106 protein-coding genes and 2 tRNA genes (1 of these 108 only partly in view) are annotated in these 113,706 nt (G+C 62.5%); 61 read left to right on the plus strand and 47 right to left on the minus strand.

Features of this window, described 5'->3' with window-relative positions; translation table 11 throughout:
• Positions 1–54: 54 nt before the first annotated feature.
• Together GSQ90_RS12710 and GSQ90_RS12715 are read right to left on the minus strand one after the other, a co-directional pair.
• The gene (locus tag GSQ90_RS12710) at positions 55–606 is read right to left on the minus strand and encodes a metallophosphoesterase (protein WP_158815216.1); all 552 of its coding nucleotides are present in this window, start codon (positions 604–606) and stop codon (positions 55–57) included.
• A 92-nt stretch (positions 607–698) separates the two neighbouring features.
• Complete coding sequence (locus GSQ90_RS12715) at positions 699–923, minus strand: hypothetical protein (RefSeq protein WP_158815217.1); 225 nt, start codon at positions 921–923, stop codon at positions 699–701.
• A gap of 86 nt (positions 924–1,009) precedes the next feature.
• Here GSQ90_RS12715 and GSQ90_RS12720 point away from each other — a divergent pair, with 86 nt between their 5' ends.
• The 5 genes from GSQ90_RS12720 to lpdA all read left to right on the plus strand — a co-directional run bounded on the left by GSQ90_RS12720 (position 1,010) and on the right by lpdA (position 6,431).
• Positions 1,010–1,267, plus strand: a complete 258-nt coding sequence (locus GSQ90_RS12720) for a hypothetical protein (protein ID WP_158815218.1) — start codon at positions 1,010–1,012, stop codon at positions 1,265–1,267.
• Between the two features lie 206 nt (positions 1,268–1,473).
• Positions 1,474–2,706, plus strand: a complete 1,233-nt coding sequence (locus tag GSQ90_RS12725; protein ID WP_158815219.1) for a 3-methyl-2-oxobutanoate dehydrogenase (2-methylpropanoyl-transferring) subunit alpha — start codon at positions 1,474–1,476, stop codon at positions 2,704–2,706.
• A gap of 1 nt (position 2,707) precedes the next feature.
• A complete protein-coding gene (locus GSQ90_RS12730; protein ID WP_158815220.1) occupies positions 2,708–3,727 on the plus strand; it encodes an alpha-ketoacid dehydrogenase subunit beta in 1,020 nt (339 codons plus the stop codon).
• On the plus strand, positions 3,724–5,025 hold the full coding sequence (locus GSQ90_RS12735) for a dihydrolipoamide acetyltransferase family protein (protein WP_158815221.1): 1,302 nt from the start codon (positions 3,724–3,726) through the stop codon (positions 5,023–5,025). The genes GSQ90_RS12730 and GSQ90_RS12735 overlap by 4 nt, the downstream gene beginning before the upstream one ends.
• Positions 5,022–6,431 (plus strand): dihydrolipoyl dehydrogenase, encoded by a 1,410-nt coding sequence (gene lpdA / locus GSQ90_RS12740; protein ID WP_158815222.1) that lies wholly within the window; start codon positions 5,022–5,024, stop codon positions 6,429–6,431. The genes GSQ90_RS12735 and lpdA overlap by 4 nt, the downstream gene beginning before the upstream one ends.
• Before the next feature lie 27 nt (positions 6,432–6,458).
• Here lpdA and hemF read toward each other — a convergent pair whose 3' ends face one another.
• From hemF to GSQ90_RS12775, 7 genes are all read right to left on the minus strand, one after another.
• Entirely contained in the window at positions 6,459–7,373 is a 915-nt protein-coding gene (hemF, locus tag GSQ90_RS12745) for an oxygen-dependent coproporphyrinogen oxidase (RefSeq protein ID WP_158815512.1), read from the minus strand.
• A 2-nt stretch (positions 7,374–7,375) separates the two neighbouring features.
• Positions 7,376–8,422, minus strand: a complete 1,047-nt coding sequence (gene hemE, locus GSQ90_RS12750) for a uroporphyrinogen decarboxylase (RefSeq protein WP_158815223.1) — start codon at positions 8,420–8,422, stop codon at positions 7,376–7,378.
• 97 nt (positions 8,423–8,519) lie between these two features.
• Complete coding sequence (locus GSQ90_RS12755; RefSeq protein WP_158815224.1) at positions 8,520–8,906, minus strand: cytochrome c family protein; 387 nt, start codon at positions 8,904–8,906, stop codon at positions 8,520–8,522.
• A gap of 77 nt (positions 8,907–8,983) precedes the next feature.
• On the minus strand, positions 8,984–10,285 hold the full coding sequence (gene hemA / locus GSQ90_RS12760) for a 5-aminolevulinate synthase (protein WP_158815513.1): 1,302 nt from the start codon (positions 10,283–10,285) through the stop codon (positions 8,984–8,986).
• A gap of 206 nt (positions 10,286–10,491) precedes the next feature.
• Positions 10,492–11,412, minus strand: a complete 921-nt coding sequence (gene hemC / locus GSQ90_RS12765) for a hydroxymethylbilane synthase (RefSeq protein WP_158815225.1) — start codon at positions 11,410–11,412, stop codon at positions 10,492–10,494.
• Positions 11,413–11,607: 195 nt separating this feature from the next.
• Complete coding sequence (locus tag GSQ90_RS12770) at positions 11,608–11,964, minus strand: response regulator (protein ID WP_158815226.1); 357 nt, start codon at positions 11,962–11,964, stop codon at positions 11,608–11,610.
• A gap of 6 nt (positions 11,965–11,970) precedes the next feature.
• Positions 11,971–13,449, minus strand: coding sequence for a sensor histidine kinase (locus GSQ90_RS12775; protein ID WP_371418373.1), 1,479 nt, complete (start codon positions 13,447–13,449; stop codon positions 11,971–11,973).
• On the opposite strand from GSQ90_RS12775, the gene GSQ90_RS32385 reads away from it, so the two are divergent.
• Positions 13,385–13,714, plus strand: coding sequence for a hypothetical protein (locus GSQ90_RS32385; RefSeq protein ID WP_246731610.1), 330 nt, complete (start codon positions 13,385–13,387; stop codon positions 13,712–13,714). The genes GSQ90_RS12775 and GSQ90_RS32385 overlap by 65 nt on opposite strands.
• A gap of 215 nt (positions 13,715–13,929) precedes the next feature.
• Here the strand turns inward: GSQ90_RS32385 and GSQ90_RS12780 are convergent, their stop codons facing one another.
• From GSQ90_RS12780 to GSQ90_RS12820, 9 genes are all read right to left on the minus strand, one after another.
• Positions 13,930–14,907 (minus strand): type II secretion system F family protein, encoded by a 978-nt coding sequence (locus tag GSQ90_RS12780; protein WP_158815228.1) that lies wholly within the window; start codon positions 14,905–14,907, stop codon positions 13,930–13,932.
• 15 nt (positions 14,908–14,922) lie between these two features.
• On the minus strand, positions 14,923–15,882 hold the full coding sequence (locus tag GSQ90_RS12785) for a type II secretion system F family protein (protein ID WP_246731578.1): 960 nt from the start codon (positions 15,880–15,882) through the stop codon (positions 14,923–14,925).
• A gap of 25 nt (positions 15,883–15,907) precedes the next feature.
• On the minus strand, positions 15,908–17,338 hold the full coding sequence (locus tag GSQ90_RS12790) for a CpaF family protein (protein ID WP_158815229.1): 1,431 nt from the start codon (positions 17,336–17,338) through the stop codon (positions 15,908–15,910).
• Positions 17,339–17,497: 159 nt separating this feature from the next.
• Positions 17,498–18,724 carry a CpaE family protein gene (locus GSQ90_RS12795; protein WP_174247482.1) on the minus strand — a complete coding sequence of 409 codons (1,227 nt, stop codon included), beginning with the start codon at positions 18,722–18,724 and terminating at the stop codon, positions 17,498–17,500.
• A gap of 48 nt (positions 18,725–18,772) precedes the next feature.
• On the minus strand, positions 18,773–19,504 hold the full coding sequence (locus GSQ90_RS12800) for a CpaD family pilus assembly protein (protein WP_158815231.1): 732 nt from the start codon (positions 19,502–19,504) through the stop codon (positions 18,773–18,775).
• A gap of 51 nt (positions 19,505–19,555) precedes the next feature.
• Positions 19,556–21,076: a type II and III secretion system protein family protein gene (locus GSQ90_RS12805; RefSeq protein ID WP_246731580.1), complete on the minus strand. Its 1,521-nt coding sequence runs from the start codon at positions 21,074–21,076 to the stop codon at positions 19,556–19,558.
• Between the two features lie 48 nt (positions 21,077–21,124).
• Entirely contained in the window at positions 21,125–21,937 is an 813-nt protein-coding gene (cpaB, locus tag GSQ90_RS12810) for a Flp pilus assembly protein CpaB (protein WP_158815232.1), read from the minus strand.
• Between the two features lie 354 nt (positions 21,938–22,291).
• Positions 22,292–22,810, minus strand: coding sequence for a prepilin peptidase (locus GSQ90_RS12815; protein WP_158815233.1), 519 nt, complete (start codon positions 22,808–22,810; stop codon positions 22,292–22,294).
• Between the two features lie 212 nt (positions 22,811–23,022).
• Positions 23,023–23,187: a Flp family type IVb pilin gene (locus GSQ90_RS12820; RefSeq protein WP_174247476.1), complete on the minus strand. Its 165-nt coding sequence runs from the start codon at positions 23,185–23,187 to the stop codon at positions 23,023–23,025.
• Positions 23,188–23,479: 292 nt separating this feature from the next.
• On the opposite strand from GSQ90_RS12820, the gene GSQ90_RS12825 reads away from it, so the two are divergent.
• Positions 23,480–24,397 carry a 2-dehydro-3-deoxygalactonokinase gene (locus GSQ90_RS12825; protein WP_158815234.1) on the plus strand — a complete coding sequence of 306 codons (918 nt, stop codon included), beginning with the start codon at positions 23,480–23,482 and terminating at the stop codon, positions 24,395–24,397.
• Here the strand turns inward: GSQ90_RS12825 and putA are convergent, their stop codons facing one another.
• Positions 24,398–28,093 carry a trifunctional transcriptional regulator/proline dehydrogenase/L-glutamate gamma-semialdehyde dehydrogenase gene (gene putA, locus GSQ90_RS12830; protein ID WP_158815235.1) on the minus strand — a complete coding sequence of 1,232 codons (3,696 nt, stop codon included), beginning with the start codon at positions 28,091–28,093 and terminating at the stop codon, positions 24,398–24,400.
• 400 nt (positions 28,094–28,493) lie between these two features.
• Here putA and GSQ90_RS12835 point away from each other — a divergent pair, with 400 nt between their 5' ends.
• The 4 genes from GSQ90_RS12835 to GSQ90_RS12850 all read left to right on the plus strand — a co-directional run bounded on the left by GSQ90_RS12835 (position 28,494) and on the right by GSQ90_RS12850 (position 31,846).
• A complete protein-coding gene (locus GSQ90_RS12835) occupies positions 28,494–28,745 on the plus strand; it encodes a hypothetical protein (RefSeq protein ID WP_158815236.1) in 252 nt (83 codons plus the stop codon).
• Between the two features lie 148 nt (positions 28,746–28,893).
• Entirely contained in the window at positions 28,894–30,678 is a 1,785-nt protein-coding gene (locus tag GSQ90_RS12840; protein WP_158815237.1) for an ABC transporter ATP-binding protein, read from the plus strand.
• Positions 30,679–30,758: 80 nt separating this feature from the next.
• Complete coding sequence (locus GSQ90_RS12845; protein WP_158815238.1) at positions 30,759–31,340, plus strand: YqaA family protein; 582 nt, start codon at positions 30,759–30,761, stop codon at positions 31,338–31,340.
• The gene (locus GSQ90_RS12850) at positions 31,340–31,846 is read left to right on the plus strand and encodes a disulfide bond formation protein B (RefSeq protein ID WP_158815239.1); all 507 of its coding nucleotides are present in this window, start codon (positions 31,340–31,342) and stop codon (positions 31,844–31,846) included. Before GSQ90_RS12845 ends, GSQ90_RS12850 begins: the two co-directional genes overlap by 1 nt.
• Before the next feature lie 25 nt (positions 31,847–31,871).
• Here GSQ90_RS12850 and GSQ90_RS12855 read toward each other — a convergent pair whose 3' ends face one another.
• From GSQ90_RS12855 to bmt, 4 genes are all read right to left on the minus strand, one after another.
• A complete protein-coding gene (locus GSQ90_RS12855) occupies positions 31,872–33,359 on the minus strand; it encodes a hypothetical protein (protein ID WP_158815240.1) in 1,488 nt (495 codons plus the stop codon).
• A 264-nt stretch (positions 33,360–33,623) separates the two neighbouring features.
• Positions 33,624–34,526 (minus strand): RNA polymerase sigma factor RpoH, encoded by a 903-nt coding sequence (rpoH, locus tag GSQ90_RS12860; RefSeq protein WP_158815241.1) that lies wholly within the window; start codon positions 34,524–34,526, stop codon positions 33,624–33,626.
• 182 nt (positions 34,527–34,708) lie between these two features.
• Positions 34,709–35,704 carry an RluA family pseudouridine synthase gene (locus tag GSQ90_RS12865; protein ID WP_158815517.1) on the minus strand — a complete coding sequence of 332 codons (996 nt, stop codon included), beginning with the start codon at positions 35,702–35,704 and terminating at the stop codon, positions 34,709–34,711.
• A gap of 95 nt (positions 35,705–35,799) precedes the next feature.
• Positions 35,800–36,798 (minus strand): betaine--homocysteine S-methyltransferase, encoded by a 999-nt coding sequence (bmt, locus tag GSQ90_RS12870; RefSeq protein WP_158815242.1) that lies wholly within the window; start codon positions 36,796–36,798, stop codon positions 35,800–35,802.
• Positions 36,799–37,135: 337 nt separating this feature from the next.
• Here bmt and GSQ90_RS12875 point away from each other — a divergent pair, with 337 nt between their 5' ends.
• The 3 genes from GSQ90_RS12875 to GSQ90_RS12885 all read left to right on the plus strand — a co-directional run bounded on the left by GSQ90_RS12875 (position 37,136) and on the right by GSQ90_RS12885 (position 40,080).
• Positions 37,136–37,345, plus strand: coding sequence for a cold-shock protein (locus tag GSQ90_RS12875; protein ID WP_158815243.1), 210 nt, complete (start codon positions 37,136–37,138; stop codon positions 37,343–37,345).
• A 101-nt stretch (positions 37,346–37,446) separates the two neighbouring features.
• A complete protein-coding gene (xylB, locus tag GSQ90_RS12880) occupies positions 37,447–38,952 on the plus strand; it encodes a xylulokinase (protein WP_158815244.1) in 1,506 nt (501 codons plus the stop codon).
• An 81-nt stretch (positions 38,953–39,033) separates the two neighbouring features.
• Positions 39,034–40,080: a sterol desaturase family protein gene (locus GSQ90_RS12885; protein ID WP_246731603.1), complete on the plus strand. Its 1,047-nt coding sequence runs from the start codon at positions 39,034–39,036 to the stop codon at positions 40,078–40,080.
• Positions 40,081–40,101: 21 nt separating this feature from the next.
• Here the strand turns inward: GSQ90_RS12885 and GSQ90_RS12890 are convergent, their stop codons facing one another.
• A complete protein-coding gene (locus tag GSQ90_RS12890; RefSeq protein WP_158815246.1) occupies positions 40,102–40,605 on the minus strand; it encodes a thioesterase family protein in 504 nt (167 codons plus the stop codon).
• A gap of 195 nt (positions 40,606–40,800) precedes the next feature.
• On the opposite strand from GSQ90_RS12890, the gene GSQ90_RS12895 reads away from it, so the two are divergent.
• From GSQ90_RS12895 to GSQ90_RS12955, 13 genes are all read left to right on the plus strand, one after another.
• Complete coding sequence (locus GSQ90_RS12895; protein ID WP_158815247.1) at positions 40,801–41,700, plus strand: DMT family transporter; 900 nt, start codon at positions 40,801–40,803, stop codon at positions 41,698–41,700.
• A gap of 80 nt (positions 41,701–41,780) precedes the next feature.
• Entirely contained in the window at positions 41,781–42,536 is a 756-nt protein-coding gene (locus tag GSQ90_RS12900) for an SDR family oxidoreductase (RefSeq protein ID WP_158815248.1), read from the plus strand.
• A gap of 5 nt (positions 42,537–42,541) precedes the next feature.
• Positions 42,542–43,549, plus strand: coding sequence for an asparaginase (locus GSQ90_RS12905; protein ID WP_158815249.1), 1,008 nt, complete (start codon positions 42,542–42,544; stop codon positions 43,547–43,549).
• Positions 43,550–43,621: 72 nt separating this feature from the next.
• Positions 43,622–44,518, plus strand: a complete 897-nt coding sequence (argB, locus tag GSQ90_RS12910) for an acetylglutamate kinase (RefSeq protein ID WP_174247477.1) — start codon at positions 43,622–43,624, stop codon at positions 44,516–44,518.
• Positions 44,519–44,558: 40 nt separating this feature from the next.
• Positions 44,559–45,248: a tRNA (adenosine(37)-N6)-threonylcarbamoyltransferase complex dimerization subunit type 1 TsaB gene (tsaB, locus tag GSQ90_RS12915; RefSeq protein WP_158815250.1), complete on the plus strand. Its 690-nt coding sequence runs from the start codon at positions 44,559–44,561 to the stop codon at positions 45,246–45,248.
• 15 nt (positions 45,249–45,263) lie between these two features.
• Positions 45,264–45,746, plus strand: coding sequence for a ribosomal protein S18-alanine N-acetyltransferase (rimI, locus tag GSQ90_RS12920; protein WP_158815251.1), 483 nt, complete (start codon positions 45,264–45,266; stop codon positions 45,744–45,746).
• Positions 45,747–45,756: 10 nt separating this feature from the next.
• Complete coding sequence (locus GSQ90_RS12925; protein WP_158815252.1) at positions 45,757–46,575, plus strand: 1-acyl-sn-glycerol-3-phosphate acyltransferase; 819 nt, start codon at positions 45,757–45,759, stop codon at positions 46,573–46,575.
• A 66-nt stretch (positions 46,576–46,641) separates the two neighbouring features.
• Positions 46,642–48,120 (plus strand): tRNA (N6-isopentenyl adenosine(37)-C2)-methylthiotransferase MiaB, encoded by a 1,479-nt coding sequence (miaB, locus tag GSQ90_RS12930; RefSeq protein ID WP_371418374.1) that lies wholly within the window; start codon positions 46,642–46,644, stop codon positions 48,118–48,120.
• Positions 48,121–48,195: 75 nt separating this feature from the next.
• A complete protein-coding gene (locus GSQ90_RS12935; protein WP_158815254.1) occupies positions 48,196–49,218 on the plus strand; it encodes a PhoH family protein in 1,023 nt (340 codons plus the stop codon).
• Positions 49,215–49,712, plus strand: a complete 498-nt coding sequence (ybeY, locus tag GSQ90_RS12940; RefSeq protein WP_158815255.1) for an rRNA maturation RNase YbeY — start codon at positions 49,215–49,217, stop codon at positions 49,710–49,712. Before GSQ90_RS12935 ends, ybeY begins: the two co-directional genes overlap by 4 nt.
• Positions 49,709–50,770: a hemolysin family protein gene (locus tag GSQ90_RS12945; RefSeq protein WP_158815256.1), complete on the plus strand. Its 1,062-nt coding sequence runs from the start codon at positions 49,709–49,711 to the stop codon at positions 50,768–50,770. The genes ybeY and GSQ90_RS12945 overlap by 4 nt, the downstream gene beginning before the upstream one ends.
• A gap of 178 nt (positions 50,771–50,948) precedes the next feature.
• Complete coding sequence (gene lnt, locus GSQ90_RS12950; protein WP_246731581.1) at positions 50,949–52,610, plus strand: apolipoprotein N-acyltransferase; 1,662 nt, start codon at positions 50,949–50,951, stop codon at positions 52,608–52,610.
• A complete protein-coding gene (locus GSQ90_RS12955) occupies positions 52,607–52,933 on the plus strand; it encodes a hypothetical protein (protein WP_158815257.1) in 327 nt (108 codons plus the stop codon). Before lnt ends, GSQ90_RS12955 begins: the two co-directional genes overlap by 4 nt.
• A gap of 92 nt (positions 52,934–53,025) precedes the next feature.
• Here GSQ90_RS12955 and GSQ90_RS12960 read toward each other — a convergent pair whose 3' ends face one another.
• Positions 53,026–54,264 carry an aspartate kinase gene (locus GSQ90_RS12960; protein WP_158815258.1) on the minus strand — a complete coding sequence of 413 codons (1,239 nt, stop codon included), beginning with the start codon at positions 54,262–54,264 and terminating at the stop codon, positions 53,026–53,028.
• 113 nt (positions 54,265–54,377) lie between these two features.
• Between GSQ90_RS12960 and ubiG the strand changes: the two genes are divergently transcribed.
• Positions 54,378–55,127 carry a bifunctional 2-polyprenyl-6-hydroxyphenol methylase/3-demethylubiquinol 3-O-methyltransferase UbiG gene (ubiG, locus tag GSQ90_RS12965; RefSeq protein ID WP_158815259.1) on the plus strand — a complete coding sequence of 250 codons (750 nt, stop codon included), beginning with the start codon at positions 54,378–54,380 and terminating at the stop codon, positions 55,125–55,127.
• On the opposite strand, the gene GSQ90_RS12970 is transcribed toward ubiG, so the two are convergent.
• On the minus strand, positions 55,124–55,807 hold the full coding sequence (locus GSQ90_RS12970; protein ID WP_158815260.1) for a hypothetical protein: 684 nt from the start codon (positions 55,805–55,807) through the stop codon (positions 55,124–55,126). The genes ubiG and GSQ90_RS12970 overlap by 4 nt on opposite strands.
• 153 nt (positions 55,808–55,960) lie before the next feature.
• On the opposite strand from GSQ90_RS12970, the gene GSQ90_RS12975 reads away from it, so the two are divergent.
• Both GSQ90_RS12975 and GSQ90_RS12980 read left to right on the plus strand, forming a co-directional pair.
• Positions 55,961–56,947 carry an NADPH:quinone oxidoreductase family protein gene (locus tag GSQ90_RS12975; RefSeq protein ID WP_158815261.1) on the plus strand — a complete coding sequence of 329 codons (987 nt, stop codon included), beginning with the start codon at positions 55,961–55,963 and terminating at the stop codon, positions 56,945–56,947.
• Between the two features lie 135 nt (positions 56,948–57,082).
• Complete coding sequence (locus GSQ90_RS12980; RefSeq protein ID WP_158815262.1) at positions 57,083–57,691, plus strand: GNAT family N-acetyltransferase; 609 nt, start codon at positions 57,083–57,085, stop codon at positions 57,689–57,691.
• Between the two features lie 174 nt (positions 57,692–57,865).
• On the opposite strand, the gene GSQ90_RS12985 is transcribed toward GSQ90_RS12980, so the two are convergent.
• Positions 57,866–58,645, minus strand: a complete 780-nt coding sequence (locus GSQ90_RS12985) for a succinate dehydrogenase iron-sulfur subunit (protein ID WP_158815263.1) — start codon at positions 58,643–58,645, stop codon at positions 57,866–57,868.
• Positions 58,646–59,013: 368 nt separating this feature from the next.
• Entirely contained in the window at positions 59,014–59,586 is a 573-nt protein-coding gene (locus tag GSQ90_RS12990; protein ID WP_210254889.1) for a TetR/AcrR family transcriptional regulator, read from the minus strand.
• A 77-nt stretch (positions 59,587–59,663) separates the two neighbouring features.
• On the opposite strand from GSQ90_RS12990, the gene GSQ90_RS12995 reads away from it, so the two are divergent.
• Positions 59,664–60,092 carry a tautomerase family protein gene (locus tag GSQ90_RS12995; RefSeq protein ID WP_158815264.1) on the plus strand — a complete coding sequence of 143 codons (429 nt, stop codon included), beginning with the start codon at positions 59,664–59,666 and terminating at the stop codon, positions 60,090–60,092.
• Positions 60,093–60,283: 191 nt separating this feature from the next.
• On the opposite strand, the gene GSQ90_RS13000 is transcribed toward GSQ90_RS12995, so the two are convergent.
• Positions 60,284–60,359 (minus strand) — tRNA-Val (locus tag GSQ90_RS13000).
• A gap of 259 nt (positions 60,360–60,618) precedes the next feature.
• On the opposite strand from GSQ90_RS13000, the gene GSQ90_RS13005 reads away from it, so the two are divergent.
• Together GSQ90_RS13005 and GSQ90_RS13010 are read left to right on the plus strand one after the other, a co-directional pair.
• On the plus strand, positions 60,619–61,491 hold the full coding sequence (locus GSQ90_RS13005; protein ID WP_158815265.1) for a hypothetical protein: 873 nt from the start codon (positions 60,619–60,621) through the stop codon (positions 61,489–61,491).
• The gene (locus GSQ90_RS13010; protein ID WP_158815266.1) at positions 61,488–61,712 is read left to right on the plus strand and encodes a hypothetical protein; all 225 of its coding nucleotides are present in this window, start codon (positions 61,488–61,490) and stop codon (positions 61,710–61,712) included. Before GSQ90_RS13005 ends, GSQ90_RS13010 begins: the two co-directional genes overlap by 4 nt.
• Before the next feature lie 332 nt (positions 61,713–62,044).
• On the opposite strand, the gene sdhA is transcribed toward GSQ90_RS13010, so the two are convergent.
• Genes sdhA through sdhC form a run of 3 tightly spaced genes read right to left on the minus strand, consistent with a single transcriptional unit; the run spans position 62,045 to position 64,714 of the window.
• Complete coding sequence (gene sdhA, locus GSQ90_RS13015; protein WP_158815267.1) at positions 62,045–63,859, minus strand: succinate dehydrogenase flavoprotein subunit; 1,815 nt, start codon at positions 63,857–63,859, stop codon at positions 62,045–62,047.
• 44 nt (positions 63,860–63,903) lie between these two features.
• Positions 63,904–64,293 carry a succinate dehydrogenase, hydrophobic membrane anchor protein gene (gene sdhD / locus GSQ90_RS13020; RefSeq protein WP_158815268.1) on the minus strand — a complete coding sequence of 130 codons (390 nt, stop codon included), beginning with the start codon at positions 64,291–64,293 and terminating at the stop codon, positions 63,904–63,906.
• A gap of 13 nt (positions 64,294–64,306) precedes the next feature.
• Entirely contained in the window at positions 64,307–64,714 is a 408-nt protein-coding gene (gene sdhC / locus GSQ90_RS13025) for a succinate dehydrogenase, cytochrome b556 subunit (protein WP_158815269.1), read from the minus strand.
• A gap of 212 nt (positions 64,715–64,926) precedes the next feature.
• Between sdhC and GSQ90_RS13030 the strand changes: the two genes are divergently transcribed.
• The 4 genes from GSQ90_RS13030 (at position 64,927) to GSQ90_RS13045 (ending at position 68,761) form a co-directional block, all read left to right on the plus strand.
• Positions 64,927–65,340, plus strand: coding sequence for a MarR family winged helix-turn-helix transcriptional regulator (locus tag GSQ90_RS13030; protein WP_158815270.1), 414 nt, complete (start codon positions 64,927–64,929; stop codon positions 65,338–65,340).
• A gap of 56 nt (positions 65,341–65,396) precedes the next feature.
• Entirely contained in the window at positions 65,397–66,215 is an 819-nt protein-coding gene (locus GSQ90_RS13035) for a hypothetical protein (protein ID WP_210254890.1), read from the plus strand.
• A gap of 192 nt (positions 66,216–66,407) precedes the next feature.
• On the plus strand, positions 66,408–67,694 hold the full coding sequence (locus GSQ90_RS13040) for an adenylate/guanylate cyclase domain-containing protein (protein ID WP_158815271.1): 1,287 nt from the start codon (positions 66,408–66,410) through the stop codon (positions 67,692–67,694).
• A gap of 53 nt (positions 67,695–67,747) precedes the next feature.
• Positions 67,748–68,761 carry a DUF1624 domain-containing protein gene (locus GSQ90_RS13045; protein ID WP_158815272.1) on the plus strand — a complete coding sequence of 338 codons (1,014 nt, stop codon included), beginning with the start codon at positions 67,748–67,750 and terminating at the stop codon, positions 68,759–68,761.
• Between the two features lie 66 nt (positions 68,762–68,827).
• Here GSQ90_RS13045 and iolB read toward each other — a convergent pair whose 3' ends face one another.
• The 6 genes from iolB to GSQ90_RS13075 all read right to left on the minus strand — a co-directional run bounded on the left by iolB (position 68,828) and on the right by GSQ90_RS13075 (position 76,400).
• Positions 68,828–69,628: a 5-deoxy-glucuronate isomerase gene (iolB, locus tag GSQ90_RS13050; RefSeq protein ID WP_158815273.1), complete on the minus strand. Its 801-nt coding sequence runs from the start codon at positions 69,626–69,628 to the stop codon at positions 68,828–68,830.
• 52 nt (positions 69,629–69,680) lie between these two features.
• On the minus strand, positions 69,681–70,583 hold the full coding sequence (gene iolE, locus GSQ90_RS13055; RefSeq protein ID WP_158815274.1) for a myo-inosose-2 dehydratase: 903 nt from the start codon (positions 70,581–70,583) through the stop codon (positions 69,681–69,683).
• 2 nt (positions 70,584–70,585) lie between these two features.
• The gene (gene iolD, locus GSQ90_RS13060) at positions 70,586–72,433 is read right to left on the minus strand and encodes a 3D-(3,5/4)-trihydroxycyclohexane-1,2-dione acylhydrolase (decyclizing) (RefSeq protein WP_158815275.1); all 1,848 of its coding nucleotides are present in this window, start codon (positions 72,431–72,433) and stop codon (positions 70,586–70,588) included.
• A gap of 39 nt (positions 72,434–72,472) precedes the next feature.
• The gene (locus GSQ90_RS13065; RefSeq protein ID WP_158815276.1) at positions 72,473–73,546 is read right to left on the minus strand and encodes a hypothetical protein; all 1,074 of its coding nucleotides are present in this window, start codon (positions 73,544–73,546) and stop codon (positions 72,473–72,475) included.
• Positions 73,539–75,461 (minus strand): 5-dehydro-2-deoxygluconokinase, encoded by a 1,923-nt coding sequence (gene iolC / locus GSQ90_RS13070; RefSeq protein WP_158815277.1) that lies wholly within the window; start codon positions 75,459–75,461, stop codon positions 73,539–73,541. Before iolC ends, GSQ90_RS13065 begins: the two co-directional genes overlap by 8 nt.
• Before the next feature lie 102 nt (positions 75,462–75,563).
• A complete protein-coding gene (locus tag GSQ90_RS13075) occupies positions 75,564–76,400 on the minus strand; it encodes an SDR family oxidoreductase (RefSeq protein WP_158815278.1) in 837 nt (278 codons plus the stop codon).
• Between the two features lie 208 nt (positions 76,401–76,608).
• On the opposite strand from GSQ90_RS13075, the gene iolG reads away from it, so the two are divergent.
• From iolG to phoB, 9 genes are all read left to right on the plus strand, one after another.
• Positions 76,609–77,595, plus strand: a complete 987-nt coding sequence (gene iolG, locus GSQ90_RS13080; RefSeq protein WP_158815279.1) for an inositol 2-dehydrogenase — start codon at positions 76,609–76,611, stop codon at positions 77,593–77,595.
• A 96-nt stretch (positions 77,596–77,691) separates the two neighbouring features.
• Positions 77,692–78,765 (plus strand): lysylphosphatidylglycerol synthase domain-containing protein, encoded by a 1,074-nt coding sequence (locus GSQ90_RS13085; RefSeq protein ID WP_158815280.1) that lies wholly within the window; start codon positions 77,692–77,694, stop codon positions 78,763–78,765.
• 80 nt (positions 78,766–78,845) lie between these two features.
• Positions 78,846–79,931, plus strand: a complete 1,086-nt coding sequence (locus GSQ90_RS13090) for an ATP-binding protein (protein WP_158815281.1) — start codon at positions 78,846–78,848, stop codon at positions 79,929–79,931.
• Between the two features lie 155 nt (positions 79,932–80,086).
• The gene (gene pstS, locus GSQ90_RS13095; protein ID WP_158815282.1) at positions 80,087–81,100 is read left to right on the plus strand and encodes a phosphate ABC transporter substrate-binding protein PstS; all 1,014 of its coding nucleotides are present in this window, start codon (positions 80,087–80,089) and stop codon (positions 81,098–81,100) included.
• Between the two features lie 61 nt (positions 81,101–81,161).
• On the plus strand, positions 81,162–82,076 hold the full coding sequence (gene pstC / locus GSQ90_RS13100; RefSeq protein ID WP_158815283.1) for a phosphate ABC transporter permease subunit PstC: 915 nt from the start codon (positions 81,162–81,164) through the stop codon (positions 82,074–82,076).
• A gap of 2 nt (positions 82,077–82,078) precedes the next feature.
• Positions 82,079–82,936, plus strand: a complete 858-nt coding sequence (pstA, locus tag GSQ90_RS13105; protein WP_158815284.1) for a phosphate ABC transporter permease PstA — start codon at positions 82,079–82,081, stop codon at positions 82,934–82,936.
• Positions 82,937–82,938: 2 nt separating this feature from the next.
• Positions 82,939–83,742, plus strand: coding sequence for a phosphate ABC transporter ATP-binding protein PstB (gene pstB / locus GSQ90_RS13110; protein WP_158815521.1), 804 nt, complete (start codon positions 82,939–82,941; stop codon positions 83,740–83,742).
• Between the two features lie 13 nt (positions 83,743–83,755).
• Complete coding sequence (gene phoU, locus GSQ90_RS13115; RefSeq protein WP_158815285.1) at positions 83,756–84,475, plus strand: phosphate signaling complex protein PhoU; 720 nt, start codon at positions 83,756–83,758, stop codon at positions 84,473–84,475.
• Positions 84,472–85,212 (plus strand): phosphate regulon transcriptional regulator PhoB, encoded by a 741-nt coding sequence (gene phoB / locus GSQ90_RS13120; protein ID WP_158815286.1) that lies wholly within the window; start codon positions 84,472–84,474, stop codon positions 85,210–85,212. The genes phoU and phoB overlap by 4 nt, the downstream gene beginning before the upstream one ends.
• Before the next feature lie 63 nt (positions 85,213–85,275).
• Here phoB and GSQ90_RS13125 read toward each other — a convergent pair whose 3' ends face one another.
• Both GSQ90_RS13125 and GSQ90_RS13130 read right to left on the minus strand, forming a co-directional pair.
• On the minus strand, positions 85,276–85,575 hold the full coding sequence (locus GSQ90_RS13125; RefSeq protein WP_158815287.1) for a putative quinol monooxygenase: 300 nt from the start codon (positions 85,573–85,575) through the stop codon (positions 85,276–85,278).
• A 100-nt stretch (positions 85,576–85,675) separates the two neighbouring features.
• Positions 85,676–86,227: a GcrA family cell cycle regulator gene (locus GSQ90_RS13130; RefSeq protein ID WP_158815288.1), complete on the minus strand. Its 552-nt coding sequence runs from the start codon at positions 86,225–86,227 to the stop codon at positions 85,676–85,678.
• A gap of 502 nt (positions 86,228–86,729) precedes the next feature.
• On the opposite strand from GSQ90_RS13130, the gene GSQ90_RS13135 reads away from it, so the two are divergent.
• The 4 genes from GSQ90_RS13135 to GSQ90_RS13150 are packed head-to-tail and all read left to right on the plus strand — an operon-like array spanning position 86,730 to position 90,793.
• On the plus strand, positions 86,730–87,935 hold the full coding sequence (locus GSQ90_RS13135) for an aspartate aminotransferase family protein (RefSeq protein ID WP_158815289.1): 1,206 nt from the start codon (positions 86,730–86,732) through the stop codon (positions 87,933–87,935).
• On the plus strand, positions 87,932–88,879 hold the full coding sequence (gene argF / locus GSQ90_RS13140) for an ornithine carbamoyltransferase (RefSeq protein ID WP_158815290.1): 948 nt from the start codon (positions 87,932–87,934) through the stop codon (positions 88,877–88,879). Before GSQ90_RS13135 ends, argF begins: the two co-directional genes overlap by 4 nt.
• Positions 88,876–89,853, plus strand: coding sequence for an Hsp33 family molecular chaperone (locus GSQ90_RS13145; RefSeq protein ID WP_158815291.1), 978 nt, complete (start codon positions 88,876–88,878; stop codon positions 89,851–89,853). The genes argF and GSQ90_RS13145 overlap by 4 nt, the downstream gene beginning before the upstream one ends.
• Before the next feature lie 7 nt (positions 89,854–89,860).
• Positions 89,861–90,793 (plus strand): polyprenyl synthetase family protein, encoded by a 933-nt coding sequence (locus GSQ90_RS13150; protein WP_158815292.1) that lies wholly within the window; start codon positions 89,861–89,863, stop codon positions 90,791–90,793.
• Positions 90,794–90,871: 78 nt separating this feature from the next.
• Here GSQ90_RS13150 and GSQ90_RS13155 read toward each other — a convergent pair whose 3' ends face one another.
• The 3 genes from GSQ90_RS13155 to GSQ90_RS13165 are packed head-to-tail and all read right to left on the minus strand — an operon-like array spanning position 90,872 to position 95,567.
• Positions 90,872–91,600: a nucleotidyltransferase family protein gene (locus GSQ90_RS13155; RefSeq protein WP_246731582.1), complete on the minus strand. Its 729-nt coding sequence runs from the start codon at positions 91,598–91,600 to the stop codon at positions 90,872–90,874.
• A gap of 24 nt (positions 91,601–91,624) precedes the next feature.
• Positions 91,625–93,190 (minus strand): tRNA (adenosine(37)-N6)-threonylcarbamoyltransferase complex ATPase subunit type 1 TsaE, encoded by a 1,566-nt coding sequence (tsaE, locus tag GSQ90_RS13160; RefSeq protein ID WP_158815293.1) that lies wholly within the window; start codon positions 93,188–93,190, stop codon positions 91,625–91,627.
• 1 nt (position 93,191) lies between these two features.
• Positions 93,192–95,567: a PAS domain-containing sensor histidine kinase gene (locus GSQ90_RS13165; protein ID WP_246731583.1), complete on the minus strand. Its 2,376-nt coding sequence runs from the start codon at positions 95,565–95,567 to the stop codon at positions 93,192–93,194.
• Between the two features lie 382 nt (positions 95,568–95,949).
• On the opposite strand from GSQ90_RS13165, the gene GSQ90_RS13170 reads away from it, so the two are divergent.
• The 6 genes from GSQ90_RS13170 (at position 95,950) to GSQ90_RS13195 (ending at position 102,745) form a co-directional block, all read left to right on the plus strand.
• Positions 95,950–96,186 (plus strand): TetR/AcrR family transcriptional regulator, encoded by a 237-nt coding sequence (locus GSQ90_RS13170; protein ID WP_158815294.1) that lies wholly within the window; start codon positions 95,950–95,952, stop codon positions 96,184–96,186.
• Between the two features lie 398 nt (positions 96,187–96,584).
• Positions 96,585–97,691, plus strand: coding sequence for a bifunctional DNA-binding transcriptional regulator/O6-methylguanine-DNA methyltransferase Ada (gene ada / locus GSQ90_RS13175; RefSeq protein WP_158815295.1), 1,107 nt, complete (start codon positions 96,585–96,587; stop codon positions 97,689–97,691).
• Between the two features lie 177 nt (positions 97,692–97,868).
• Positions 97,869–98,402: a methylated-DNA--[protein]-cysteine S-methyltransferase gene (locus GSQ90_RS13180; protein WP_158815296.1), complete on the plus strand. Its 534-nt coding sequence runs from the start codon at positions 97,869–97,871 to the stop codon at positions 98,400–98,402.
• Between the two features lie 5 nt (positions 98,403–98,407).
• Complete coding sequence (locus GSQ90_RS13185) at positions 98,408–99,127, plus strand: 2OG-Fe(II) oxygenase (protein WP_371418375.1); 720 nt, start codon at positions 98,408–98,410, stop codon at positions 99,125–99,127.
• Between the two features lie 107 nt (positions 99,128–99,234).
• Positions 99,235–100,665, plus strand: a complete 1,431-nt coding sequence (locus GSQ90_RS13190; RefSeq protein ID WP_158815298.1) for an MFS transporter — start codon at positions 99,235–99,237, stop codon at positions 100,663–100,665.
• Between the two features lie 184 nt (positions 100,666–100,849).
• The gene (locus tag GSQ90_RS13195) at positions 100,850–102,745 is read left to right on the plus strand and encodes an adenine deaminase (RefSeq protein ID WP_158815299.1); all 1,896 of its coding nucleotides are present in this window, start codon (positions 100,850–100,852) and stop codon (positions 102,743–102,745) included.
• 79 nt (positions 102,746–102,824) lie between these two features.
• Here the strand turns inward: GSQ90_RS13195 and GSQ90_RS13200 are convergent, their stop codons facing one another.
• Positions 102,825–104,351: a tetratricopeptide repeat protein gene (locus tag GSQ90_RS13200; protein WP_158815300.1), complete on the minus strand. Its 1,527-nt coding sequence runs from the start codon at positions 104,349–104,351 to the stop codon at positions 102,825–102,827.
• A 184-nt stretch (positions 104,352–104,535) separates the two neighbouring features.
• Here GSQ90_RS13200 and GSQ90_RS13205 point away from each other — a divergent pair, with 184 nt between their 5' ends.
• The gene (locus GSQ90_RS13205) at positions 104,536–105,918 is read left to right on the plus strand and encodes an NCS2 family permease (protein ID WP_158815301.1); all 1,383 of its coding nucleotides are present in this window, start codon (positions 104,536–104,538) and stop codon (positions 105,916–105,918) included.
• A 175-nt stretch (positions 105,919–106,093) separates the two neighbouring features.
• Here the strand turns inward: GSQ90_RS13205 and GSQ90_RS13210 are convergent.
• Positions 106,094–106,169: transfer RNA gene (locus tag GSQ90_RS13210), tRNA-Ala, on the minus strand.
• A 163-nt stretch (positions 106,170–106,332) separates the two neighbouring features.
• A complete protein-coding gene (locus GSQ90_RS13215; RefSeq protein WP_158815302.1) occupies positions 106,333–106,704 on the minus strand; it encodes a TIGR02300 family protein in 372 nt (123 codons plus the stop codon).
• Positions 106,705–106,880: 176 nt separating this feature from the next.
• Between GSQ90_RS13215 and aroA the strand changes: the two genes are divergently transcribed.
• The gene (gene aroA, locus GSQ90_RS13220; RefSeq protein ID WP_246731584.1) at positions 106,881–108,227 is read left to right on the plus strand and encodes a 3-phosphoshikimate 1-carboxyvinyltransferase; all 1,347 of its coding nucleotides are present in this window, start codon (positions 106,881–106,883) and stop codon (positions 108,225–108,227) included.
• Positions 108,228–108,291: 64 nt separating this feature from the next.
• Here the strand turns inward: aroA and GSQ90_RS13225 are convergent, their stop codons facing one another.
• Positions 108,292–109,137 carry a phosphatase PAP2 family protein gene (locus GSQ90_RS13225; protein WP_158815303.1) on the minus strand — a complete coding sequence of 282 codons (846 nt, stop codon included), beginning with the start codon at positions 109,135–109,137 and terminating at the stop codon, positions 108,292–108,294.
• Between the two features lie 235 nt (positions 109,138–109,372).
• On the opposite strand from GSQ90_RS13225, the gene cmk reads away from it, so the two are divergent.
• The 3 genes from cmk to GSQ90_RS13240 form a co-directional block, all read left to right on the plus strand.
• On the plus strand, positions 109,373–110,008 hold the full coding sequence (gene cmk, locus GSQ90_RS13230) for a (d)CMP kinase (RefSeq protein WP_158815304.1): 636 nt from the start codon (positions 109,373–109,375) through the stop codon (positions 110,006–110,008).
• Complete coding sequence (locus GSQ90_RS13235; RefSeq protein ID WP_158815305.1) at positions 110,001–110,444, plus strand: DUF1801 domain-containing protein; 444 nt, start codon at positions 110,001–110,003, stop codon at positions 110,442–110,444. Before cmk ends, GSQ90_RS13235 begins: the two co-directional genes overlap by 8 nt.
• A 292-nt stretch (positions 110,445–110,736) precedes the next feature.
• Positions 110,737–113,706, plus strand: partial view of an SEL1-like repeat protein gene (locus tag GSQ90_RS13240; RefSeq protein WP_158815306.1) — the 5' portion only. 918 nt of this gene lie beyond the right edge of the window; the window shows 2,970 of its 3,888 coding nt (coding positions 1–2,970); its start codon is at positions 110,737–110,739; its stop codon lies off the right edge, out of view.

The following is a 113,706-nucleotide window of genomic DNA, read 5'->3' on the forward strand; positions in this document are numbered from 1 at the left end:
GCCATCCCAATAGCCAAATCGACGATCTCTTGCCCTGGGCCTACGCCCCCGCCATCAAAGCCGTGGCCTGAGAACATCGCTTACAACAATATGCAAAGCGCCGTATCCTTCAGCGGAGCCCTCGCCATATCGCTTCCAAATGAGCGTGTGCTTGCTTTGCTGATCTAATGGAACGCCCTCCTCCATACCGGCATGCACATAGACGCGGTGCTGATCTCTATGAAAGAGCGGTAGGGCCTGCATCCACGCCACATGAGCCGGTTCAACCATGGAGAAGTCGAGCATTGAACCCGTTTTGGAGCCATAGGATCTCAGCGTCGCCTCTCCGCCGTTGCGAAGCCACTGGCGTATCTTGAGCCAATTCTGCGAAGCCTGAATCAGCATGTCCTCGTGGTTTCCAAGGAGGCATATCCATTTCCACCCCGTCGAGGGCCCGGCGATGAGACGTTCGATGACTTCTCGACTTTGTGGACCTCGATCTATGTAGTCGCCCGTGAAAACTACCGAGCCGGCTTCGTTCTTCTCAATGCTGGAAAGGGCGAGTTTGAGAAGATCGAAACGCCCATGAAGATCGGGAACGACATAGGTCCTGCCAGATGCGCCCACGGAATAAGTCCATCGCCGGTTCAAAGGTCCCATCTCAGCGCGCCATCCGCTGCCGAATAGCGCCAATCAGACGCCGAATAATCGATGCGAAACTACTCGGCTTTCTTGGGTGGGACAGTTTCCCTTCCAGAAAGAGACTGCTCCTGTTGCATATGCTTTACGATTGCAGCCGCCAGTTCCATCGCGACAGCTCCAGACATCACCAAAGACTCCTGGTCCTCCGATGTCAGAACTTCGATCGCGATGCTGCCAGGATGAGTGTCTGAAGCTGGCGCTGTAACGATGGGCCCGATGCCGGTGATGCGCATTTCATCCATGGGGCTCTATCTCCTTCTTCGCCATCAATCGGCCTTGGAAAACACTCTTGCTGCCGTCTCGTATTTCTCTGGAGACGGGAGAAACCATGAAAGACAAAACAACTATAATCGGCCAAATTATTGGCGTTATGCGAGACCATTGGGATTTGCCAGCCGATTGCAACGAAGGCGAATTGTTCGCCTACGCGGAAATTCTCTTTGATCGGATGAGCGCCGGGGAAGACCTGGAGGAGCTTTGTTCTTACCTTGCCGATGTGCAAGTCGAGAAGCTCGAAATGCCACCGTCCGAGTCCTACCGTGAGATCGTCAGTGGGTCGATCGCTCTCGTCCGAAATTCGGGATGATTGTTTGACCACATCCATCAGTTGACTAACGAACTCGCCAATCGGAGATCATACCCGTTTCATTGAGTGCGGCTAATCGATCGCCGTTTTGATCGCCGCCGAGCCGCGGCGGCATCGCGGATATTTTGAGGCGGCCGCGCTTAGTGTAGATACACAAGCTGAGCAATGTTTCCAGGAAACGCAGCCCAAACGGCGCCGGAGGCCATTTGACCCCGCATTCCCCTCTCAGCCTGCACATTCCGGAACCACGCTTTCGTCCCGGCGAAAAACCCGATTTCAGCGATCTGCGGACGTCCGCGCCGGGCGAAGTGCGTCGGCCTGAGGTGGACGCGCCGGCTGCGGAATTTCGCGATCTGGCCGAAAGCCTCGTCCGGGTTCTCGATGAGAAAGGCGGAGCGGTGGGGCCATGGGACCCGAAGCTTGAGCCCGAGCGGCTGCGGCTCGGCCTGCGCCATATGCTGCTGACGCGGGCCTATGACGAACGCATGATGCGCTCGCAGCGACAGGGCAAGACGACCTTCTATATGAAGAGCACGGGCGAAGAGGCTGTGGCCGTCGCCCAGGCGATGGCGCTCGACAAGGGCGACATGCTGTTCCCGACTTATCGCCAACAAGGCCTCCTCATCGCTCGCGATTGGCCGATCTTTGAAATGGCTTGCCAAGTCTATGGCAACGCTGTCGACCGGTTGAAGGGACGTCAATTGCCGGTGATGTATTCGGCGCGTGAGGCCGGTTTTTTCACCATTTCGGGCAATCTGGCCACCCAGTTCATCCAGGCGGTCGGCTGGGCGATGGCGTCGGCCTATAAAGGCGATACGCGCATCGCGGCTGGCTGGATCGGCGACGGGTCGACGGCGGAGGGCGATTTTCACTATGCGCTGACATTCGGGGCGGTCTATCGCGCGCCGGTCATTCTCAACGTCGTCAACAACCAATGGGCGATCTCCAGCTTCAACGGCCTGGCGGGCGGAGAGACCGCCACTTTCGCCTCGCGCGCGATTGGTTATGGACTGCCGGGCCTGCGGGTCGACGGCAATGATTTTCTCGCGGTGACCGCCGTGACGCAATGGGCGGCCGAGCGCGCGCGGCGCAATCTCGGACCCACCCTCATCGAGCTTGTCACTTATCGCGCGGCCGCGCATTCGACGAGCGACGATCCGAGCAAATATCGCCCTGCGGATGAAGGAAGCTACTGGCCGCTCGGCGATCCGATCGAACGGCTCAAGGACCATCTGATCGCCGTCGGACAATGGTCGCCCGAGCGCCACACGCAACTTGCCGCCGAAGCCGAGGAAACGGTTCTCGCCGCCGTTAAGGAGGCGGAAGCGGTCGGGATTATGGGCAGCGGCCGGCGTCATAGTCCGGCGACGATGTTCGACGACGTCTACAAAGTCATGCCATGGCATCTGCGCGGTCAGCGCCAGGAATTGGGGTTCTGACATGTCTCAGATGAATATGGCGCAGGCGCTCAATTCGGCGATGGATGTGATGCTCGGCCGCGATCCCGACGTGCTCGTCATGGGCGAGGATGTCGGCTATTTCGGCGGCGTGTTTCGCTGCACCGACGGCCTGCAGCGCAAATATGGCGCGCGGCGCGTGTTGGATACGCCGCTCACCGAAGGCGGCATTGTCGGCGCGGCCCTTGGCATGGGCGTTTACGGCTTGCGGCCGGTCGTCGAGATTCAATTCGCCGACTACGCCTATCCTGCTTTTGACCAACTCGCTTCCGAGGCCGCCCGCTTGCGTTATCGTTCGGCGGGCGAGTTCTGGGCGCCGCTCACCGTGCGCACGCCTTACGGTGGGGGCATCTTCGGCGGGCAGACGCACAGCCAGAGCCCCGAGGCCCTGTTCACCCATGTCTGCGGCCTCAAGACGGTCATTCCGTCCAACCCCTACGACGCCAAAGGGCTTTTGATCGCCTCCATCGAAGACGACGATCCGATCATTTTTCTCGAGCCCAAACGCCTCTATGCCGGACCGTTCGACGGCCATCATGACCGGGCCGCCGCGTCCTGGGCCGGCCATCCCTTGAGCGAAGTGCCGCAAGACCACTACAGCGTCCCGCTGGGCAAGGCGGCGGTTGTCCGCGAGGGCGGCGGCGTCACGGTTCTCGCCTATGGCACGATGGTTCACGTGGCGCTCGCCGCCGCTGAGGAGACCGGCGTCGACGCCGAAGTGATCGATCTGCGCACGCTTGTGCCTGTCGATCTGGAGACGATCGCCGCCTCGGTCGCCAAGACGGGCCGTTGCGTGGTGGTCCACGAAGCGACCCGCACGGGAGGCTACGGCGCCGAGCTCGCGGCTCTTGTCCAGGAGCATTGTTTCTACGCACTGGAAGCGCCGATCGCGCGCGTGACGGGATGGGACACGCCGTACCCCTATGCGTTCGAATGGGATTATTTCCCCGGACCCAAACGCATTGGCGAGGCTCTCGTCAGGACAATGGACGCCCGCGCATGAAATATGTGCTCAAGACGCCGGATCTAGGTGAAGGGACCACGCAGGCGGAAATCGTCGAATGGCGCGTCAAGGTCGGCGATTTCGTTCGCGAGGACCAGCCGCTCGCCGATCTGATGACGGACAAGGCGACGGTGGAGGTTTCGTCGCCTGTACATGGAACGATCGTCGCATTGCGCGGGGCGCCCGGCGAGACGATGGCGGTCGGCTCCGAACTGGTTGTCTTCGATGTCGCCGGCAATGGGGCGAGCGAGGAAAGCGCGGCGGTGGAACCCAAGACGACGCATGCGCCGGAAAGCGAAGCGACGGCGGCGCCTGTCTTCGCGCCAACGCCGCCCGTTGCGCCGCCGCCCAATGTCAGGAGCGCCGGGCCTCAGGCCGCCTCCGGCGCGCCAGCGTTTGCGACGCGAACGCCAGGTGAAAAACCGGTCGCATCGCCGGCCGTTCGTCGTAGGGCGGCCGAGCTTGGCGTGGCGCTCGCCTTCGTGCCGGGCACCGGTCCCGGCGGCCGCATCGTGCAGGAAGATCTCGACGCCTTCCTTGCCTCCGGAGGCGCGAACGCCAGTTCCCGTGCAGGTCATGCGCCGCTCGACGACGGCGTCGAGGAGATCAAGATCATCGGCCTGCGCCGCAAGATCGCCGAGCGGATGCAGGACGCCAAGCGTCGCATCCCGCATATCGCCTATGTCGAAGAGCTCGACGTTACAGCGCTGGAAGACTTGCGCCAGCATTTGAATGCGCAGTACGGGGCGACGCGCGCCAAGCTCAGCCTGTTGCCGTTCCTGATGCGCGCGATGGTCCAATCCATCGCAAAATTTCCGCAGGTCAATGCGCATTTCGACGATGCGGCGGGCGTGGTGCGGCGCCATCGCGCCGTTCACATCGGCGTCGCCACGCAAACGCCGGCGGGCCTTGTCGTGCCGGTGGTGCGTCATGTCGAGGCGCTCGACATCTGGCGATGCGCCGAGGAGATCGCTCGTCTCGCCAATGCGGCCAGAGACGCCAAAGCCTCGCGCGAGGAACTGACGGGCTCGACTATCACCGTCTCGAGTCTGGGCGCCCTTGGCGGCATCGTTTCAACCCCGGTGATCAATTCGCCGGAAGTTGCGATTGTCGGCGTCAACAAAATCGTCGAGCGGCCGGTCGTTCTGCGCGGCCAGATTGTAGTGCGCAAAATGATGAACCTGTCGTCTTCCTTCGATCATCGCATCGTCGATGGCTGGGACGCCGCGTCCTTCATTCAAGAGATCAAGGCGCGTCTTGAACAGCCTGCGCTCCTGTTCATGGACGATCCACGATGAAAAGCATCGCGACAAAAGTTCTGGTCGTCGGCGGCGGTCCCGGCGGCTATGTCGCCGCGATCCGCGCCGGGCAGCTTGGTCTCGATGTGACGCTGGTCGAGAGCGTTCGCCTTGGCGGAACCTGCCTCGTGCGCGGCTGTATTCCGTCTAAGGCGCTGATCCATGCTGCGGGACAATTCGAGGCGATGACGCATGCGGTCGGCGGCAACCGCTTCGGCATCAGCCTGTCGGCGCCACCGAGCCTTGATTTTGGCGAGACCATCCGCTGGAAGGACGCGATCGTCGCCAGGCTCAGCAATGGCGTCGGCGCTCTGCTAAAACGCGCCAAGGTCAAAGTGGTGAACGGCTGGGCGACATTCTCGGATGCGAAAACCTGCGAGGTCGCGACGGCTGAGGGAAAGGTCGCGATAACAGCCGAACATGTCGTTCTCGCCAATGGTTCGGAACCGGTGGAATTGCCGTTTCTTCCCTTCGGCGGCCCGGTCCTTTCCTCGACCGAAGCGCTGTCGCTATCGGCGCCGCCCAAGCGCCTTGTCGTCGTCGGGGCCGGCTATATCGGCGTCGAGCTGGGGACGGCGTTTCGCAAATTGGGGTCGGAGGTCACGCTTGTCGAAGCTTTGGACGATATCTTGCCCGCGTTCGATCGCGAGCTTGCCGCGCCGGTGAGCAAATGGCTGTCGCGCGCCGGCGTCACAGTGTTGACGGGCGCCAAGGCGAAAGCTCTCGTTCAGAAAAGCGGGGGCCATGCGTTGGCGATCGAAACGCAAGATGGCGAAAAGACGGAGCTGCCGGCCGACGCGATTCTGGTGACGGTCGGTCGCAGGCCCTTGACCAAGGGCTGGGGTCTGGAGGCGATGGCGGTCGACCTCGACGGCCCGTTCGTCAAGATCGACGATCAATGTCGCACGTCGGTCAAAAACGTTTGGGCGATCGGCGACCTTGTCGGCGAGCCCATGCTTGCCCACAAAGCCTCAGCCCAGGGCGAAATAGTCGCCGAAATCATCGCGGGCAAACGCCGGACTTTTGATCCCGCTGCGATACCAGCGGTCTGCTTCACCGAGCCGGAAATCGTCAGCGTCGGCCTGAATTCCGCTGAGGCGGCTGCGAAGGGCATCGCCATCATCGCCGGACAATTCCCATTTTCGGCGAGCGGACGCGCTTTGTCGATGGATGCGGGAGGCGACGAAGGGTTCGTTCGCGTGATCGCGAGGGCCGACAATCGGCGCGTTCTCGGCGTTCAGGCGGTGGGCGCGCATGTCTCGGAAATGTCGGGCGAGTTCACGCATGCGATCGAAATGGGGGCCGTCATCGACGATGTCGCGGGCACGATCCACGCGCATCCGACTTTGAGCGAAGCCTTCGGCGAGGCTGCGATGCGCGCGATCGGCATGGCGATTCATATCTGATGAAAGCGATTGTCGCGCGATGTGCGCCTATGGCCAGCGGGCGAGCGGGGGCATCGACGACAGGATGGAATCGACGTTGCCGCCGGTCTTCAATCCGAAGATCGTGCCGCGATCGTAGAGAAGGTTGAACTCGACATAGCGGCCGCGCCGCACGAGTTGCTCCTCGCGGTCAGCGGGCGTCCAGGCCGTCGCAAAATTCCGCCGCACGATGTCAGAATAGACCGCGACGAAACTCCGGCCGACGTCGCGCGTGAAGGCGAAATCCGCGTCCCACGCTGAATTTTCCTCGTCGCTCGCGCTGTTGAGATAGTCAAAGAAAATACCGCCGACGCCGCGGGGTTCGTTGCGATGCTTGAGAAAGAAATATTCCTCGCACCACGCCCGGTATTTCTCATAGGACGCGACATCGGCATGACGTTCGCAAGCGCCGCGCATCGCGTCATGAAAGGTCAGAGCGTCGGAATCCTGCTGGTTCCTGCGCCGGTCGAGCACAGGCGTCAAATCGGCGCCGCCGCCCAGCCACGCTTTCGACGTCACGACGAATCTTGTGTTCATGTGGACGGTGGGAACGTTCGGATTCCAGGGATGCGCGATGACCGAAACGCCCGAAGCCCAGAAGTGGGGGTCCACGTCGGCGCCGGGAATCTGCCTGGCGAATTCCGGCGAGAATGTTCCAAAAACAGTCGAACTATGCACGCCCATCTTCTCGAAGACGCGCCCGCTTAGCATCGCCATGCGGCCGCCGCCGCCGGGTTCGCCGCTATGGTCCGTTCGCGTCCACGGTTTTGTTTCGAAACGACCGGGCTGCGTCGCGCCATCGGCATAGGGGCCGGGGCAATCGCGCTCGATGGATTCGATGACGCCGATCAGTTCCTGCTGAAGCGCCTCGAACCAGCGGCGCGCCTCGATCTTTCTCTGTTCGTGCGCGGGCGCGTGGGTCATTGTCATCGCGCGCCTCGAACCTGGCTGATGAGCTGCTCCACATGGCTGATCGGCGTCTCGGGGAGAATGCCGTGGCCAAGATTGAATATATGCGGTCGGCCAGAAAAGCCCGTCAATATGCGGTCAACGCCCTCTTCGAGGCCCTTGCCGCCCGCCATCAGCGCGAGCGGATCGAGATTGCCCTGCAGCGTCAGATGGGACGGCAACGCCGCGGCGGCCCAATCGGGCGCGACCGTGGTGTCGAGGCCGATCGCCGCAACGCCATCGAGCGCGGCAAAATTCGTCAGCGAGGCGCCCACGCCGCGAGGAAACGCGATAATGGGCGCGTTTGGCGTTTGCGTCCGAACTTTGGCGATGATGGCGCGGAGCGGCGCAAGACACCAGCGTTCGAGTTCCGCCACGGGCAAGACGCCCGACCAGCTATCGAAGATTTGCACCGCCTGCGCCCCCGCGCGCAATTGGCGAATGAGGTAATCGGCGGAAGCCTCGATCAGCAATGCTATGAGTTCTTGAAACAAGGCCGGATTTCGGTAGGCGAAGAGCCGCGCCGGCGCCTGGTCAGGCGTGCCGCGTCCGGCGATCATATAGCTCGCGACGGTCCAGGGCGCGCCGCAAAAGCCGATCAGAGCGACTTCATCGGGCAGGCTCGCCCGCACGCGGCCTAACGTCTCGAAGACAGGCTCCAGCCGGCCTAGATCGAGGCTGTCGCGCAACGCGCTGAAATCGGCGCGCGATTCGATCGGCTTGAGGCGCGGTCCCTCGCCGGACTCGAAACCGACCTCTTGCCCCAGCGCGTCGGGCACGACGAGAATGTCGCTGAATACAATCGCCGCATCGAAGCCGAAGCGCCGGATCGGCTGCAGAGTGGCTTCCGTCGCGAGTTTGGGCGAATAGCAAAAATCCAGAAACGTCGGCGCTGTTGCGCGAATCTGCCGATATTCGGGGAGATAGCGGCCTGCCTGACGCATCAGCCAGATCGGCGGAATCTCCTGAACGGCGCCGGCGAGCGTCTGTAGAAACTTGTTCGGCGGCGCCGTTGCGACTTTCATCAAGAAATTCCCAGACGCGTGGAGGGACCGACCGCCGATAGCGCGATCCGCACGCCCGCGTTAGCCTGAAACCCGGAATCGGCGCAAGCCGCCAATCCTATTTCGCCGGCGCCGGGAATGTCTTGAGATAGGCGATGACATTGTCGATATCGGCATCGGAAGAAAGGCCGGGAAAGGTCATTTTCGTGCCCGGCACCTTGGCCTTGGGATCCTTCAAATAGACCTTGAGCGTGGCTTCGTCCCAGGTGAGCCCGGAATTCTTGTTCGCATCCGAATAATTATAATCGGGATAGACGCCTGCCGGCCTGCCGACGACGCCTGTGAGCGCCGGCCCCACCATATTCTTGGCGTTGTCGCCGATCTGATGGCAGGCCCTGCATTTCAAAAATACTTTCGCCCCGGCGGCGGCGTCTTGCGCAAATGCGGCGCTGACGGACATGGCGAAGGCGGCGCCGGCGATCAGAACCCATCCAACCGATTTCATGCTTGGCCTCCGGAGGCTATGGCGCCCGCTGTCGGACCGGCGGCGCGATCAATAGCCTGACGCGACAAGACTCGTCTCTACTCCGCCGCCCGCTTCAACTCGGGATAGGTGCAATGAGCCTCGGGCGCCGGCTTTGCCCAACGCAGCGGCAAGACTTGCGTTGGCGCGAAGGGCAGGCCCAGCGTGCGCCAGACGTCGACAAGCGCCTCGACCAATTCTGCGACATGTGCTTCTGTGTGGCGGGGGGTCGGCGTGATACGCAGGCGTTCGGTCCCGACGGCGACGGTGGGATAATTGATCGGTTGGATATAGATGGCGTGGCGGTCCAGCAGAAGATCGCTCGCCGCCTTGCAGCGTCCCGCATCGCCCACCATCAGCGGCACGATATGCGAAAAATTGTCGATGATGGGCAGGCCAGCGGCGCGCAACGCATGTTTGGTCAGAGCGGCCATATGCTGATGGCGCGCGCGCTCCGCGCCCGACGTCTTGAGATGGCGCACCGCGGCGCAAGCGCTGGCCGCGATCATCGGCGGCAATGTCGTGGTGAAAATGAACGACGGCGCGCAGCTCCGCACCGCGTCGACGATGACGGAATTGGCCGCGATATAGCCGCCGAGCGCGCCAAAGCCCTTGGCGAGCGTTCCCTCGATGACATCGATCCGGTCCATCACCCCGTCGCGCTCGCATATGCCGGCGCCGCGCGGGCCATACATGCCGACCGCATGGACCTCGTCGATGTAAGTCAACGCATTATATTTCTTCGCAAGGTCGGCAATCCTGGCCACCGGCGCAATATCGCCGTCCATCGAATAGAGGCTTTCAAAGACGATAAGTTTGGCTCGCTCAGGACCGGCGGCGATCAGCAGTTCTTCGAGATGAGCAATGTCATTGTGGCGCCAGACCTGCTTGTCGCATCCCGAACGGCGCACGCCTTCGATGATCGAATTATGGTTCAGTGCGTCCGACAGGATAAGGCAGTCGGGCAATAGTCCGGCAAGGGTGGAAATACCCGCGAGATTCGAAATCCAACCGGAGGTGAAGGCGAGAGCCGCCTGTTTGCCGTGAAGATCGGCGAGCTCCGCCTCAAGTTCGACGATAGGATGGTGGGTGCCCGAAATATTGCGCGTGCCGCCAGCCCCAACGCCGTGCCGCTCGACGGCGCGGATCGCCGCTTGGACAACTTTGGCGTGGCCACCCATGCCCAGGTAATCGTTCGAGCACCAGATCGTGACTTCGCGCGGCGCTTCGGCCGCGCCTTCGGGCCGCCACAGCGCGACCGGGAAACGCGCCGCGTCCCGTTCGAGATCGGCAAAGCTACGATAGCGGCTCTCTGACTTCAGGCGCGCGATCGCGCGCTCGAAATGCTGCTGATAGTCCATCGCCAGACGCCTCACGTCGCCACTCAATTTAGTATCGCTCTAATATGGCTGAAGATGCGATGCCTTGATACAGGTCAAACAGCCGCATGTTTGACCAGGAACGCCGTACACGATCCGTTCTTCCAGACCAAGTTGGGGCCGAATATCGCCGATTGGGCCGGCATATTGCGAACCAAGGGACGGATTAAGGAAAAACCGCTATCTGATCAACCCAGCACGCCGGCGGGAAGGCGGCTAAGTAGATCATGTCCGGCCTCTGCGCCAAGCTTTCGCGCGTCGCTGGTCGCGCCGTTCATTTCCACTTCAAAAATCTGTGAGCCGTCGGCGCGCAGGACCATGCCGCGAAAACTGATCCGCCCCAAGGCGACGCGCGCATGTCCGGCGATCGGCGTGCGGCAGGAGCCGTCTAGGACCGCGAGAAACGCGCGTTCGGCGGCGAGCGCGTAGCCGGTATCGGCATCGACAATCCGGCCGAGAGCAAGATGCGTCGCCGCGTCGTTTGTGCGCGCGGTCAGTCCGATCGCGCCCTGGCCGACCGCCGGCAAGAAAGTGTCGATGTCGAGCACGGCGGTCGCCCGATGCGCCAGGCCAAGCCTTTTGAGCCCGGCATAGGCAAGTATGGTCGCATCCACTTCGCCGGCTTCCGCCTTGCGCAGCCGCGTCTCCACATTGCCGCGCAGCAGCACGGTCTGGATATCGGGACGCAGCCGACGGACCTGCGCCTGGCGGCGCAGGGACGCGGTTCCCAGCGTCGCGCCAGGGGGCAAAGCGGCGATGCTGTCGGCATGAACGGAAACGAGCGCGTCGCGGACGTCTTCGCGCGGGAGATAGCCGGCGATGGCGACGCCTTCAGGCATGGCGGTGGGCAGATCCTTCGAAGAATGGACGGCGACGTCGATTTCGCCATTCAGCATGGCGGCGTCAATTTCCTTGGTGAAAAGTCCCTTTCCGCCCGCTTCGGAAAGCGGGCGGTCCTGGATCATGTCGCCCGTGGTGCGGATGACGACGATCGCAAACCGGGATTCGTCGCATCCGTTCGCGGCGGCGAGCAGGCGCCGGACTTCATGAGTCTGCGCGAGGGCGAGCGGCGATCCGCGCGTGCCAATCTTCAACAATATTTCAGTCATCTTTCATGGTCCGCGATTGCGCTAAGCAATGACGGCGACAAGCGCGCTATCTGGTCGAGCCATAGCGTTACTGATCATCGTCCCCACATCCCCGCGACAACCCGTCGCGTCGCAGCCATAATTGCCAGCTTCTCACATCATTGCGCATGCGCGAATGCAGCGTTGCTTTGTGAACGGCTTTTCCCACGCTTGGGGCTATTTGATCAACCGTTCCAGCGCCTGCGTGAACTCCTTCATAGAGAAGGGCTTTTTAAGCACCGGCGCATCGCGAAATCCCTCGATAAGCGCGTTCGATCCATAGCCGGTGGCGAACATGAAGGGAACGCCGCGCGATTTCAGAACCTCGGCGATTGGCGTCGTCCGGGCGCCGTGGCCCAGGTTCACATCGAGAATCGCACCATCCAATGGTTCGTCCCTCGCCAACGCCAGACCGCTCTCCAGCGTCATGGCGGGTCCGACCACATCGTAGCCAAGCTCAAGGATCATGTCCTCGACCAGCATGGCCACCATCATTTCATCCTCGACGACGAGCACTCGTCTGCGATCGCTCATTGCGGCCTACCGAGCTGACGAGGAAAGGCCGACATCGATCGAACAGACGACGCCGGAAGCGGAGAATGTAATCTTGGCTTCGCCGCCAAGTTCGCGGGTGAGCCCCCGCTCGATCAGGCGGAAGCCCAGCCCGCGGCGCTCGGACGCGATCACCATGGGTCCGCCCGTTTCGCACCACAGCAACTTCAGGCGTCTCGCCTCGCTCGTGTCGTCAACGCTCCAACTGAGCGAGACCTTGCCGCTTTGCCCCGACAGGGCGCCATAGCTGACGGCGTTGGCGCATAGTTCCTGCAGGGCCAATGAAAGAGCCAGCGCCGTCTTGGGCGTAAGACGGACCGTCGGCCCGTCGATCTCGTGGCGAAGACCATCGGCGTCATGGCCAGCGAGCGCCGCCTCGGCGATGCCGAGCAGGTCCGCCCCTTCCCAGTTCTCAGCCGTCAAAATGTCGTGCGCGCGCGCCAGATTCAGAAGTCGATTTTCCACATCGTCGCGCGCTTGCCGCAGGTCGCTCGTCCCGTGCAGCGTCTGCGACACGACGGACTGAACAGTTGCGAGCGTGTTCTTGACGCGATGATTGAGTTCGTTAATCAGCAACCGCTGTCGCGCAGCCGCATCCTTGTGGAAGCTGATGTCGATCAGCATGTTCACCCCACCTACGAGCGCGCCCGAGGCATCGTGGAGCGGTGTCGGATAGGGCATGAAAGGAACCCGCGTTCCATCGGGACGCTCGGCGATCGCTTCGACATTTCTAATGCTGCGATCCTCTTTCAGAGCCAGCGCCATCGGGCACTGGTCATGCGGCAGCGGCGTTCCGTCGGGATTGAACAGGCGCCAGGAACCGCACCACTCGCTGATTCCCACCTCTGGACGATGTCCCCAAAATTCGACCGCGGCCTCATTGAAGAAAGTGATCCGTCCGCTTGCATCCGTCGTGTAGATCGCAGTCGGCAACGCGTCGAGAAAGTCCTTGAAACGCCGCTCGCTCTCCCGCAGCGCGCCTTCGTCATCTTTGCGCGGCGCGATGTCCCGCATGATGGCGAGTTGAGACGTCGCCTCGAACGCATGCATGAGCGGGACGACTCGAGATTCGTCATTCGCTCCGGGTTTCTGTTCGCGGCCCTTGCGGGCGGTGATGTCCCGAAAGCAGTTGATGGCGCCCTCAACGGAGCCGCGCGCGTCGAGCAGCGGCTCGATGTCGCAGAGCGCGACCACCCGACTGCCATCCGGGCGTTCGATGACGACATCAATATCCCCGACGGGCAGTCCGGTCCGCAACACGTGAGCCATCGGCGTCTCCGCATGGGGAAGATGACGCCCATCCAGATGGTAAAGCCGAGATGAGCCGCAGAATCGATCTTCAGGCGCGTCGAGGCGAGGTCTCCGGTCCCAGAGTTGGATGGCGCGCCGGTTGTATCGAAGAATGACGCCGTCGGACCCGCACAAGCAGACCGCGCAAGGCATCGCATCGAGCGCGGATTGCGCCATCGCAGCGATGGCCTGGAAGGGGGAGCCGCCCTTTTCGCCCTCCGGCTGGAAACTGGCTATTGCCATCAATAACCTCAAATTCCCGACCCGTCGGCGAAAGAATGCTCGAATTCGAAACTCTGGAGCGGATGGATCGTTCCGCGACGTTCCGAAGAAAGATTCGGAACAACTCAGCTTGGAGCTTCATTTTTCCAAAAAAAAGCCATGGGCAGAACGTGCAGAGCGCCGTTTGGTCGCGCGCTCAAATGAGAAATGCGGCAATTGAACCAAACTATTCCATTGTTGGTTAACGGCAGGCGAACGACCTGCGCCGGCTCCGTCAGGATCGCCGGACGCGTTCGTTTGCAGCGAACGCCGCGGATGCGCGCTCTATTTCGGACCGGCTCGCCTGGCGTCGGAAACGTGCGCACGCGGTCGCGCATCAGCCGCCGAACGGCCGGCAGACGCGCGGTTAAGCGTTCCTCGCGTGCTGGCGCCCGCCTAAGTCCAATGATTGATCTGAATGATCGCCGGCGTCAGGATCGCCGCGAACAGGCCCGGCAGAAAAAACAGGATCATCGGCACGGTCAAGGCAGGCGGTAGCGCGGCGGCCTTCTTTTCGGCGGCGGTCATGCGCGCGTCGCGGCTTTCTTGCGCCAGGACGCGCAGCGCGGCGCCGAGCGGCGTTCCGTAACGTTCGGCTTGCACCAACACCGTCACAAGCGCGCGAATGGATTCGAGACCTGTGCGAACGCCCAAATTCTCAAACGCCGTGCGTCGATCTGGCAAAAACGACATTTCGGCGGCCAGGAGCGTCATTTCTTCCGCCATAGGGATCGATTCGGCGCCGACCTCCATACTGACCTTGCGGAACGCATGTTCGATCGACATGCCGGATTCAACGCAAATCAGCAACAGATCGAGCGTATTGGGGTAAGCGCGCTCCATCGACCTCTTGCGCTTGGAAATCGTATTGGACAGAAAGACCTCAGGCGCCTTGATGCCCAGATACATCGCCCCGATGGCGACGCCGATTTTCATCAGGACAGGCTTATCCCACTGAAGAATCACGAACATATATAGCAGAGCGGCGAGAAAGAGCGTGATGGGGGTGACGAGACGGAAGAACAAAAACGTATATTCGGCACCGGCGCCCCGATAGCCAGCCATCGCGAGCTGCTGCTTGGCCCGTTCGGTTCCAAGCCAACTCGCCAAATTCAATCGATCTACGACATCCTTAAAGAGCCGCTTGGGTGCAATACGCAACGCCGCCTTGTTTTGGTTGACCGCGATGCGTTCGCGTTCCCGTTGCCGTATTTTCTCTCTTTCGGTGCTTACCGCTTTCATCCGGCGACCGAGATTATCGGTCTGAAGAAGCGGCATCGCCAACGTCAATACGCTCGCCGCGCAGCCAAGGGCGACCAAAATACCCGCCACGAAATGCCCGTCGCTCAACTTCGCGATAACGAGATCAAGCATTGCTTCGCGTCCCTTTTAGAAGTCGAAAGAGATCATCTTTTTCATCATCGCTATGCCAATTCCCATCCAGACCAGAGCGACGCATGAGACAATGATGCCGTGGTTTGTCGTCCAGAGAAGACTGACGTAGGCTGGGGCCGACATATACAAGAGTCCCACAACGACGAATGGCACCGCGCCGATAATCGCCGCCGACGCTTTCGCCTCCATCGACATTGCGCCGATCTTGCCCTTCATCTTCTTGCGTTCACGCAACACGCGAGAGAGATTGCCCAGCGCCTCCGACAAATTTCCTCCGGCCTTTGACTGGATATTGATGACGATGGCGAAAAAATTGGTTTCCGTGACGGGAACCCGTTGGGCAATCCGGTCGACGGCCTCGCCAAGCGAGAGACCCATCGCTTGCGTTTCGGTAATCATCTTGAACTCGCCCCGCACCGGCTCGGAAGCTTCATTGGCGATAACGCGCATGCAATCGCCAAGCGGCAACCCGGCCTTGACGCCGCGCACGATGATGTCGATCGCGTTAGGAAATTCAGCGACGAATTTGTTGATGCGCCGCTTGCGCAATCGCGCCAAGATGAGGTTTGGCAGGCCAAAGAGGCCGATCAGCGCGGCCGGACCTGAGATGTAGAGACTGCGAGTCGCCAGAAACACCAAAAGCGCGACCGCCAATCCGGAGATCGCCGAAAAAATCATGAACTGCCGGCCGCTGATAAAAAGCCCCGCTTGCTGAATCTTCATGTCGAGACTGAGGCGCGTCTGTCCCCTTCTCTTTTCAAGATCCTTTAGACTGTCCGATATCTGTTTTTTGCGCGCGGTCTTTTCGATCGTATTGTCTTTGGTCTTGACGCCGCCCTTTTGCAAGGCGGCCTGCCGTTTCTGGGCTTTCGAATCACCCGAACTCAGGACGAACGCCAGACCGCCCAGCGTGACGGCGACCAGCCCGGCCATAATCATGGGGTTACTCAACACGGGTCGAAATCCTTCGCTTGACGCATCAGCCGCCTTCCGGAACTTCGGATACGTCGAGAGCCGCCGCCAGTCGCTGCTCCTCGCCGTAATAGCGCGCGCGCTCCCAAAAGCGCGGGCGTCCAATTCCCGTCGAACGGTGACGCCCTTTCAGCTTTCCTTGCGCATCCTCTCCTAACAGATCGTAAACGAATAGGTCCTGGGTGACGATAACCTCGCCTTCCATGCCCATCACCTCGGTAATGTGCGTGATGCGCCGGGAGCCATCGCGCAGGCGCGCGGCCTGTACAATCACATCGATCGACGAGGTGACCATCTCGCGGATCGTGCGAGAAGGCAGCGAATAGCCGCCCATCGTAATCATCGATTCAATGCGGCTGAGCGCTTCGCGCGGAGAATTGGCGTGCAGCGTGCCCATCGAGCCGTCATGACCGGTGTTCATCGCCTGCAAGAGGTCAAAAGCTTCGGGGCCGCGCACTTCGCCCACAATAATCCTTTCCGGACGCATGCGCAGGCAATTCTTGACGAGATCGCGCATCGTGACTTGGCCGGTGCCCTCCAGATTTGGCGGACGCGTCTCCAGCCGGACGACGTGGGGTTGCTGAAGTTGCAATTCGGCCGCGTCTTCACACGTGATGACGCGTTCGTCGGCATCGATATAATTGGTCAGGCAATTCAGAAGCGTCGTTTTACCGGAGCCCGTGCCGCCGGAGATGACGACGTTGCAACGCACTCGGCCGATGACCTTCAATATCTCCGCGCCGGCTGGCGAGATGGCGCCAAAGCGCGTGAGCTGATCAAGCGTGAGCTTGTCTTTCTTGAACTTTCGAATCGTCAACGCCGCGCCGTCGATGGCCAGAGGCGGGGCGATGACATTGACGCGCGAGCCGTCCATGAGTCGGGCGTCGCAAATTGGCGAGGCTTCGTCGACCCGTCTGCCGACCTGGCTGACAATGCGTTGGCAGATGTTCATCAACTGCGCGGCGTCACGGAAGCGGATATTGGTCAATTGGATCTTGCCCGCTACTTCGATGAAGCATTTGGTCGGGCCATTGACCATAATGTCGGCGATGTCGTCGCGAGCAAGCAAGGGCTCAAGCGGGCCAAAACCGAGTACATCGTTGCAAATGTCGTCGAGAAGATCCTCCTGCTCGGCAATCGACAGGACGAGGTTTTTTATCGTGACGATTTCATGGACGATGTCGCGGATTTCCTCCCGCGCGCTTTCCGGATCGAGCTTCGAGAGCGCGGACAGATCGATCGCCTCGATCAGCGCGCCAAAGATCATGCTCTTTGTTTGATAATAGCTGTCGGGGCGCACTTCCGTTTGCGTGTTCTGGGATGGAGCGGAAGTTGAGCGAGCAGGCATCGGGTCGAGCTTCATCGCAGCCGATTCGAGCGCTCGAGCCGGTCCGATAGGTTGCGCGCTAACGCCTGGGTTCGAACGCTTACCGAACATCTCGATCCATCCTTGCGCCTTCGGCTAGTGAATCCAAGCGTATTTGGGTCGATTCTCCAGACCGTACCGGCGCCGCGGCGGCTGTTGCCGCGGAACTGGAAGCCGTGATCGCATTTGCATGGGTCCGCGCCAGGCGGCGAGCGCGCTGAAGCAGGGCGCTCATGCTCTCTTGCGTCCCAGTTTGGCCAGCAAGGGTTCAAACAAGCCGCGCTTCGCCTTGCGGATATCGTTCTTACCGGTGATTGCGCGGGCAAGATCGTTGAATATTTCGGCGATCTTACAATTCGCGTCGATCTCCGCGATCATCTGGCCGTTATTGGCTGCCGCTCCAAATAATTTGGCGTCATGGGGAATCACCGCCAGCGGCTCCAGTTCAACTGTTTTGGTGAAGTCGGCGACTGCAATTTCGGGGCGCTTCAACAGACCCACGCCATTCAGGATCAGTTTTGGCTGATGATCGTTAGGCCGTGCGCTGCGAATGCTATCCAGCATGTTTTTCGCATTGCGCAGATTTGCGAGATCTGGCGCGGCGACAATGATGACTTCATCGGCTCCGACCAACATCCGGCGCGTCCAAGCCGTCCAGGCGTGCGGCAAATCGAGGATGATGCACGGCGTGGAGGCGCGAACGACGTCGATAATGGAATCGAAGGCTGTTTCCGGAAAGTCATACAGGCGGTCGAGCGTGGCTGGGGCGGCAAGCAAGCTCAAGTTGTCGCTGCATTTGGAAAGCAGTCGATCCACCAGATTGGCGTCCACACGGTCGGGCGCGAAAACCGCTTCCGCTATGCCCTGCGGCGGATCTTGGTTGTAGTCGAGTCCCGCCGTGCCGAAGCCGAGGTCGAGGTCTGCGATGATCGTTGACGTATCGAGGCCGCTGGCGATCGACCATGCGACATTGTGGGCGATGGTCGATGATCCGACACCGCCTTTGGCGCCGATGACGGCCACGACGCGCCCAACGGGGCTGGCCCCCGGCGCGGTGTAAAGGTTCGAAACCGCCTGAACGAATTCCATCACGCCGAATGGCGCCACGAGATATTCGCTCACGCCTCGCAACATCAATTGGCGATAAAGGACAATATCATTGACCTTGCCGCATATAATAACTTTGGTGCCCGCGTCGCAGAATTGCGAAAGATCGTCGAGATAGCCGACCAGAGCATTGCGATCATGTGTTGCTTCCAGCACAATCAGATTTGGCGTGGGCGCGCTACGATACGCTTCGACCGCCGCCGGCGCGCCGCCCATGTGCAGTTTGACGTGAGCCTTGTTCATACGTCGATCGGAGATCGCCGCCTGAACGATCGTCGCGACCTCCTGCGTCTCGCAAAAGGCCTGGATCGATATCCTCGGCACTGGGCTGATCTGTTGCACGTTCGGCATTTCTTTCGCTGCGACGCCCACTTCGTCTTCCGCCTGCGCGCGCATCGGTCAGTTCCCCCCAACTTGTCCGATCGCCGTCAATTGAACCTTCCAGTTTGTGCCGGGATCTTGGCCCTGGCGCACGGCCCCGATCGCGCGCAAACGCATCTCTTCGTCGGAAGGGCCGAGGGCGCGCGCACGGGCGAAGTCTCTGGGATCGTCGACTTGAGCCGCCAGCATCGCTTGGGTCGCGCAACCGAAATTCCAATAGCTCTCGTTTTTCCAGCCTTCGAGCGTGGAGCCCGATGCAATGTCGTGCGGCCATTGCCCGCAGCGCGAGACGACCTCGGCCTTCAGGCCCCGGAAGCTCAGCCGGATGGGCGACGCGAGAGAAGGGTCGGCGACGGGATAAGAGCCCAGCCCGATGGATCCCCGCAGACCCGTTGAAGCTAAAACGCGGCGGATGTCGTCAACGGCCGCGCGCGTCCCATATCCGCCAACCGACGGCGACAGGATGACGATCCTCCCACTCCCCATGCTTCGATAGCGAGCCGCGAACGCCCTGATATCGTCGATCGATCCCTTGTCGAGCACGCCCTGGCCCCCAGGAAATATATCGAGCGTCGTGGGCGCTTGCGCGAGCACGATGGGATGGCGATCGTGATAATCGTCCGTCTCATTTGACGTCGCTTCAAGGGAGTCGGTGACGCAACCCGCCAGTGAAATGGCGGCGGCGCCGGCCAGGCAAACCGCCCTCAGCTTTGAGGCTTTCAGCAACGATACGGTCGGATTGAAGGACATGACTGCTTCTCTCTTGATTGTTGCGCCGCGAGGGCGGCCGGCGTCGTCTCGTCAATCGTTGATGAAGCCGACCTTGCCGGAATAGTTTGAGATCGGCTGCGAATTACCCGAACTCGAATAGAGGCGATTCACACGACCCAGAAGCCAGCTCTGCGGATCGGTCGCGTCGACGTAATTGGCGTCGGGCTTGACGATCTCATGAGGATCAATCGCATGAACGATATAAGGCGTCACCATGATCAGCAGTTCAGTTTCATCGCGCTGATAGTCGCGCGAGCGAAAGAGCGCGCCCAGAATGGGCAGGTTCATCAATCCGGGGACGCCGTTGATAGCCTGCTGCGTTTCAGTTGAGATGAGTCCGGCCGACACAATGGAGCCGCCCGAAGGAAGTTCGACAGTCGTCTCGTTCCTGCGGGTTCGGAAAGCGGGCACCGCTGTGCCCAGGACCGTGATTTGTTTCGAATTATCAATGTCCGTCACTTCGGTCGCGACCCGCAATTGGATGCGGCCTTGCGACAGCACAACCGGCGTAAAGTTCAGCGTCACGCCGTAGGGTTGATAGGCGAAAGTCAGGACGCAATTGCCGCCGCCGGTAGGGCACGTTTCACCCGAAGGGACGGGAACCGAACCGCCGGCCAGAAACTTGGCGCTTTCCCCGGAGACGGCGGTTACGGTCGGCTCGGCAAGCGTCCTTGCAACCCCCTGACGTTCGAAGGCCTGCAAGGTCGCGGAGAAGCCTGTGCCGTTGGACTTGGTCCAACCGAGCACGGCTTCTGTGGCCGTAATCGCGCCATTGATGGCGAAAGGATTGTCGACGGTGAAGCTATTGGGCGAATTGCCTGTGCCTGCCATGCTCACGCCGAGCTGTTTCAATATTTCACGCCGAATTTCGGTCACGGTGACGCGCACCGACACCTGGTCCAACCCCCGAATGATTAGCGAGTTGATCACTTTGCCGCTCACCGGCGTTCCCGCGGAAGAAATGCTCACTGACGGTGCCGCTCCGCCTGACGGCGCTCCGGCGGCGCTGGAGCCGCTAGGGGCGCCGCCGAGAACGGAAACGCCAACAAATCCACTCGCGATGTCGAGCGCCTTCTGGGCCTCGCCGGCGGATCCGACCGAGCCTATCAGAATGATCGAATCAGCGACGGTCTTAACCTGAATGTCGTTGCCTGGAAGCGCAGTGCGCAACAATTCTTGCAACTCGCCGATGTCGCGGCCGACCGACACTTCGAAGACAACGATCTGGCGTCCGTCCTTGTCGAGCGCGAAAATACTTGTCTGCCCGTTAGCGATCGCATCGATGTAAAGGCGGCGCGCCGAACGCACGATGGCGTTGGCGACAGCGGGATTGCCGACGAAGATTTCGCTGGCTTCCGCCGGAAGATCGACGATCACCGACTTTCCGACGCCCATCTGCAAATGACGGGCGACGCTTGACGCCCTCACCGTCTGTCCATCAGCCGCGTCGGCGCCCGCGGCGGGCGAGGACAGTTGAGGCGCGATCGCAAGGCTGGCGGCGAGAAGGCCTGCGCGCAGCATCGCGAAACGCTTATCCCGACGACCATTCATCGACCGGCTCTCATTTCGATTTTGTGCTGCGTGAGACACGAGGACCCCTTACCGGCTTGCTTGTTGTGGGGCGCCGGCGCGCACGATCGTCAGGCCGCCCCCTTTGGAGACGCCGAGGTCGCTGACGGAGTCTGTCTTACCTGCGGCGTCCAACATGCTGCGCAGCGTGAGATGGAGATTTCCCGCGCCTCCCATGCGCTGGGCGAGGATAATGAGCTCGGCTTGCTCAGGGGTGAGTTCAAGGGTCGCGTTCGCGCCCAGCGCAGTCCCTTTATCGGCGCCCTTTTCCTGAATGCTTTGCGCAATGGCCAAGACGCGGACATTAGTCAGGATCGTCTGGGCGCCGTTAACCTCGACGCCGCGCGCCTTGGTCTGTTCTTCGTCACGATAGACGCGGATCACGTCGACCCGGTCGTTGGGAAGAATAAAGCCGCCAGCCGTTGCGCCGCCGCCTGGGTCGATATTGATTGCGACCGCCCTCATGCCAGACGGAAGAATGGCCGACAGAAAGCCGGAATTCGGCCCTTTGATGAGCTTGTCGCGCCGCATCGGCTCGCCCTGGAGGAACGATCCCCGAGTCACCGCGCCTTTGACATTTTCGAGGGCTTGCGGGCCTTCGGATTTCTTGATCATGAGTTCCGACAGCGCCTGCGTCGGCCATTTCTGCCAGACGTAGTCCGGCTCAGCCACTTGCGTGCCCATTGGCAAGTCGCGAGCGGCGACCAGAACCTCGTCCGTGTCTATCTTTGGCGCGGCTTGGATGATCTGCGGTGGCGGAGCCTGCCCGGAATTGAACAGAACATAGGCGCCGCCAAAGGCCAGAACTGTAACGCCCAAGACCGCAATTTGAACCCTGTTCATGACGCCAAGCCCTTATCGCGCCGTTTCGCGCAACGTGGACTTGATATGAACAGTCAATCGTCAAATTAGGGTTAATCAGACGTATCCAATCTTCAAAGGCATATGGAAGCGAGGCATTTAAACCCACGGGAGTCTGGCGACCTGCCCAAATCGAGCCGCCGGCGTCGTCGCGCTTTCGCGAAACTGGCAGGTTGCCGCCGCGGACGAAAATCGGGCGGGAGAAGTCCTCATTTGATTCATTTGTCGGGGTATGCCGGGCGATCGCGATAACACGCTGATTATCATAGATAAATTGTCAAAGAGGGCGACCGCTCGCTCTGCCGGCTGGGCGACGGCGATCTCAAATTCTAATCGTCAAATGCCCGCCGCGGCGCGCCAAATCTGCGTCTGCGGGTAGAGAGCAAGGCCCGCCGCCGCCAGGGCGATGCCATAAGGAACGCCGCTTTCTGGATGATGGAGGCGGGCGACCCAATCGAGACGCGCCGCCCAGGCCGGCAATGGCGCCTTACGGCTCAATATCAGCGCGAGAGTCAGGACGCCGCCCAATACAGAAGCAAGCAAACCATAGTCGAGGATCAGCGCCCAGCCCAGCCAGAGCGCGGTAGCGGCGGCGAGCTTGGCGTCGCCCCCGCCGATCCAGCCTTGTGAAAATAGGGCGAATGTCAGAACAAGCACGACCAGCCCACAAGAAAGGTCGATCGCAACCGCCGTGAGGGGCAGGCCGACGGCGACGGCCAACGCGAAATATCCAAGCACCAGAGCGATGCAAACGCGATTAGGAATCGTCATCGTGAAAAGGTCGGACGATGCGGAAAAGGTCATCAGCGCGGGAAACAAAACGAGGGTTGGGAGGAGCAGGAAACTTGCAGCCATGACCCACCACGATTGTTGGAGCGCCCAAAACGCCCGTGCTTAAGGACAAATCGTTGAAGTCCCGTTACCGTCGGTTCGCGTTCCGCGGCCGCTCAGAATGGGACGATTGTGGCCGACGACTTGACGGTCGCCCTCGTCTTGAAAAAATCAGCGCGCCAACGAGGGATGATCCCGTCGGCGCGCCATACATCGTCAAATCGCCTTGGCGGGAATTACTTCAGGTTGCCCGCGACTTCGTTGAAGGTGCCGTTCAGTTTGGTGCCCAAGGCGCCGAGCGAAACGATGATCGCTACGGCGATCAACGAGGCGATAAGGGCGTATTCGATGGCGGTGGCGCCAGATTCATTGGCGACGAACTTCTTGATGGACTTGATCATTATATTTGCTCCTGCTGCGGAATGCTTACTCCGGTTGAGCAAATCGCTTGCCCGTCGGAATACCGAAAACTTACGGTCGCGCCGTTTCGAATGGGTTAATCCGACTGTGTGCAATCGGCGCTGTGCGCGATTGCGTTCCGCTTGGTTAAACGGCATTTAATCGGAATGGAGATTTCCGATACTTTGGCGGTCTGGCCTTTCGATTTTGTTAAGATGATATTGAATGCGCGCACGGGGATGTCGCCGTTGCGTGCGGCGCTGTGAGATAGCGCGTCATGGGAAGAGGTGAGTTGTGACGTCAAGCGGGCCCGCGGCCATCTGCATCGATTGGGGCACAAGTTCGTTCCGCGCCTATCTTGTGGGCGTCGGCGGGACGATCATTGAACGTGTCGAGTCCGCTCGCGGCATTCTCACCATCGCCAAGGGCGAACACGAGGACGTGCTGGCGCACTTTATCGGGGGGTGGCTGACCAGCGCCCGCGCTTTGCCGATCCTGATGTCAGGAATGATCGGCGCCCGCCAGGGGTGGGTCGAGGCGCCCTACGCCCCGTGTCCGGCAGGCTTGCGGGAGATCGCCGCGTCGATCGTGACGGTCGGCGCCCGGACATTCGGCGCGATCGGCCTTGTTCCCGGGGTCAGCGCGCTCGATCGCAACGGCGCGCCCGATGTGATGCGTGGCGAAGAGACTCAAATTCTCGGCGCGCTCGCCGCATTGGATCGCGTGGACGGAACTTTTGTTCTGCCAGGAACCCACTCGAAATGGGCGCGCGTCGAAGCAGGACGCATCGTGTCCTTCGCGACTTATATGACCGGCGAAGTTTTCTCAGCCCTTAAGGATCACACCATTCTTGGACGGCTGATGGAAGCCGGACCGGGGGACGAGGAAGGCTTTGCCGAAGGGGTTCGCGCCGCCTCACGGCTTGAGCGGCCGGGAGACGTCCTGCACGCTATTTTCATGACGCGCACTCTCGGGCTATTCGATCGGTTGGGATCGGGTCAATTGTCGGATTATCTTTCCGGCCTATTGATCGGCGCGGAGCTTCTGTCGGGCGCGCGGGGCGCGCAGGGCGCCATCGTGATCGGCTCGCCTGCCTTGACCGCTCGCTACTGCGCCGCCGGCGCGATTCTGGGGTTGGCGCTTCAGCCCTCGCCAGAAGATTGCGCGCCGCTGGGGCAACTTGCGTTGCTCGCCCATTGGCGCCCGGCATGATCAGCCGATCGACATCAGGCTGGCGTTGCCCCCCGCCGCCGTAGTGTTCACTGTCACCGTCTGTTCGTTCATAAGCCAGTCCAGCGGCCAGTTTTCCCCCTGCTGAAGCCGGGTCGCAGAAAGGCTGAAAACGCTGGCGATCGGGCCGCTCTTCTGAGACATTTCGCGCAGAAGATCGAGCAATGCCTCGCCCTCGCAATCGGTCAGCACGACGTCGACTGATGTTGAGGCGTCGGCAAGACCAATATCGGCGCGCAAAGCGCGCGGCAGCCCGTCAAAGACCGATTGGGCCGCGCGCCCGGCGAGCAGAGCGCGATTGCCGGCGCTCAGGGCGCAAGCGATCTGTACGATCGCGGCCTCTTCTGAAGCCGCATGACATAGAACGGCGCCACGCGCGTGCAGCCCATAGAGGTTCTGTTCGCCAACCGGCCCTGGCAATTCGATGCTGGCGCCGAAGCGGGAGTGCGCGGCGACCGCATTACAGCGGCTTGACAACGCCACTCGCCCCTCGCTCGCCAACCATCCGCAAAATCTTGTCGCGGCGGGACTCATCGCTGCCCTGCCGGAGAGCGGCCAGAGCGGCGGCGCGACGCTCAGCAAACGCTTGAGGTAGAGAGGGCCGCCAGCCTTGGGACCCGTCCCCGACAGACCATGGCCGCCAAAGGGCTGCACGCCGACGACGGCGCCGATGATGTTGCGATTGACGTATATATTGCCGGCGGAGAGGCGCGCGGTCACCAGATCGATGACCCCGTCGATGCGCGAATGCACGCCGCCGGTCAAGGCATAGCCGGAAGCGTTGAGTTCGTCGATCAAAGCGGTCAACCCGTTGCGCCGGAAGCGCAACACATGGAGAACGGGGCCGAAAACTTCGCGTTTCAGATCGCTGACGGCGTTGATCTCGATGAGAGTCGGCGCAATGAAATTTCCCGCTTTGCAATCCTCGCCGAGGTCGGGTGCGTGAACCGCAAATCCGCGTTTGCGCATTGCCGAGACATGCGCGGTCAAGGTCCCCAGCGCATCTTGCGAAATGACCGGGCCGAGATCGGTGGAAAGCCGGTCGGGCTTGCCGATTGTCAATTCGATCATCGCCGCCTTCAGCATGGCGATGGTTCGTTCCGCGATATCTTCTTGCAGGCACAGCACGCGCAAAGCCGAACAACGCTGTCCCGCTGAATCGAATGCCGAGCCGAGGACATCGGCGACCACCTGTTCGGCAAGGGCGGAACTGTCGACGATCAACGCGTTCTGCCCGCCCGTCTCCGCAATGAGCGGGATCGGCTCGCCATTCGCCCCGAGCCTTTGCGCAAGCGCCCGCTGGATGATGCGCGCGACTTCGGTCGAACCGGTGAACAAGATTCCAGCTATTTGGGGATGAGCGGTCAGCGCCGCGCCCACTTCACCCGCGCCGGGCAGCAATTGAACGGCATGTTCGGGAATGCCCGCCTCGTGGAGAATGCGTATCGCCTCGGCCGCAATGAGGGGCGTTTCTTCGGCTGGTTTGGCGATGACGACATTGCCGGCGGCCAAAGCGGCGCTCACCTGCCCGGTAAAAATAGCGAGCGGAAAATTCCAGGGGCTGATGCACGCGATAACGCCCAGCGGGCGATGCGTCGCATTGGAGAAATCGTTGCTGACCTGCGCCGCGTAATAGCGCAGAAAATCGACGGCCTCACGCACGTCGCCGAGGGCGTTGGGCAGCGTCTTGCCCGCTTCGCGGCACATCAATCCGGCTAGTTCGCTCGCACTGTTTTCAAAAAGCGTCGCCGCGCGCGCAAGACACGCCCCCCTTTCTGTTGGCGCTCTGTCGCGCCAGGCCGGCCATGCGGCGGCGGCGGCGGCGATCACCCTGGCGATGTCCTTCGCATCGGCAAAGGCGACGTGGCCGATAATATCGCTATCGTCCGCAGGGTTGACGATGGGCTGCATAGCGGCGGCGTCTTCGCCCGCCCGCCAAATCTTCGCCGCGCTGGAAACCAGCTTCGCGCCCAGCTCCGACAATCTCGCCTCATTGCTCAAATCAATGCCTGCGGAATTGGCCCGCGCGTCGGCGAAAAGGTCGCGCGGCAGGGCGATTTTTGGATGAGGAGCGCCGATAGGATCAAGCGCGCGCGCCGCGTCCATCGGGTCTTCCAAAATGGCTTCGATCGGGATGGATGCGTCGGCGATGCGATTGACGAAAGATGTGTTGGCGCCGTTCTCCAGCAGGCGCCGGACGAGATAGGCGAGGAGCGTTTCGTGCGACCCTACGGGCGCGTAGATGCGGCATGGGCGATTGAGATGGGCGGCGCCGACGACTTGTTGATAGAGCGGTTCGCCCATGCCGTGTAGACACTGAAACTCATATTGGCCGGCGTAAAAATTCGCCCCCGCCATTGCATAGATGGTGGCGAGAGTGAGCGCATTATGGGTGGCGAATTGCGGATAGATTTCGCCCGGGGCGTCAAGCAACAGCCGCGCGCAGGCGATGTAGGAAACATCCGTATGGATCTTGCGCGTGAAGACGGGAAAGCCTTCGAGGCCCTCGACCTGCGACCGCTTGATCTCGCTGTCCCAATAAGCGCCCTTCACCAGCCGGACCATGATGCGGCGCTTTGTCCGCCGCGCAAGATCGATGATGAAGGCGAGGACTGCAAGGCTGCGCTTCTGATAGGCTTGAACGACAAAGCCGACACCGTTCCAACCGGCCAGATCCGGGTCGCGGCACAGCGCTTCGAGAAGGTCGAGCGACAGATCGAGCCGCTCGGATTCCTCGGCGTCGATATTGATGCCGACGTCATATTGGCGCGCCAGCATGACGAGATTTTTGAGGCGGGGCAGCAATTCTTCCAACACGCGATGACGCTGCGCGCGTTGGTAGCGCGGATGCAGAGCGGAAAGCTTGATCGACAGGCCGGCCCCTTCATAGATGCCGCGTCCACCGGATGCCGCGCCAATGGCGTGAAGCGCGTTGGCGTAGGAGGCGAGATAGCGCGCGGCGTCATCAGCCGTGGCCGCCGCTTCGCCGAGCATGTCGTAGGAATAGCGAAATCCTTGCGCCTCATGTTTGCGGGCGGCGCCAAGGGCGGCGTCGATGGTTTGGCCGCACACAAACTGCTCGCCCATCACGCGCATCGCCGTATCGACACTGGCGCGAATGATTGGCGCGCCGCTTCTGGCGATCAGCTTCGTCAGCGCCGAGCCCAGGCCCGTCTCATCGAAAGTGCCCACCAGCCGCCCGGTGACGAGAAGGCCCCAGGTCGCCGCATTGACGAAGGGCGAGGGCGATTGGCCGATATGGGCGCGCCATTCGCCCCCGCCTATCTTGTCGGCGATCAATGCGTCGCGCGTCGCGCTGTCGGGAATGCGCAGAAGGGCTTCGGCAAGGCACATGAGCGCGACGCCTTCCTGGCTGGACAGCGCATATTCATGCATCAAGCCCTGAACAAGACCGGCCGCCGGTCGGGCGCGCAATTGTTCAACCAGTTGGCGCGCCAGAGCATGCGCCTTAGCCTTCGTCGGCGCCGGCAATGTCGCGGCGTCCAGGAGCGCAGGCAGACACTCCGTCTCGGGAGCGCGGTAACGGGCGTCGATCGCGGCGCGTAAGCCGTCATGCCTCTGAATATCTGCGAGGAACGCCGCAAAGGGCGCCGCATCGAACGAATCAGGGCCGCTCAATCGCTCGGCGGAGATGGACGGTTTTGTGACCCCGGGCATGTGATTTGCCTATCTTCGCTTCCAAACAGAGGCCGCCCGAGCCAGGGCAGGGCGGATGACTGGAGATGACGGCGGAAAGTTCGTCCCCAGCAATATGGCGAATGTCGCGCATTTGGGTTCGACGAGCCAGAGCGATTATGAACGAGGGCGCGGATCCCTCGCTCCGCCGCCGTCTGCTCGACACCGGATGAAATCGGCCGTTCAACGGCGCCATTTCGTCGCATGCTGCAGAGCAACAATTTGTTTGCTGCGGCGCACCACGCGTGCTAACGTCTAAACACATCATACCCCGCTGGACAGGATTGATCGATAAGGATCAACTGATAAAACTGAGTCGCGGGACATTGAGGATACGATGGGCGCGGTTTGGAATACGAAATGGGGCACGCGAAAGGTCCGCGTGAGTCCTCCGACCCTTGAGGAAGCTTTCATCGCCGCCGAGAGTCTGACCGAGGATTTCGGGCAGAGGATCGAGATCGCGGCCTCGCTGATGGGCGTGCCCGTCGATGAAGTGAAGGCGCAGGCGGCAAAATTCGCTCCTCATGCGAACGGCCGCCCCACCCTCGTGACGGGCCGCGGGCGCGCCGTTGTCGTTCAATACAAGCGGCCCAGAGTCGGGCGGCCGGCGGCCATGCCGGGTTCCCGAGGTTAAGCGTCGAGGCGACCACGCCTTCACCCTTGCTGCGATCTGACCGCTTCTTTGCATAGGTTCCGTTTCGGCCCGGCGATCTGGCTAAGGCCTAAGATGAGGCCGCAAATCGAGCTTCCCCTTTTTCTATCTTGGCATTAGCAAGGGGGCGATGCTCGATATTCCCGACTATCGGCCCACCACCGGCGCCATCGTCATGCTGTCGCGTCTCCTGCGCGACTACGGGCGAGAGCACAAATGGGCCTATGCGGCTGGCGCGATCATGCTGGGGGTCGGCGCTGGGACGACCGCGCTCGCCGCAGCGCTGTTGCGTCCCGTCCTCAACGGCATGGCCACCGCCGCGCGATTTTCCGAAATGCGAATGCTCGCTTTCGCGGTCCTCGGGCTGTTCGTCTTGCGTGGATTGGCGACTTATGGCGCGCTGGTGGTGCTCTCGCGCACAGGCAACCGCATTGTCGCCACGGTGCAAGCCCGCGTTTTCGATCATCTCCTGCGTCAAAACATCCTCTACTTCCAGGATCGCCATTCGAGCGAGTTTATCGCGCGCCTTGCGCTTGCCGCCAATGGCGTGCGCGATTCCTTACAGGTTCTCGTGCAGAGTATCGCCCGCGACGGCCTGAGCGTGGTGGGTCTGGTCGCTGTGATGATATGGCGCGATCCGTTGATCGCGCTGATGGCGCTATGCGTTCTTCCGGTCGCCGCGTTGATTCTTGGACGGGTCATCCGCAGGGTGCGCGCTTTCGCGCGGCGCTCGTTCGATGGCTCGACGCAAATCATGCAGACCATGGGTGAGACGGTGCTCGGGATGCGCATTGTCAAGGCCTTCAATCTCGAAGACGAGATGCATCGACGGATGCAGGCGGCGATCTCCGTCGTCGAGCGTTCCGCCAATCGGATGGCGACCGGCGGGGCCGTCGCGACCCTCATGGCGGATTCGTTGGCGGGCCTGGCGATCGGCTTTGCGATTTTCTACGGCTCCTGGCGCGTCAGCATCGGCCATGGCGACGTCGGCTCGTTCGTCTCATTTCTGGGCGCGCTTCTGCTCGCTTACGAACCGGCCAAACGGTTGGGACGGCTCAATGTCGACATCCAGAACGGTTTGGTCAGCGCGCGTCTGATCTATGAGGTGCTCGACGCGCCCCAGGGCGAAGCGCCGCAACCGTCCTGCCCCAAGCTGGCGGTCGGGCAGGGACGGGTTGTCATCGAGGACGCGCGCTTCGCCTTTCGTCCCGGCGAATATGTCATTGATGGCCTGAATCTGGTCGCTGAGCCCAATTCGACGACAGCGCTTGTGGGCCCTTCGGGTGGCGGCAAGACGACGATATTGGGCCTCATTCAACGTTTCTACGCATTGAGCCATGGCCAGGTGACGATCGACGGGCAGGATATCAGCGCGGTCGATCTGCCGTCGTTGCGCGACCGAATCGCTTTTGTCTCCCAGGACGTGTTTCTGTTTCGCGGCTCGATTCGCGAAAACATCGCGGTGGGACGCCCCGGCGCCACCGAGGCGGAGATCGTCGCTGCGGCGCGCAAGGCGCATGCGCATGATTTCATCCTCCAGTTCGCCGCCGGTTACGAAACGAATGTCGGCGAACAAGGCGCCCAGCTTTCGGGCGGCCAGCGCCAGCGCATCGCCATCGCGCGCGCGATTCTCAAGGATGCGCCGATCCTGCTCCTTGACGAGCCGACCGCGGCGCTCGATTCGGAATCCGAACGCGAGGTGCAAAAGGCGCTCGACGATTTGCGCATGGGGCGCACGACGCTCGTCGTCGCTCATCGTCTCCAGACGATCGTGAATTCCAACCGAATCTGGGTCATCGAGGGTGGGCGGGCCGTCGAAACCGGCGAGCATGAGGAGCTGATTGCGCGCCGAGGCGCCTATTACGCCTTTTTCGCCGCGCAGTTTGGCGCTAGGGCGGCGCTGCCGATCGCTTAAAGCGGGATTGGACCGGTCTAGCGAATGGACACGTTCGCGCCTCTCCTCTATCAGAGCCGCATGCATGCGATCCCGGATTAATGTTCAAGCGCCTCTATCAACGGATATTGTTGCTTGCCGAGAGCAAACATGCCCCATTCGCGCTGGCGGCGATCGCCTTCGCTGAGAGCTCTTTTTTCCCCATTCCCCCTGACGTGATTCTTATCCCGATGTCGCTTGCGACCCCTCGGCGCGCTTGGCGTTATGCGGCGATCGCCACCGTCGCCTCGGTCGCCGGCGGCGTGGTGGGGTATGGCATCGGCGCTCTGCTCTATGACACGCTGGGGCAATGGCTGATCCATCTCTACGGCTATGCCGACAGGATGGCGATGCTGAAGGAGACCTACGCCCGTTGGGGGGCGCTCGTCATCCTGGTGAAGGGCTTGACGCCGATCCCCTATAAGCTCGTGACGATCGTGAGCGGCCTGCTTGGCTATAACTTCGCAATTTTTGTGCTGCTCTCCATCGTGACGCGCGGCGCGAGGTTTTTTATTCTGGCCGGAGCGCTCAACTGGTTTGGCGATCCCCTGCGGATCGCGCTGGAGCGTCATTTCGCCCTATTCCTCGGGCTCATCGCGATCGTCATCGTTATCGGTTTCTGGATCGCCGCGCGGATGCTCTGATGCTTCAGGTCAAAACCTTCAATCTCGATACGCGTCGCGGCTGGGCCGTCCTGATCGCCGCCGCCGCCGCCGCGACATTGGCGGGGGCCTGGATATTTCAAGGATTCGGCATCGTCCCCTGCGAACTCTGTCTGAAGGAGCGCATCGCCTACTACGGCGCCGTTCCGCTCGCCGCGCTTGTCGCTTATGCCGCGACGGGCCGCGCGCGGTCGATTGCTGTGGCCGGATTGATCGGCCTCGTCCTGATCTTCGCGGTCAACGCCGGGCTCGGAATTTATCACTCTGGCGTCGAATGGGCGCTTTGGAAGGGGCCGGACGACTGCACAGGCGCGATCGCCGGCGCCCCCAAGGTTGCGGATTTTCTCAACGAATTGCAGCACATCAAGGTTGTGCGCTGCGACGAAGTCCAGATTCGCATTTTCGGCCTGTCGCTTGCGAACTGGAATGTCCTTATTTCAGCAGCGCTCGCCGCTTTCGCAACGCGCGCCGCGATTTTGCAGGACTGATCGACGCCCGCCGCATAAGCGGCCGTTACGGCGCTTTGCCGAGCGGCATTCCATTCACTTTGATTGCGCCGTCGACGCCATATTCGGCGACCCAGGTCAGCGCGCCGTCGCTCTCAGATTTGCCGAGCGTCTTGGCTAACGCGAGGCCACCCAGCATTTGCGGCGACGCCAACGGGCCGAGAGCCTTGATCGCTGCGACGGTCTTGTCGAAATTACGAACGCGAACTTTCATCGTACCGCTTGGCCGTGCGCCCTCGATATGGACTTGACCTTCGACAGTCAGATCGATCTGCGGGGCGACCACGTGAGATGGCAGAAGTTCAATGGCGATCGGGGCGCCGCCTTTCATTTTGGCGAAGATCGACGCGCCATCGGCCTCGGCGATGACGGGTCCGTCTCCGGAAAAATGCAGGTCGTTGATCGCTTCGTCGGCGCCCGCGCCAAGATCAAAGCCGCTGGCCTTTATATCGATGTTGAACGCAGTGGGCACGAGGTCGCTCATCGCGGACGGCAGCAGGCCGGCCGGTAATGACAGGCCATCCATCGCCAAATCATATTCCGCCGAACTCTTCGCCCCAGGCGCCGAGGCCGCCACGACGCCGAACCTTGCGCCCGTCAGCCCAAAGCGCCCCTGCGGCGCCTCCACCGAAATCTGTTTCGTCTCGACCTTCTCGGTCAATTTGAAATTGACCGGGACTAGAGCGCGCAATAGCTCCTTGAAGGCAGGTTCGTTGGCCGCGATTTCGGCGCGGTTTGGATGGGCGACGACAAAGGCCCAAACATCCAGAGCTTTATGGATCGACACGCCGTCCAGGCCGATATCGGCGAGAGCGGCGGCGAGTTGCACGGAAATCGGGACTGGTTTGGCGTCAGGCGCCGCGTTCGCGGGCGTCACCGAGATCGCCATTGTCGTAGCGCCAAAGTCTTCATGGGCGGCAAGCGAGATGGCGCCGTCTGCTGCTGGAGTGGCGGATTGGACAAGTTTCAGCGCGTTGATGTCAATTGTTTCGTCGATTTGCGGCCCATGAGCCTTGACCTTCTGGTTGTCGAGGCTGAGTTGCGAACTCTTGAACACGGCGAGCGCGGGATCGAAGATTCCTTCGAATTTATAGCCGTTGATCTCAATGGATTCGGCGACGTTCTTGACGCGCAGAGAAATGGACGGGAAGGCGTCTCCCGCCACGCGCCAGGTTCCGTCGTCCTGTTCGGTCAGTTGATATTTGATTGTGGCGGGGTCTAGCGAAAAGCCTGTGTCCTTGAGCGGCGCCGCCATAGCCGCCAGGTCGACGGCGACATCATAATGTCCATCCTCGGGTACGACCGTAATCGACGAGGGCGCGCCCGCGGGCGGCGTGCCGAGATAGGTCGCGAAAATCGCGCTGAGCTTCTGCGCGCCTTCGGGGGTTGGCGGCAAATCCTTCGCGAAAGCCGACAATGGAACCGCGCCCATCGCAGCGGCGGTCAGGAGCATCTTGCGCAGGGTCAGACCGCGGCGCTGACGGATGATTTTCATGGAAACCTCTCTCGGAAAGGTTGAGGCGCGGCGTCGAAGAGCTTCAAGTCCGACGTCGCAACCGTAACGGATAAAGCGCTGTAGAGGAAATGTGCGACAATTGAATCCGTCCCCATCCATGGTTCGTTGATGGGGACGGCTCATGCGCCTTACGGTCCGCAACGGGCAGGCGACTTTATCGCGTCGCGCGGCCCAGGAGGTTTGAGCCAGGCCGCGCGCGTCCACCGGGGTGACGGGCACGCGCCGGAGAGCTGTACCTGGTGGTCACATGGCCGGCAAAGCGTGCGGCGCCTGCGCGGGAACCTGGGCGAGCGCGACGCCCGCCTTGACCGCCGCCTGCACCTTTTCGAAGGCCCTGACCTCGATCTGACGAACGCGCTCACGCGAGACGCCGAACTCCGTGGAGAGATCTTCGAGCGTCACGGGTTCGTCGGCGAGACGCCGGGCCTCGAAAATGCGCCGCTCGCGCTCGTTCAGAACGCTCAGGGCGCTCTTCAGCGCATCCAATCTCACATCGCTTTCTTCGCGGTCGGCCAGGACGGCTTCCTGGCTCGAACTCTCGTCAACCAGCCAGTCCTGCCACTCGCCTTCGCCCTCTTCGCGCAAAGGCGCGTTCAAGGAGGCGTCGCCGCCGAGGCGCCGATTCATGTCGATGACGTCCTGCTCGGGCACGCCAAGCCGCGTGGCGATCAGCGCCACCTGGTCCGGTTTCAGATCGCCTTCTTCAAACGCCGAAATCTTGCTCTTCGCCTTACGTAGATTGAAGAACAGCTTCTTCTGGCTCGCCGTGGTGCCCATTTTCACAAGCGACCAGGAGCGCAGGATATATTCTTGAATCGACGCCCTGATCCACCACATCGCGTAGGTCGCGAGCTTGAAGCCTTTTTCCGGTTCGAAGCGTTTGACCGCCTGCATGAGGCCGACATTGCCTTCGGAAATAACCTCGCCGATCGGCAAGCCGTAGCCGCGATAGCCCATCGCTATCTTGGCCACCAGCCGCAAATGCGAGGTGACAAGCTTGTGCGCCGCATCGCGGTCGCCATGTTCGCGCCAGCTCTTGGCCAGCATATATTCTTCCTGCGGCTCCAGCATCGGGAACCGCTTGATCTCAGCGAGATAACGGGAAAGGCCGGATTCTCCGGCAATCATTGGTAGGGCGGCGGCCATAAGGTCCTCCTTTCGGATCCCCCAGATCGGGCGGTCTCCGGCGGCCGCAAAAGCGCACCGCACTGCACTATATAAGGTCGCCTGACCGTGGCCGAAAGAGGGCCAAGATTAGGCGTTGGAAAGCATGAACATGACATTTTGTTCATGAAGAAATCTTCGGCCGGCTTCCGCGCCCTCCGCTTCTACCGCCGCAATATCTTGATAAGATTTGATAAATCATCAGGCGGCGCGCTTTGGAACAGCAATTCTTCCCCAGTGATGGGATGAACAAATCCCAGTTTCGCGGCGTGCAATGCTTGGCGCCCAAGTCGCGCCAACGCCTGCTGCGCCTCTGCGGATAATTGGGCCGCCTTGCTCTTGAATCCTGCGCCATAGACGGCGTCGCCAAGAATCGGGTGGCCGATATGCGCGAAATGGACACGTATCTGGTGGGTGCGCCCTGTTTCCAGCCGGCATGAGATAAGACTGGCTGGGCCGAGCTGCTGTTCAAGCCGCCAATGCGTAACGGCGTGACGGCCTCGTTCCTCCGAGACCACAGCCATCTTCTCACGCTGGCGCGGATGACGCCCGAGCGGCGCATCGACTGTCCCTGCCGGCATCTGCGGCGCTCCCCAAACCAGCGCCTGATATTCCCGCACCAGCGAACCGGTGCGTCCATGGTCGGCGAACAAGGCGGACAGACCCTGATGCGCGGCGTCTGTTTTGGCGATGACCAGTAGGCCGGAAGTGTCCTTGTCGAGGCGATGGACGATGCCCGGTCGCCTGACGCCGCCAATTCCAGACAGGCTGTCGCCGCAATGGGCGATCAGCGCATTGACGAGCGTGCCGTCCTCATGTCCGGCGGCGGGATGGACGACCAGACCGGCCGGCTTGTCCAGCACCAGCAGATGCCGGTCCTCAAAGACGACGTTCAGAGGCAGCTCTTGCGCGAGGAGCGGCGATTCGTCGGGCGGCGGCGCTTCAACCTCGATCTGGGCGCCTTCGGTGAGTCTTGTTGCGGCGTCGCGAATGACATGGCCGTCGATGGTGACATAACCGGCTTCGATCAACGTCTTGAGCCGCGTGCGCGACAGCGCGAGGCGACGCTCGCTCGCGGCCAGGCCAAGAAAACGATCGAGCCGCGCGCCAGCGTCGCCCGCGGCTGCCGCAAAGGCAAGACGGCCGGATGGGGCCGTCAGGGGAGAAGGCGAAGCCGTCGATCGCGCCTCCGCCTCGCTCGGGCCTTCCGGCTCCGCGTGCGCCTGAGTCCAGGCGCGCTGTTTGGCTTTGGAGTTCACGGCGCCGCCGAATCTCTTCGCCGCTTGCGCGTCTGGCCCTCAGCCGTGGACGGCGGGGCGACAAGCGGACCGAGCGCGGCGACGACGTCAGTCAATTGAGGCCGCCCGCCCGCCGCGTGACTATCGATCGCGCGGCGCATAGCGGCAAGATGCGCCGCGGTTGAGCCGCAACATCCGCCGACGATGCGCGCTCCCGCGTCGATCGCCAATCCCGCATATTCAGCCATCAGTTCCGGCGTGCCCGAATAGTGGATATGAGCGCCATGCCATTGCGGAATTCCCGCATTGGCCTTGGCGATGACCACCGCCTCCGGTCGCGCCTGCGTCATCGCGAGGATCGACATGACAAGATCCGAAGCGCCGACCCCGCAATTGGCGCCGAAGGCCAGCGGCTTTGGATCAAAGCATGAGACCAGTTCCGCCAGCGCGGCCGGCGCGACGCCCATCATTGTCTTGCCCGCCGTGTCGAAGCTCGCCGTCACCGTATAGGGCATGCAGAGCGAGCCGGCGGCGCGCGCCGCCGCGCGAATTTCGTCGGGCGCCGACATCGTCTCGATCCAGACGACATCCGCGCCGCCCTCCTTCAGCCCTTCGATCTGCTCGACGAAAATGTCGAACGCCTCGTCTTCGGTGATCGGCCCAAGGGGCGCCAGCAGATCGCCTGTCGGTCCAACCGAACCGGCGACGACGACGCGCCGCCCGGCGCTTGCCGCGGCTGAACGCGCAATGCTCGCCGCAAGCCGGTTCAATTCGCGCGTGCGGCTCTCCAATTGATGCAGCATTAGCCGCCGCCGGTTGCCCCCGAAGCTATTGGTCAGAATGATGTCCGCCCCCGCATCGATAAAACTCTGATGGAGCGCGTGAATTTGATCGGGATGGGCGTCGTTCCAAAGTTCGGGGCTGTCGCCCGAATTCAGGCCCATTTCGAAAAGATTGGTGCCGGTCGCGCCGTCGGCGAGCAAAGGGCGGCCCTCGCCAAGCAGGATTTCAAGCATCAGGACCTCGGGGATTATTTTGCGGCAGGCGCGATAGCGCCGCTTGTCGGTCTCGCATCGTTGCGGATGTCGGAGACGTTAGGCGGCTGTAGATAGGAGCGCAAGGCGACGGCGCAAGCCAAGGCGAGGCGGTCGCCGGACCGCCATGAGGACGCGCCTGGCAAATCATTGAATCCAGCCGTCTTGATTCCAGAATCGCGATCCCTTATTTAGCCGCCATCGATTCTGGCCGACGACTTGGCCTCGCATCGCCGATGCGTGCTGACGACCCTCCCGCCATCGATATTCCGCCGGCGCTTTGGCGCTACGTCTCTTGCGAATTCTGGGGAAGGCTCCCATGGCTACGGGAACTGTAAAGTGGTTCAACGCGACAAAGGGTTATGGCTTCATCCAGCCGGATGATGGCGGCAAGGACGTGTTCGTCCATATCAGCGCCGTCGAGCAGGCGGGCCTGCGCGAACTCAATGAAGGTCAGAAGGTCAATTACGAGATCGTCGCCGACAAGCGCACGGGTAAATCCTCCGCGGGCAACCTGCGCGCCGCCTGAGCCGCGCAGCGGTTTGAGAATGAGAGCCCCGGCGACAACGCCGGGGCTTTTGTGTATTGAGCCTCCAGGAAGCGGCAACGCGTGCAATGGGGGGCGAGACGATGTCGGACAATGCGTCGGCTGGGGGCGTGTTTCTTGGACTAGACATCGGCACCTCCTCAATCAAAGCCGTTTTGATCGACGAGGGACAAACGCTTCTGGCCGAGGTTTCCATCCCGCTCTCGCTTTCAAGGCCGCGGCCCCTGTGGAGCGAGCAGGATCCGGCCGATTGGGCGAATGGCGTTCAGGAAGCGGTCGCAGGGATAAGACGGAACCGGCCTGAAGCTTTCGCGCGCTTGTCCGGCATCGGCCTTTCCGGGCAGATGCATGGCGCGGTTCTCCTCGATGGCGCCGACAAGGTTCTGCGGCCCGCGATCCTTTGGAACGACGGCCGGTCCTTCGCCGAATGCGCCGAACTCGAGCGGCGTCTGCCGAACTTCCGCCAGCGCGCCGGCAATATCGCCATGCCCGGCTTCACCGCGCCCAAACTGTTATGGGTCGCCCAACATGAACCTGATGTGTTCAAGGCGACGAGGCGCGTGCTGCTGCCCAAGGATTATGTGCGCCTGACGCTGAGCGGCGAGCACGTTTCCGAAATGTCGGACGCCTCGGGCACGCTGTGGCTCGATATCGCGCGACGCCGATGGGACGACGATCTCTTGGGCGCGACCGGGCTCAGCATCGCCAACATGCCGCGCCTGGTCGAAGGATCGGCGCTATCGGCCAACCTTTCGCCCGCTATCGCCAGCCAATGGGGTCTGGCGGGACGCACAGTCCCCATCGCTGGGGGCGCCGGCGACAATGCCGCCGCGGCGGTTGGCGTTGGCGCCGTCGCGGCGGGCCAAGGTCTTGTTTCGCTGGGCACCTCGGGGGTCATTTTCGCCGTGACGGATCGCTTCGCCGCGCTGCCCGAGCGCACGTTGCACGCGTTCTGCCATGCGCTGCCGGGCCGTTGGCATGGGATGGCGGTGATGCTGTCGGCCGCCGCTTCGCTCGCATGGATCGCCGGTATTCTGGGGCGGAAGGGTGACATCGACCGCCTCGTCGCTGAAGCTGAAGCCTTCGCCAGATCGGCCGACAATGTCGCATCGGCGCCTGTGTTCCTGCCCTATCTGAGCGGAGAGCGAACGCCCTACAACGATCCGGCTGCGACGGGTCTGTTTGCGGGACTGCGGGCGGAACATGGCGCCGACGCCTTGGCCTTTGCGGTCATGGAGGGCGTCGCTTTCTCTTTTGCCGATGGCCTCGACGTGATCGACGCGGCCGGCGCGAAGCCGACATCGACGATGATCGTGGGCGGGGGCGCGCGCAGCGTTTTCTGGGGGCATATGATCGCCGACGCGACCGGCCTGACGATCGATCTCGCCGAGAGCGCCGACGCCGGCGCGGCAATGGGCGCCGCCCGCCTTGCGATGCTGGCGGCCGGCGCCGGAGATGAAGCGACGATATGCACGCGGCCTGCCGTCAGCCGGAGCTTTACGCCTCACGCCGACCGCGCCGCCCTCTCGGGGCCGCGTTTGCGGCGTTATCGCGCATTGTATCAGGCCGAAAAGGCGGCGAGGGGTTAAGAGGATCACGGGTTTTGGCGTCGCCCGTTTAACCCATTGGAAGGCGTTCGCGGTCTAGGGTAGCGCTTACGCTTGGCGCCGGTGAACGCGATGGACTTCCTGCCCTGGGCTTGGATGCTGATCCAGGACCGCCTGCAATCCGTATTCAACCTTTATGCGCCTTACGGGCCGGCCGCTCTTGGCGGCGCCCTCTTGTTCACCGTGCTCTTCTATGTCGACGCGCGGCGCAAGCGCGGGCGCAGAATGAGCATCGCCGGCTTCTTCAAATCGATCTTCCCCGCGCGCATCGTCTGGCATCCGTCGTCGCGCCTCGATGTGCGGCTGTGGGTCGCTAACACGCTTGTGTTCACGTCAGCTTATGGGGTCTTTGCGATCGGAAGCCTGTTGTGGCGCAACGCCACACTGACCCTGATGACGTCTGTTTTTGGTCCCCACGAGCCCAGCCTCTGGCCTCTATGGACGATTCTGACGATCGCGACGCTGCTCGAATTGCTCGCCTATGAATTCGGCTACTGGATCAGCCACTATCTCTTTCACGCGATCCCCGCCCTTTGGGAATTCCATAAGGTGCACCATTCGGCGGAGGTGCTGACGACGTTGACAGAAATGCGCACCCATCCCGTCGAAATCATATTCTTCGCGAACGCCATCTTCCTATGCACAGGAACTGTGTTCGGCGTTTTGACTTATCTGTTCGGACCCGGCGTCCACCCCTTCACCCTCCTCAACGCCAATATCGTCCTGATGCTGTTCATCGTCACGATCGGGCATTTGCGTCATTCGCATATGTGGATCGCCTTCACCGGTCTCGCCGGGCGGCTCTTTCAAAGTCCCGCTCACCACCAGATCCACCACTCCGACCAGCCGCGTCATTTCAATAAGAATCTCGGCTTCGCGCTGTCAGTCTGGGATTGGCTGTTCGGGACGCTCTATGTCCCTGAGAAGTTTGAGAGAATCACTTTCGGAGTCGGTACCGAACATGTCCGTTTCGACACCGTGCTGAGGAGTTTTGCGCTGCCATTCTCCTATTCGGCCAATCATCTCGTGAAATGGGCGGGCGGTTTGAAAGCCCGCCTACGGAAAAGCGGGTCCGCGATTGCGCCGCCTGCGCGCGCTTCCGAAGGCTAGCGGCGCTTCATTCGCCCTGGCTCAGGGTGTTACTGAACTTGTGGATCGGCGCCGGAGCGCGAGGCCTTGTCCGGCCTCCAGCGGGATGGCCAAATCGGTGTGACTCGCCGCGACCGCCTGCAGCGCGGCGCCGACGTTTGGGGGAAAATCGGCGGCGCGCGGGCGCTCCCCAGTCTGATCGACGCAGATCAAAACCTGTTCGCTTGTGGAAACCAGCTCATTGTCGCCGACGCGCCGCGCCTCAAGCCAGTAACGCACGCGTTTGCGGTCGGTCTCCAACACTTGAATGCTGATCGCGATGCGCTCGCCGAGCTTGGCCTCCGCGAGATAGCGGATGACCAAAGCGAGCGTATAGATCGTGCGACCTGTCGTCTGTCGCCCCTCCGGGCCTAGCCCGATGCGCTCCATGAAGACGTCGCCCGCCTGGCTGAAGGCGACAGCATGATAGGCGTCATTGAGATGATTGTTATAATCGACCCATTCGGCGGGAATTTCGAATTCGATGAGATGCGTCAGCGCTGGCACGGCGGTTTCCTCCAAAGCGTTGCGCGGAACTCCCCGCCGCCGCAATCCTATCGATCCGGCCCAATCTCAATCAATGGATAAATCCGTCGCCAGGGCCGATTTTTCAGGTGGACGAAATCCCACTCACGCCTTGACGTGCGCCTCTCACGAACAGACTCTCCGGCCCCAAATACGAATCGGACGATCGGAGAACACATGTTCGGCGGGATTTCGGCGCGCCGGCGTGGGCTTATCCTCGTCTTCATCGCAACGATTCTGTGGAGTTCGGCGGGGTTCTTCGCCAGACTCGTCGACCATCTCGACGCTTGGACCATGCTGTGCGGACGCGCCTTTTTTGGCGGCATGTTCATGCTCGCCGCGGCGGTCTTCGAATGGCGACGCGGCGCTCTCGGACCTCATTTCGGGCTCGGACCGTTGGCGCCGCTGCTCATCGCGACCTCGGCGATCGCGGTCAGCGCCTATGTCGCCGCCCTGAAAACGACGACTGTCGCCGAAGTCATGGTCATTTACGCCACCCTGCCGTTTGTCGCGGCGGGCCTCGCCTTCCTGGTGGGCGGCGAACGCACGACGCGTCGAACGCTCATCGCCGCGGGCATCGGGTTCGCAGGCGTCCTGACGATGGTGGCGAGCGCGGTGGGGACGGGCAGACTGATCGGCGAAATCTTTTCCTTCGGCATGACGGTTGGCTTTGCCTTGATGATCGTTCTCCAGCGCCGTCACCCCGGCATGTCGATGACCTCGATCAACGCGTTCGGCGCTCTTGCGGCGGCGGGCGTGAGTTTCAATTTCTCGCCTCATCCGGCCCTGACGCCATTCGACCTCATCGTCCTGGCTATATTTGGCCTGATGACCGTCTGCGTCGCTTTTTGCCTCTTCATGGAGGGCGCCAAGCACATACCGGCCGCGGAGGCGGGACTGATCAGCATGCTCGATGTCGTGCTCGGGCCTCTGTGGGTTCTGCTTGCCTTCGGTGAAAAGCCCGGTCCCATGGCGATCGTCGGCGGGGCGCTTGTCATTGGCGCATTGATCTGGCGGCTCGCGCCCGATATCGGGAGCGCACGAAATGGGTTCGCCGTTCGTGGAAACCAGCCATGAAGAACGCCAAAAGCTGCGCAATCGCTCATTTCGCTCTATAATAATTCTCTGGCGGCGATCGCTCGGGGGGAAAGGCATTCATGTCCGAAGATAAATTTGCTCTGATCACTGGCGCCGGCGGCGGCATCGGCCGCGCGGCGGCGTTGGCGCTCGCTAAGGCTGGCTGGCATGTTGCGGTGACCGGCCGCCGTCCCGAGCCGCTCGACGAAACGGCCAAGGAAATTGCCGCTCTCGATCGACGCGCCCTCGTCTTTCCATGCGATGTCGGGGATCCGCAATCCGTGAAGGCTTTGTTCGCCAAAACCGGCGAGGCGTTTGGTCGGCTCGATCTGCTTTTCAACAACGCCGGCGCCGGCGCGCCCCCCGTTCCAATGGAAGAGCTTTCCTACGAGCAATGGAAAGCCGTGGTCGACGTCAACCTGACCGGCGCGTTCCTTTGCGCCCAGGGCGCCATTTTGATGATGAAAAGCCAGACGCCGAAGGGCGGCCGCATCATCAACAATGGCTCGATTTCCGCTTATGCGCCGCGGCCAAATTCGGCGCCCTATACCGCGACGAAACACGCCATCACGGGTCTCACCAAATCGATCGCCCTCGATTGTCGTCAATACGACATCGCCTGCGGCCAGATCGACATTGGCAATGCGCTGACCGATATGGCGCGAAAAATGACGAAAGGCGTGCCGCAGGCTGACGGCAGGATCGCCATCGAGCCGACCATCGACCCCGCGCAAGTGGGCGACGCCATTGTTCACATGGCGAGTCTTCCCTTGTCCGCCAATATTCTGACGATGACGATCATGGCGACCAAAATGCCCTTCGTGGGGCGCGGTTGAGCCAAATGGACGATCCGGTTCTCGTCGAAGCTTTTCGCGGCGATCGGGTCGAAAGCCGGCATCGCGGCGCGGTCGCCGCCTACGATGGGGACGGGCGCCCGGTATTCACGCTTGGCGACGTCCAGGCGCCGGTTTTCCCGCGCTCCGCAATCAAGGCGTTTCAGGCCCTGCCGCTCCTCGAAAGCGGCGCGGCGGATTGCTTTTCGCTGACGCAGGCCGAGATCGCGCTTGCCTGCGCTTCGCATTCAGGCGAGCCGGTTCACGCGGAAACCGCGCTCGCCATGTTGGAAAAATGCGGTCGCGGCGTCGAAGCCCTGGAATGCGGCGTCCATTGGCCGTCGGGCGCTGAAGCTGCGCGGAGCCTGGCGGCGCGCGGCGCCAGGCCGTCGGCCTTGCATAACAATTGTTCGGGCAAGCATGCCGGTTTCATTTGTTTGAGCTGCGCGGCGGGAGTCGAGCCTTCGGGCTATGTCAAAGCTGAACATTTCGTGCAGCGCGAAGTCAAAGCCGCTATCGAGGACATGACGAAAACGCGGCTCAACGCCGGCGCGATCGATGGCTGCGGGATTCCGACTTATGCGGTTCCCCTGAATGCCCTCGCGCATGGTTTCGCTCGATTTGGCGGCGGCTGTCTTCCGCCCGCCAGGGCCTCGGCGGCCAAGCGAATCAGAGAGGCTGTCGCCGCCCATCCCGCGCTTGTCGCCGGCACGGGACGTTTCGATTCCCTGGCGATGGAGGCGCTGGGGCAGCGCGCCTTCGTGAAGACGGGAGCGGAGGGCGTTTATTGCGCGGCTTTTCCCGAATTGGGGCTTGGCGTCGCGATTAAATGTCAGGACGGCGCCACCCGCGCGGCCGAAACGGCGATGGCGGCGGTCATCGCCCGATTTCTCCCCTTGAGCGAGAAAGAACGCATTGCGCTCGCGCCGCTCCTCGAACCGCCGATACGCAATTGGAACGGCGAAACGGTCGGGCTGATTCGGGCAAGTTCGGCGCTGACGGCGTCAATCCATTGAATGCAGGCGCAAGCGTTTGAGCTTGGCGGCGCAAGCGGCTAGAAGTGCGCCGCAAGAAATTCAGGAGTCCCCATGAGCGAGATGCGCAAGGCCAGCCCACAGGAGCAATCCGAAATCCTGGTGCAGGCGCTGCCTCATATGCTGCGCTACGATGAGGCGATCATCGTGGTGAAATATGGCGGCCACGCCATGGGCGATGAAGCCAAGGGCCGCGATTTTGCACGCGATATGGTGTTGCTCGAACAATCGGGCGTCAATCCGGTCGTTGTCCATGGCGGCGGCCCGCAGATCGGCTCTATGCTGGAGAAACTCGGCATCAAGTCGAAATTCTCCGGCGGCCTGCGCATTACCGACAAGGCGACGGTCGAAATCGTTGAAATGGTGCTGGCTGGCGCCATCAACAAGCAGATCGTCGGCACGATCAACGCCCAAGGGGGCCGGGCGGTCGGATTATGCGGCAAGGACGGCAATATGGTGATCGCGCGCAAAGTCGCGCCTCGGAGCGGCAATGGCGGCTCGGAGATCGAGGATGTCGTTGATCTCGGCTTTGTCGGCGAGCCCGATAAGGTCGATATTACCGTGCTCGAGCAAATCCTTGGCCGCGAGCTGATCCCCGTTCTGGCGCCGGTGGCGCAAGGCGCGGATGGCGAGACCTACAACGTCAATGCCGATACATTCGCAGGCGCGATCGCCGGCGCTCTGCGCGCCAAGCGCCTGTTGCTACTGACCGATGTGCCGGGCGTGCTCGACAAGAACAAGGAGCTCATCAAGGAACTGAAGGTCGACGACATTCGCGGGTTGATCGCTGACGGCACGATAACCGGCGGCATGATCCCCAAGGTCGAAACGTGCATTTACGCGCTGGAGCAGGGGGTCGAGGGCGTGGTCATTCTCGATGGCAAAATCCCGCACGCCGTGCTGATCGAACTTCTGACCGATCACGGCGCCGGCACGCTGATCACGCGTTAGAGGCTATTCGCGGCGCGGCGCCTTTGATAACAAGCGTCCGATGCGAATTCTGGCGATAGATACTTCCTGCGGGGCTGTGTCGGCTTGCGTCCTCGACAGCGGCGCGGATGAAGCGATTGCGCGGCGCAGCGAACCGATGGAGCGCGGCCACGCCGAAGCGCTTGCGCCGATGCTGGAACAGCTCATGTTCGGCGTGGAAGGCGGTTTTGCGAGCCTCGATCGTATCGCGGCGACGGTCGGACCGGGCTCCTTCACGGGCATTCGCGTCGGCCTCGCCACCGCGCGCGCGATGGGTCTGGCGTTGAACGTTCCCGTTATCGGCGTCTCGACGCTCGTCGCTTTCGCCGGCCCCCTGCTCTTTGAGCCGAGTCCGGGAATTATCGCCTCCGCCATCGACGCGCGACACGGCCGCGTCTACCTCCAATTGTTCGAATCGGTGGGACGTCCGCTCATCCCCGCGCGTATCGAAGGCTTGCGTGAGGCGGTGCGGGCGATTGGCGCAGGTCCGGTCCGCATGACCGGGAGCGGCGCCCGCATATTGGCTTTGGAAGCGGCCCGCGTGGGCCTTGGCGCCGACCTGACCGGCAGCGTCGATTTTCCCGATATTCTGGCTGTCGCGCGCATCGGGCTTGCGCTGGATCCGCGCGATTGTCCTCCGCGTCCCCTTTACCTCAAGTCGCCCGATGCGCGGCCGGCGACTGGCGAGGGCGTTGCACGCGCCAATCCCTGATTCGGCGGAATGTTTATGCTGTTTCCGTTTCGAAAACCCAATCCCCCGGTTATACGCGCGTTACGCAGCGACAGAGCGGAGCCATGCGCGGCCATCCACGCAGAATCCTTCAGCCATCCCTGGTCGCCGGCCGAGTTCGAGGCGCTATTGTCGAACAAAACCTCGATCGGCGCAGCCGCGATCGACGCGCCAAGTGATGAATTGCGAGGGTTCGCGCTCTCGCGCGTTGCCGCCGACGAGGCCGAGATTCTGACCATCGCGGTGCATAAAGCCTATCGCAACCGCGGCATTGGCCGCGCCTTGATGATCGACACCCTGTCGCGTCTCGCCGCATCGCATGTACGATCGCTGTTTCTTGAGGTCGAGCGGACGAATCAATCTGCGATCGCCCTCTATTCTCGCATGGGATTTCGGGAGGTCGGCCAAAGGCGCGGTTATTATCAAAAACAGGATGGATCAGCCGCGACCGCGCTTGTGCTGCGAAAAGATCTGACGTGAGCGCTGCGCCATGATCGTTCTCAGAGTTGCGCTGGCGCTTTCGGCCGCGGCGTTGATTCTGCTTTTCGGCGCCCCTTTCCGCTGGCTCGCCGTGCTCCGAGGCTGGAAGACAGGCGAGGGATTGCCGGTCCTGTTCCACCGGATGCTATGTTTTGCGCTTGGCGTGCGCATTCGAGTGCACGGAAAAGCGGCGTCCACGCGCCCACAATTGGTTGTCTCTAATCACATTTCCTGGCTGGATATCCCGATTCTCGGATCCATGCGTCCCACTGAATTCCTGGCCAAGAAGGAAGTAGGGGCGGGGCCGCTGGTCCGTGCGTTGCTGGCCCTTCAGGGCGTTGCTTTGGTCGATCGGGCCAAGCGTCTGGGCATTCCCGCGGTCAATGCGCAAATTGCCGGGCGAATGCGCGACGGCGCGGCCGTTATTCTGTTCGCCGAGGCGACCACGAGCGACGCCAATCGGATTTTGCGCTTCCGCTCATCGCATTTTGAGGCGGTCCGGCAGACGCTCGGCGCCGGCGAGGCGATCGTTCAGCCGATTTTTATCGCCTATTCCCGGCGGGCGGGCCTGCCCTTAGGGCGGCCCGAGCGGCCGTTCGTGGCCTGGTATGGCGATATGCGCTTTTTCGATCATTTCTGGCGTCTGCTTGCAGCGGGCCGGATCGATTGCGATATATATTGCGGCGCGCCGATCCCGTTTTTCTACGATTCCGACCGAAAAGACGTTGCGCGCCGCACCGAGGGCGCGGTGAGGGCCATGGCGAAGGAGCGCGCCAGGAGGTCCAACGGGGCGATGTCCGCTATTTCCGCGGGCGCGGAAACGTCGTAGAAAGCGGAGACGGTGTCACAAGGAGCAATTTTGTCGGCAGTTCTTTCTCGCGCCCGGGATCAATCGATCGGGGCGCCCGTCTCAGACGCATCTGGCGCGGGGATTCCGCTGACCGATCGAGCCAAACGCATCTTTGTGAAATCGTTTGGTTGTCAGATGAATGTCTATGACTCTCATCGTATGGCTGATGTGGCGGCCCAAGAGGGTTACCAAGAGGCCGCGACAATCGAAGACGCCGACCTCGTCGTGCTCAACACCTGCCACATCCGAGAGCGCGCCTCGGAAAAGATTTATTCGGAATTGGGCAAGGTTCGCGAATTGAGGGAAGCGCGCGAGGTCGCGGGGCTTAAGACGACGATCGTCGTGGCCGGCTGCGTCGCGCAGGCGGAAGGCGCCGAGATCTTGCGCCGGCAACCGGCGGTCGATCTCGTTGTCGGACCTCAGAACTATCATCGTCTGCCGCAGCTCTTGCGCGCGGCGAGCCTGCGGTCAGGCGTTGTCGACACGACCTTTCCGGTCGAGGACAAATTCGATCATCTGCCCGCCTCGTCGCCTGCGACGATCCGGTCGCGCGGCGTCAGCGCCTTCGTCACGGTCCAGGAAGGCTGCGACAAATTCTGCTCGTTCTGCGTCGTGCCCTATACGAGGGGCGCCGAAAGCTCGCGCTCCGTCGCCAAAGTCGTTCAGGAAATTGTCGGTCTGGCGCGCGCGGGCGTGCGCGAAGTGACGCTCATCGGTCAGAACGTCAACGCCTATCATGGGCAAGACGAGGGCGGGCGCGCCGCCGATCTTGCCCATCTGTTGAATGTCGTCGCCAAAATCCCCGGCATCCTTCGCGTTCGCTACACAACCTCGCACCCCAACGACATGAGCGAGGCGCTGATTCTCGCACATCGGGACAACCCGTCGTTGGCGCCCTACCTGCATCTTCCGGTTCAGTCGGGCTCGAACCGGATTCTGGCGGCGATGAACCGAAAGCACGATGTCGGGGATTATATGGACATTGTCGGCCGGATCCGCGCCGTGCGGCCGGACATCGCTCTTTCCTCTGATTTCATCGTCGGTTATCCCGGCGAGAGCGACGCCGATTTTCAGGAGACGCTTGATCTTGTCGGCGCGGTCGGCTTTGCCGCCTCTTATACCTTCAAATATTCGTCGAGGCCCGGCACGCCGGGGGCTGAACTCAAGAACCAGATTGACGAGCAGACGAAATCGGCGCGATTGCTGACCCTGCAACAATTGCTCGAAGATCAGCGGCAGGCCTTTAACCGGGCCGCGGTCGGGCGAATAATGCCGGTCCTTTTCGAAAAATCGGGTCGCCATGCCGGGCAGGTGATCGGCCGCTCGCCTTATTTGCAATCCGTCTACGCCGTCGGCGACGCAGCGCTGATCGGCGCCATCGCCGATGTTGAGATCATCGGCGTGGGCCCCAATTCCCTGCGGGGACGCATTGTCGCGCCAGCGTCACAGTCTTTGGATGAGATTCAGAGGAATGCGGCGTTTTCAGGCGAAGCGGACGCCAGTTTGCGTAAAGAGAATGCATGAAGTGATATGCCGATGGCGTCAGGAGATGACCGATTGAGAGCGCAGGACCGGACGGTTTCGAGGATTTCTTCCCTTATGCCTGAAAGCGCGGCGGAGGCGCGAGACGCCAAACCTTCCGAAATCACGCTGGCTTTCGATGACAATGGGCTCGCCTCGATCGTCTTTGGCCATTACGATCAGAACATCGCCAAGATCGAGCGGCGCCTTGGCGTCGTCGCCAACGCCAACGGCAACCAGATCGTCATCAAGGGTCCAAAGGACGCCTGCGAAAACGCGCGGCGGGTTCTGGAAATGCTCTACGCGCGCGCCAAACTGGGCCAGGCCGCTGACCTTGGCGATGTCGAGGGCGCCATCGCGGAAGTTGCGCTGCAGGGCAGTTTGTTTCCCAGCGACATCGATGGCGCTAGATCTCTGTTTCATCAGATCAAGACGCGCCGGAAAGGCGTCGTGCGCGCGCGCAACGCCGCGCAGGATCTCTATCTGTCCGCGCTCAAGCAGCATGAATTGGTGTTCGCCGAAGGGCCGGCGGGCACTGGCAAGACCTGGCTGGCGGTGGGGCATGCCGTTTCATTGCTTGAGCAGGGCGCTGTCGAGCGATTGATCTTGTCGCGGCCGGCTGTCGAAGCGGGCGAGCGGCTCGGCTTTCTGCCAGGAGACATGCGCGATAAGGTCGATCCTTATCTCCGTCCCATTTACGACGCCCTGCATGATTTCATGGAAGGCAGAATGGTCGAGCGCGGCATCCAGACCGGCATGATCGAAATCGCGCCGCTGGCCTTCATGCGCGGGCGCACATTGGCCAAGTCCGTCGTTTTGCTTGACGAGGCGCAAAACGCGACCTCGATGCAAATGAAGATGTTTCTGACCCGCCTTGGCGAAGGTTCGCGCATGATTATCAATGGCGATCCGACGCAGACCGATTTGCCGCCGGGACAAAAGTCCGGCTTGAGCGAAGCCGTCGCGCTTCTGAGCGGGCTGGAGGGGGTCGGCCATGTTGTCTTTCGTCACGGCGATGTGGTGCGGCACGATCTCGTGCGCCGCATCGTCGCGGCCTATGAGGGCGCCAATCACCAAAGTCAGAACGGATCGGCGCGATGAAGCCGAATATTGAAGTCGTGGAATCGTCGCCGCAATGGCGCGCTTTGCCCGGCATTGAGAAACTGGCCCGGCGCGGAATCGAAGCCAGCCTTGAGATGAGCGGGATTCGAATCCTCGATGGCGCTGAGGTGAGCGTGCAACTCGTGGATGATTCGCAAATCCGCGCGTTGAACGCGCAATGGAGGGGTCTCGACAAACCGACCAACGTGCTCTCCTTTCCTGCTTCGGCGCCGGAAAAGATCGCCGCCGCGCCGATGCTCGGCGATATTGTCATGGCGTTTGAAACGGCCGAGCGGGAGGCTGCGGAAGAAGGCAAGACCCTCGCCGACCATGCCGCCCATCTCGTGGTGCATGGCTTTCTGCACTTGCTCGGCTTTGATCATCAGATCGCCGCCGACGCGAACCGCATGGAAGCGCTGGAGACAAGGATACTGGCGAAACTGCGGATCGCTGACCCCTATGCATTGACCGTTCCCCTGGGCGCGAACGCATGAGCGAGACGGAACGAGCTGCATCGGTCGCAGCGGATCACACGTCGGCGCCTTCGCCGCCGCGAGAACCGCCCGGCGGATTGTTCGAACGCCTTCGCGCTTTGTTCGGCTTGGGGCCGGCTTCCGTTCGCGACGATCTTGAGGACGCGCTGATTGGTTCCGGCGCCGATACGGATTTCACGCCGCAGGAACGGACCATTCTGACCAATGTCCTGGGCTTGCACGATGTCCGGGTCGAGGATGTGATGGTGCCGCGCGCCGACATTATCGCCTTGGGAATCGATGCGCCCCTCAGCGAGGTCTTGTCGCTCTTTCGCACCGCCGGTCATTCACGCCTGCCCGTGCACGGCGAGACGCTCGATGATCCTCGCGGCATGGTGCATATCAGGGATTTCGTCGACTACCTCGCCGCCGAACCGCAGTTCGGGCTTGTTCCCGATGCCGCCAAAGCGGACGCTGTCTCGGCGAGCGCCGATCCGAAGCTCGGGATGCGCCTGCCGCTCTCTCGCGCCAACATTTTGCGGCCGGTTCTGTTTGCGCCGCCCTCGATGCCCGCCCTCGACCTTCTCGTGAAAATGCAGGCGTCGCACACGCATATGGCTTTGGTCATCGATGAATATGGCGGCACCGACGGATTGGTCTCGATTGAGGATGTCGTTGAGGCCATCGTCGGCGATATTGAAGATGAGCATGACGAGGCGGACGCGCGGGAAATTACACAGACGGCGGACGGGGCCTTTATCGCTGAAGCGAGAGCCAGTCTGGAGGTCGTTTCGCGCGCGCTCGGCGTCGATCTGTCAACCCTCGCCGATGCCGAAAATGTCGATACGATCGGCGGATTGATCATGGCGAAGGCCGGCCGGGTGCCGGGGCGCGGCGAAATCGTCACGGGTCTCGGTGAATTCGAATTCGAGATTCTCGATGCCGACCCGCGGCGCGTCAAGCGTCTCAAGATCCATCCGCTAACCGGTCGCGTCCGCCGGGCCGCTGCCCGCAAGCGCCGGACGGCGGGCGAAACAACCGCCGGGCTGTCGGCGGGATCAGAGCCGGCGCCCAAATAGCGCGGACATAGATTTGTGCGGTCGGCCAGTTCGAAGAATTGACCTCGCCGGATAATCCGTCCGCTCCTGAATCCGATTTGATTGAATGCGATCGCGGCGCTAGAGCTTGGGTTCGTTGCAAGGTTCGCTGGAAAAGAGGTTTCCGCTTTTTCTGACTTTGCTCTCGGGACGCCAGCCCTTGCTTTCAACCGATCTGAGGCCATCCCGCGAAGGGAATTTTGTCGGCGCGCTCGCTCAGAGCGTTATTCTGGCGTGGGACTGGCGGCGCCGCGCGATCGCCTTCGTTGCCGGCGCGCTCGGCGCCCTGGCCTTGCCGCCGTTCGACTTCCTGCCGGCGATGCTGGCGCCGATGCTGGCGGCCGTCTGGCTGATTGACGGATCGGCGGTTGTCGGCGCAAGCGGGCGTTCAACCGGCCGATCCGTGCGATCGGCGTTCGCGGCCGGCTGGTGGTGGGGCTTTGGCTATTTTGTCGCGGGCCTCTGGTGGCTGGGCGCCGCCTTTCTCGTCGAGGCCGATAAATTCGCCTGGGCGCTTCCGCTGGGCGTTTTGGCGCTGCCCGCCGGCCTCGCTTTTTTCCCAGCGCTTGGCTTTGCGATCGCCCGATTGCTGTGGTCGCCCGGCGCGGGACGCATTTTCGCGCTGGCTGTCGGTCTGTGCGCCAGCGAATGGTTGCGGGCTGTCGTGCTGACCGGATTTCCGTGGAACGAAATCGGTATGGCGCTTGGCCAAAACCAGATCCTCGCCCAATTCGCATCGATCGTCGGCCTGCATGGGCTGACGATTCTCACCATTGCGATTTTTGCGGCGCCGGCGACCTTGGCCGATGAGCGACGCGGACGCTGGTTTTTCCGACCGATCCTATTGGCTTTTGCAGCCTTAGGATTGCTCGCTGTTTTCGGCGGGTTTCGTCTGTCGGCTCCGGACGCGGCCCTGGTCGCCGGCGTGAAGCTGCGCATCATGCAGCCCAACGTTGCGCAGGACGCCGACTTCCGGCCGCAGAACAAGGACGCGATCATGCGGCGCTATCTGGCGTTGTCGGATCGCGCGACCTCCCCGACCTCGACCGGCGTCGCCGATATCAGTCATCTGATCTGGCCGGAATCGGCGTTCCCATTCCTGCTGGCGCGCGATCCCCAGGCGCTGGAGCAGATCGCCGATCTCTTGCACGGCGGCGCTATATTGATCACCGGCGCCGCGCGGGTCGCAGAGCGGATTCCTGGAGATGGGCGCGCCCACTATTTCAATTCGATCCAGGTCATCGACAGTCACGGCGCGCTGCTCGACCGGTACGACAAACAGCACCTCGTGCCATTTGGCGAATATTTGCCCTTCGCCGACTTCTTCGACCGTTTCGGGGTGACGCAATTCATCCATTTTCCCGGCGGGTTCGATGCCGGCTCGGGCCCAGGCGTCCTTCACGCCCCGGGGCTGCCCGATGCGCTTCCTCTCATCTGCTACGAAGCGGTCTTTCCCCAGGAGATCGGCTCCATTTTCCACCCGGACGAGCGCCGCGCGAGCTGGATGCTCAACGTGACGGACGACGCGTGGTTTGGCGTGACCCCAGGCCCGCACCAGCATTTTGCGCAGGCCCGCCTTCGCGCCATCGAGCAAGGCCTGCCCCTTGTGCGCGCCGCCAATACCGGCGTTTCAGCGGTCGTCGACGGTCTGGGGCGCGTCATAGCGGCGCTTCCCCTTGGCGTCGAAGGCGTCCTCGACAGTCCTTTGCCGGCGCCGGCGCCGCCGACATTTTATGCGCGATTCGGCGCCCTTGCGCCGCTCGCGATATGGGTGGTCTTTCTGTTTCTTTCCGTCCTCTTGAAGCGGAAGCTCCGACGTTGATCCGGATTCTCATTCGCATTTTCGGATTGGCGTTGCTCGCAGGGGCGTTCGCGGCCGGCGTGATCGACGGCGCGCGCTCGATCGCCGCCGACCAATTGTCGCTGACGCCGATGGGCGCGACCGCCTATTGGGCGTTTCCCAACAAGTTCCCGCTCATGCAATCGTTCATAGAGCGCCAAATCCATCCTCTGTTATGGGATCCTATCCTCCTGCATGTTCTGATGCTGCCGACCTGGTTGGTTCTGGGGATTTTTGGCTTGGGATTGATGTATGCGACGCGCAAACGCCCGCCGCCGATCGGGCATTCGAATCGCTCGCGCTGATGCGAAATCGTGGATTGGACGGCGCCTGCTTTGCCTGTGCGATCGCCGTTGGCGCTAAAGACCTTCTGGCCCGAAGGTTGAGACCGCGGCCGTTATATCGCTGCGTCGAGCCCGTAGAGCGAATGCAGGGTGCGGACCGCCAGTTCGGTATAGGCGGCGTCGATCAGCACTGAGAATTTGATTTCGGATGTCGTGATGGCGCGAATGTTCACGCCCTTCTCGGCCAGGGCCTTGAAGGCGCGGGCGGCGACGCCGGAATGGCTGCGCATGCCGATGCCGATCGCCGATACTTTGACCACGTCCTGCGCGCCTTGCAGCAGGGCGTAGTTGATCTGGCCGCGACGCTCTTCCAATATCGCCTTGGCGCGCGCGTATTCGGCGGCCGGCACCGTGAAGGTGATATCGGTCGTCGTCGTGTCGTCCGAGACGACCTGGATGATCATGTCGACATTGATGTTGGCTTCCGCCAGCGGCATGAAGATCGCCGCCGCCACGCCGGGCTTGTCGGCGACCCGGCGCAAGGTGATCTGAGCCTCGTCTTTCGAAAACGCGATGCCGGTGACGACCTGGCTTTCCACAATGTCCTCCTCGTCGCAAATCAGCGTGCCCAATTTCGGATCGGCGGGGTCGTCGAAGGACGAACGCACAATGAGCTTGACCTTATGCACCATCGCGACTTCGACGGAACGCACCTGCAGGACCTTCGCGCCAAGCGAAGCCATTTCCAGCATTTCCTCGAAAGCGACCCTCTCCAGCCGGCGGGCTCTGGGGACCACGCGCGGGTCGGTCGTGTAGACGCCGTCGACGTCGGTATAGATATCGCAGCGGTCGGCGTTAATCGCGGCGGCTAGCGCAACCGCCGAAGTGTCGGATCCGCCGCGCCCGAGCGTCGTCACCCGGCCGCTCGCCGCATGAAGACCCTGGAAGCCGGCGACGACCGCGATCTCCCTGTCGGCGAAACGGGCGATGATTTTCGAGCCGTCGACGCCGACAATGCGCGCCGCGCCATGCGCGTCATCGGTGTGAAGCGGGATCTGCCAGCCCTGCCAGGAACGCGCTTTCAGTCCCATATCTTTCAGGACGATGGCGAGCAGGCCCGCCGTGACGAGTTCGCCCGACGCGACGATGGCGTCATATTCGCTCGCGTCATAAAGGGGCGCCGCTTCGCGGACCCAGCCGACCAACTCGTCGGTCTTGCCCGACATGGCCGAGACGACCACCGCGACATCATGGCCCGCGTCGGTTTCGCGTTTGACGTGGCGCGCGACATTACGGATTCGCTCGATATTGGCGACTGAGGTGCCGCCGAACTTCATCACCAGGCGCGACATCAAGATTCCAACGAATGAACACCCGCCAAGCGGCTCGCGCCGTCTGCGAAGGGCGCGTATAGATGGCGCCGCAGGGGCGGTCAACGCCCGTTTCCTTTGCCGGATCGCCCGTCATGCGCGCCTCAGACGCCTCCTCCAGCGTGGATCCCGCCGATGTCGCGCGTTTCGATGCGATCGGCGATGACTGGTGGAACCCTTCGGGGTCCATGCGCGCCTTGCATCGGATCAATCCATTGCGCATCGCCTGGCTGCGCGATCTCATCATCCGCCATTTCAAGACGTTGGCTCAAGCAGGCGAGTTGCCCCTCGCCGGCCTGACCATCCTCGATATTGGCTGTGGCGCTGGCCTGTTGGCGGAGCCGTTGGCCAGACTCGGCGCCGACGTCACTGGCCTTGATCCCGCGCCTGGCAATATAGAAGTGGCGCGGCGCCACGCGGCCGAGACCGGCGCCCGTCTCTCTTATCGCGCCGCGACGCTTGAGCAGTTGGCGGACGAGAGCCCATCCTTTGACGTCGTTCTTGCGATGGAAGTCGTCGAGCACGTCAGGGACATGCCTTCCTTCGTCGGGACCGCTTGCGGATTGGTGCGGCCGGGCGGGCTTTTCGTCGCCTCGACCTTGAACCGCACATTGAAGAGCTTCGTTTTGGCGATCGTCGGCGCCGAATATATCCTGCGCTGGGTGCCGCAGGGCACGCATCGCTGGGAACAATTCGTGACGCCGGAAGAATTGAGCGGCGCGTTCCGATCCGCCGGCCTCAGAGAAGCCGCCCGGGCCGGAATGGTCTACGATCCACTGCGCGCCGCCTGGCTTATCTCGCGCGACATGGGCGTCAACTATATGATCGCTGCCAAGCGCCCTTAGTTCGAGGGGCAATCCTTCTGCACGCGCTCCAGCGCCTGCGAGAACCCGGCGAGCGAATAAGTATCGGTCGTCACATGGCCTTTTTTGGAAGCGGCCTTGACCTGCAGTTTGGCGGCTTTGCGCATCTGATCGATCAATTGGCCTTCTTTGGCGGCGTTCTTGACCCAGAGATTGGAGGTCTTGGCCAGGAGTTCAAAAGATTGGTCGCCGACGATCGCCATCGCCTGTAAGTCCTCGCCCTTCTTCTTGGGATCAGGCTTGTCAGCAGCGGCTTCGGGCGAATTGGCGACGTCAAAACCCATGATGAACGAGATTTCGTTGCGCACGCCCTCGCCGGGGCGGTCCGAAATAAAGGCGTAGGCGGGATCGCGCTTGAGATCGGCGGGCGCACGGTCTTTAGGCTGCGCCAATGTATAGCAGACGCGGCCTTTGGCCGCCTGCGTCTGATAGACGCCCCAGTCGCCAAAACTCGCCACCAGCAATGGCTTGCCAGGCGCCGCGTCGGCGCTCTTGTCGCCCGCCTTTGGCTTGTCGGCCGCCGTCGCCTTCGTCGGCTTTTTCTTGGCCGCAGCGGCGGCTTTGTCCGAATCTGGACTTTGCTGGGCCAAAACATTGCCCGCGACCAACAGGCCCATCATGGCGCAGAGGACGAAGGCGGTTGGTTTCGCGAAGCGAATCATGGGATGAGTTTACTCCGGCGGACGCCACGCGGCGATGGGGCTTTTCATGGGCGGCGAACGGGGCGAAATTCTGACCCGGTTCCCAGCGTTTAATTGATAGTTTCGCAAACTTATCCAATCTTAGTGAAAAAAGACTCAAATTCGAGGTCCGCGATGAAAGCCCTGGTTTGCGAGAGTTTTGGCCCTCCCGAAACGCTGAAGCTGGTCGACTTGCCCGATCCGGTCCCCGGCGAAGGCGAGGCGCTGGTCGATGTCAGCTACGCCAGCCTCAATTTTTTCGACCTGCTGGTCATTGAAAACAAATATCAGGTCAAGCCGCCCCTGCCGTTTTCGCCCGCCGCTGAATTTTCCGGACGCATCGCGGCTCTCGGTCCCGGCGCGACAGGCTTCAAGATCGGCGACCGCGTCCTCGGCTATACCGGATTTGGCTGCGCCCGCGAGCGGCTGGTGAGCCCCGTCGCGCGTTTGGTCGCTCTTCCCGACGGGCTTTCGGAAGAGAAGGCGGCGGGCCTGTCGATCACCTATGGCACGACGCTGCATGCTTTGAAGCAGCGCGCCGATCTCAAAAAAGACGAGACTCTCGTCGTTCTGGGCGCTTCGGGCGGCGTCGGTCTGGCGGCAGTCGAAATCGGGGCCTTGATGGGGGCGAAGGTGATCGCCTGCGCCTCTTCCGATGAAAAGCTCGCCTTCGTGCGCAAGTTCGGCGCCCAGGAGACGATCAATTACGCAACCCAGGATCTGCGCGCTGAACTCAAGCGCCTCACAGGAAGTCGCGGCGTCGATGTCGTCTATGACCCCGTCGGCGGCGCTTTGACCGAGGCCGCCTTGCGTTCGCTTGGCTGGAAGGGGCGCCTGCTGGTCATCGGCTTTGCCTCGGGCGAAATACCCAAGCCGCCGCTCAATCTCGTCTTGCTGAAGGGTTGCGACATTCGGGGCGTGTTCTGGGGCGATTTCATCGCCCGCGAGCCGCAGGCCCATCACGCCAATATGGCCGAGCTTCTCGCCCATGCCGCGAGCGGCGCCATCTCGGCCCATGTCCACGCCGCCTATCCCTTGGAATCCTTCATCGAAGCGTTCGGCGCGATTGCACGCCGCGAGGCGCTCGGCAAAGTGTTGCTGAAGATGGGGACGACGGCCTAGCCGGCGCCTTCATTGGCGCCATCGATGGGCCCCGCTCGCCCAATTGTCAGACTTGTTTCTTATGCTGCAGCGCATCATATGGGGATTTCCAGGGAGGAACGCGTCGGGAGGCGTTGCTCGATTCTGGAGTTCGCTATGGGACCCGCTTCCCAGGAAACCATTCGCCGACTTTGGCCCGCCGACAGGGCGGCCTTTCGCGCTCATCTCCTGCGTCTTGATCCGCAGAGCCGCAACGACCGCTTTGGCGGCGGCGTCTCGGATGAATTTCTCGACCGTTACGCCGCCCATTGCTTCGGCGCGGGGGATCTCGTCTTCGGCGCCTTCGTCGACGGCCAATTGCGGGGCGCGGGCGAATTGCGCTCGGCCAACGCGACCTGGACCGAGCGCGCGCCCTTCGTGCAGCGGGCCGTGGCGGAGGCGGCGTTCAGCGTCGAAGAAGCCCATCGCCGGCACGGCATAGGCGAGCATTTATTTCAGCGCATCTTGCGCGCGGCGAGCAATCACGGCGTCGCGACGATCGAGATCATGTGCCAGGCCGACAATCGCCCGATGCAGAAGCTGGCCGCCAAATTCACCCCCGAATTCCGCTTCGAGGCGCACCAGATCACCGGCCGCCTGATTGCGCGCCGGCCGACGCCCTTCTCGCTCTGGCGCGAGGCGTCGCAGGACATGGCCGATCTTACGGCGTCGATGATCGACGCCCAGATGCGCGCTTTGTTCTCGCGCCGGGCGCCCGGGGTTTGAAAATGTTTGGGGTTTCCTCGCTTGACGCGACAAAGCGCAGGGGCGGTGCGCCATTGGTGGCGCAAAAAATTGATAAATATCGATAATTTTTGACGCGCCACGTTCTTCCGAATTTCTATCGGGCGAGGACGAGAGATATCAGGGCGCCGCCCGCGCTCCCAAACAGCCTCTCCCTCACATCTGCCGTTCCAGCATCATGCTCTTGATCTCGCCAATCGCCTTGGCGGGGTTCAACCCCTTCGGGCAGGTCTTGGCGCAGTTCATGATCGTGTGGCAGCGATAGAGGCGGAAAGGGTCTTCGAGATTGTCGAGCCGCTCGCCCGTCGCTTCGTCGCGCGAATCGATTAGCCAGCGATAGGCCTGCAACAGGACGGCGGGCCCGAGATAGCGGTCGCCGTTCCACCAATAGCTCGGGCAGGAGGTCGAGCAGCAGGCGCACAGGATGCACTCATAGAGACCATCGAGCTTGCTGCGGTCTTGAGGGGATTGCCGCCATTCCTTCTCGGGCGGCGGCGAATCGGTCTTCAGCCAGGGCTCGATCGAGGCGTGCTGCGCATAGAAATGCGAGAGGTCGGGCACGAGGTCCTTGACGATCTCCATATGCGGCAGCGGATAGATTTTCACCGCGCCATTGATCTCGTCCATGCCGCGCGTGCAGGCGAGCGTATTCATCCCATCGATATTCATCGCGCAGGAGCCGCACACGCCCTCGCGGCAGGAGCGGCGGAAAGTGAGCGTCGGATCGATCTTCGATTTGATCCAGATCAAAGCGTCCAGCACCATCGGCCCGCAATCGTGGCGGTCGACATAATAAGTGTCGATGCGCGGATTGGAATCGTCATCTGGATTCCAGCGATAGACGCGGAACTCGGTCGTCTCCTTCGCCCCGGCGGGTTTGGGCCAGGTCTTGCCAGGAATCATGCGCGAGTTTTTGGGAAGGTTGAGCTGGACCATTGTTGTTTCCGTCGGCCGAAGGGCGTGTAACTCTCGAGTTCAGCGCGACCCCGCACCCCAACCCTCCCCCACAAGGGGGAGGAGGAAGGCGCGAACCTTATCCCCTCCCCCCTTGTGGGGGAGGGTTAGGGAGGGGGGTCGCACAACGCTTGAAAATTGTCAGGGCAGAGCGCGGACGTAGCTCATTCAATTTCAATCGAATCGTTTCCAGAACGCCCTCGAACCTTCGAACGCGGCGCGGACACCGGGGATTTCTGGACCCTGCGGAGGGTCAAGGTCAATAGATTCCCGATGCGGCAATTGGGAGCAATCCGGCGCCACGCGCGCGCTTGCCTGACTTTACGCTCAGCGGCCAGCGGGCTTGACGCTCATCCCTCGGATTTCTCCTGTTGCGCCGCCGCGATGGCGGCCATCAATTCGGCGGCGACGCGGTCGAGCGGGCCAAACGACTGTTCGGCGCGTGAAAGAATGACCGCGCCTTCGCATGCTGAAATCAACAGCGTCGCGAGCGCCGGCGCCCGCTCCTCGGGAACGCCGCCTTCGGCGAGCAGCGCGCCGATATGCGAAACCCAGTTCCGGAAGATCGTCGCGGCGCGGTTCAGCAGTTCGGGCGCCTCCGCGGCGATAGTGACGGCGGCGATCGCGCAGCCCGAACCAAAATGCGAGCCTGCGAGGATGCGCCGCCACAGATCAATGAACCCTTGTGCGACTTCAATCGCCGGTCGCCCCGCCATATCGCCCAGGGCTTTCATCGCCCAGTCCGCCGCCAGGTCGAGGGCGTCGAGCACGAGCTCTTCCTTGCCGCCGGGAAAGTGGTGGTACAGCGACCCTCTCGGCGCCCCGGACGCCTTCAGCACCTCGCTGAACGAGCTGCGCTGCAGCCCCTTCGCGGCGAGCGACAGAGCGGCCTTCTGAACCATGCGCGTTTTGACGTCGTCCACTTGGTTCTCTCCTTGACTATGACGACCATCATAGTTATCGATATGACGATCGTCATAGTTCAGCCGGGATCACAACCATGCCCATGATAGACATTTATGCGTCCGCCGGGACATTCGCCGATAGCCATCAACTTGCGATCGACGCGGCGGCGACGGTCAAATCCATCGAAAAGGTTCCGGATATCCCGATGTTCCGCAAGAACACCGCCGCCTTCGTCCATGAGCTGCCGCGACGGGCGATCGCCAATGTCGACGGCGACAGTAATTATGTGCGCGTTCAGGTTCTGACCAACGCAGGCGCGCTGGATCGCGACAAGCAGATCGCAATGGTCCAGCAACTGACCGACCTTGTCGCGAAGGCCGCGGGAGATCCGAGTCTCAAACAGAGAACCTGGGTTCTGCTCTCCGAAGCCGCCCCGGGCGGTTGGGGGCTATGGGGCCATGCGCATACGAACGAGGAGCTCGTGGGCGCCGCCCGGGCGGAGATCGCGAAGCTGAAGGGGTGAGGAGGCGTGAGAGCGTGACGCCGGGCTCCGCCAATCTATAAGGTCTGGACCGGCTCGCGAGCGCGACTCTGGAAAGACGTTGATGCCCATGTTATATTATTGGAACGGTCAATGCTCAAGGAGCCAATTCCGTGGGCGTCTGATCTGGGTTCGAGGCGCTGGAACGTTTCGACCCCACTAACTCGAATGCTTGGCTCCCCGGCTAGGATTCGGACCTAGGTTGCCTCACTTGTAAGGGCGGGCGTCCTACCGTTAGACGACCGGGGAAATTAATCGAAGCCAATTGCAGGGCCGTTGCCTTTCCTTGAACCGGATCGGGGCAGCGGCCCTTCCTTTATCCTCGCCCCGCCCGCGTCGGCCTGCCGCGCCGGGGCTCTTTCCCTCCTGAGCATTAGCGTCGCTCCTTTCACGGTTGCAATCATAGCCATTCAAGACATAACGTCAAGCCCCATTCTTCCATCTCTCCTGAAATTTGACGGCGCTGGCAAGACGTGCCATATCTTATGCGCAAACTCAGGAGGCGACTATGCCGGCCGTTTTGATTAAGCGTCGTCCCGAGGCGGGGCAACGATTTCCGTTTATCCCGCTGGCGCGGGCAATCGAACGTGCGCGTGAATTGTATAAAATTGCGAACGGCCATGAGGTGCCATTCGCAACTGCGGTCGGTGCATGGGGCTATGCCGAGAAAAGCAGCGGCGGTTCGCAGACCGCAGCGGCGTTGAAGGCATTCGGGCTATTGGAGGACATCGCGGGGAGCGACGTTCGCAAAGTCAAACTTACCGATGCCGCAATGCGCATAATTCGCGACCCGCGAGACATCTCGCCCGATCGCGACGGATTAATTCGGGAAGCGGCAATGAAGCCGGCTCTTCATCGCGAAATCCTCGAAAAATATAGCGGTATGCCGCCTTCGGACGAAGCTCTTAAGGCCTTTCTTCTGATCGATCGAGGGCTAAAGGATGAGGCGGTCCCTGATCTGATCCGAGAGTTTGCGGCCACAATGTCCTTTGCAAAAATCTCGGAATCTGCTACCATTCAAGACATGAAATCGGAAACGGCTTCGGCCAGTGATTATATTGAAGCTGTGATCATCAAAGCCGAGCGCCCCGCCGTGTCTTCCAGCGCATCCGTTTCGCGTTCCCTGCTTGATGAGAGTCCCACGTCAGTTCATTACCCGAAGGCAAAGGGGGGTATGCTGCAAGAGATTTTCAATTTGGACGAAGGGCCCGTCACTCTATCGTTCCCCAGCGATCTTTCCCGAGAAAGCTACGAGGACCTGAAAGATCAACTCGACCTCTTCTTGCGTCGAGCGGAACGACGCGCGTCGGGTGGCCTTCGGTCGAAGCTCCGTCTTTTGCAGGAGGAGGCCGATTTCGACGACGGCAACGGTGAGCAATGATCAGGTGGAGCGTGATTGCATGGCCGATCCACGGATACCCCGGAAACGAGAAAGCACAAGCTGAAGAGCCGATGAACTTTACTACCGATGACGGGGCTAAGGCTTATGTAGTGGAAATGGGAGCCAAGCACTATCAAGTGGAAGTGCGCCCCATGGGGGAAAATAAAGCCGAGATAATGGATGACGCGCACGCGCGGCTGTGGGCCCATAAGTTATCTTGAAGCAGTTCGGAGCGCCTTAAACAATTTAGGACACTCCTTCCCTCAAATTCGGACACTCAGGGCCAACTTAGGACAGCACCCATTATCGCTGCAGCAATTCGCGTTTTGGCGATCGGAGGATTTTTCCCCGTCATGGCCGGGCTTGTCCCGGCCATTCACGCCACGCACTTGCTGCTTCGTTCTGAAAGTTTGGTACGACGTCGCGGCGTGGATGGCCGGGACAAGCCCGGCCATGACGACCAGGGGCTCCGGAGATAGGGAAAACTTCCCACGCCCTTTGCGGATTTCGGTTTTCGGACAGCCTTGCACAAGGGGGAGTGGGAAATGGGCTTCTAATACACCCGCGCCTTCGGCTCGATATAAGCAATGTCGTTGCTCATCGTATACGTATGCACCGGCCGGTAATCGATCGTCACGCTCTGCTTCTCCGGGTCGATCCAGGCGAGCGTGTGCTTCATCCATTCCTTGTCGTCGCGGTTGGGGTAATCCTCGCGCGCATGGGCGCCGCGGCTTTCGAGCCGGTTGACGGCGCTGTCCATGGTGACGACGGCCTGGGCGATCAGATTGTCATATTCCATCGTCTCGATCAGATCGGAGTTCCATATCAGCGAGCGATCGGTGACATGGACGTCGGCGCCGGCGCGCCAGACGTCGTGGATCAGCGTCGATCCCTCGCCGAGCACTTCGCCGGTGCGGAACACCGCGCAATTGTTCTGCATCGTGCGCTGCATCTTGAGCCGCAACTCGGCCGTCGGCGTGCCGCCATTGGCGTTGCGGAAGCGATCAAGGCGCGCCAAAGCGAAATCAGCGGAATCCTTCGCCAGTTCGGCATGCTTTTCGCCCGGCGTGATCAATTCGCCGGCGCGCATCGCGGCCGCGCGGCCGAACACGACAAGATCGATCAGAGAATTGGAGCCAAGCCGGTTGGCGCCATGCACCGAGACGCAGGCGGCTTCGCCAAGCGCCATCAGGCCGGGCACGATCGCATCGGGATCGCCGCCGACTTTGGTGAGAACCTCGCCGTGATAATTGGTCGGGATGCCGCCCATATTGTAATGGACGGTCGGCAGCACCGGGATCGGCTCTTTCGTGACGTCGACGCCGGCGAAAATCCGCGCGCTCTCCGAAATGCCGGGCAGGCGTTCGTGCAGAATTTTCGGATCGAGATGGTCGAGATGCAGGAAGATGTGGTCCTTGAGTTTGCCGACGCCGCGGCCCTCGCGGATTTCCATCGTCATCGACCGGCTGACGACGTCGCGCGACGCGAGATCCTTGGCCGAGGGCGCATAGCGCTCCATGAAGCGCTCGCCTTCCGAATTGGTGAGATAACCGCCCTCGCCGCGCGACCCCTCGGTGATCAGGCAGCCGGCGCCATAGATGCCGGTCGGATGGAATTGCACGAATTCCATATCCTGCAGCGGCAGGCCCGCGCGAAGCGCCATGGCGTTGCCGTCGCCCGTGCAGGTGTGCGCTGACGTGGCGGAGAAATAAGCGCGGCCATAGCCGCCGGTCGCCAGAATCGTCAGATGCGCGCGGAAGCGATGGATCGTGCCGTCGTCCATTTTCAGGCAGACGAGGCCGCGCACGCGGCCGTCGCTGTCTCGGATCAGGTCGATCGCGAAATATTCGATGAAGAATTCCGTTTTCGCCTTCAGCGCCTGGCCGTAGAGCGTGTGCAGGATCGCGTGGCCGGTGCGGTCGGCGGCGGCGCAGGTGCGCTGGGCGATGCCTTTGCCGTAATCGGTGGTCATGCCGCCGAACGGGCGCTGGTAGATCTTGCCTTCCTCGGTGCGCGAGAAGGGCACGCCCCAATGGTCGAGTTCATAGACGGCGGCGGGCGCCTGGCGGCAGAGATATTCGATCGCGTCCTGGTCGCCGAGCCAATCGGAGCCTTTGACCGTGTCGTACATATGCCAGCGCCAATCGTCGGGGCCCATATTGCCGAGCGAAGCGGAAATGCCGCCCTGGGCCGCCACCGTATGCGAGCGCGTCGGAAAGACCTTTGAAATGCAGGCGGTGCGCAGGCCAGCCTGCGCGCAGCCGACGCTTGCGCGCAAGCCCGCCCCGCCCGCGCCGACGACGACCACATCGAAACTATGGTCCGTGATCGGATAGGCTTTTCGCCCGTTCGCGCCATTCGTGGCCATGGATCAATGCAACCTTGTGTTGGCGAATTCTAGGACTTGAAGCTTCAGACGAAGCCGATGCGCAGCACCGCATAGATGCAGGCCAGCGCCAGCGCGGCGGCAAAAACCAGATTGGCCATCAGGGCCCATTCCCGCGCGCGGCCATGGATATAGTCGGCGATGATCGAGCGCATGCCGATCTGCATATGATAGATGCCGGCCAGCACGAACAGCATCATCAGGATCGCGGGAAAGGGGTGGCCGAGTTCCGCCCGTGCGCCATTATAGTCCTTGGAGAGCAGCGACAGGATGAGCCAGACAAAGGCGATCGTCAGCGGAACCAGCGCCGCGGAGGTCACCCGCATCAACCAGTCTTCGCGCATGCCCGAGCGCGCGGAGCCAAGGAAGCGGACGCGCCCAAGAGGCGTGCGCATGGAATTGAGGTCGTCGGCCATGAACCTGAGCTCCTTAATAGACCGCAAGGCCGATCGCCCAGACGATAATCGTCAGGACGAACCCGCCGATGAGGGTGCCCATCGCCAGCCATTCGCGTTGCGGCTTGTCCATGCCATAGCCGGCGTCCCAGATAATATGCCGGATGCCGCCAAGCATGTGGTGAAACAAAGCCCAGGTGAAGCCGAGCAGGACGAGGCGGCCGAGAATCGAATTGAGGCAGGCGGAAGCGACGCCGAAAGCTGTCGCGTCCATCGAGGTCGCGAGGAGGAACCAGGCCAGAAGCAGCACGCCGATATAAAGCGCGCCGCCCGTGATGCGATGCACGATAGACATCACGTAGGTCATGGTCGGGCGCCAAACGCTCAGATGCGGCGACAGCGGTCTGGCGCGGGGCGTCGGCGCGGCGTCTGTGGCGGCCATGGCAATGCTTTCGTTTTTGCGAAACCCGCGCATTCAACTATCGGAATCAGGCGACGTCCGCAACGGCGGGGAAGGCGGGTCTTCGCGGGGAAAGCGTCGCGCCGCTGTGTAGGGCCGCCGCGTTTTGCCGAAGCCGCGCTATTCAGGCCATTCGCGGCGGCCTTGGCTCACGATCTGTTGACAATTCTGATTTATGTGCATATACACTATTTATGATCGATGCTCCCTTCGACTTTAGCGCTTGCCGGCAATGCGCCTGTTCGGCGGTGCGCCGGGCGAGCCGCGCGATCACCCAGCATTATGACGCAGCGCTGCGCGGCTCGGGATTGCGAAACACGCAATTCACGCTCCTCGCGACCCTGGCGCAAGGCGGCCCCATGCCGATGACCCGCCTGGCCGCCTTTTTGGGTCTTGAGAGAACCACCCTGACGCGCAACCTCAAAGCGCTCTTGCGCGATGGGCTTGTTGAGCAGCGCGAAGAAAAAGATGGCCGCGTCCGCCGGATCGCTGTCACCGCGAAAGGCGAGATGGCGGCGCGCAAAGCCTTCCCGCTTTGGAAGAAAGCGCAGGACAGCGTGAGAGAAGTGACTGCGTCGTTCGATCTGGGGCTCGCCAGCGGCGGATAAATTTTTGCCAAATATGTGTATATGCACTTAACGTCAGCAAACCAGCGGAGATCGCCATGCCTTCCGAAATTCTCTCTACGATCGAGCTCACAGCGAGCGCGGCATTGGTCGTCGCGGCGCTCTCGTTCTCCTTGGCGACAACGGCGTGGCGGCGAATCCTGCTCGCGGCCCTGCTGGCTGTGTGGTTTGTCATTGTCGTCGCTTTGGGCGCGACGCTGGCGTTGGATTACGTTGGAACTCCCGGTCTCGGCGTCGCGACGGCGCTGCCTGTCGCGGCAATTTGCTTCGCCTTTTTCATGGCGCCGCCGATCCGCGCGGCGCTGTTCGCCATTCCGCTGCCCGTGCTTGTTGCGGTGAACGCCGCGCGCATCCTCGGCGTTTCCTTCATTCTGCTTTACGCGGCCCATCGACTGCCGGCACCCTTCGCGCTGTCGGCGGGTTGGGGAGACATTTTCGTTGGGCTCACCGCGTTGCCGATGGCGTGGCTCGTTGCGCGATATGGCGCACGAGTGCGGGGGCTGACGCTCGCGTGGAACGTGATCGGCCTTGTCGATTTGATCGCCGCCATCGGATTCGGCGCGACCTCATCGCCCGGACCCATCCAGATATTCAAGGTCTCGCCCGATACCTCGCTGATGACGACGCTTCCGTGGATCCTCATCCCTTGCTTTCTCGTGCCGTGCTATCTGTCCCTGCATGTGGCGATCTTCTACAGATTGAGCCGCACGAGTCCTTCCGCGCTTGCTTCGGGCGATCGACCGGCTTCCGCTTCGCCAGCCCCCGGTTGGACATCGACGGCGAAACCGGCGTCTGGCGTCCAGTCATTCAGCCCTTTCAATGCGCTCTATCGCGCGCTTGAACATATGTCGGCGTAGGAACGGGGGCTGCCGGAGCATGTCGGCGATCTGCTCTTCGAAGCGTCACGGGATACGAAATTCCGCGATGCTTTCAACTTCCGGCCTCATATCCATATAATGCGCCGCGCGCTCCTGAGCGCTTTGGCGCGAGTCGACTGCCAAGTGTGCTACGAATGGGTAGGGGAGAGCGGCAACGATGAAGGGTTTTCCATGAATTCCGCCGCGCCTCAGCCGCCGCTTCCGCTCCCGCTTGAAACGCTCGATGGCCCGCTCGGCCAGCGCATTATCGAGACGCATATCTGGGCGGTGCGTGAAGGGCTGCGCGGCGCTAAAGCCTACGAACTGTTCGACGGCTTTTGTCAGCGCCTCGTCATCCATGGCGTGCCGCTGTGGCGGGCGCATGCGGCGATGGAAACGCTGCATCCGCAATGGAACGGTTACGGTTACACCTGGCGGCGCGATCTCAACGCCATTCAGCCCGAGCGCTATGCGCACGGCGAGCTTGAAGAGTCGATATGGTTGAACAGCCCTTTTCATCAGCTCATCGAACGAGCGCAGGCCGGAGAACTGAATCCCGAGATGCGCCGGCGCCTCGAGGAAGGCCCTGAGCAACGCGACTTCCCGGTGCTCCAAGAATTCTTCGCCGCGGGCGGGACAGATTATTTCGGCCATCTCTTCGAGTTTGGCGAGAATGGCGACCGCTCGCATGGTTCAGGCATCGTCTATTCCTTCACGACCGATCGGAAAGGCGGTTTCAGCGAGGACGATACGACGTTGCTGCGGGCGACGCTCCCGGCGCTTTCGCTGGCGATGAAGGGCGACGCCGGTCACGTCATCGCTTCGGGACTGCTGGGAACTTACCTTGGCGAGGACGCTGGGCGGCGCGTCCACAACGGAGCAGTCGAGCGCGGCTCGGTCGAGAGCTTGCACGCGGTGCTTTGGTATGCCGACATCCGCGGCTTCACCCCGACCAGCGATTCCGCGCCAGGTCCCGTCATCATCGACCTGCTCAACGATGTCTTCGAGATCCTGGCCGCCGCGCTGCGCCCACGCGGCGGCCAGGTGCTCAAATTCCTTGGCGACGGCATGCTTGCGATCTTCTCCTTCGCAGATGGCGATCGCGCGGAAACCTGCCGCCGCGCGCTCGACGCCGCGCTCGAGGCGATGCAGGCGCTCGTCGTGCGCAATGAGGCGCGCGCGGCGGCGGGCTTACCGGTCGCCGCCGTCGATCTGGCTCTCCATCTTGGGGACGTACTCTACGGCAATGTTGGCGCGACCGACCGGCTCGATTTCACCGTCATCGGCCCCGCCGTCAACGAGGTCGCGCGCATTGAGGCTTTGTGTGAGCCGCTCGATCGCAAGGTTTTGGTCTCGGCCGAATTGGCCGCCGCGGTCGAGGACGGCGGCGACCGTCTCGAACCGCTCGGCCGCCACCCCTTGCGCGGCGTCAAAGCAGCGAAGGAGATATTCGCACTGAATCTGAACGCTGGACTCTAGCGTCCCTTGTGTCGCCGCGCGCGGCTGATCGAACTTTGCATGGCGTCATAGCGGTGCAGGACCAATCCGCTAAGATCACGCTCGGCATAGATTCGGCGCGGGGCGAAATGGAGCAAGGCGAGATAGCATCCGGCCCGCGCATCGTCGCCATCGATGTGGGGCGCGGCGCCGCCCTCATCGGCATGGCGATCTATCATCTGAGCTGGGATTTCGCCCATTTCCATCTGGCGCCGCCGGATTTTCCAGTGACCCCGCCGATGCGGCTATTCTCCCATGCGGTGGCGGGCGCCTTTCTCGTGCTGGCGGGCGCATCGCTGGCGCTGGCGCATCGAAACGAGATGCGTCCCGCCGCCTTCTGGCGCCGGCTGGCGATCGTCGGCGGTGCCGCGGCGCTGGTCAGCGGCGCGAGTTATGTCTTCGCGCCGCAGCAGGCGATTTTCTTCGGCATTCTCCATTGCATAGCCGTGGCGAGCTTGCTGGCGGCGCCGTTGTTGCGCCTGCCGGTCTGGATCGCTCTCGCCCTGAGCGTCATTGTCTTCGCCGCGCCTTTGCTGATCGCCAGTCCGGCCTTCAATCCGCCCGCGCTTGTCTGGCTGGGTCTGGGGACGATTCCGCCGCAAACGCTGGATTGGCGTCCGCTCATGCCGTGGTCGGGCGGTGTCTTTCTCGGGTTGGCGCTGACGCGGCTGAATATACAGCGCCTGATCGCTTCGCCGCTGGCGCGCTGGCGCCCAGCGGCTGTTCCGGGGCGCGCGCTCGCCTGGGCGGGGCGGCATAGTTTGGCGATTTATCTGACCCATCAACCGATCTTGTTCGCCATTCTATTGGCTTTTACGAGCCTGACGGGGGCCGGCGCCGGCTGGGAGGCGGCGGAATTTGCGAAGGTCTGTCAGCGCGAATGCGTCGCAGGCGGCGGCGAACCCGAAGTCTGTGCGCCGGCCTGCGCCTGCGTGGTGAAGGGATTGCAGGAAGAAGGTCTGTCGAGCGCCATCGCCCGCGATAGCCTCGATGACGCGCAGCGCGAGCACTATTCGCGCATTGTGCAGTCATGCAGCACGGGGCCATGAGGGGAGGCCGGGATTGCCTGCCGCGGGATGACTGTGTTCGTCATGGCCGTGATTGCCTGAGTCTGTTTATCCCAGCATCCACGCATGGTCGGGATCATTGTGGAAGCGCCAGGTCCGCTTCGGGCCGGCCATCACGTTGAGATAATAGAGGTCATAGCCATGCGGCGCGCCGACGGGATGATAGCCGCGCGGCACTAGCACGACGTCGCGGTCGCCCACCGCCAGCGTCTCGTCGAGCGAACGATCGTCGGTATAGACCCGCTGCAAGGCGAAGCCCTGTGGCGGCGACAGGCGGTGATAATAGGTCTCTTCGAGATAGGATTCGGCGGGCAGCGCGTCGCGATCGTGCTTGTGGGGCGGATAGCTCGACCAATTGCCGCCGGGCGTGATCACTTCGACGACGAGCAGGCTCTCGGCGGACGCGGTTTCCGACAGGATATTGCGCACATGGCGCGTATTGGAGCCCTTGCCGCGCGTCAGCGTCTCGACATCGTCCGGGCCGATCACGCGCGCCGGCAATTTACCCGTCGCCGGCGCCGTGCAGATCGCGACCTCGCAATCGGTCGCGCCTTCGATCGTGTAAGCGCTATGCGCAGGCAGATAGACGGACCATGGCGTTCCTTCGAACACATGGGCGCGTCCGCCGATCGCGCCGGAATCGAAGCCCTTGGCTTTGATCCGCGCTTTGCCTGACAACACGACGATGCAGGCCTCCATCACGCCATTTTTGAGCGCGACGCGCGCGCCTTTCCGAATGTCCCGCGCCTCGAAGCCGACATAGGTCCAGCCGGCGCTTTTGGGCGTGACGCGATGTACAAGGCCGTTGGCGGATTTGCGCGGATGAACGAGCAGCTTTGAGCGCGGCATGGAACGCTTCTCCCTGGAGGTTTTGTTATCGCGACGAACAGCGCAGCGACAATCAAATCAGCCCGCTCTCCTTGAATGCCGCCTTCAGATGCGCGACGCCTTTCTTCGCATAGGCCAGCGTCGGCGCCTTTTTCGGATCCTGTTCGGCCTCAAGCACGACCCAACCGGAATAACCCCTCAATTCCCGGAAGACGCCGACATAATCGACAATGCCGTCGCCCGGCACGGTATAGACGCCGAGTTCATCGCCTTTACCCAGAATCGAATCGAGAAAACTCCAGTCGCCGGCGCGCGCTTCTTCCATTTTCGCTTCGCGCACGTCCTTGCAATGAACATGGCTGATGCGGCTCCTGTAGCGCCTCGCCAGCGCGGCGGGGTCGGCGCCGCCCCAGGTCGCATGGCCGGTGTCGAGCAGCAGATAGGCGGGCGGGCTGGTGTTGGCCATGAAGGCCTGGATGTCGGCTTCCGATTGAACGATCGTGCCCATGTGGTGGTGATAGCAGAGCTTGAGCCCGTCAGCGGCCAGCAGCAGTTCGGCAAGTTCCGTGATCTTGTCGCCATAGGCTTTCCAGCCGCCGGCCGGCAGATGCGGGCGCCGCGACAGGGGTTTGGCGCGATCGCCGTGGATCGCGTTGGATGTCTCGGCGACGATGAACACGTCCGTTCCCATCGCCTTGAGGAGATCGCGATGCGGCCTGGCGAGATCGAATTCCTCGCGCGCCGAGCGCTTGAGCAATTCGATCGAATGCCAGCCGCCGATGCAGGCAAGGCCATAAGGCGCCAGCGCTGTTTTCAGCGCCAAGGGCTCGCGCGGAAATTTATTGCCAAGCTCCATGCCCTCGAAGCCCGCCTCGCGCGCTTCAGTAAGGCAGGTCGCGAGCGGCGTTTCGCCGCCGATCTCCTGCAAGTCGTCGTTGGACCAGCCGATCGGATTGGCGCCTAAACGGATCGTCATTTTCAATCTCCAACGCGCTGGGCGGCGAGCGCCTTCTCATAATTGTCGCGGGCCGCGACGACGGTTTCGCGCGATGACACTTCCGGCACCGCGACATCCCACCACGCGCCGCCGGCGTCGGTGATCGCCATCGGATCGGTGTCGATCACGATCACCTGGGTCGCCTTGGCCTTACGCGCTTTTGTGAACGCTGTCTCCAATTCGTCGATCGATTTCACCTTGACCGCCTCAGCGCCAAGGCTGCGCGCATGGGCGACGAAATCGACGGTGGGCAGCGTCTCGTGGCGCGTGTCGCGAAGCAGGTTGTTGAAGGATTCTCCCCCCGTCGCGCGCTGCAGCCGATTGATGCAGGCAAAGCCCCGATTGTCGTTGACGACAATGATCAGCTTCAGGCCGAGCATCACCGAGGTCGCGATCTCCGAATTCATCATGAGATAGGAGCCGTCGCCGAGCGAGACGATCACTTCGCGATTCGGCTGCGCCATTTTCACGCCGAGCGCACCGGCGATTTCATAGCCCATGCAGGAATAGCCATATTCCGCGTGATAGCCGAGCGGCGCGCCCGCCTGCCAATGCTTGTGCAATTCGCCGGGCAGGCCGCCCGCCGCGCAGACCACGATATCAGTGGCCAAGCCGACCCGCTGCAGGGCGCCGAGCACTTGCGCGTCGGAGGGCAGTTCGAGATTGGTCGGGGCGATATAGCGGGCGGCGACTTTCATCCATTCGGCTTTGGCTTCGACCGCCGATTGGCGCCAGACGTCGGGCGCCTTCCAGTCGCCTAACGCCGCGTCCAGGGCCGCGAGCCCGGCGCGCGCGTCGGCGACGAGCGGCAGGGCGCTGTGCTTGATCGCGTCGAAGACCTGAACATTGAGGCCGATGAAGCGACGCGCCGGATTCTGGAACAAGGCCCAGGAGCCGGTGGTGAAGTCGGCGAGCCGCGTGCCCACGGCGAGAATGACATCGGCCTCTTCAGCCAGTTTGTCGGCGGCGCCGGTGCCAGTGACGCCGATGGCGCCGAGCGACAGTTCATGGTCGGCCGGAATCGCCGATTTGCCCGCCTGCGTTTCGGTCATCGGGATCGCGTGCTTTTGACAGAAGGCCAGCAGCTCCTTCTCGGCGTCGGAATAAAGAACGCCGCCGCCGCAGATGACGAAGGGCTTCTTGGCGGCGCGCAAGGCGGCGACCGCCTCTTTCAATTCATGTGCGTCGGGCCCCTGCCGGCGCGGGCGATGCAGACGCTCCTCGAAAAAGCTCAAGGGATAATCATAGGCTTCCGCCTGCACGTCCTGGCAAAAGGCGAGGGTGACGGGGCCGCATTCGGCCGGATCGGTCAATACGCTGATGGCGCGGGTCAGCGCGGGCACGATCTGTTCGGGCCGCGTGATGCGGTCGAAATAGCGCGACACCGGCTTGAAACAATCGTTGGCGCTGATCGTGCCATCGCCAAAATCCTCGACCTGCTGCAGGACCGGGTCGGGCCGGCGATTGGCGAATATGTCGCCCGGCAGAAACAGAACCGGCAGGCGATTGACCGAAGCGACGGCGGCGGCGGTGACCATATTGGTCGCGCCAGGGCCGATCGAACTGGTGCAGACCATCATGCGCTGGCGTCGCGACGCCTTGGCGTAGGCGACCGCCGAAAGCCCCATCGCCTGTTCATTGTGCGAGCGGTAGGTCGGCAGGTTGTCGCGCGCCGCATAGAGCGCTTCGCCGAGGCCGGCGACATTGCCATGGCCAAAGATTGCGAAGACGCCGCCAAACAATGGGACCTTCTTGCCGTCGACCTCGGTCATCTGTTGGGCGAGGAAGCGAACGGTCGCCTGCGCGGCGGTGAGGCGAATCGTTTTCATGGCGTCGAACTCCCATTCAGAATGCAATCCGCGCCAAACTCAACTGGCGAATGCGCGAGCCGGGCGCAAAGCGCGCAGCGCCGCCGGCATATGCCTTTCGATCGCGGCATTGATTTGTCGCTGACGCCGCTGGAAGGCGATTCCAAGGAATATGATCGCCAGACCCAGCGCCGATAAGACGAAAGAAAACAGCAAGATGTCCTGGAAGACGTCGGCGGCGAGATAGCCGAGATAGCCCGCGACGCCAATCGTGCCAAGAACCGCGTAAATCCTGCGATCGAGAAACAGGCCGAACGCGATGAAGGCGATGCTGATCGCGCAAAACAGCGCCTTGCCGAATCCGGTCGACGATTCCGACATCGCCAGCGCTGACCAAAGCGTTATCGCGCCAAACAAATGCAGCCAGAAGCCAAAATCGCCCTGGCGGGCGCGCAGCAGGTCGAGCGCCCAGGCGACCGCGACCATGGCCAAGCCGAAGGCGAGCGAGACCCGCCGCCGCAATTCCCAATCGCCCAAGGCGCCGCCGCCGAACCAGCGCACAATGTCCATCGACATGAACCAGAGCGCGACGGCGGCGATCAGCAGGATGAAAGCGAAGGGGAAAAAACGCAGCGCGATCATTGAGGCGACGATCGCGCCGACTTCCATATAGACCCAATTGCCGTTGACGTAAGGAAAGAAGTCCTTGTAGGAGCCGGGGGCGCCGAAGCTCCACAGGTTGAGGCCGTCCTGGACGCCGTAGATCGCCAGCGGCGCGAGCGAGACCGCGACCGCTATGCAAAGACCGCCGGGAACGCGCAAGTCCAGCGAGCGCCACAGGCGCCGGCCGAGCAGAACGAAACCCAGCGCGTAAACAATGGCTGTGACGGTGAGAGCGAAGCCGCCCATCGCGGCGAAGGCGGCGGTGGAGAACAGGCCCATCGCGCCGATGACGATTAGCGCGCCGGCGTACCAGAGCACATGAGTGACATCGAACTTCGGCCTTGGCGCCAGCGGCGCGGCGTCAACCGCCGTGCGCGAACGCGCGCGAACAAAGGCGACAAGGCGGTCGCGCACATTGGAATCAAGAATCCCGGCATCGACCGCCGCCTGAAGTTCGTCGTCGCTAATCATGCGCCTTGTCCCGCCCACCGGACGAGTCTTGCCACATTTTGCAAAGGCGCGCGAATGAGCGCGCCATCAGGTCGACCGCCGCCGCATCGCCGATTTCGCCAGCGAGCCATGCTTTGGCCGGCTCGGCGAAGATCGTGCGCCCGACCGCGAAACCTCTCACGAGATCGCAGCTACGCGCGATGGCGAAAGAGGCCGCCAATTGCTCTTCGCTCGCCTCAAGACCGAGCAGCAGGATGCCGCGACAATAGGAATCGTTGCTCGCGATCGCCTGGGCGATATTCCTCCATGCCTGCGCGCTGGCCTGGCTCTCGAGCTTCCACCAGTCCGGCTTGACGCCGATCGCATAGAGCCGTTCGATGACGCTCGCAATCGTCTTGTCGTCGACGGCGCCATGTTTGCTAGCGATGATCTCGACCAGCAATTCCCGGCCGATTGTGCGCGTCGCATCGTAAAGACGCAGCAGTTCGCGCTCCTGTCTCGCCTTCATGTCCGGCGTATCGTCGGGATGGTAGAAGCACAGGCATTTGATCGTGTGGCTCAGCGGCCATTCGATCAGCTTGGCGCCGAGCGAGCCGCCAAATTCAAAGTCGAGCGGGCGGGAGCCCGGATCTTCGACGGGACGACCGATCCAAAAGCCGTGGTCGGCCGCGCGAAACAGGGCTTCGCGGCCATATTTGCCGTCGAGCAACATGCCAAAGCCAGCGCGGCCATCGGCGACTTTCGCAGCCGCTTCGACCGCAAGCTTTTTGAATGCGCCGATCCGCTCGCGCGGCGCATGCGCCTCGTCGGCGATGGCCTCAAGCTGGGCGCGATGGTCGATGGCCAGAGCCATCAGCCCGGGCGGTTGCTTGGCGCGGGTGGTCGCCCAGTGAATGTGATTCAGGGCGGCGTCGTGACGCAGCGCGCGATGCGGCGAGCCGTGTTTGAGGAAATGCTGCAGTTCTGGAAAAGTCAGATATTCGGCCGAACAGAGAAGGCGCGATACCGCGAAGGCGCCGCCCGCATTGGCGAAGGCGCAGCAGGTCTCGATAGGTTCGTCGCGCAGCCATCCGCGCAGAAAACCAGACATGAAGGCGTCGCCGGCGCCTAGCACATTATAGACCTCGACCGGAAAGCCGGGGCCCTTGAGACCCTCTTCGATGGAAGCGGGAATGGCGCCGGGGAACACCGCGCAACCCATCGGCCCGCGCTTCATCACGATCGTCGCCTTGCTCAGCGCGCGCACGGCTCTCAAGGCGTCGTAGGGATCATCCGCGCCGCCCGCGATCATCAACTCCTCCTCCGTCCCGACGATCAGATCGCAGAGAGGGAGAATCTTTTGCAGCCGGGCCGACACTTCTTCCGACTTGATATAGCGCTCCTCGCCAGCCCCATGCCCGGCAAGGCCCCAGAGATTCGGACGGTAGTCGACGTCGAAAGCGACCTTTCGTCCGTGTTTTCTGGCGAACGCAATCGCGAGATTCTGCGCGGCCGCATTGTCGCGCCTGGCGAAATGCGTTCCCGTAACCACGATCGCTTTCGCGCTGGCGATGAAAGTCTCGTCGATGTCGCTCTCATCCAGCGCGCTGTCCGCGCAATTGTCGCGATAGAAAATGAGCGGGAAAGTCTTGTCGTCGCGAATGCCCAAAATCACGAGCGAGGTGAGACGGGTCGGATCGGTGTGAATGCCGGTGACAGAGACGCCCTCGCGCGCGCATTGCTCGCGGATATGGCGCCCCATATGTTCATCGCCGACGCGCGTGATGAGGCCGCTCTTCAGGCCCAGCCGCGCCGTGCCGATCGCGATATTGGTTGGGCAGCCGCCCACTGCTTTGGAAAGGCTCGCCATATCCTCAAGGCGCCCGCCAACCTGCGCGCCGTAGAGGTCGACCGACGAGCGGCCGATGGTGATGACGTCGAGGGTTGGCTCGGACACGAGCGGCAATTCCTGGTTCTTGGCGCTTCGCGAGCGCTGTTTCTCCCTCCCCCACAAGGGGGAAGGGAATTCTTCGGCCCATTTGATCGGCGTGCGCCAAGCTTACGGTTCGATCGGCGGATCGCTGACGCCGACGATCGTCTGGTCAAAGTCGATATTCGAGCCGGTCATCAGTCCCGATTCTTCGGAGCCGAGATAGGCGCAGGCGCGCGCGACCTCATGGGGGTCGATGAGGCGCCCGAACGGGCGTGATTTGACGGCTTCATCGAGCCAGCCGTCCTTCGCGCCGTGATAGGTCTTCATGATGCGGTCTTCGCCCGGCGTCGCCATCCAGCCGATATTGAGGCCGTTGACGCGGATGCGGAATTTGATCAGCGAATGCGCGGCATTTCTGGTCAAGGTCGCGAGCGCGCCCTTGGAGGCGCAATAGGCCGTGATGAACGGTTGGCCGCCATGGGCGGACATCGATTGGATGTTGATGATCGAGCCGGCGGTTTTCTCGCGGCGCATGATCTTCGCCGTCTCCTGGATCAGGAAGAAAGGCGCGCGGACGTTGACGTTGAAAATCTCGTTGAAGCGTTCTTCGGTCGTGTCGAAAATATTGCCGCGATCGGTGAGGCCGGCGGCATTGACCAAAACGTCAATTCTCTTAAAGCGGCGATCCGCCTCGCCGATGACCTCGCGGCAATCGGCGACGCTGCCAAGATCAGCCGCGACGAACGAGGTTGGGCAGCCGGTCGCCTCGATTTCCGCGGCCACACGCGCGCCATTGGCCTTGTTGCGCCCGCAAATGACGAGGCCCGCCGCGCCGCGCTCGGCGAAAAGCCGGGCGATCGCCTCGCCCAGGCCCTGCGAGCCGCCGGTGATGACGGCGACCTTGCCGTTCAAATTGGCTGGGCCGCGATATTCCGCGCGCTTGGGCCCAGAATTGCCTGTCATGGCGTTTCCTCTTCTTGTCGAGAGCTTATGGCGCTCCCGGATGTTGTGAAAGGACTTGCCGCAGGGGTTCAGCCTCGCGACGCGACGGGATCAAAATCAGCTCCGTTTCGACCGGAATGAAACAAAAATTCTATTCACAAGTCAAGATAGAATGTGTATTCTTTTTTGAAAGAGGCAATCGACCATCGAGACGGCGAGGGAATGGACCATGAGGTTTGGAATTATCGGCGCGGGACGGATTGGCAAGATCCATGCTTCGAATGTCGCGGCGCGTAAAGATTGCGAGGTCCGTTTGATCGCGGACGCGGATCGTTCCGCGGCGCAATCGCTCGCCGAAGCGACCGGCGGCCGGGTCGCCGAGATCGACGCCATTCTGGCCTCGAACGAAATTGACGCCGTCGCGATCTGCGCTCCGACCGACATGCATGCCGATCTCATCGAGAAGGCGGCGCGCGCGAAAAAAGCGATCTTTTGCGAAAAGCCGGTCGATCTCGACGCCAACCGCGTGCGCGCTTGCCTCGAAGTGGTCGCCGCGACGGGCGCGATCCTGATGGTCGGCTTCAACCGGCGCTTCGACCCGAATTTCGCTTCCCTCCAGCAGCGCATCAGGGACGGCGCCATCGGCGCTGTCGAGATTGTCCAGATCACCTCGCGCGATCCAAGCCCGCCGCCCGTATCCTATATCTCGCGGTCCGGCGGCCTGTTCCGCGACATGATGATCCATGACTTCGATATGGCCCGTTTCCTCCTGGGCGAAGAGCCTGTCGCCGTGAGCGCGATGGGTTCGGCTTTGGTCGACAAGGCGATCGGCGAGGCCGGCGATGTCGATACGGCCGTCGTCATTCTGGAGACGAAATCGGGCAAAGTCGCCCAGATCTCCAATTCGCGCCGCGCGACCTATGGCTATGACCAGCGCATCGAGGCGCATGGCTCCAAAGGCATGCTGCGCGCCGACAACATCCGGGAGACCTCGGTTGAATTCGCCGGGGCGCAGGGTTTCGCCAGCGACAAGGTTCTCAATTTCTTCTTGGAGCGCTACGCCGCCGCCTATCGCGACGAACTCGACGCCTTCGTCAAAGCGGCGAGCGCCGGCGTCGCACCACGCCCCAATGGCGAGGATGGCTTGCGCGCCAATCTGCTCGCCGACGCCGCCAACCTGTCCTGGCGCACGAAGCAGCGCGTCGCGCTGGGGTGAAATCAGGCCCTCGCCCGGTCCGGTTTGGCCCGGTCTTGCCCCCGGCGCATTGTCCAAGCATATACGCTGCCGGCGCGGTCGGATGATGGGCGAGGCATGCTGGACGAGAACAGGGATCGCCTGCCGATCGACGCGGCGACTGAACGGACCCAACAAACGAAAGGCGCCCTTCGGGGCGCCAGAATCGCGCTACTAATTCGCCAAAACCGCATATTCCTGCACCGCTTGGGATTGGCGGCGAGTCTCGCCATCGTCTCGATATCGCTGTTTTTCTTTTTCCGCACGATCATCAGAGTCGACCCGCATCAGCTCGAAGGCGCATTCGCCGCCACGGGGCTGGATCAGATTGCGCTCGCCTTTGCTTTGTCGGCGCTCTCTTATCTCGCCTTGACCGGCTATGACGGGCTGGCGTTGAGGCATCTGCACGTCAAAGTGCCCTATAAACTGACCGCGCTCGCCTCCTTTACGAGCTACGCCGTCTCCTTCACGCTTGGCTTTCCGCTCATTACCGGCGGCGCCGTACGCTATTGGATCTATGGCCCCGCTGGACTTTCGGCGGGCAAGGTCGCGAGCCTGACGGCGATCGCCGGCATCACATTCTGGCTGGGCATGGGCCTGATCGTTGGCATCGGCTTCCTCTTCGAAGCGCAGGCCATCGGCGACATCAATCATTTTCATGCGCTGGCCAATCAATTGATCGGCCTTGGCGTTATCGGCGCTCTCGTCGCCTATTTCATCTGGGTGGGCGTGCGCAAATGGCGGGCGAAGCCCGTCGTTTTCAATCTGGCGCTGCCGGGTCCGGTGCTGACGTTGGGGCAAATGATCCTGGGCGTCGTCGACGTCTGTTCGGCCGCGGGCGTGCTCTACGTGCTTTTGCCGCACGGCCACGGACTCGCGTTTTTGACGTTCTGCGCCCTCTACTCTTTCGCGTGCATGCTCGGCATCGCGAGCAATGCGCCGGGCGGCCTTGGCGTATTTGAAGCAACGATGCTCAAGGGCGTCGGCGGTCCGAGCGAATCCCTGCTTGCCTCGCTTCTCTTATTCCGCGCAATCTATTACCTGATCCCTTTCATTCTCGCGATGGCTCTGCTCGGCGCGCATGAGGCCGCGCGACGCTGGCGTTCGCTGCGCGAAGCGATGGAAGCGTCGGGGGATGTCGACGAAAGTTGATCCATGGGCCGCTTCAAGGCATTTCCCGGTGAAGCGGAGGTCGGCTCGCGGGAAGTCATTGCGCGAAGGCTGCGGCAATCATGAATAAAAAGGCGAGACGAGAACTGGACGACGAGATCCGATCGCGATTCTGTGCGAATCTGATCGGCGCCATGCCCGAGCCCGCGATTATCGTCGGGGCGGATGGGCGATTGTCTGCCGCCAATGATCCAGCCCTCGCGCTGCTGCCGGCCATGAAGATTGGCGAGCCGCTGGTTTTGGCGCTGCGCGCGCCGGACGTTCTCGACAGTTTGCGCAGAGTGATGGCGAGCGGCAAAGCGGAGACGGTCCTGTGGAGCGAGCGCGTTCCCGTCGAACGCCTGTTCGATGTCTGCGTGGCGCCGCTGCCCGCCTCGACCGGCGAGATCGGGGCTGCTTTATTGACGTTGCGCGACCTGACCGAGACCCGAAGGGTCGAGCGCATGCGCGTCGATTTCATCGCCAATGCGAGCCATGAATTGCGCACGCCTTTGGCTTCGCTGCTTGGCTTCGTCGATACTTTGCAAGGGCCAGCCCGCGACGATTCCCGCGCGCGCGAAAAGTTTCTCGGCATCATGCGCGAACAGGGGCGCCGGATGGCGCGCCTCGTCGACGACCTGTTGTCCCTATCGCGCATCGAGCAGAATCAGCATGTGCGCCCGGAAGCGCCTATCGATCTGGCGCTTGTGGCGCGGCATGTGGCGGACACGCTGGCCCCCATGGCTGAGGAAATGGGCGTCGAACTCAAGGTGGAGGCGAGTCAGCCCGTCATCGTCGCGGGCGACCGCGACGAACTGGTGCGCGTCGCGGAAAACCTGATTGAAAACGCGATCAAATACGGGACGGCCACCGACGGCTCGAACGCCGAGCGCGTGGAGGTCGCCGTGACGCGGACGGCGCGCGAGGGTTGGCTGAGTGTGCGCGATTACGGGCGCGGCATAGCGCCCGAGCACCTGCCGCGACTGACCGAGCGTTTCTATCGTATTGACGCCGGTCAGAGCCGCTCCAAGGGAGGAACGGGGCTCGGGTTGGCGATCGTCAAACATATCATGGCGCGCCATCGCGGACGCCTGACGATCTCCAGCCAAATCGGGCACGGCTCGACTTTCGCCGCCATGGCGCCGCTTCATCCCAATCATATCGGATGAAAACGCTTTATTTACAGGATTCTACAACGTCACCGTCCTGTAACATGAATGTCATAAGAAGACGGAACTGATCCCCTAGAACTCCGTGCCGCATGCTGGCGGCGCGCAGGCGGCGATCGGCGGCCTGAGTTCGAAACGGGCAGAAAGAGGCATTCATGTTGTTCAGATCTTTAGCGAGCGCGGCGATTGTTGTCGCCAGCGTCGTCGGCGCCAGCGCGGCCGATATATCCGGAGCGGGCGCGACGTTCCCTTTCCCGCTCTACGCCAAATGGGCCGAAGCCTATAAGAAAGACACGGGCAATGGCCTCAACTATCAGGCGATAGGTTCGGGCGGCGGCATCAAGGCGATCCTGGCCAAGACGGTCACGTTCGGCGCGTCCGACATTCCGCAAACCCTCGAAAATCAGGCCAAATCCGGTCTCATCCAGTGGCCGATGGTGATGGGCGGCATTGTCGCCGTCGTGAACATCGACGGCGTGAAGTCTGGCGACATCGTGATCGACGGCGCGACGCTCGCCAACATTTATCTCGGCAATATCAAGAGCTGGGACGATGCTGCGATCAAGAAGCTGAATCCGGACGCCAAGCTGCCGTCCGCTCCAATCACGGTCGTTCACCGCGCCGACGGCTCGGGCACGACGTTCAACTTCACCAATTATCTCGACAAGGTTTCGCCCGATTGGCACGACAAAGTCGGCGTCAGCCAGAGCCCGGAATGGCCCGCTGGCGTCGGCGCCAAGGGCAATGACGGCGTCGCCGGCACGGTCGGCCAGACCAAAGGCGCGATCGGCTACGTCGAATACGCCTACGCCAAGCAGCAGAAGCTCACCTATACCGACATGATCAACCAGGACGGCAAGAAGGTCGAGCCGACCGTTCCAGCCTTCCAGTCCGCCGCCGCCAACGCCAAATGGTCGGAAGCGACCGGCTATTACGAAGTGCTGACCAACGAGCCGGGGGCCGCGTCCTGGCCGCTGACCGCCGCCACCTTCATTCTCATGTACAAGGAGCCCGTTGATAAGGCGGCCTCCGCCGAGGCGTTGAAATTCTTCGACTGGGCCTTCGCCAGCGGAGACAAGATGGCCGAGGATCTCGACTACATTCCGATGCCAGCCGCGGTGGTCGCCATGATCAAGCAGACCTGGGCCGGCCAGATCAAGACCAAGTAAACAGATCCTGCCGGCGGCGGGACGTCCCGCCGCCGGCCCACCCCCAACACAGGACGCGCAGATGGCTGATGTCACGCTCAGCAACGCCGAGGGCAAGAGCCTGTCGGCCCAGCAGCAGCGGATCAGCGCGGTCGGCATATTTCGCCTGACAGATCGGGTGTTTCACAACGTCACGTTCGTTGCCGCGCTTTTCGTGCTGATCTTGTTGGGCGCCATCATTCTGTCGCTGATCGTCGGCGCGTGGCCCGCCATAGCGAAATTCGGCGTCGGATTCCTGTATGGCGAACGCTGGAGCGTGAACAAGGAGATCTTTGGCGCGCTCTCGCCGATCTACGGCACGTTGATGACTTCGTTTATCGCCATGCTCATTGCCGTCCCAATCGGCCTCGGGATCGCGATTTTCCTCACCGAACTCTGCCCGGCGGCGCTGCGCCGCCCGATCGGCATCGCCATTGAATTGCTGGCGGGCATTCCGTCGATCATTTATGGGATCTGGGGCTTCTTTACGCTGACGCCGTTTTTCGGCCAGACGCTGCTGACCGCCGCTCTGATTCTCGCCATCATGGTGCTGCCCTTCGTCACCGCGATTTCCCGCGACGTTTTCTCCACCGTCCCAGCGGTTCTGAAGGAGGCGGCGTATGGCCTTGGCTGCACGACCTGGGAGGTCGCGAAAAATGTGGTGGTGCCCTATACGCGCGTTGGCGTGGTCGGGGGCGTCATGCTGGGCCTTGGCCGCGCGCTCGGCGAGACAATGGCGGTGACTTTCGTCATCGGCAATTCTCACACGATCGCCGCGTCGCTGCTATCGCCGGCGACGACGATTTCGGCGACCATCGCCAACGAATTTCAGGAATCGGACGGCATCTACCGCTCGGCGTTGCTGGAACTCGGCCTGCTTTTGTTCGTCATCACCTTCTTCGTTTTGGCCGCCGCGAGAATCATGCTGATGCGCATCGAGCGCAAGGCGGGAGCCTGACCATGGCGTCCTACGCCTCTCGCCGCGCCGCCAACCGAATCATGATGGGCCTTTGCTGGGCCGCCACCCTATTCGGCCTGGCTTGGCTGGCGTTGATTCTGATCACTCTGTTCTGGAACGGTTTCGCCGGCATCAACCTTGATGTGTTCACGCACGACACGCCGGGGCCGAATACAGAGGGCGGCGGCCTCCGCAACGCCATCGTCGGATCGCTCATCATGACAGCGCTTGGCGTCGGCATCGGGACTCCGATCGGCATTCTGGCGGGCACCTATATGGCCGAATACGGCCGGTATTCTCGCCTGACCTTCTATATTCGCTTCGTCAACGACATTCTGCTCAGCGCGCCCTCGATCATCATCGGCCTCTTTATCTACGCGGCGCTGATCACGGAAGGCATCGAGCATCGCATCGTCGGTTATTCCGCCATAGCCGGCGCCCTGGCGCTTGCCGTCATCGTTATTCCCGTCGTTGTGCGGACCACGGAGGACATGCTGCTCCTGGTCCCCAATCCGCTACGCGAGGCCGCCTCGGCGCTGGGCCTGCCGCGTTCGCATGTGGTGCTGAAGATCGCCTACAAGGCGGCGCGGGCCGGCCTGATCACCGGCGTCTTGCTTGCCGTCGCCCGGGCCGCCGGCGAGACGGCGCCCCTGCTGTTCACCGTGCAGTCGGACCAGTTCTTCAGTCTCGATCTCACCAAACAGATGGCGAACCTGCCGGTGGTCATCAACAATTTCGCCGGCAAGGGCTACGCCAACTGGCAACAATTGGCCTGGACGGGAGCGCTCATCATAACCCTTGCGGTTCTGACGCTTTCGATCGCGGCGCGTGTGCTGAGTGCGCAAAGGACGCAGAAATGACCATGACCGAGACCGTCGCAGCCGTCGCGGCTCCCCTTCCAGGACATGGGTTGCCGCAAAAGATTTCCGTGCGCAACCTCAAGTTCTACTACGGCGACACGATGGCCTTGAAAGGCATCAATCTGCCACTCTACGCCAACAACGTGACCTCCTTCATCGGCCCGTCGGGTTGCGGCAAGTCGACGCTCTTGCGCGTTTTGAACCGGATGTACGATCTTTATCCCAAGCAACGCGCCGAGGGTGAGGTTCTGCTCGACGGGCAAAACCTGCTTGATCCGCGTCAGGATCTTAATCTCCTGCGCTCGCGCGTCGGCATGGTCTTCCAGAAGCCGACGCCGTTCCCGATGTCGATCTACGACAACATAGCGTTCGGCATCAAACTCTACGAAAAAGTACCGCGCAGCGAACTCGACGGTCGCGTTGAGGAGGCGTTGAAGGGCGCCGCGCTCTGGGGCGAGGTCAAGGACAAATTGACGGCGAGCGGCCTGAGCCTGTCCGGCGGACAGCAGCAGCGCCTGTGCATTGCCCGCACCGTCGCGGTCTCCCCGGAAGTCATTCTGCTCGACGAGCCTTGCTCGGCGCTCGATCCAATTTCGACCTCCAAGATCGAGGAGCTGATCGACGAGCTGAAGGATAGCTACACGATCGCGATCGTCACGCACAACATGCAGCAGGCGGCGCGCGTGTCGCAATTCACCGCCTTCATGTATCTGGGCGAACTCGTCGAATTCGACGACACAAGCAAGGTGTTCACCTCGCCGCGCGAGAAGCGCACGCAGGACTATATCACCGGACGCTTCGGCTGAGCGGAGACCTCTTATGAGCGAACATATTGTCAGAGCTTACGACAAGGAACTTGACGAGCTCGGGCGGCGCATTGCCGAAATGGGCGGGATCGCGGAAAAAATGGTGATCGACGCGATGGATGCGTTGAGCAATGTCGATCTCGTCCTCGCCCAGCAGGTCATTGCGGCCGATCCGCGTCTTGACGCCATTCAGCGCGAGATCGAGGAACAGGCGATTCTGACCATCGCGCGCCGCCAGCCGATGGCTGTCGATCTGCGCGAGATCATCGGCGCGATCCGCATTGCCGGCGATCTCGAACGGGTCGGCGATCTCGCCAAGAATATCGCCAAGAGGACGGTGACGATTGGTCAGGAGGCGCGCCTGCCGCGTGCGCTCGTCGGCCTCAAACATATGAACGAATTGGCGACGGAGCTGATGAAGGACGTGCTCGACGCCTATGCGCAGCGTGACGTCGAACGGGCGCAGGCGGTGTGGACGCGCGACGCCGAGCTTGACGCGCTTGAGGATTCCGTTTTTCGCGATCTTTTGACGCATATGATGGAAGACCCGCGCAATATCTCGTTCTGCGCACACCTTCTGTTCTGCTCAAAGAATATCGAGCGTATCGGCGATCACGCCACCAATATCGCGGAAACGGTTTTTTACCTGGTCACCGGCGGCACGCTTCCGGCCGAACGTCCCAAGGGACGCCCTGACCTCAACGTTGCTTCCTTTGGGACGGCTGCGAAATGAACGAAGAACGCAGAGAGCCGGCGCGCGCCGCCACATCGACCTCGCCGCGGATTCTCGTTGTGGAAGACGAATCCGATCTTGCCTTGCTTCTCGCCTATAATCTGGAGGCGGAAGGCTATGTCGCCGAATGCGTCGAGCGCGGCGACGAGGCTGAACTCAGGCTCGTCGAGAGCCCGCCCGATCTGTTGATTCTCGACTGGATGCTGCCCGGCGTCTCGGGTCTGGAAATCTGCCGGCGGTTGCGCGCCCGCGAGGGCACGCGGACTCTGCCCGTCATCATGTTGACCGCGCGGGGCGAAGAGGGCGAGCGCGTGCGCGGCCTGTCGGTCGGCGCCGACGATTATGTCGTCAAACCCTTCTCGGTGCCCGAACTTATGGCGCGTGTGCGCGCGCTGCTCAGACGCAGCCGGCCCGAGCGCATCGCCGACAAGCTCTCGGCCGGCGATCTCGACCTCGATCGGGAAACCAGGCGCGTGCGGCGCGGCTTGCGCGACGTGCATCTGGGTCCGACCGAGTTTCGGCTGCTGGAATATCTTCTGGAAAAACCGGGCCGCGTCTTTTCGCGCTCGCAATTGCTCGACGGCGTATGGGGGCTTTCGGTCGAAATCGACGAGCGCACGGTCGATGTGCATGTCGGTCGCCTGCGCAAAGCCCTGTCGCGCGGTCGCGAACGCGATCCGATCCGAACCGTGCGCGGAACCGGCTATTCGTTCGACGAGACTTTCGGTAAAGCGTGAGCGCCAGCGCATCGGCTGGCGGGCTGGTTTGAGTTTTTGTGGCGGCTGGACGCGCCCGTGAGGTCAGATTGGTTGAGGATCTCCAACCTCGTATAGGCGCAGATTTCGTTCCCCGATACCGAGAGAAGGCCAACTTGCGCGCCAATTGGCTATGTGAACAGATCTGAAATGCGCGCCGAGCGCCGTTCGATCTGTCCAGCATTCCTTCACATGGATCAGGCCTCTATCGAGCACGTCCTCGGCATACGAATATTCCAGGCATGCAGCTTCCGCCCTGCTCGCCTCGACCATGGAAGCCATAGCGGGCCGCGCAGCATCCAACCGACCTGCGGGAAGCCTTATTGTGCCAATAATCAGAAGCATTGTTGTCCCTCCCCTCTGGAGGGAGCCGCGAATAAGAAAGACGTCCTCGCGAGAATAGAAACTCAAGCGAATCCATGACCGCCGACGCCAAAGATTGACTTTAGGCGGTGGGCCGGCTCGCCATCGCGCGACGGTCGCGCTCACGCTCCCTGCGGCGATCCTGCACAGGCTGGTAGGCCATCCGCCCGTGATGGGTGCAATAGGGCCCTGTCCCCGACGATTGAATGCCGCAATAGCGAAACTCCGACGTGGTCGGGTCGCCCAAAGGCCAGCGGCACATGGCTTCCTTGAGCTCCACGATCGTCACGCGCAGCGACATGGGAACGACAACGTCTTCGTGAAAGACCGGCCGGGCCTCCATCGCCGTATCGATCGAAAAGGCCAGCGCTGTGTTTCCCCGCACGGAATGGCCGCCGCCGCCGCTCGGCCGGCTCGCCATGGGCGCTCGGGGCGTTGGCGCGGGCCGCTGCCGAACGCGCGGAACGGCGGGGGATGTCGATTTCGCGCGTCCCGATAGTCCAAGCCGATGAACTTTGCCGATCACCGCGTTGCGGGTGATGCCTAAACCAAGCTCCGCCGATATCTGACTTGCGCTTCTGCCATCAAGCCAGAGCTGGCGCAGAAGTTCGACCCTTTCATCCGTCCAAGACATTTTGGCCTCATCTTTTCTGAACGTCCGGGCGCAAATTCAATCGCCCATTCCGTCCACTGCATTGGTTCGAGACAGAATCCTCCCACCTCGCTCGACGGCCGCGCCATCGAACGCCACGCACTCAAACGCTCTTATGAAGGTCCGCCACACGACATGTCGTGGTTCACTGTCCTAACGCTACACTACTCGTTGAATCGCGCGCAAGAGTCCGGAGTCCCCTCCACACGACCTTTTCCCCAACTGATATATGGCGTCGCATGGGTTGGCCGCGAGCGACTTCAGATTGATTGAGTCCGATCAACGATTTAGCGCTCGGTTTCTTTGGGCGGCGCGGGCGGCGGCGGCGTAAATTATTTTTGCGATCGCCGCTTTGATTTGACCGGCCCGCGATCAATCCCCTATTATTACGTTCAAAGAGCGGCCGTCCCTGCGGGGCGGCGTTTTCGTTTTTACGGTCCGCCGGCAGCGGCGCGCCGCCATCCCGAGCGAATGGAGTCCTAACGTGTCATCCGCGATCGTGCCGGTTTATGCGCGCGCCGATATTGCCTTTGAACGGGGCGACGGCTGTTGGCTTACCGCGACCGATGGCGAGCGATATCTCGACTTCGGCGGCGGCATTGCTGTGGCCTCGCTGGGCTATTCGCATCCCCATCTCGTTGCGGCGCTGAGCGAGCAAGGCGCCAAGCTCTGGCATTCGTCCAACTTGTTCCAGATCCCGGGCGGCGAGCGTCTGGCGGCGCGTCTGGCGGAAGCGACCTTCGCCGATCTGGTGTTCTTCTCCAATTCCGGCGCCGAGGCCAATGAGGCGGCGATCAAGATGGCGCGCAAGCGCCAGTCGGTCGGCGGCCATCCCGAGCGCTATCGCATCCTCACTTTCGAAGGCGCCTTTCACGGGCGCACCCTGGCGACGATCGCGGCGGGCGGCCAGGCCAAATATATCGAAGGCTTCGGGCCGAAGGTCGATGGGTTCGACCAGATTCCGATCACCGATCTTGCCGCCGTCGAGGCGGCGATCGGCCCGGGAACGGGCGCGATCATGATCGAACCGATTCAGGGCGAAGGCGGCGTGCGCGTGGTTGCGCCGGCGTTCCTGCGCGGCTTGCGGCGTATCTGCGACGAACGCGGGCTCGTGCTGATATTCGACGAGATCCAGACCGGCGTCGGCCGCACCGGGCGTTTGTTCGCCTATGAGCTTGTGGGCGTCACGCCCGACATCATGACGATCGCCAAGGGCATCGGCGGCGGTTTCCCAATGGGCGCTTGCCTGGCGACCGCCGACGCCGCCAAGGGCATGACCGCCGGCGTGCATGGCACGACATTCGGCGGCAATCCGCTAGCGATGGCGATCGGCAATGCGGTGCTTGACGTCGTTCTCGAACCCGGCTTTGTCGAACGCGTGGCGCATCTTGGCCTTCTGCTGCGCCAGCGTCTTGCCGAACTGCGGGATCGTCACCCGCAAATCGTCGAGGAGATCCGCGGCGAAGGCTTGATGGTCGGGGTGAAGTTGAAGGTTCCCAACACGGAATTCGCCGCCGCCGCGCGCGCCGAGCGGCTGCTGACGATCCCCGCCGGCGACAATATTGTGCGCCTGCTGCCGCCGCTCATCCTCACCGAGGAAGAGCTTTCCGAGGGCGTGCTCCGTCTCGATGCGGCCTGCCGCCGCATGGAGAGCGAGATCGCGGCGATGCGCAAAGGCGTGGCTGAATGAGCGCGTCGCAGAAAGGCGCCCCGGTTCGGCATTTCCTTGATCTTCTCAACGTGCCGGCGCCGGAGCTTCACGACATCATGGAGGCGTCCGCCGCGATGAAGGCGGCGCGCGTCAAGGGCCAGCCATCGACGACGCGGCCCCTCGCCGGCAAGACGCTGGCGATGGTCTTCGATCGCCCCTCGACGCGCACGCGCGTATCCTTCGATATGGCGATGCGCGAACTTGGCGGCGAGACGATCATGCTGACCGGCGCCGAGATGCAGCTCGGACGCGGCGAAAGCATCCCGGACACCGCGCGGGTGCTTTCGCGCTATGTCGATGCGATCATGATCCGCATCCTCGACCATGAAGCGATGGAGGAGCTCGCGCGCTATGCGACGGTTCCCGTCATCAACGGCCTGACGAAGCAGTCGCACCCGTGCCAGGTGATGGCCGATATCCTGACGTTCGAGGAGCATCGCGGTCCGATCAGAGGTCGCAAAGTGGCCTGGAGCGGAGACTACAACAACGTCCTTTCCTCCTGGATCGACGCAGCGCAACGCTTCGACTTCTCGCTCGACATCGCCTGCCCGCGGCCCCTGCAGCCGCGCCCTGAGCGCATCGAAGAGGCGCGGGCTTTGGGCGCCAAGGTCACGCTCGGCGAGGATCCGTTCGCCGCCGTCGCCGGCGCGGCGGCCGTCATCTCCGATTGCTGGGTTTCGATGGGCGACGAGGACGAGGGGCGGCGCCATAATCTGCTTGCGCCCTACCAGGTCAATTCGGCTTTGATGGGCGCCGCGGCGACCGACGCGATCTTCATGCATTGTCTGCCTGCCCATCGCGGCGAAGAAGTCACCGATGAGGTCATCGACGGCCCGCAATCGGTCGTCTTCGACGAGGCCGAAAACCGTCTACACGCCCAGAAAGGCATTCTGGCCTGGTGTCTGGGAGCGGCGGCCTCATGAATCGAACGCCACCCTCCCGCGCGGTGTCGGACGCCGGGCAGGACGACATCGTCGTCCCTTTTCTGGTCGAACCCTTGAGCACCCGGGGCCGCGTAGTGCGTCTTGGTCCGGCCATCGACGCCATCCTCAAGCGCCACGCCTATCCCGCGCCGATCGCCCGGATCGTCGGCGAAGCGGTGGCGCTGACCGTCCTGCTCGGTTCGGCTCTCAAGATCGAGGGCAGCTTTCAATTGCAGACCAAGACCGACGGCGTCTTGAACATGCTGATCGTCGATTTCGACGCGCCCTCGAACTTGCGCGCGCTCGCCCGCTTTGACGCCGCTCGGCTCGCGCAGGCCGGCGGCGCGGGGCGCTCCGGGGATTTGCTGGGGTCGGGCCATCTGGCTTTCACCATTGATCCCGGCGGCGATCTGGCGCGCTATCAGGGCGTCATCGCGCTGGACGGGCAGGGATTGGAGGAAGCGGCGCATCAATATTTCCTGCGATCCGAACAGATTCCAACCCTCGTGCGCCTTGCCGTGGGCGAGGTTCTCACTCCCACCGGCGCGCATTGGCGGGCCGGCGGGCTGATGGCGCAGTTTCTCCCCGATTCGCCCGAGCGGCGGCGCCAATTCGATCTCGATCCCGGCGACGCGCCACCCGGCGCGCCGCGCGACATTGTCGCCGAGGACGACCACTGGACAGAGGCGAAGGCGCTGGCCGCCACCACCGAAGATCACGAATTGATCGATCCGACGCTGTCGAGCGAGAGGCTCCTTTATCGCCTGTTCCATGAGCGCGGTGTGCGCGTGTTCGAGCCGGGCGTTTTGCGCGACGTCTGCCGTTGCTCGACCGAGCGCATCGATGCGATGCTGCATAGCTTCTCGGCGGCCGAGCGCGCCGATATGGTCGGCGACGACGGTATGATCGGCGTCACTTGCGAATTCTGCTCGACCAAGAGGATATTCGACCCCGCCGATTACGAAAAGGCGTGAGGGCGCTATGACATACGAGACGGATAGTTCAGCGTTCCTTGCGCGGTTGAAACAAGTCGGCGGTGAGGTGGAGGGCATGCTGGAGAGCCTTCTGGCTGCAGCGCCGCTGCCGGGCGAGATCGCGCGGCCTGCCCGGCTTCTGGACGCGATGCGCCATGGCGTTCTGGCCGGGGGCAAAAGGTTACGACCGTTCCTGGTCGTCGAGACGGCGCGCGCGCTTGGGCAAACGGGCGAGGGGCCGCTGCGCGCCGGCGCGGCGATCGAACTCCTCCACTGCTACTCGCTTATTCATGACGATCTGCCCGCGATGGATGACGACGACCTCCGGCGCGGACGCCCCACCGTACACAAGGCTTTCGACGAGGCGACCGCCATCCTGGCGGGCGATGCGCTGTTGACGCTCGCCTTCGATGTGATGGGCGATCTGCCGACCCATCCCGATGGCGCAATCCGCGCCGCGCTTTGCGTCGGCCTCGCGCGCGCGTCGGGCGTGGGCGGCATGGCGGGCGGGCAGATGCTGGATCTCGCGGCCGAATCGGCGCCCGCGCCCCTGGACGCCCATGCGATCGAGCGGCTCCAGGCGATGAAGACCGGAGCCTTGCTGCGCTTCTCCATTGACGCCGGAGCCATCATTGGCCATGCGACGCCTCATGCGCGCGCTTCGCTTTCGCGTTGCGGCGGCGCGCTTGGCGCCGCCTTCCAGATCGCCGACGACATTCTCGACGCGGAAGGCGATGAGGCCAAGCTTGGCAAACGCGCGGGCAAGGATGCGGCGCGCAACAAGGCGACCTATGTCTCCGCCTTCGGCCTCGATCAGGCCAAGGTCGCGCGCGATCGTCTTGTCGCTCAAGCGGAAGCGGCGGTCGATGAAGCGGGACTTGGCGAGAGCGGCGACATCTTGCGCGCCGCCGCGCTGTTCATCGCCGCGCGTACGAATTAAGGAAACGATCCGACGGGGTCACACCTGGCCTTGCGTCGCGGCGCGAAAGGAGCGGTCGACGCTTTCGGGCTCGCGGCGTTACAGCGTCGAGCGATCGATCGCCCGCTCAGCCTCTGCGATTGATTCCGGCCGTCCGACATGCAGCCACAGGCCGTCGAGGCGCTGGCCGTAGAGGCGGCCCTTGCGCGCCGCTTCGAAGAAGAACGGCGCAAGACGGAAGGCGTCCGCCTGCTGGCCGCTAAAAAGCTCCGGCTTGATGATGCCGACCCCGGTATAGACGAAAGGCGCGACATGGCGGTCCTGGCGGGGCGTGAGGCGTCCATCCGTGTCGAACGAGAAATCGCCCGGCCAGTCGACGCCCACGGCGCCGGCCGATGACGCGACAAGCAGCGCGGCGTCCATCCGTTCGGGGTCGAATGCGGCCGCCAGCCGCTGCAGATTGGAGCGCGGCCCCTCGATCCAGAAGGCGTCGGTGTTGCACAGGAAGAACGGGGCGTCGCCGAGCAGCGGCAGCGCGCGCTTGATGCCGCCGCCCTGGTCGAGCAATTTCGTGCGTTCGTCCGAGATGACGATGGCGGGATGCTTACGCGAAGCCAGATGCGCCTCGATCTGGTCGGCGAGCCAGTGCACATTGACGATGGCGCGCTCCACCCCGGCTTCGGCGAAACGGTCGAGGCAATGGTCGATCAGCGCTTTGCCTGCAACTTTGACGAGGGGTTTGGGCAGGCTATCGGTGATCGGCCGCATCCGCGCGCCGAGGCCGGCGGCGAAGACCATGGCGGCTTTCGGCATGTGCGGCGACGCCATCGGTCAAATCTCGTTCAGGGGCAATCAGGGTTCGGCGGGATGCGCTTCGCCGCCCAATGCGCGCGGCAGATGGGCCTGATACCAGAGCTTGATCGGTTGCAGCAAGGAATGAGAGAGGCTCTTGGCGAGATAGCGTTCAATGCGCGGCAGGTGAGCGAGATATTGCGGCTTGCCGTCGCGCTTATCGAGCCTGGCGAAGATGCCGAGGATTTTCGTCGCCCTTTGCGCGCCCATCACTGCATAGGCCGCCGTGAAGGCGCCCGCGTCGAAGGCGGGATCGGCGCTTGCCCGCCGACGCGCATAATGGGCCATCAGCCGCAGCTCCATTTCGTCAGGAATATCGACGCGCGCGTCCTGAAGCAGCGACGCCAGATCATAAGCGGGCGGCCCGAGCACGCTGTCCTGGAAGTCGATCAGTCCGAGCCGTTTCAGGCCGTCGCGTTCGGCGAGCCAGTGCAGGTTCGGTGAATGAAAATCGCGTAAGGTCCAGGTCGTCGGCTGGACGAGAATCGGGGCCAGCGCCTCGCGCCAGAGGCCAAGGAATTGCGCGCGGGCGCCGGAAGCGGGCGCGGCTTTGGCGACATGGGGCGCATACCAGTCGAGGATCTGCTCGACCTCGACCAGCATCGCCTCGATATCATAGACGGGGATCGCGTATATCTCGTCGTCGACAGGCAATTGCGTGGGCAGTGTCCGGCCATGCAATTCGGCGAGCAAAGACACCGCCTCCGTGTAGCGCACGGCATTGGGGCCGTCGGCGTCGGCGATATAATGCGCGCCGATATCCTCCAGAATCGCCAACCCGTCGGCGACATTGTGGGCGATGATGCGCGGGGCCGAAACGCCTTGGGCGCGGAGCGCCCCGTCCATCGCGATGAAAGCCCGGATGTCGTCGGCGAGCTTGGCGATCGCGCCATAGGGTTTGCCATAGCGCAGGATGGGCCCGTCGGGACGCGGCGGCGCGATCATCAGAATCGCGGTCTCGCCCGAGGGCGCGATGAGCTTTTCATAAGCTCTGACGGAGGCGTCGCCCTGCATGAAGACGCGCTCGGCGTTGCTCCAGCCCGTGCGCGCAAGGATCGTATCGATGCCCCGCGCGCGCGCGAGACGCGGTCCCCAGGCGCCGCGGCCGCTCAGGATCGCGAGGCGATAGTCAGCGCCTTTCGCCATATCGAGGCGAAACGCGATCTCCAGCCTGTTGGGATCGAGAAGATCGCCGGCGCGTTCCGGCCATTCGACAAGGGTCAGCGCGCCTTCAATCGCCTCCTCCCAGCCGAGGTTGAAGAGTTCGTCGGGCTGACGGATGCGATAGAAATCGGCATGAACGATCGGATAGCCGGGGCCATCGTAAACCTGCATCAGCGTGAAGGTCGGGCTTGGCGCCTCAAGGGCGGGATCGCCCGTCAGGTGTCGGATCAGCGCTCGGGCGAATGTCGTCTTGGCGGCGCCAAGATCGCCCGATAGCGCGACGAGATCGCCCGGCTTGATCCATTGCGCGACCCGCGCCGCCAGCGCGACGGTCGCCGCCTCGCCCGGCAGGTCGATCCGCCATGCTGAATCCGCGCCGTTTGCGTTGGCGGTCGCAATCACGTCACGCGACCGCGCGGGTTAGGGCCGCCGCGCCGGCCACCGGAAAAATGCAGGTCACCGTCGTGCCCTCGTTGGGCGCCGAGTCGATCAGAACGCGTCCGCCATGCAATTCGACGAGCGCGCGCACGATCGACAGGCCGACGCCGAGGCCGCGATGACGGGAGCCGACCGTATGGGTCTCAAACCGTTCGAATACGCGATCGAGCACTTCGGGGGGAATGCCGCGCCCGCGATCGCTGACCTTGAACACAATCTCGTCGCCTCGCCGCATCGCGGCCAGCGTCACCGTCTGGCCCGGCGCCGAGAAGCCGATCGCGTTGGACAGGAGGTTGAACAGGATCTGGCGCACGCGCCGCCCATCGGCGCGCAACGAGCCGACGCCGTCGGTGGCGATGATGCGCAATTCGATCGCCGATTCGGTGAGCCGGTCCTGAATGCCTTCGGCCGCCGCCTTCATCGCTTCGGCGACATCCACTTCCTCGAGCCGCAGCTCAAGCGCACCGGCGTCGATCGTCGCAAGGTCGAGAATATCGTTGATGATGGCGAGCAAAGCGGCCGATGATTTAGTGACATAGCCGGTATATTCGAGTTGCTTGGCGTTGAGTTCGCCGACAACCCCTTCGGCGAGCAATTGCGCGAAACCGATGATGTTGGTGAGCGGCGTGCGCAATTCGTAACTGACGTGATGGACGAAATCGTTGCGCAGCTTCTCGGCGCTGACGAGCGCCTGATTGCGCTCCGTCAGGGCGCGCTCGACATTGACGCCCGCCGTCACGTCCAGGAAGGTGAGCAGCGTCGCGCCATCGGGTAGAGGCATCGCCGCGCAGTCGAGAACGAGGCCGTCCTTGCGTTCGATGCGCGCCTCATAGCCCTTGCGCTCTTCGGGCAGGCCGACAATGACGGCGCGCAGCGCCGACCAGAGGGACGATTCGTCAAGGAGCGGCGCGCAGAATTTGGCCATTTCATCGATGTGCGGCTTGGCCTCGGCATTGGCCGGGTCGAAACGCCAGAGCGCGGCGAAGGCCGGGTTGATCAGTTTCAGGCGCCCGTCCATGCCGAACACTGCGACGCCTTCTTTAAGCGTATCGAGCGTCTCGCCCTGCACGCGGGTCAGGGCGTTGAACTGCGATTCGAGATTGAAGCGCTGGGTGACGTCGTCGAAAAGATAGGTGACGCCACCTTGCGTATTGGGGCTGGCGACTGCGCGCAAGGTCCGCCCGTCGGGCAGATACCAGACATATTCGGCTGATTCAATCGCCTGATAGGCTCCTTGAAGCTGCGCTTTCCAGGTGCGGAAATCGGCCTGTTCCGGCAATTGCCGCTTGGCGCGCAGGCGATCGAGCACTTCTCCATCGGTCGGTTGCTGGTCGAGAAAAGCAGGGTCGAGCGACCAGATCTGCCGATAGGCGGCGTTATAGAAAACCAGACGCTTGGAGCGATCGAAAATCGCCACGGCGGTCGAGAGTTGATCGAGCGTCCGAGCATGAGAGCTCGTCTGGCGATCGAGTTCGGCGCGCAACGCAATCGTTTCGGAGAGATCGCTCGCTATGCCCGCCGCGCCATTTTGACTCGCGACTTCGACGACCTCGTACATTTTGCGCTCGCCGGCGGCGACGGCGGGCGTACGTTGGCGCCAGATTCCCGTCTCGACACGCGCGGCGTGGGCGGCCTCGCGCGCATCGCCGTCGAAAAGCTCGAGCGAGCGAGCGCCGACCTCGACAGAATCCTTTGCTTCGACGGCGCGCGCGTAGGCGGCGTTTGACCAGGCCAGTCGCCCGTCGGCATCACGCGTCCAGACCGGGTGCGGAATGGCGTCCAGGACCGCCCGGATCGCGCCGAGCTCTTCGAGAAGCTCTGTATGGCTCTCGCGAAGCCGCACCAATTGCAGGCGATCGCCCGATACGTCGCGGATGCGCAACACGGCGCGGCCCGCGACGGCGCGCCCTTCAATCTCGAAATGGCGACCGCGCGAACTCGCCACCGCGACCGAAAAACCCTCGCCGCGCTCGCGAAGCCGCTCGACCGCTTGATCCATCTTTTGCGCAAGGTCCGGCGCCAGCCACGAGCCGAAGCCGAGCACACGGCGCGGCAGCGGCGTGTCGGTGACAAGCGAATAATCGCCCTCGATTTCGGGCTCGCCGTCGGCGACGCCCCAGGCGATGACGATCTGCGGTTCTGTGGACAGAAACAGATTCGCGCGGTCGAGGCGCGCATGGGTCTGGGTGAGTTCGGCGGTGAGCGCTTTTTCGCGCCGTGTCCAGTCGCGGCGTCCCAATAGGTGGAGCACGGCGGTAAAAGTGCCGAACAACAGCAGGATGAGAAGGACAAGTCCGGTCAGATCCTGTTCGCCTGTCGAGTCGCCTGACAGAATCGGCAAGGCGATTCCGGCGGAGGCGGCTGGCGAAACGAGAAGCGTGGCGAGGGTGGCGCAGGAAAACGTCGCGCAGCAAATGCTCCGCCCTGTCGCGCCACGCGTTGATCCCCGCTCGCGGTTTGGCCTCTGTTTCCTACGCAAGCACCGGCCCCCTCAGATCGCGGAGGTGAGCTTGAACATTGCTCGAACGGCCCCGCCGATGACCCGGGCTCCTTCCGCCAAGAAGGCCCGAATCACCCCAATGTAGCCTTACGCAAGCTTGGCTAGGAAGTCGTTAACCATAGGATCGGCATTTTAGGTGAAGACGCGAGTCGGCGGCGCTACTTATGGTAGGCGCTCGCGCTCAAACCGCTAGATTTATCCTACCGTCTGAGGCAGCCTCGGTGTGTGGCGGGTTCGGACATCGGGCGCTGACGTCGCCAAAGGAACATTCTATCTTTATTTTTCGTCCAAGGACGATTTATGCGCCGCGTTCGGCGAAGGCGGCGCCGATTGTGTAGCAAGAAACGGAGTGATCGCGTTGGGGCGGGCGCAACAATCGGCGCTGCAATCCTCGGATTGGCGCTCGCTCGGCCTATGGCGGCGCATTGAAAGCGTTAAGACTCCAGGACTTGGGCGATGATTGGCGAAAGGAATAAGCGGTCCCGTCTCTCATGCGCGGCGTCAAAAGGAATCGTCTATGGCATCAGTTTCGCGCGGTCGATCAATCCGGACGAGGCCATCCATTCCGGACGGCGCGCCACTTGCGCCAGGGGCGGCGCGCGCGATGGTGCTGAAAGGGATTGACCAGTTGGTCGCTGCAGGAATCGCGAATTTGAATGCGCGCGGCGATTCGAGCCTGGAATTGCGGTTTGGCGCCGACGAAGTCTGGCGTCTCGATGAAAAATGGATCACCCGCGAGAAATGAACGGCCGTCGGTGTCGCGCAGCCTATTTCGATTCGAAAGCAAGGGACGGAGCGATCGAGGCGGGCCTTTAACATTAAGACGGGCGGCATAAGTCAGTTCCCAGAGGCATGTCGATGAACAATAGTCCTATTGCAGATGGGGCCCGTCCGGCGAAGCCCGAGCTTTTCCTGACCGCGACAGAGCAGGATCCACGTTGGGCTCGCGTCGTCGCGCGCGATCGGGTGGCCGACGGCGCTTTCTATTATTCAGTGGCGACGACGGGCGTCTATTGCCGGCCGTCTTGCGCCTCGCGCGGCGCCAATCCAAAAAACGTGCGCTTTCACGACACGGCGGCGGCATGTGAAGCGGCTGGCTTTCGGCCGTGCAAGCGATGCAAGCCGAATCTGCTTTCACAAGACGCGCGGAATGCTGATAAAATTGCGCAAGTCTGCCGGTTGATCGCCAAGGCCGAAGAGCCGCCGACCTTGGCCGAAATGGCTAAGGCGGCGGGTCTCAGCCGCTATCACTTCCATCGCGTGTTCAAGGCGATAACGGGCGTAACCCCCAAGGACTATGCCGTCGAGAACCGCGCTTCCAAGGTGCGGAAGGAACTGACGCGCAGCCGGACTGTGACAGAAGCCATTTATGACGCCGGGTTCAATTCGAACGGTCGGTTCTATGAGAAGTCCGATGAATTGCTGGGCATGAGCCCGACCCATTATAGGGACGGCGGCGCCGGCGCCGCCATTCGCTTCGCGGTGGGCGAGTGTTCGCTCGGATCGATCCTGGTCGCGCGCAGCGACAAGGGGGTTTGTGCGATCCTGATCGGCGATGATCCCCAAGCGCTTGTGCGCGACCTGCAAGACCGCTTCCCCAAAGCCAATCTGATTGGCGCCGACGCGGAGTTCGAGACTCTCGTCGGCCAGGTCGTGGGTTTCGTCGAAGCGCCCGGCATCGGCCTCAATCTGCCGCTCGACGTGCGCGGCACTGCTTTCCAGCAAAGGGTCTGGCAGGCGCTGCGCGAAATCCCCGCGGGCGTCACCGTCACCTACTCCGAAATCGCCCGCAAGATTGGCGCGCCAAAATCGACGCGCGCGGTCGCCGGCGCTTGCGCCGCCAACGCATTGGCGGTCGCCATCCCCTGCCATCGCGTGGTGCGCAACGATGGGGCCCTGTCGGGCTATCGATGGGGCGTCGAACGTAAACGCGCTTTGCTCGATCGGGAAGCGCGCCGCGCTTGAACAAGCGGGCGTGGGGTCTCAAGGTGAGACAAGCTTCTTCTGGCCCCCATGCGCGCGCGGTTTTGTAGCGCCGATAGCCGCCGCCGATGCATTTCTTGATTTGAAAGCAAGAGCCGGAGTGCGCGGGTTCGCCCCTTTCGCGAAAGTGGCCCTACACAAACGCAAAGGATCAAAACCATGAACGCAATATTCAACCAGGCCCCTGTGGAGGCTGAAGAGCTTCGCTTCACCTGCGGCGATTCCTGGCTCGGCGCCGTGCTGGTCGCTGTGAGTTCGCAGGGCGTCGCCTCCATCCTGATAGGGGATCATCCCGACAAGCTGCGCCGCGAACTCGCTGCCGCTTTCCCACAAGCCCGCCTCGTCAGCGATGGCGATGGGCTGCGTGAGCCTTTCGATAAAGTCGTCGATTTCCTGGAAGCGCCGGGCCGCGGACTGGATATCACGCTCGACGTGCGCGGCAGCGCCTTGGAACGGGCCGTCTGGAAGGCGTTGAGGGCGATTCCTTCCGGCCAAACCGCCACCTATGGTCAAATCGCGAAAACTCTGCCGACGCCTGCGACGGCGCAGGAAGTCGGGGCCGCCTGCGCGGCGAATGTTTTGGCGGTCGCGATTCCCTGTCACCGTGTGGTGAAGGCGGATGGATCGATCTCCGGCTATCGCTGGGGAGTGGGCCGCAAGAAGCGGCTGATCAACCGCGAGGCCGTGGCGTGACGGCCCTGGTCTCCGCCTTTGACGCCAATCGGCGGCTTGCATTGCGCGATTGGGCGGGCGTCGCCGCGGCTCTTGACGCCCAAGGCTGGACGACGCTGACGTCGCTACTGGCCCCAGAGGAGTGTGATGCTCTCGCCCGTCTTTATGGCAAGGACGAAGGGTTTCGCAGCCGCGTCATCATGGGCAAGCACGGTTTCGGCCGCGGCGAATATCGGTATTTCGCCTATCCGTTGCCGAGCCTCGTCGAAGCGCTTCGCTCCGCGCTCTATTCCCGCCTCGCGCCCGTCGCGAACCGATGGCATGAGGCGATGGGCATGGACGTTCGCTTTCCAGCCGATCATTCCGCCTTCATTCAGCGTTGTCACGAGGCGGGCCAGACGCGCCCGACCCCGCTGCTGCTCCAGTACGGCGAGGGCGACTACAATTGCCTGCACCAGGACGTCTACGGCGCGCATGTCTTTCCGCTGCAGGTCGCGATATTGCTCAGCGAACCGGGCAAGGATTTCGACGGCGGCGAATTTGCGCTGACCGAACAGCGCCCCCGGATGCAGTCGCGCGTCGCTGTGGTTCCCTTGAAGAAGGGCGATGCGGTCATATTCGCCGTCAACAGCAGACCCGTGCAGGGCGCTCGTGGTTCCTATCGCGTGAATCTGCGCCATGGCGTCAGCCAGATCCGCGCGGGTCATCGCCATACCGTCGGCATCATATTTCACGACGCCGCTTAAGCGCGCCGCTCAGTCGAATTTTTTTCACACCCTGTCAAAACCGCGAAAGCTCGAACGTCTTTAAAGCAGCGGGACCTGACGCGTCGCAATTGGATCGAGGCAGTTTCATGCAAGATATGACGAAAACGGACAAACGCCGTGCGACAGGGCTCTTGACCGTGCTGCTGATGGGTCTGTTCATCACCAATGTTGACGTCGCCGTGGTCAATGTCGCGACGCCTTCCATCCACGATCGGCTGAACGCCTCAGGCAGCGAACTGCAATTCGTGGTCTCCGGTTATGTGCTCTCCTATGCGATGCTGTTGATCACCGGCGCACGGCTGGGCGACATCTATGGCTATCGGCGGCTGTTCCTCGTCGGGTTGTGTCTATTTACCGCCGCTTCGCTCGGTTGTGGGCTGGCCCCTGGCGCGGCTGCGCTGATCGCGGCGCGGGTCGTTCAGGGAATCGGCGCCGCGCTGATGGTGCCGCAGGTGTTGATCGGGATTCAGCTTAACTTCTTTGGCGATGCGCGCGCTCGCGCGCTCGGCCACTATTCCGTGGCGCTGTCGATCGGCGCCGTCGCCGGGCAGGTCGCGGGCGGCGTGCTCGTCTCAGCCAATTTGTTCGACCTGGCTTGGCGGCCGATCTTCCTGATCAATCTGCCGATCGGCGTGGCGCTGTTTGTCGCGGCGCTGCGATTCCTGCCCGCTGACCCTGGCGGCCGGCCGCGGCGGCTCGATCTCTGGGGCGTGGCGACTCTGTGCGCGACCGTGCTGCTGGCCTTGCCGCCGCTCATTCTCGGCCGCGCGCAAGGTTGGTCGCTATGGATCTGGCTGTGTCTGGGCGTAAGCCTCATCCCTCTTGCGGCGTTCATCGTCATCGAACGGCGCATCGCCGCGCGCGGAGACACGCCGCTGATCAATCTCCATCTGGTGTCCCAACCGGCCATCGCCTGGGCGCTCGTCGCTTTCGCCGCCGCCAGCATGACTTATTTCGCGCTGCTGTTCACGTTGGCTCTCTATCTGCAGCAAGGTCTTGGCAAGAGCGCTCTCTATTCGGGATGCGCTCTGGTGTCGTGGGTCGCGGCGTTTGGAATCGGCGGCCCGGTCGTGCGGCATTTGCCCGCGCGAATCATGCCTCTGGTCGCGCCCTTCGGCTATCTCATTCTCGCAGCCGCTTATCTCGCGATCAGCGCCTGTCTGTTCAGCGGATATGGCGGCGCCATCCTGCTCTTCATATTGCTCGGATTCGGCGGCCTTGGACTGGGGATCGGCTACACCGCCAATATCCGCCATCTCACTTCGGCGGTCGAGGCCCGCTATGCGCCCGATATGAGCGGCCTCATCACCACGAATTCGCAGATCTCGGGCTTGATCGGCGTAGCGACCTTCGGAACCGCCTATTTTGAGCTCGCCGCCAGGCCGGGACCGGACGCTGCGACGCACGCCATTGCTGCCGTTGTGGTCGGCTGCGCCTTCGCCGCGTTTCTTGCGACAATCGCGGTGTATCGGTCCAGCCATGGCGTGGTCGCGGCCGCGGCCGAATCGGTGGCTTAGAGTGTGCGTGCGTCCTGCGCCGTGAGCCCCGCTGGCGAGACCAACAGTGAAAAGGATTTGGATCGGTTGCCTGGCGTGGCATAAAGCGACAATGTCCGGGCCGCGCATGCGGCCAAGCACGAACGCCGTCAACTGAGGCGGCCGACCGGGAAGGGTCTATGCTCAGATGGCGGATGGGACTTTGATGGACGAGGGGACTCGCCATATCCCCAATCAATCGGCTCCTCTGTGCGACGATTTGATCGACGCCGCAAAGGAAGTGCGCATCCGTCAGGATCTCGTGCTGACCGCGCTTGGGAAGCGCCCGGCCGACAAGGCTTTGCGGGTCGGCCGCCTCCTTGATGTCCATACGCGCTCCTGGCGCGAGGATTGGGAAATTATCGTCAAGGGTCGCCGGATCGCCTGGATCGGTCCAGCTGGGGAATATCAAGGCGAGGTCCGGGAACGCTTCCATGAGCCGGCGCTCGCCGCGGTTCCCGGCTTTGGCGAAGTCCACAAGCATATCGAAAGCTCGCATCTGACGCCGGAATGGGAAGCGGCTTTGGTGCTGCCGCGCGGCAATACCTGGACCTGTGAAGCGAGCCACGAATTCTCCAACGTCAACGGCCCGCGCAATCTCGAATTCTGGCTCGAGGCGCGCAAGCGCGGCTCGCCGCTCAAGATATTTCCCTTGCCGGGTTCGGCCGTCCCCCCCACCGCCTATGAATGGGGCGGCGGCTATTTCGGCTATGACGAACAGAAGCAATTTATGGCCGAGAGCCTGATGGTGGCGGGCCTCGATGAAGTGATGGACTGGCCGGCGGTGTGGAACCCCGACAACCCGTCCTATAAACGGCTCTGGGGCATGATCGAGGCGACGTTTGCCGCGCGGGGGGTGGTCGAGGGCCATGCCTCAGGCTTGCGCGATGCCGCTTCGATCAACGCTTTCGCATCAGCCGGCCTCGCCTCCGATCACGAGGTGCAGACGCCGGAAGAGACCTGGGACAAGCTCACGCGCGGCCTCTTCATCGAGTTGCGCATCTACGCGATGCCCGAGATCGTGAAGTTCCTTATCGATAAGGGACTCGCCGACTGGTCGCAGATCGCCTTCACCACGGATGATCGCAGCGCCTCGCATACGCTGGAGCTTGGCGCGACCGACTACAATGTGCGGCTGGCGATCGAAAACGGCCTTGCGCCGGAGATCGCGATTCAATGCGCGACCATCAATCCGGCGCGGCACATGCGGCTGACGCCGTTTGTTGGCAGCCTTTCGCCGGGCCGCTTCGCCGATGTCGTGCTGCTTTCCGATCTGCTGTCGCTCAAAATCGAAAAGGTCTGGGCCGACGGCGCGCAGATTTCCGAAGGCAAACGCTACATCGGCGCCGTTCCTCGCATCGACTGGCCGAGATGGGCGACGCATACGGTCAATATCCAGCGCGAGGTGAAGGCTGAGGATTTCGCGCTTCACGCCGCGCCAGGGCGCGCGACGATGAAGGCCGCCGTCATTCGCCCGTTCCACTGGCATCCCGATTTCTACACGCTCGAAATGCCCGTCCGCGACGGCGAGGTTCAACGCGACCCAGCCGAGAACATCACCAAATTCGCCATTGTCGATCGCTTCTCGGGCGAGGGGAGGATTTCGAAAATGTTTTGGCGCGGCTGCGGGCCGCGTGACCCCGAAACCGCGCTCGCCTGCTCGGTCGCCCATGACAAGCACAATATCTGGACTGTTGGCTCCTCCGACCCGGCGATGGCGAAAGCCGTCAACGCCTTGATGGACATCCAGGGGGGCTGGGCGCTAGTGCGCGAGGGCGAACTCGCCGCCACCGTGCGCTTTGAGATCGGCGGCCTGATGTCTTGCCGCCCGGCCGAGGAACTCGACGCCGAAATGCAGAATCTCTACGCCGAAGCGAGACAAGTCGACTGGATGTACGAACCGACCTTCCGGCCGCGCTGGTATCCGGGATTTCCTGAGCGGCTGATGTTCGCAACCCTCACCTGCGCGCCCTGGACCTGGGTGCTGGTCGCGCCGTGCGAGCAAGCGCCAGACGGATTTATCAACGTGCAGACCGGGGAGGCGCATCCGGTGGTATGGTGACCGGCGTCGTCCCAATTTGTATGTCCGCAAGGAGCGAAGCCGCCGCACGCCCAGGCATGTCGTCGATCTACCCGAGCCTTTACTCCTCGGGCATTCCTGCTTTGCGCAGGCCATCGATTGTCCGCTCCCAGCCTTCCAGCGTGCGCGGATCGCTGCGCGGATTGGCGACCTGGGCGAGGAACGCCTTAAACGCTGCGATGGTGGCGATTCCGGTAAGAGGGAGCGCCAGGTAACGCTGGAGCGCCTCATGGGCCTCGGCCTCACGGCCCGTCAACGCAAACGCCGCGATGAGGTCTCCATGCGCAAACACATTGCTCGGATTGATCGCGATCGCCCGGTCAGCCCATTCGATCGCCTGATCGTACTGCTTCAGCCCGAAACAAGCGGCCGTGTTCCCGCTAACCCAAAGACCTAAACCTGGATCATGTGGGCTGAGCCGAATCGCCTTGTCGAAATATTCGTGGCTCTTTTCAAAATTCCCGAGGCCGAGATATGTCCAGCCGAGGTGCGCATCGGCGTCGACGATCGCCGGGTCCAAGGCGAGCGCGCGTTCGTCTTCCGCGATCGCCTCATCGTAGCGCGTCTGGAGCTCGCGTATGCTCGCCTTGAAGGCGTGCGCAGGGGCGTAATCTGGATCGAGGGCGAGCGCTTTCGAAACCAATCCATCTGCTCGCTTGAGACCGGCCTCGGGATCGGCGCTGCGGCCGAGCCCCACTGGGAACCAGAACTTGAGAGACAAATAGCTCAGGGCGCGGACGTTCTCGGGATCGGCCTTGAGCGCTTGTTCGCAGAGACGGAAAGTCGCTTCGGCTTCCTTGCCGGCAAATTCGCCTTTTTCCACGGCGGCAATGCACTGGAAGGCCAAGTCCTGAGCCTTAGGATTTGCGGTGGGCTTCCGGTTGAGTCGGGCGGCTTCGATGTCGGCGCGTTGAGCGACTATCGCGGGCGCCAGATGGGTGAAGATTTCGTCCTGCATCTGCAACAAGTCGAAGCGGGCGGCGTCGAATTGATCGCCCCGGATTTGCGTGCCGCTGTCGGTGTCGATGAGCCGGGCGTCGACCCTCACCCGCTCGCCGCCGGGTTGGACCGAGCCTTCGAGCACATAGCGCACACCGAGGTCCTTGCCGATGGCCTTGGCGTCGACCGGCACGCCTTTGTAAGTGAAAGCCGTATTGCGCGCGATGACGAAGCTGCCGGGGAGGCGTGCGAACGCGGTGGTCAATTCATCGGTGAGAATGCCGGCGAGATAATTCTGCGTCGGATCGCCTGACAAATTGGCGAAGGGCAGCACCGCGACGGAGAGACGCGCGGCCTCGATAGGCGCCAGCGTATTTGTCTCGGCGGCCGCGGGTCGGTTCGCAACGAGGAAATCACAAGCGCCGCCCGCCACCGTCACGAGAAGCGCGGCGATCCCAACTTTGAGTAGGGCCACCGCCGGGCGCTTTCGCGGGTCGGCGACCTTCGTCTTGGTGGGAATGTTCGTCTGCCACGAACAGACCTGGATCGATTTGGCGGTTTGCTTGCCCAGGCTCTCGCCATGATCGATCACGTCCTTAGCCTCCGCTTGTCGCTCATAGCGCCCGTCCGAGGCTGTCCAGATTAGCATGAAAACCTGCAATCGACCGTCTGTCTCGCTATCGAGCGGTCCTGCAAGGGAAAAGCGGCCCGGGGCTTCGGACAGAGCGATCGGCTTGGGTCGACTACGAAAATTAAAACTGAAACAATGCAGAAGAGCGGCGCGTGTCTTGCATGATGGCCTTTGCCGCCAAAGGGCGACGAAGGGTTGAAGCATGGAAGACCGAACCGCCTCGAACGCAAGCTCCGCGGCGCCGCCTTCAAGCGGTTTCCTCGACCGCACCTTTCATTTGTCCGAGCGCGCGACCTCGGTCTCGCAAGAGCTGATCGCCGGCGCGACTACCTTCGCCGCCATGGCCTATATCCTCGCCGTCAATCCCTCGATCATGTCGAACGCCGGCATGGACCGTGGCGATCTCGTGATCGCCACCGCGCTCGCGGCTTTCTTCGGCTCGGCGATGATGGGCCTTTGGGCCAACCTGCCGCTGGCCGTCGCGCCTGCGATGGGGTCCAACGTCATCTTCACCTATGTCATCGTCAAGCAAATGGGCGCGCCCTGGCAAGGCGCCCTGGCGATGGTCGCCTTTACCGGAATCGTCTTTCTCATCCTGTCGTTGTCGAAGCTGCGCGAGAAAGTCGCCAAGGAGGTGCCCGAGGCGCTGAAAATCGGCATCCAGGCGGCGGTCGGCACATTGATCGTCTTCATCGGCCTGCGTGGGGCCGGCTTCATCGTCGCCAATCCCTCGACCTATATCGCGATGGGTTCGCTCAAGAGCCCGGCGGTGCTGCTCACCATGGTCGGCATTCTGCTCACCCCGGTGCTCGTGGTGCGCAAGGTTCCCGGCGCGCTGATCATCGCCGTCGCCGCGATCACGCTTGTCGGTTTGTTCGTACCGGGCGCCGGCGGCAAGATGGTGACGACAGCGCCGGCCTCGCTCGTCGCCTGGCCGAAATGGCCGGCGAGCACTTTCGGCCAGCTTGATTTCAAATGGCTGTTCGGCAATTTCCTTATTGCGTTGCCGCTGCTATTTTATTTCATCTGCGCTGAATTTTTCTCGACGCTCGGCACGTTGATTGGCGTCACCGGCGCGGCCAATCTCCGCCGGCCTGACGGCTCGATCCCCAGCGCAACCGCCGCCTTCGCAACAGATGCGACGGCAAGCATCGTCGGTCCGATCCTCGGAACTTCGGTCGTCACCGCCTATATCGAGTCGATTGCGGGGGTTCAGGCGGGCGGGCGCACGGGCCTTACCGCCCTCACGGCGGCGGCGCTCTTCGCGCTCGCGCTGTTCTTCTGGCCGATCTTTGTGATCGTGCCTCCACAAGCCACGGCACCGGCGCTTGTGGTCGTCGGCGTGCTGATGATGCAGGGCCTCGCACGCATCGATCTGACCGATCTGTCGAACGCCATTCCGATCGTTCTGACGCTGCTCGTCACCGTGTTGACCAACAATCTCATCAACGGCATGGCGCTTGGGACGTTGAGCTTGATTCTCATATTCGTTGCGACGGGCCGCGCGCGCGAAATCAGCGCAATCGTCTGGGGCCTCGGAATCGTGTTTCTCGCCTTCTTCTATGTCACGACGATGCTGATGTGAGAGCAGGGCGCTCGCCAAGTTGTCGAGATCGTCGCGACGCCTAGCTTTCGCCGAAACTGAATGGCCGTGACGCCTGAGGCGCGGCAGGCCTCGACGAGTAAAACGCTATATTTGTCGGCGTCGCCCTGCGCTATCTAAAATGAAGGCGCAGAAACGCGCGATGGACGGAAGTGGTTGGTGGAGCCAGACGGAATCGAACCGACGACCTCTTCAATGCCATTGAAGCGCTCTCCCAACTGAGCTATGGCCCCAAAAATCAAGAACCCGATGAGCGGGGCCGGTTGGGACCGGCCTCGTTTGCAGCGGGGCGCTGTATAGACTCAAAGACGGTCCGCTCACAAGGCCTGTTTCGCGTTTTCCTCGTAATCGCCCGTTAAACCCCGCACATCCATGCTTCGCGCGCTGCTTGCGACGTCACGGTTCCTCGTCGTTGACGATATCGCCGTCGATCAGCGCGGCGACGTCGTCGTCATCCTCTTCTTCTTCTTCGAGGAAGGTGTCTTCCACGGCGCCATCGTCCTCGACTTCGATATCGTCGTCAGCGACAGCGGCGACCTTCTCCTCTTCGACATCAGCCTCTTCCAGAGGCACCAGTTCGATGCCGGCGGGCGCCGCGGCCTCCTCTTCCTCCTCTTCGTCCTTGGGCGCCGCGCGCTGGGCGCGCGCCGCCACCCCCTGGAAGATGGTTCCGCATTTGGGGCAGACGATTGGGTCTTTGTTCAGATCGAAGAATTTGGCGCCGCAGTTCTGGCATTGGCGCTTGGTTCCGAGCTCGACTTTCGCCACTTCTGTAAAATCCCTGATCTCGGGTAATCGCTTTGGGTGGCTTCGGTTAGTCGGGTGCAAAGCCCATGTCAATGCGCTTTGCATCGCTTGTCGACACGCGAGACGCCGGATGCTACCAGCCCCGGGCTGGCGAAGCGCCAAAGGATCAGGGTTTCGTGGGAATTGTGAGCTAAAACGTGTCTTCGAACCCGAATATCGCGGCGACGCCGCTCTCTTGCCGCCGCGGCGGCGCGCTCAAGGGCGCGGTGCGCCCGCCGGGCGATAAATCGATTTCGCATCGCGCTTTCATTTTCGGCCTGCTTTGCCGGGGCGTCACCGACATCGCCGGGCTGCTGGAAGGCGACGATGTGATGCGCACCGGCGAGGCTTGCAAGGCGCTTGGCGCGCGCATTGAGCGCATTGGCGAGGGAAACTGGCGCGTGGCCGGAATGGGGGTGGGGGCGCTGCTGGCGCCGCCGCATCCGCTCGATTTCGGTAATGCCGGCACCGGATCGCGACTGATGATGGGCGTGGTCGGCGGTCATGCCGTCACCGCGACGTTCGACGGCGATGCTTCTCTGCGCAAACGCCCGATGCGCCGCATCCTCGATCCCCTTGCACTGATGGGCGCGCAGGTGCTCTCGCAGACCGAGGGCGGGCGCTGCCCGATCGTGTTGCGCGGAACCAGCGAGCCGGCGCCGATCGTCTATCGCACGCCGGTCGCCTCCGCGCAGATCAAATCGGCCGTGCTGCTGGCCGGGCTCAACGCGCCGGGCGCAACAACTGTGATCGAGACGGAAGCCTCGCGCGATCACACTGAGAAAATGCTGCGCCACTTCGGCGCCGAGGTCGAGGTTGCGCCGGAAGGCGTCGCGGGCCGGCGGATCACGCTCAAAGGGCGTCCCGAGTTGCGGCCTAATCCGGTCGTCGTTCCCGCCGATCCTTCCTCGGCCGCTTTTCCGATGGTCGCCGCGCTGATCACGCCGGGCTCCGATATTACGATCGAGGGCGTGATGATGAACCCGCTGCGCACCGGCCTGCTGACGACTCTTCTCGAAATGGGCGCTGAAATCGAAGTGGTCGATCAGCGTCTGGAGGGCGGCGAGGATGTCGCGAATTTAAGGGTGCGCGCCAGCGCGCTGAGGGGCGTCGACGTGCCTGCCGCCCGCGCGCCCTCGATGATCGACGAATATCCCGTCCTCGCGGTCGCCGCCGCCTTTGCGCAAGGCGAAACGCGGATGCGCGGCCTGCACGAATTGCGCGTCAAGGAATCGGATCGCCTCGCCGCCGTGGCGGCGGGTCTGGCCGCGGCGGGCGTCGACCACGCCATCGACGGCGACGATCTGATCGTGCGCGGCGGCGACGGCGACGTGCGCGGCGGAGGTCTCGTCGAGACCCATCTCGACCATCGTATCGCCATGAGCTTTCTTGTCATGGGGATGGCGTCGGACAGAGCGATGGCGATCGACGATTCCGCTATGATAGCGACCAGCTTTCCCGCCTTTCGCGGTCTGATGGAGCAACTCGGCGCGCAATTTGCCTGAAGGGTGGGCGCTGGGCGCACTCAGTGTACGCAACCAACTCTGACCGTTATCAGCGGCCAGCCCTCTACGGCGCCTGCATCGGTTGCTGCGCCAGGGCGTCGGCTTCCGCCTTGCAGTCGCGCTGGGGCGCGAGCTTTTTGGCGCGAACGGCGGCGAGTTCGGCCTTCGCGGCGTCGAGATCGGCGAGGAACGCCGGCTCGTCATGCAGCCGCGCGACCGTTCCCGCCGCGAGCGTCAAACTCTCGATCACATCGCTTTCCCAATGAACATTGCAGACGACGCGGCTCTGCCCGAAAGCGCGGCCCCGCGCCAGAATCGCCTGGCTCTGTTCGGGGGATATTTCGCTGAGAATCAGCGCCCAGGTCCAGCCGATCGCCGTATGCCCGGAGGGATAGGAGCCGTTATGCGTAAGAGCGTCCTCGTCGCCGGGCGTGCAGGTCGGCGCCTTGTTGACCATGAACGGCCGCTTGCGCATGTAATTTTCCTTTGCCTTGCCTGTGGAGGAGCCGCCATCGGTCATGGCGCGGCGCAGCAACTGATAGAGGCGCGGCGTGTCCGCCTGCGTTACCGGCGCGCCCAGCGCGCAGGCGAAATCGCCAGCGGCTGAGGGGAACGACAGATCGGCGTCGAGCGCTGCGAGATCCCAGCGTGGCGTGCCTTTCAGCGCAAGATTCGTCCGGCTGATCTCCTCATCCATCGCGAGCACGGCGGACCCATCCGTCGGGGGCGGCGGCAGAAGGGCGAGGCTGTCGGGAATCGTGGTTTTTGGCAGATAGCCCATCAAGACGCCCGGGTGGATTTCCGGGACAGGCGGAGCGTCGTCCGCCGCCGCGAAACCGGCGCCCCCGACAAGCCATACCAGGGCCAACCCGGCGACGCGCGTGGTTGAACGAAATCGCAGGCATTTCATTTAGAGCGTCCTTCGTATTGTCAGCGGCCAACCGGACCCGTGTGTCGAAACAATATCGTCCGGGCGATGCCGATTGCGAGGGGATATTCGCCTCGCTTCGATCCATGACCGCCGGCCCCGGCGTTGCGCCGCTGCGCGTCGCCGATCCGGCCGTCTAATCAAGGGCTAAACCTTGCGCGTGACAGCGGCGCGACGAAGCCTTAAGAGCCCCATCGTTCGGCGGGGCCCTTCAAGCATGATCATCGCAATCGACGGACCGGCGGCCTCGGGCAAAGGCACGCTCGCGCGCCGGCTCGCCGGACGCTATGCTTTGCCTCATCTCGACACCGGGCTTCTCTATCGGGCGACGGCGGCTGCTCTTTTCGACCGGGGCCGGGATCTCAGCGACGTTGAAGCCGCGATCGCTGCGGCGCGGGGCCTCGCGCTGACCGATTTCGACGAGGCGCGGTTGCGCACCCGCGAGATGGGCGAGGCGGCCTCGGTCGTCGCCGCCCTGCCGGCGATGCGTGAGGCGTTGATCCAGGCGCAGCGCAATTTCGCCCAGCGCCCCGGCGGCGCGGTGCTCGACGGGCGTGACATAGGAACCGTCATCTGCCCGCAGGCGGACGTCAAAATTTTCGTCACCGCGAGCCCCGAGGTGCGGGCGCAGCGTCGCGCTCTCGAGCTCGCCGCGCGCGGCGAAAAGGTCGATTATGGCGCGATCCTCGCCGACATCGCCAAACGCGACGCCCGCGATTCGGGCCGCGCCGCCGCTCCGCTCAAGGCGGCGCCGGACGCGGCGCTTCTCGATACAAGCCGGCTTAGCGTGGATGCCGCTTTTGCTGAGGCGCTGCGGATCGTCGATGAACGGCAAGGGCGGCGGAATGCTTGAAAGAGCGTTCGAAAACGCCGAGGTCGAGGTGGTTTTCCATGCTTATCCCGGCGCCTTGAGGGAAAATTTGCTGTTCCTGCGCGAACTCATATTCGAGACGGCTTTGGCGACCGAAGGCGTCGGCGAACTCGAGGAGGTGCTCAAATGGGGACAGCCTAGCTACGTCACCGCTCAAACGGGAAGCGGCAGCACCATTCGCATCGACCAGGTAAAGTCAACGCCGGCGCGATATGCGATGTATTTTCATTGCCAGACCAACCTGATCGCAACCTTCCGTGAATTCTATCCCAAGGAATTCAGATTCGGCGGCAATAGAAGCATCTTGTTCGATTGCGGGGATCAGATTTCCGATCAGGCTTTGCGCCATTGCGTGGCGTTGGCGTTGACCTATCATCTCAAAAAGAGCGCAAAACCGCCGGCAGTGAAGTCAATCTGACGGCCGAGCCGGCGAAGTGACGGAAATTGGAAAAAAGCTCGCCAAGCCGGGTTCAGATCAAAATGGTTCGTTTGCGGCCGGGCGCGATCCGGCCTAGCCATCTCATTCAAGCAATCTAAGGTTGTCATTGACTTGCAATACAACCGCTCGACGAAGCGATTGATCATCGCCCGGCGCGAATCAAGGGCGTCATTAACGATTTCTTCACCACGCGCGCCGAAACATGCGGGCTGCGGCGCCAAATCGGGCCGGTGGCGCTTCGCTTGTAAAAATCCCGGTTACGGTTGCAAAAATGAACAGAGCCGCTGCTTGGAGCGTCAGAGGAGTCGGCCGTGAAACGCGCGACGCCGCGCAGGAAGCGGCGCGCCGCGCTGGTATGAGCTTGGGCGAATGGCTCGATGAAGTCATCGCCGATCAGGCCGCCGACCAGGGCGTCGATCCCGGTGATTTCGACGAAGACGAGAAGCTCGACGCCATCGGCGACCGATTGTCTGGCTTGTCCAGCCGCGATGAAGCGCGCGCCGGCCGCTTGCGCCGCGACGGGGCGGATGAGCGCGATGACTTTCGTCTGCGCGTTCGCGCCCGCCCGGCGCCGCTCGATGAATCGGGGCGCGCCGACGAATTGCTCGACGCCGCGATCAGTAGATTTGAGAGCCGCGCGGCGAAAAGCGACGCACGCACCGCACGCGCTTTGGATTCCGTCGCAAGCCTAATGGAGCGGAGCCAGGATGGCCGGCGCGACGAGCGCGAGACTTTGAAAGCTGTCGTCGGCCGTCTCGAAAGTCTCGAAGAGCGAATCGTCAGGCAGCAGACGGAGCGCGACGCATTGGTGAAGCGACCGGCCGTCCAGGCGGAACCGCGCGTCGACCGTGCGCGCGATCTCGACGAGCGCATGAGCGAATTGTCGCAGCGAATCGGAACGTCCGACAAGGGCCGCGGCGCGCCTCGCGCCCGTCCACGCATCGACATCGACGACGCGGTCTCGCAGATCGCACGCCGTCGCCAGGAACTGGACGCCCGCAGCGCTGGCGGCGCGCCAGAGCCCCCAAAGCGCGGCTGGCGCAATTTCGGCATCGAAGCGCCGGCGGCCAAAGGCGGCGCCGACGAAAACGCCATTAGAGAGAACGGAGCGCAGGAAAGAGCGGCGCAAGACTTGAGCGCGGCCGGCTCCCTGCAAATCGAGATCAGAAAACTGAGTCAGCGCCTTGACGAATTGCGGCGCGAGCAAAGCGAAAAGCGCGAGGCGCCTGCCGCCAATATTGAAGCCCTGCGGGCCGAGCTGGCCGCGATGTCGCGCAGTCTCGCCGATCTTGCGCCGAGAAATGCGGTCGTGGCGCTTGAAGGCGCGATCCGCGATCTCAGCCAGCGTGTCGCCGTGTCCCGCGAGAATGGCGCGCGCGACAATTTGCTAGCGCCCGTCGAGGGGCTCGTCGCTGGACTGCGCGAATCTTTGCGCACCCACGATCCTCGCGAGGCCGTTGCGGCGCTGCAACGTGAGATTGGCTCTATCGGCGCCAAGGTCGACGGTATCGCGGATGCGAGCATTGACCCCCGGGCCTTCGAGCGCATCCGTCAACAAGTCGAAGAGACGCGCACTCTTTTAAGCGCCCTCGCGCAGCGGCCTATGCCGGTGGATCGCCTTGAAAGACAGATTGGCGAACTTGCCGATCGCGTGGACCGCATGTCGACGAGCCTGACGCCGCAACACGAATCAGCCGAGGTTGTCGCCTCGCTCGCTGAAGCGCGCGCGCAGGTCGAGCGTTCGACCCCGGCCTCAGCCCTGAACTCGATCGAACGGCGGCTTGAGCAGATCGCCTCCAGAATGGATCAGGCGCTCGAACGCCCGTCTGCCGCCCCCGCATTCAATCCGGGCGCGCTTGAAGATCTGTCGCGACGCATCGATGGCGTGCGCCAAAGCATCGAGACCCACTATGCATCGCCGCCCAGCGCGCCGCTCGATACGAGTTTGCTCGAGAGGGCGATGCGCGAAATCAGCGCCAAGCTCGACAGGCCGATCGCGGCGGCAATCGATCCAAATGCCTTCGAGAGCATGATACAAGATCTTGGCGCGCGCATCGATCGACGCGCCAGCCCGGTCATCGACACGGCTCCCCTGGAGCAGGTTCTGCGCAAGCTGGGCGAGCGGCCTGCGGCGCTCGACACAAGGCCTCTGGAAGGCCTGATGCGCGAGATCAGCGCCAAGCTGGACAGACCAACTCCGGCCGCCATCGACGCCGGCGCCTTCGAGAGCATGATCCACGATCTTGGCGCGCGCATCGATCGGCGACCGGATCCGGTCATTGACACCGGCCTTCTCGAGCAGACGCTGCGCTCGCTTCACGACAAGATCGATCGCGGCCCTTCCTCGCAACAGGCGGTCGATCGGATCGATCAAGCGGTTGAGGCGCTGTCCGCCCAGATTGCCTCGAAGGGGGGCGCCTCCGATACTGGCGCGCTCGAACGCATGGTCGCCGAATTGCTTGCTCAGCTCGACGAGACCCGGCGGGCCTTGCGCGACGCCTCTTCGGCGCCGTCCGCCAACGCGGTGGGCGCCGATGACGCCTTTATCCGCGGCCTCGCTGATTTGCGCGCTGAACAGAGCAATTCCGATCGCCGGATTCAAACGACCCTCGGCGGTGTGCATGACATGCTGGAGACGCTTGTCGACCGCATTGGGCAGATCGAGGAGGATGTTGCGCGGGGCGGTCAGGCGCCGCAGGGTTCTTCAAATGCGCCGCCTCCCGCCGCGAGCTACGGCGCCGCCAGTCCGGCCCCCGCCAGCGCCGCGCTGAATGCGATGGATGCAACGATCCGCGAGGCGCCAGTCTTTGCGCCTGCGAGGCCGACGTCGGAACCGCGCGCCGACAAAGGCCCGGATCCACGCGCGCCGCAATTACCCCCGGCAACGCCGATGCGCTCGATCGATGGGTCGGAATTTCTGATTGAACCAGGGTCCGGGGCGCCGCTGCGCGCGTTCGAAAATGACGCCATCGCCAACGCCAATCCTAAAAGCGCGGTCAATGCGCATATCGCGGCGGCGCGGCGCGCGGCGCAGGCGGCGCTTGCCGAGACGGCGAGCAATGTCGCCAAAGGCGGCGCCAGGCCTTCGCCCGACTCCGCTGGCGCCGTCGGCGGTATTGAACAAGCGAAGACTTTTTTTGCCGCCCGCCGTCGACCGATTCTTCTGGGCGTCGCCTTGGTCGCCCTGCTGACGATCGCCTTCGTTGAGCTTGGCGTAATGCGCCAGCCCAGCACGCAAAAA

This window comes from Methylocapsa sp. S129, from assembly GCF_009765995.1.
Lineage (GTDB): Bacteria > Pseudomonadota > Alphaproteobacteria > Rhizobiales > Beijerinckiaceae > Roseiarcus.

What these genes read in the sequence shown, in the direction of transcription:
- GSQ90_RS12715 (WP_158815217.1), bottom strand. Translation starts at nt 923, where the DNA reads ATGGATGAAATGCGCATCACCGGCATCGGGCCCATCGTTACAGCGCCA.
- GSQ90_RS12720 (WP_158815218.1), top strand. Translation starts at nt 1,010, where the DNA reads ATGAAAGACAAAACAACTATAATCGGCCAAATTATTGGCGTTATGCGA.
- GSQ90_RS12730 (WP_158815220.1), top strand. Translation starts at nt 2,708, where the DNA reads ATGTCTCAGATGAATATGGCGCAGGCGCTCAATTCGGCGATGGATGTG.
- GSQ90_RS12735 (WP_158815221.1), top strand. Translation starts at nt 3,724, where the DNA reads ATGAAATATGTGCTCAAGACGCCGGATCTAGGTGAAGGGACCACGCAG.
- lpdA (WP_158815222.1), top strand. Translation starts at nt 5,022, where the DNA reads ATGAAAAGCATCGCGACAAAAGTTCTGGTCGTCGGCGGCGGTCCCGGC.
- hemF (WP_158815512.1), bottom strand. Translation starts at nt 7,373, where the DNA reads ATGACCCACGCGCCCGCGCACGAACAGAGAAAGATCGAGGCGCGCCGC.
- hemE (WP_158815223.1), bottom strand. Translation starts at nt 8,422, where the DNA reads ATGAAAGTCGCAACGGCGCCGCCGAACAAGTTTCTACAGACGCTCGCC.
- GSQ90_RS12755 (WP_158815224.1), bottom strand. Translation starts at nt 8,906, where the DNA reads ATGAAATCGGTTGGATGGGTTCTGATCGCCGGCGCCGCCTTCGCCATG.
- hemA (WP_158815513.1), bottom strand. Translation starts at nt 10,285, where the DNA reads ATGGACTATCAGCAGCATTTCGAGCGCGCGATCGCGCGCCTGAAGTCA.
- hemC (WP_158815225.1), bottom strand. Translation starts at nt 11,412, where the DNA reads ATGACTGAAATATTGTTGAAGATTGGCACGCGCGGATCGCCGCTCGCC.
- GSQ90_RS12770 (WP_158815226.1), bottom strand. Translation starts at nt 11,964, where the DNA reads ATGAGCGATCGCAGACGAGTGCTCGTCGTCGAGGATGAAATGATGGTG.
- GSQ90_RS32385 (WP_246731610.1), top strand. Translation starts at nt 13,385, where the DNA reads ATGACGCCGTCGGACCCGCACAAGCAGACCGCGCAAGGCATCGCATCG.
- GSQ90_RS12775 (WP_371418373.1), bottom strand. Translation starts at nt 13,449, where the DNA reads ATGGCGCAATCCGCGCTCGATGCGATGCCTTGCGCGGTCTGCTTGTGC.
- GSQ90_RS12780 (WP_158815228.1), bottom strand. Translation starts at nt 14,907, where the DNA reads ATGCTTGATCTCGTTATCGCGAAGTTGAGCGACGGGCATTTCGTGGCG.
- GSQ90_RS12790 (WP_158815229.1), bottom strand. Translation starts at nt 17,338, where the DNA reads ATGTTCGGTAAGCGTTCGAACCCAGGCGTTAGCGCGCAACCTATCGGA.
- GSQ90_RS12795 (WP_174247482.1), bottom strand. Translation starts at nt 18,724, where the DNA reads ATGCCGAACGTGCAACAGATCAGCCCAGTGCCGAGGATATCGATCCAG.
- GSQ90_RS12800 (WP_158815231.1), bottom strand. Translation starts at nt 19,504, where the DNA reads ATGTCCTTCAATCCGACCGTATCGTTGCTGAAAGCCTCAAAGCTGAGG.
- GSQ90_RS12805 (WP_246731580.1), bottom strand. Translation starts at nt 21,076, where the DNA reads ATGAATGGTCGTCGGGATAAGCGTTTCGCGATGCTGCGCGCAGGCCTT.
- cpaB (WP_158815232.1), bottom strand. Translation starts at nt 21,937, where the DNA reads ATGAACAGGGTTCAAATTGCGGTCTTGGGCGTTACAGTTCTGGCCTTT.
- GSQ90_RS12815 (WP_158815233.1), bottom strand. Translation starts at nt 22,810, where the DNA reads ATGGCTGCAAGTTTCCTGCTCCTCCCAACCCTCGTTTTGTTTCCCGCG.
- GSQ90_RS12820 (WP_174247476.1), bottom strand. Translation starts at nt 23,187, where the DNA reads ATGATCAAGTCCATCAAGAAGTTCGTCGCCAATGAATCTGGCGCCACC.
- putA (WP_158815235.1), bottom strand. Translation starts at nt 28,093, where the DNA reads ATGCCCGGGGTCACAAAACCGTCCATCTCCGCCGAGCGATTGAGCGGC.
- GSQ90_RS12840 (WP_158815237.1), top strand. Translation starts at nt 28,894, where the DNA reads ATGCTCGATATTCCCGACTATCGGCCCACCACCGGCGCCATCGTCATG.
- GSQ90_RS12845 (WP_158815238.1), top strand. Translation starts at nt 30,759, where the DNA reads ATGTTCAAGCGCCTCTATCAACGGATATTGTTGCTTGCCGAGAGCAAA.
- GSQ90_RS12850 (WP_158815239.1), top strand. Translation starts at nt 31,340, where the DNA reads ATGCTTCAGGTCAAAACCTTCAATCTCGATACGCGTCGCGGCTGGGCC.
- GSQ90_RS12855 (WP_158815240.1), bottom strand. Translation starts at nt 33,359, where the DNA reads ATGAAAATCATCCGTCAGCGCCGCGGTCTGACCCTGCGCAAGATGCTC.
- rpoH (WP_158815241.1), bottom strand. Translation starts at nt 34,526, where the DNA reads ATGGCCGCCGCCCTACCAATGATTGCCGGAGAATCCGGCCTTTCCCGT.
- bmt (WP_158815242.1), bottom strand. Translation starts at nt 36,798, where the DNA reads ATGCTTGAAATCCTGCTTGGCGAGGGCCGCCCTTTGCTCGCCGACGGC.
- GSQ90_RS12875 (WP_158815243.1), top strand. Translation starts at nt 37,136, where the DNA reads ATGGCTACGGGAACTGTAAAGTGGTTCAACGCGACAAAGGGTTATGGC.
- xylB (WP_158815244.1), top strand. Translation starts at nt 37,447, where the DNA reads ATGTCGGACAATGCGTCGGCTGGGGGCGTGTTTCTTGGACTAGACATC.
- GSQ90_RS12895 (WP_158815247.1), top strand. Translation starts at nt 40,801, where the DNA reads ATGTTCGGCGGGATTTCGGCGCGCCGGCGTGGGCTTATCCTCGTCTTC.
- GSQ90_RS12900 (WP_158815248.1), top strand. Translation starts at nt 41,781, where the DNA reads ATGTCCGAAGATAAATTTGCTCTGATCACTGGCGCCGGCGGCGGCATC.
- GSQ90_RS12905 (WP_158815249.1), top strand. Translation starts at nt 42,542, where the DNA reads ATGGACGATCCGGTTCTCGTCGAAGCTTTTCGCGGCGATCGGGTCGAA.
- argB (WP_174247477.1), top strand. Translation starts at nt 43,622, where the DNA reads ATGAGCGAGATGCGCAAGGCCAGCCCACAGGAGCAATCCGAAATCCTG.
- tsaB (WP_158815250.1), top strand. Translation starts at nt 44,559, where the DNA reads ATGCGAATTCTGGCGATAGATACTTCCTGCGGGGCTGTGTCGGCTTGC.
- rimI (WP_158815251.1), top strand. Translation starts at nt 45,264, where the DNA reads ATGCTGTTTCCGTTTCGAAAACCCAATCCCCCGGTTATACGCGCGTTA.
- GSQ90_RS12925 (WP_158815252.1), top strand. Translation starts at nt 45,757, where the DNA reads ATGATCGTTCTCAGAGTTGCGCTGGCGCTTTCGGCCGCGGCGTTGATT.
- GSQ90_RS12935 (WP_158815254.1), top strand. Translation starts at nt 48,196, where the DNA reads ATGCCTGAAAGCGCGGCGGAGGCGCGAGACGCCAAACCTTCCGAAATC.
- ybeY (WP_158815255.1), top strand. Translation starts at nt 49,215, where the DNA reads ATGAAGCCGAATATTGAAGTCGTGGAATCGTCGCCGCAATGGCGCGCT.
- GSQ90_RS12945 (WP_158815256.1), top strand. Translation starts at nt 49,709, where the DNA reads ATGAGCGAGACGGAACGAGCTGCATCGGTCGCAGCGGATCACACGTCG.
- GSQ90_RS12960 (WP_158815258.1), bottom strand. Translation starts at nt 54,264, where the DNA reads ATGTCGCGCCTGGTGATGAAGTTCGGCGGCACCTCAGTCGCCAATATC.
- ubiG (WP_158815259.1), top strand. Translation starts at nt 54,378, where the DNA reads ATGCGCGCCTCAGACGCCTCCTCCAGCGTGGATCCCGCCGATGTCGCG.
- GSQ90_RS12970 (WP_158815260.1), bottom strand. Translation starts at nt 55,807, where the DNA reads ATGATTCGCTTCGCGAAACCAACCGCCTTCGTCCTCTGCGCCATGATG.
- GSQ90_RS12975 (WP_158815261.1), top strand. Translation starts at nt 55,961, where the DNA reads ATGAAAGCCCTGGTTTGCGAGAGTTTTGGCCCTCCCGAAACGCTGAAG.
- GSQ90_RS12980 (WP_158815262.1), top strand. Translation starts at nt 57,083, where the DNA reads ATGGGACCCGCTTCCCAGGAAACCATTCGCCGACTTTGGCCCGCCGAC.
- GSQ90_RS12985 (WP_158815263.1), bottom strand. Translation starts at nt 58,645, where the DNA reads ATGGTCCAGCTCAACCTTCCCAAAAACTCGCGCATGATTCCTGGCAAG.
- GSQ90_RS12995 (WP_158815264.1), top strand. Translation starts at nt 59,664, where the DNA reads ATGCCCATGATAGACATTTATGCGTCCGCCGGGACATTCGCCGATAGC.
- GSQ90_RS13005 (WP_158815265.1), top strand. Translation starts at nt 60,619, where the DNA reads ATGCCGGCCGTTTTGATTAAGCGTCGTCCCGAGGCGGGGCAACGATTT.
- GSQ90_RS13010 (WP_158815266.1), top strand. Translation starts at nt 61,488, where the DNA reads ATGATCAGGTGGAGCGTGATTGCATGGCCGATCCACGGATACCCCGGA.
- sdhA (WP_158815267.1), bottom strand. Translation starts at nt 63,859, where the DNA reads ATGGCCACGAATGGCGCGAACGGGCGAAAAGCCTATCCGATCACGGAC.
- sdhD (WP_158815268.1), bottom strand. Translation starts at nt 64,293, where the DNA reads ATGGCCGACGACCTCAATTCCATGCGCACGCCTCTTGGGCGCGTCCGC.
- sdhC (WP_158815269.1), bottom strand. Translation starts at nt 64,714, where the DNA reads ATGGCCGCCACAGACGCCGCGCCGACGCCCCGCGCCAGACCGCTGTCG.
- GSQ90_RS13030 (WP_158815270.1), top strand. Translation starts at nt 64,927, where the DNA reads ATGATCGATGCTCCCTTCGACTTTAGCGCTTGCCGGCAATGCGCCTGT.
- GSQ90_RS13035 (WP_210254890.1), top strand. Translation starts at nt 65,397, where the DNA reads ATGCCTTCCGAAATTCTCTCTACGATCGAGCTCACAGCGAGCGCGGCA.
- GSQ90_RS13040 (WP_158815271.1), top strand. Translation starts at nt 66,408, where the DNA reads ATGAATTCCGCCGCGCCTCAGCCGCCGCTTCCGCTCCCGCTTGAAACG.
- iolB (WP_158815273.1), bottom strand. Translation starts at nt 69,628, where the DNA reads ATGCCGCGCTCAAAGCTGCTCGTTCATCCGCGCAAATCCGCCAACGGC.
- iolE (WP_158815274.1), bottom strand. Translation starts at nt 70,583, where the DNA reads ATGACGATCCGTTTAGGCGCCAATCCGATCGGCTGGTCCAACGACGAC.
- iolD (WP_158815275.1), bottom strand. Translation starts at nt 72,433, where the DNA reads ATGAAAACGATTCGCCTCACCGCCGCGCAGGCGACCGTTCGCTTCCTC.
- GSQ90_RS13065 (WP_158815276.1), bottom strand. Translation starts at nt 73,546, where the DNA reads ATGATTAGCGACGACGAACTTCAGGCGGCGGTCGATGCCGGGATTCTT.
- GSQ90_RS13075 (WP_158815278.1), bottom strand. Translation starts at nt 76,400, where the DNA reads ATGACAGGCAATTCTGGGCCCAAGCGCGCGGAATATCGCGGCCCAGCC.
- iolG (WP_158815279.1), top strand. Translation starts at nt 76,609, where the DNA reads ATGAGGTTTGGAATTATCGGCGCGGGACGGATTGGCAAGATCCATGCT.
- GSQ90_RS13085 (WP_158815280.1), top strand. Translation starts at nt 77,692, where the DNA reads ATGCTGGACGAGAACAGGGATCGCCTGCCGATCGACGCGGCGACTGAA.
- GSQ90_RS13090 (WP_158815281.1), top strand. Translation starts at nt 78,846, where the DNA reads ATGAATAAAAAGGCGAGACGAGAACTGGACGACGAGATCCGATCGCGA.
- pstS (WP_158815282.1), top strand. Translation starts at nt 80,087, where the DNA reads ATGTTGTTCAGATCTTTAGCGAGCGCGGCGATTGTTGTCGCCAGCGTC.
- pstC (WP_158815283.1), top strand. Translation starts at nt 81,162, where the DNA reads ATGGCTGATGTCACGCTCAGCAACGCCGAGGGCAAGAGCCTGTCGGCC.
- pstA (WP_158815284.1), top strand. Translation starts at nt 82,079, where the DNA reads ATGGCGTCCTACGCCTCTCGCCGCGCCGCCAACCGAATCATGATGGGC.
- pstB (WP_158815521.1), top strand. Translation starts at nt 82,939, where the DNA reads ATGACCGAGACCGTCGCAGCCGTCGCGGCTCCCCTTCCAGGACATGGG.
- phoU (WP_158815285.1), top strand. Translation starts at nt 83,756, where the DNA reads ATGAGCGAACATATTGTCAGAGCTTACGACAAGGAACTTGACGAGCTC.
- phoB (WP_158815286.1), top strand. Translation starts at nt 84,472, where the DNA reads ATGAACGAAGAACGCAGAGAGCCGGCGCGCGCCGCCACATCGACCTCG.
- GSQ90_RS13125 (WP_158815287.1), bottom strand. Translation starts at nt 85,575, where the DNA reads ATGCTTCTGATTATTGGCACAATAAGGCTTCCCGCAGGTCGGTTGGAT.
- GSQ90_RS13130 (WP_158815288.1), bottom strand. Translation starts at nt 86,227, where the DNA reads ATGTCTTGGACGGATGAAAGGGTCGAACTTCTGCGCCAGCTCTGGCTT.
- argF (WP_158815290.1), top strand. Translation starts at nt 87,932, where the DNA reads ATGAGCGCGTCGCAGAAAGGCGCCCCGGTTCGGCATTTCCTTGATCTT.
- GSQ90_RS13145 (WP_158815291.1), top strand. Translation starts at nt 88,876, where the DNA reads ATGAATCGAACGCCACCCTCCCGCGCGGTGTCGGACGCCGGGCAGGAC.
- GSQ90_RS13150 (WP_158815292.1), top strand. Translation starts at nt 89,861, where the DNA reads ATGACATACGAGACGGATAGTTCAGCGTTCCTTGCGCGGTTGAAACAA.
- GSQ90_RS13155 (WP_246731582.1), bottom strand. Translation starts at nt 91,600, where the DNA reads ATGGCGTCGCCGCACATGCCGAAAGCCGCCATGGTCTTCGCCGCCGGC.
- ada (WP_158815295.1), top strand. Translation starts at nt 96,585, where the DNA reads ATGAACAATAGTCCTATTGCAGATGGGGCCCGTCCGGCGAAGCCCGAG.
- GSQ90_RS13180 (WP_158815296.1), top strand. Translation starts at nt 97,869, where the DNA reads ATGAACGCAATATTCAACCAGGCCCCTGTGGAGGCTGAAGAGCTTCGC.
- GSQ90_RS13190 (WP_158815298.1), top strand. Translation starts at nt 99,235, where the DNA reads ATGCAAGATATGACGAAAACGGACAAACGCCGTGCGACAGGGCTCTTG.
- GSQ90_RS13195 (WP_158815299.1), top strand. Translation starts at nt 100,850, where the DNA reads ATGGACGAGGGGACTCGCCATATCCCCAATCAATCGGCTCCTCTGTGC.
- GSQ90_RS13200 (WP_158815300.1), bottom strand. Translation starts at nt 104,351, where the DNA reads ATGCTAATCTGGACAGCCTCGGACGGGCGCTATGAGCGACAAGCGGAG.
- GSQ90_RS13205 (WP_158815301.1), top strand. Translation starts at nt 104,536, where the DNA reads ATGGAAGACCGAACCGCCTCGAACGCAAGCTCCGCGGCGCCGCCTTCA.
- GSQ90_RS13225 (WP_158815303.1), bottom strand. Translation starts at nt 109,137, where the DNA reads ATGAAATGCCTGCGATTTCGTTCAACCACGCGCGTCGCCGGGTTGGCC.
- cmk (WP_158815304.1), top strand. Translation starts at nt 109,373, where the DNA reads ATGATCATCGCAATCGACGGACCGGCGGCCTCGGGCAAAGGCACGCTC.
- GSQ90_RS13235 (WP_158815305.1), top strand. Translation starts at nt 110,001, where the DNA reads ATGCTTGAAAGAGCGTTCGAAAACGCCGAGGTCGAGGTGGTTTTCCAT.